Below are 113,541 nucleotides of genomic sequence, written 5' to 3' on the forward strand. Positions count from 1 at the left end.
TCCTGGCAGCACGGACAGATCCTGCTGGCGGCGTACGACGGCCGCCTGACGCTGCTGGTGCCGGGCACCGGCTTCGACGCCGACCGCGTCCTCGTCGCGCTCGAGCGGCTCGCCAGGGCCGTGGGCGCGGCGCCCGCCAGCTACGCCGCGCACCTGCGCCTCGGCCGTTAGCCCGATGCGTCGGCACGATCCGCTGGGGTCCGTGCCCTAGGGTCGAGCACGTGCCCGGCACTACCCGCGAGATCGCGCTCCTTACGAACCCGACGTCCGGCAAGGGCAAGGGCGCCCGCGTGAGCGCCGCCGCGCTGGCCCACCTGCGGGCCGCGGGGCTCACGGTGCGCGCACTCCAGGGACGGGACGCCGACGAGGCGCTCGACCTGGCCCGGCAGTCCGTCAGTGACGGGGTCGACGCGCTCGTGGTGTGCGGGGGCGACGGGATGGTCAACCTCGGTATCCAGGCGGTCGCGACCACCAGTACCCCGTTGGGGATCATCCCGGCCGGCTCCGGCGACGACGTCGCCCGCTACTTCGACATCCCGCGCCACCATCCTCTCGTCGCCGCCGACCGTGTCGTGGCCGGCGCCACCCGCACCATCGACCTGGCCCGGTGCCACGGCCGCTACTTCGCCACCGTGATGGCGGCCGGCTTCGACGCGATCGTCAACGAGCGCGCCAACCGGATGCGCTGGCCCAAGGGGCAGATGCGCTACAACATCGCGACCCTGCTCGAGCTGCGTACCTTCGAGCCCCTGCCCTACACCCTCGACCTCGACGGGACCACGCTGCAGCTGCCCGCGATGCTGGTCGCCATCGGCAACGGGCACTCGTTCGGCGGGGGCCTGCGGATCACCGAGGGCGCCAAGCTGGACGACGACCTGCTCGACATCGTGATCATCAAGCCGATGAGCAAGCTCGACCTGGTGCGCACGTATCCCAAGCTGTTCAAGGGCACCCACACGACACATCCGCAGTACGAGCACCACCTGGCCCGCAAGGTCACCGTCGCCGCCCCCGGGATCGTGGCGTACGCCGACGGGGAGCGGTTCGGACCGCTGCCGCTCACCATCGAGAGCGTCCCCGGCGCGCTGAGGGTGCTGTCATGACCTCGGCAGCAGAGCGGTACGCCGACTACCGCAAGGACCGCGGCCACCCGGTCCTGCGCGACTTCGCCGCCCACTACGACTTCCCGCTCGACGACTTCCAGGTGCGGGCCTGCCGCGAGATCGAGGACGGGCGCGGCGTCCTCGTCGCCGCTCCCACCGGGTCGGGCAAGACGATCGTCGGGGAGTTCGCCGTACACCTGGCCCTCCAGACCGGCCGCAAGGCGTTCTACACGACCCCGATCAAGGCCCTGTCCAACCAGAAGTACCACGACCTCGTCACCCGCTACGGCGCCGACCAGGTGGGCCTGCTGACCGGTGACAACTCGGTCAACGGCGAGGCGCCGATCGTCGTGATGACGACCGAGGTGCTGCGCAACATGCTGTACGCCGGGTCGCGCACGTTGCTGGGCCTCGGCTTCGTGGTGATGGACGAGGTGCACTACCTCGCCGACCGCTCGCGTGGCGCCGTGTGGGAGGAGGTGATCATCCACCTGCCGGAGTCGGTGGCGCTGGTCTCCCTCTCGGCCACGGTGTCCAACGCCGAGGAGTTCGGCGACTGGCTGGCCACCGTGCGCGGCGAGACCGCCACGATCGTCGAGGAGCGGCGCCCGGTGCCGCTCTACCAGCACGTCATGGTCGGCCGGCGGCTGCTCGACCTGTTCGCGTCCTCCGACGTCGACGCGGCCGCGGGCTTCGTCAAGGAGGGTGCGCCCGTCAACGACGAGCTCACCCGGATCGCCCGCGACGACTGGGCGTCGTCTCGGATGAAGGACCGGCGTAACCCGAAGGGCCGCGGCAAGACCCCCCGCAGCAGCGGCGCCCGCGACGTCGGCAACGGCCGCCGGGTGTGGATCCCGAGCCGCTCCGACGTGATCGACCGGCTGGACCGCGAGGGGCTGCTGCCGGCGATCGTGTTCATCTTCAGTCGGGTCGGCTGCGACGCGGCGGTGACGCAGTGCCTCAACGCCGGCGTGCGGCTCACCTCCGCCCAGGAGCGCGACGAGATCTTCGCGTTCGTCGAGGCCAGCTGCCGCGACCTGCCCGAGGACGACCTGCATGTCCTGGGCTACCACGACTTCCTCGACGGCCTCACCCGTGGCATCGCCGCGCACCACGCCGGGATGCTGCCCGCGTTCAAGCAGTGCGTGGAGGAGCTCTACGTGCGCGGCCTGTGCAAGGTCGTGTTCGCCACCGAGACGCTGGCCCTGGGCATCAACATGCCCGCGCGGACCGTCGTGATCGAGAAGCTCTCCAAGTGGAACGGCGAGACCCACGCCGACATCACGCCGGGGGAGTACACCCAGCTCACCGGCCGCGCCGGCCGCCGCGGGCTCGACGTCGAGGGGCACGGTGTCGTGCTGTGGCAGCCAGGCATGAACCCCCGCGAGGTGGCCGGCCTCGCCTCCACGCGCACCTACCCGCTGCGTTCGTCGTTCCGACCGTCGTACAACATGGCGGTCAACCTCGTGCACCAGTTCGGCCGCGAGCGGTCGCGCAAGCTGCTCGAGCAGTCGTTCGCGCAGTTCCAGGCCGACAAGGCCGTCGTGGGGCTGGCGCGGCAGCTGCGCAAGAGCGAGGACGCGCTCGACGGATACGTCGAGGCGGCGACGTGTCACCTCGGCGACTTCATGGAGTACGCCGGGCTGCGGCGCGCGATCAGCGACGCCGAGAAGGGCGCCAGCAAGGCCCGCCGGGCCGACCGGCGCGACGAGGCGCTCGCCTCGCTCGCCGAGCTCAAGGTGGGCGACGTGATCCAGGTGCCGGCCGGCAAGTTCGCCGGTTTCGCCGTCGTGGTCGACCCGGGCTACTCGCCGGAGGGGCCCCGGCCGTACGTCGTGACCGCCGACCGGCAGGCGCGGCGGCTCGCGATGCTCGACTTCCCGTCGCCGGTGGTGTCGCTCGCGCGGCTGAAGGTGCCCAAGTCGTTCAACGCCCGCAACCCCCAGATGCGGCGCGACCTGGCCCAGGCGCTGCGCTCGCGCACCCACGACCTCACCCCGCCGCCACCGTCCGCGACCGGACGGCGGTCCGGGGCCGGGCTGCCGCCCGCGCTGGAGGAGGAGATCGGGGTGCTGCGCGCCGAGCTCAAGGCGCACCCCTGCCACGGCTGCCCCGACCGCGAGGAGCACGCGCGGTGGGCCGACCGGTGGTTCAAGCTGCACCGTGACGCCGCCACGCTCAAGCGCCGCGTCGAGCAGCGCACCAACACGGTGGCCCGGCAGTTCGACCGCGTGTGCGACGTACTGACCGCCCTGGACTACCTCGAGGGCGACGACATCACGCCGCGCGGGCGGCACCTGATGCGGATCTACTCCGACATGGACCTCGTCGCGGCCGAGTGCCTGCGCCGCGGGCTCTGGGACGACCTGTCGCCGTCTGCGCTGGCCGCCGTGCTCTCGACCCTCGTCTTCGAGGCGCGCCGCCCCGACGACGCCAGCGCCCCCCGGCTCCCGGGCGGACCGGTCAAGCCCGTCGTCGCGGAGATGGTGCGCCTCTGGGCCGAGCTCGACGGCCTCGAGCGCGCCCACCACCTCGACTTCCTGCGCCAGCCCGACCTCGGGTTCGCGTGGATCGCCTACCGCTGGGCCGAGGGCGACGACCTCGACGAGGTGCTCGGCGGCCCCGACAGCATGGGCCTGGCCGCCGGCGACTTCGTACGCTGGATGAAGCAGCTGCTCGACCTCGCCGGCCAGGTAGCTGACGCCGCCGGCGACTCGCCCCTGCGCGCCACCGCCCGTGACGTCGTACAGCGTCTGCGCCGTGGCGTCGTCGCCTACTCCGCGCTGGGGGAGTGAGGCTGGCGGCTCCTGGGAGCCGCGGTTTGGTCACAAACCGCAGCCCGGGAGGCCGAAAACGTGCGGTCTGTGACCAAACGGCGACTCTGGTGAGCTGCCGCTCCGCGCGGGACTCGCATCCGGGGGCATGCGGTTTGGTCACAAACCGCATGAAATCGGGCCGCAGACATGTTGTCTGTGACCAAACGACGGGTCGACGACCCGCCCAGGGGAGCCGGGTCAGTCCGTGAGGGCGGCGAGTGCCTCGTGGACGGGGGTGGTGCCGTTGACGAGGTTCCACTGGTGCCCCACGGAGGCGTCGTGGTCGAGTACGGCGGCAACTACGGCGGCGACATCCGCGCGGGTGACGTCGCCGCGGGGCACGCCGTCGCCGAGGGAGACCAGGCCGGTGGCGGGCTCGTCGGTGAGGCGACCGGGGCGCAGGATGGTCCAGGCCAGGCCGCTGTCCCGCAGCGCGCGGTCGGCGTCGCGTTTCGCCGCGACGTACGCCGCCCACACCTCGCTCGTACCGTCGGGGACCGCGTTGTCGACGTCGATCGCGGAGATCTGGACGAAGCGGTCGATGCCCGCCAGCCGGGCGCCCTCGATGGACTTCAGTGAGCCCTCGAGATCGACCGTTCGCTTGCGCGTGATGTTGCCGTCCGGTCCGCCGCCGGCGGCGAAGACGACCGCCGTACAGCCTTCGAACGCCGCGGCGAAGGCGTCGGGGCCCTCCCGCTCGATGTCGAGGAGCCGCACCTCGGCGCCCCGGCCCTCCAAGTCGGCCCGGTAGGCCGCGTTGCGCACGAGCGCGACCGGGTTGTGCTCGGAGCGGCGCAGGTCGTGCAGCAGGTGGCGGGCCACGGCTCCGTGGCCCCCGACGATGGCGATGTGGGACATGCCGTCCACCGTACGGCGCCTCGCTAGCCGGCCAGGACGGCCCGCAGCCGCTGTGCCGGGCTCTCGAGCCCGAAGCGCTCGGCCAGCGCCGCGACCCGGGCGGGGTCGGCAGGCGAGGAGGGGAGCGCCAGGTCGTTGCGGTCCAGGTCGATGTCGCGGGCCACCGCGACCACCATCGGGGCAACCTCGAGGTAGTCGGCGGCGGCCTTGATCTTGCCGCGCGGGCCCGGCCCGAGCTCGGCCTCCGGGTCGTGCGCGGCGGCGATGATGCCGTCCATGTCGCCGAACCGGCCCAGCAAGGTGGCGGCGGTCTTCTCGCCCACCCCCGGTACGCCGGGGAGCCCGTCGGAGGCGTCCCCACGCAGCGTGGCGAAGTCGGCGTACTGCCGGGCGTCGATGCCGTACTTCGCCCGCACCCAGTCATTGGTCACGCGCTCGTGGTTGCCGACGCCGCGGGCGATGTAGAGCACGCGCACGTCCGTCGCGTCGTCGACGAGCTGGAAGAGGTCGCGGTCGCCGGTGACGATGTCGACCGGCTGGCCGGCGCCGGTGGCCAGCGTCCCGATGACGTCGTCGGCCTCGTACCCATCAGCGCCGATGACACGGATCCCGAAGGCCTCGAGCACCTCGAGGATGATCGGGACCTGGACCTGCAGCGGGTCGGGCACCTCCTCCACGTCGGGTGCGACCTCCACCTCGGCGACCACCCGGTGCGCCTTGTACGTCGGCAGCAGGTCGACGCGCCACTGCGGGCGCCAGTCGTTGTCCCAGCAGCAGACGAGGTCGGTGGGGCGGTACTGCTCCACGAGGCGGGAGATGAAGTCGAGCAGCCCGCGCACGGCGTTGACCGGCGTACCGTCCGGAGCGAGGATCTCGGGCACCCCGAAGAACGCCCGGAAGTACATGGACGCGGTGTCGAGCAGCATCAGGCGGCCGGGGGAGCTGTCGGTCTGCGGGCTGGTCACGCTCGGCATCCTGCCACGCGTCTGGGTCTAGTCTGTGCGCGTGGCGACGTCAGATCTCGAGGCAACCGACCGCAAGATCCTCGAGCTGCTGGCCCGGGACGGGCGGATGTCCTTCACCGACCTGGGCAAGGCGACCGGCCTGTCGACCTCGGCGGTGCACCAGCGGGTCAAGCGGCTGGAGCAACGTTCGCTGATCCTGGGCTACGGCGCCACGATCAACCACGACGAGATCGGGCTGCCGCTCACGGCGTTCATCTCGATCCGTCCGATCGACCCGTCACAGCCTGACGACTCACCTGAGCGGCTGCGGCACATCCCCGAGATCGAGTCGTGCTGGTCCGTGGCCGGCGAGGAGTCCTACATCCTCAAGATCCGGGTGCCCACGCCGACCAGCCTCGAAGACCTGCTCGCGCGCATCCGCGCCGCCGCCAACGTCTCCACGCGCACCACGATCGTGCTGTCCACGCCGTACGAAGGTCGCCCGGTCACCTGACCGCGGCCGCCGGCGGCTGCGGTTTGGTCACAAACCGCAGGTCCAGGGGCCTGCGGTGCGTTGTTTGGTCACAAACCGCAGGTCCGAGGGCCTGCGACGTGCTGGGTCAGTAGGCCTGGAGCGCGGCCATCCGGCGGGAGGCCTCGGCGACCTCGGCCGCCTTGAGGGCGGAGGAGTCGAGGTCGGCGTGCTCGGCCCACCAGGCCTGGCCCTCGGCGGGGAGGGTGTGGATGGGGTCGTAGTACTCGTAGGTCCGGGACAGGGCGTCCTCCGAGGTCGCCTCGATCGAGGTCCGGTAGTTCTTGGTCCAGTGCGAGATGCCGCGCACCTCGTCGTACGACGCCAGCTGGTGCACCCAGCGCTTGCCGACGAACGGGACGTCGCACACGATCCGCGGGGTCGCGAAGCCCGGCAAGTAGCCCATGATGTGGTGCTGCAGCCGCTGGGCGTCAGCGACCGAGACCCGCCAGTGCTCCGAGTACGGGATCATGTCGCACATGTAGAAGTAGTAGGGCATGATCTGCGCGCCGTCGAGCAGGCGGAAGCACAGGTCGAGCAGGACGTGCGGGTCGGCGTTGACGCCGTTGAGCAGGACGCCCTGGTTGCGTACGTCGCGCACGCCGGCCTCGAGCATCGCCCGCGACGCCTCGGCCACCAGCGGGGTGATCGAGTTGGCGTGGTTGGCGTGCGTGTGGATCGCGATCGACACACCGCGAGCGCGCGCCACCGAGGCCACCCGGGTCATGCCCTCGCGGACGTCGGGCTGGAGCCAGTGCTGGGGGAGACCCACCAGCGCCTTGGTGGCGAGCCGGATGTCGCGGATGTTGTCGATCTCGAGCAGGCGCGTGAGGAAGTCCTCGAGGCGGGGCCACGGCATGTTGGCGACGTCGCCGCCGGAGACCACGACGTCGCGCACGGACGGCGTACGGCGCAGGTAGTCCATCATCGAGTCGAGCCGGTCGGCCGGCTTGGCGGTGAACTTGAGCTTGTCGATGACGGCCGTCGAGTTGCCGACGAGGTCCATCCGGGTGCAGTGGCCGCAGTACTGCGGGCAGGTCGGCAGCAGCTCGGCCAGCACCTTGGTGGGGTAGCGGTGGGTGAGACCCTCGGCGACCCACATGTCGTGCTCGTGGAGCGAGTCGCGGGTGGCGTGCGGGTGCGAGGACCAGTCGGTACGACGGTCCGAGAACACCGGGATCATGTAGTGGCGCACCGGGTCGGCGTAGAGCGCCTCGGTCAGCGAGCCGGGACCGCCGGGCACGACGCCCGGGAGCATGGTGTTCATCATCTGCGGCGGCACGAGCATCGACATGGTGGCCCGCTCGGCCTGGTCGCGCTCGAGGTCGGCGTAGAACCGCTCGTCGACGAGGTCGCCCATCAGCTCGCGCAGCTGGCGGACGTTCTTGACGCAGTGAGCGCGCTGCCACTGCACCGAGGCCCACTCCATCGGCGTCACCTCACGCCAGCCCGGGAACCGGGTCCAGTCGGGCTCGACGAGCTCCACCCGCCGGTACGGGTAGGGCTGACCGGTCACCAGGTCGATGGACGTCTCGATGCTCATGGTCGCTCCTGCGGGCGGAAGTAGGAGTGGCGGTAGGGCCGTGGGTGTCAGAGAGGCGGCGCGTCGGTTGTACGGCGACGAACCGCTCTGCCAGACTAGGCGGAGATCGTCCGGTGTGCACATCAACGCGCCGGATGATCTCCTGTTAGAAGTATGTGCCAACCGGAGGACTCTCTGCAATGACTCGTCGCAACGGCGATCCGACCGGTCTACACCGCGTCCTCGACGACGCCGTCGTGCTGCCGCAGGCGGCCGAGCGTCTCGACACCCGCCGCGAGCTGTGGCCCGACGAGGTGCGCATCCGCGTGGAGCGCCTCAACCTCGATGCCGCCTCCTTCCGCCAGCTCGAGCGCAAGCACGGGGGAGACCGCGACGCGATCAGGGCCGAGGTGGTCGCCATCGTCGCGGCGCGCGGCAAGATGCAAAACCCCGAGACCGGCTCCGGCGGCATGCTGGTCGGCGTGGTCGAGGAGGTCGGCCCCGACTCCCCGCTCGGCCTCACGGTGGGCGACCGGGTCACCACCCTGGTCTCGCTGACCCTGACCCCGCTGGTGATCGAGGACGGCCTCGACGACTGGGACGGTCGCGACGAGCAGGTCCCCTGCCGTGGGTACGCCGTCCTGTTCGGCCGCTCCATCGCGGCGGTCATCCCCGACGACCTGCCCGCCGAGGTGAGCCTGTCGGTGATGGACGTGTGTGGGGCGCCCGCGCTGACCCACCGCGTCGTGAGCGGCTACGACCGGCCGACGGTGGCCGTGATCGGTGGCGGCGGCAAGTCCGGCTCGCTCAGCCTCGCGGCTGCGCGCCGGGCCGGCGCCCGCCGCCTGATCGGGATCGTGCCCCACGAGGAGGAGGCAGCTCGGCTGCGAGCCGCCGGGCTGGCCGACGAGGTCGTGGTGGCCGACGCCCGCGACCCGATCGCGCTGCGCGACGCCGTCGAGAAGGCCGGTGGCCCCGCCGACGTCACCGTCGTCTGCGTCGACGTACCCGGCTGCGAGGGCGGCGCGATCCTGTCCACCGCCGACCGCGGCACGGTCGTCTTCTTCTCCATGGCCACGTCGTTCTCCGCGGCCGCGCTCGGCGCCGAGGGACTGGCGGCCGACGTCACCATGCTGGTCGGCAACGGCTACGTCCCCGGCCACGCCGACCTCGCGCTGCAGCTGCTGCGCGAGCACGACGGCGTACGCGCCCTGTTCGAGAGCAGGCTCGGATGAGCACCACCGGCCGCACCTCCAAGCGCCGCACCAAGCTCGACCTCGACCCGGCCACCGTCCGCAAGGCGCGCGCGCTGGCCAAGAAGGCCGGGCGCCCGATCGTCAAGCTCGCCGAGCAGCACACGACGGTGGCCGTCGAGCGCGCCACGCTGCGCCTGGCCGGCCTCGAGGGCGCCGACGCCGAGGGCACCCCCTGGGTCAACCGGCTGATGGACGTGGTCCGCGCCGACACCGGGCTCGAGCACGGCGTCGCCCTGCCGGTCTGGGACGCACTCGTGCGCGGCGAGGCCGAAGACCTGTCGTCCCTGGCCCAGAAGGCCTCGGCCGGCTCCGTGACGTTCCGCCTCCCCGAGGGCAAGGACGCCGTCCGCGCCCGCACCGCCTCCCGCAAGCAGGTCGCGCGCGGCATCAAGCGGATCGACCAGCGCCGGGTCGAGCGCGACCGCCTGATCAAGCGCCAGGGCGACGCGCCCCGCAAGCCCTGGATCTACCTGATCGTCGCCACCGGCGACATCTACGAGGACATCCCGCAGGCCCAGCAGGCCGCCCGCGAGGGCGCCGACGTGATCGCGGTGATCCGTTCCACCGGGCAGAGCCTGCTCGACTATGTGCCCGAGGGCGCCACCCGCGAGGGCTTCGCCGGCACCTACGCCACCCAGGAGAACTTCCGGCTGATGCGGGCCGCGCTCGACGAGTCGGGCAAGGAGCTGGGCCGCTACATCCGGCTCACCAACTACGCCTCCGGCCTCTGCATGCCCGAGATCGCGGCCCTCGCCGGGCTCGAGCGCCTCGACATGATGCTGAACGACTCGATGTACGGGATCCTCTTCCGCGACATCAACCCGGTGCGCACCTTCGTCGACCAGCGCTTCAGCCGCCAGGTCCACGCCCGGGCCGGGATCATCATCAACACCGGTGAGGACAACTACCTCACCACCGCCGACGCCATCGAGGCCGCCCACACGGTCACCACCAGCCAGCTCCTCAACGAGTACTTCGCCAAGGAGGCCGGCCTCGAGGACTGGCAGCTCGGCCTGGGCCACGCCTTCGAGATCGACCCCGAGGTGCCCGACTCGTTCCGGATGGAGCTGGCCCACGCGCTGCTCGCCCGCGAGCTGTTCCCCGACGCGCCCCTCAAGTGGATGCCCCCGACCCGGCACATGACCGGCGACGTCTTCCGCGGCTACCTCCTCGACGGCTTCTTCAACCTGGTCGGGGCGCTCACCGGCCAGGGCATCCTGCTGGTCGGGATGATGACAGAGGCGGTCGTGACGCCGTGGATCTCCGACCGCGACCTCGCGCTCCAGAACGTCCGCTACGTCATGAACGCCGCCGGCAACCTCCACGAGGACTTCCGCCCGGAGCCCGACGGCTTCATCGCCAACCGCGCCCGCCAGGTGCTGGGGGAGTCGATCGACCTGCTCGACCGGATCCTCGAGCATGACAACGGCCTCCTGGACGCGATCGCCGACGGCACCTTCGGCCTGATGAAGCGCCCCGCCGACCGGGGCCGAGGCCTCGACGGCGTGGCCAAGAAGTCCAGCGTCTACTACAACCCCGCGTCCGAGATCCTGGAGGAGCCCTTCGAGACGGTTGCTTCGCAACCTCCTCAGGAACCGAAGCGCGAAAAGAAGAGGAGAACGCTTTGACCACCGCTCCGGAGCCGCACATCGTCCGCCCCTACGGCGACACCACCGGCGACGGCATGGTGCAGATCAGCTTCACGCTGCCGATCTCGTCGCTGGGCGACCAGGCGAAGCTCGCCGAGGGCGCCGCCGCCCAGCTGGCCAACAAGATGGGCATGGACCCCGCGCTGGTCGTGCACGCCAAGCCGATGGGCCCCGACTTCACGTTCTTCGTGGTCTACGGCCGGGTCCACCACCTGGTCGACACCAGCAAGGTGGTGGTCGTGGAGCGCGACTACCCGCTGCTGACCCCCAAGGAGGCCAACGCCTCGATCAAGCGCGCGCTGCGCCGCCGCCTGACCGTGGTCGGCGCGTGCATCGGCACCGACGCCCACACGGTCGGCATCGACGCGATCCTCAACATCAAGGGGTTCGCGGGGGAGAAGGGGCTGGAGTACTACCGCGAGCTGAAGGTGGTCAACCTCGGCGCCCAGGTCTCCGTGCCGCAGCTCGTCGAGCGCGCCCGCGAGGAGAAGGCCGACGCCGTGCTCGTCTCCCAGGTCGTCACCCAGCGCGACGCCCACCTGCTCAACACCCGCGAGATGTCCGCGGCGTTCCGCGAGTCCTACCCCACCGACCGGCGCCCGCTGCTGATCGTCGGCGGCCCCCGCTTCGACGAGTCCATGGCCGAGGAGCTCGGCGTCGACCGCGTGTTCTCCCGGGGTACGACGCCGGGCGAGGTGGCGTCGTACCTTGTGCACCGCTTGACCACCCAACGGAAGGCGTCCTGATGGCAGCCGAGGTCGGGACCCGCGTGGTCCACCGCCGCTACGTCCCCTACTCCCACGCCCACTACGCCGGCAACCTCGTCGACGGGGCCTACAGCCTCGGGCTGTTCGGTGACGTCGCCACCGAGATGTGCATCCTCAGCGACGGCGACGAGGGGCTGTTCGCGTCCTACTCCGACGTCCAGTTCCTGGCCCCGGTGCGGGCCGGCGACGTCGTGGAGGTCACCTGCGAGCTGACCCGCGTCGGCACCAGGTCGCGGGTCCTGGAGCTCGCGGTGCTCGTCGTCGCGCGCGGTGCGGCCACTCCCCAGCAGCCCGGCGCGGCGACCTTCCTGGCGCAGCCGCTGGTCGCCACGACTGCCACCGGTACGGTCGTCGTCCCCTGATCCGGCGTGCCGCGACGCGACACGCCGTCGGGCCCGGAAATAGTGTGAACTTTTGCGGAACGCAGAGCATCGCGCTGACCTGCGCGTTCACGCATTTGCGCAGGTCAGTGGCCGGTTGACACCCGGCGCGAAGAGACGAAACTGTACGCCGTCCGCTCACGCAGATCGTGGCCGGCGAACCGACGTCCGAGTGACCGGGTCGGAGGGTGAAGGCGCCACTCACCTGTCCGACGTGGTTCGCGGAGGTCGGTCCGCTCCCGCGAGAGCGGACCCGGAAAGGCCCCCAGCCCCCTAGAGAACTTCCTGGCCTCGGCAGCCAGTCGTTTCCCGGGATGGCCGAAGGAGCCCGGGGCCTTTCCGGACCTGCCACCAGCGCCAGGGCAGTGACCTGCCCGCCGACCCGGTAGTTTTCACCGTGTGCTGCTGCGGACCTTCCTCGCGCTGGCCGCAGGCCTGACTCTGTCCCTCGCCTTCGAGCCGGTGGCTCTGCCATGGATCGTGCCGTTCGCCGTCGGCGCCCTGTTCCTCACGACCCGCGGACTGCGGGCCCGCTCCGGCTGGCTGCCCGGTCTCGCGTTCGGCGTCGGCTTCTACTTCACCCACATCTACTGGATGCGCGAGTCCATCGGCCTCGACGCCTGGCTGGCGCTGGCGGGGATCGAGGCGCTGTTCTACGGCGTGCTCGGCTCGGTGACCGCGGCCCTGCACCGGCGCCGCCTGTGGCCGGCCTGGCTCGCTGCCGCCTGGGTGGCCGTGGAGGTGCTCCGCAGCGGCTGGCCGTTCAGCGGGATGCCCTGGGGCCGGCTGTCGTTCGCGGTCGTCGACACCCCGCTCGCCCCCGCCCTGCCCTACGTCGGGTCGGTCGGCGTCAGCCTGCTGCTCGCCGCGATGGGGGCACTGCTCGCCTGGGTCGTGGTCGCCCGCGACCGCGAGCGCCTGGTGGCCGGTGCGGTGACCGTCGGGCTCGTGGCGCTGGCGCTGCTGCCGGCCCTGGCGCCGTACGAGCTCGAGCAGACGGGGACCGCCACGGTCGCTGTCGTGCAGGGCAACGTGCCCGGCCCGGGCAACGACATCCTCTACGACTTCCAGCAGGTCACCCAGAACCACGTCGACGCGACCGTCGACCTGGCCGCGGCCGTCGGCGCGGGCAGCCAGCCGCAACCCGACTTCGTGCTGTGGCCGGAGAACTCGACGGCCAGCGACCCGTTCCGCGACGAGACCGTCAACGCCGGGATCCGCGAGGCCTCGGCCGCGATCGGGGTCCCCATCCTGGTGGGAGCGATGGTCGACTCCGGGCCTGACCACGTGCTCAACCAGGGCATCGTCTGGGACCCCGTGACCGGCGCCGGTGACCGCTACACCAAGCGCCACCCCGTGCCCTACGGCGAGTACATCCCGCTGCGGCGCTACCTCACGGGCACCTTCGGCAAGCTCGCGCTGGTCCCGCGCGACATGCTGAGCGGCACCCGGAAGACGCCGTTGCAGGTGGCGGGGATCAGCGTCGCCGACTCGATCTGCTTCGACATCGCCTACGACGACGGCATCTTCGACCAGGTCACCCGGGGTGCCGAGCTGCTGACCGTGCAGACGAGCAACGCCAGCTTCATCTTCACCGACCAGATCGACCAGCAGTTCGCGATCACCCGGCTCCGGGCGATCGAGACCGGGCGCTGGCTGGCCGTCGCGTCGCCCAACGGCGTCTCGGGCGTGATCGCGCCCGACGGCGAGGTGGTGGCCGTCGCCGACCCGCGCACCACGACCGTGCTCGTGGAGGAGGTGGGCCTGGCCACCGCGGTGACCCCGGGGGTCCGCCTGGGCGCCTGGCCGGGGCGAGTGTGCACCGTCCTGACGCTTGTCGGACTGCTGCTGGGCGCGCTCCCGTATCGTCGGAGGAGCACCCTGCCGGAGCCCGAACCCGCCCCGACCGACACGACCCACGACAAGGTTCTCTCATGAGCATCGACGCGCTCGGACGCATTGTGGTCGTCGTGCCGACCTACAACGAGGCCGACAACCTCGCCTGGATCGTGGAGCGCCTGCGCGTCGCCGAGCCGCAGGTCGACGTGCTCGTGGTGGACGACGGCTCTCCCGACGGCACCGGGGAGATCGCCGACCGGATCGCCGCGGCGGACCCGCAGGTGCAGGTACTGCACCGCCGGGCCAAGGAGGGCCTGGGTGCGGCCTACATCGCAGGCTTCCGGTGGGCGCTCGCCGAGGGGTACGACGTGATCGGCGAGATGGACGCCGACGGGTCGCACCAGCCCGAAGAGCTGCACCGTCTCCTCGACGCGCTGGGCGAGGCCGACCTGGTGATCGGGTCGCGCTGGATCACCGGTGGGTCGGTGGTCAACTGGCCCAGGTCGCGTGAGCTGCTCTCCCGAGGAGGCAACCTCTACGTCCGCGTGCTGCTCGGCATCGGCGTCCGGGACGCCACCGCCGGCTACCGGCTCTTCCGGCGCAGCACCCTGGAGAAGATCGACCTCGACCAGGTGCGCTCCACCGGCTACGTCTTCCAGAGCGACCTCGCCTACCGCACCCTGTGCGCCGGGCTGACCGTGCGGGAGGTGCCGATCGAGTTCGTCGAGCGGGTGCGTGGCGCGTCCAAGATGACGCCCGACATCGCCACCGAGTCGCTCAAGCACATCACCTGGTGGGGCGTGAAGGAGCGCCGCGACCAGGTACGCCGTGCCTGGCGGCGCGGGCGGGGCGGCCCACGAGGGGTCCGGCGATGAGCCCCCGTCGGCGCGGACGCCTGGGCTGGCTGCTCGTCGTCGCGCTGATCGTCGTACCGCTGCTGGAGATCTACGTCCTGATCCAGGTCGGCCAGGTGATCGGCGCGTGGTGGACGATCCTGCTGCTCGTCGTCGACAGCATCATCGGCAGCTGGCTGATCAGGCGTGAGGGCGGCCGGGCGTGGCGCGCGCTGACCACCGCGATCAACAGCGGCCGGATGCCGGCGCGCGAGCTCGCCGACGGGGCGCTGATCCTGGTTGGCGGCACCCTGATGCTCAGCCCGGGCTTCGTCACCGACGCGTTCGGCATCCTGTTGATCCTGCCGGTCACCCGACCCGCCTTCCGGCGGTTGCTGACCGGCTTCGTCACCCGCCGCGTCGTCGTCGCCACCCTCGGCGAGACCGGGCGCGGCCCGGGTGCCGGCCCGCAAGGGCCCGTGGTCCGCGGCGACGTCGTGGAGGACCCGTCGGCCGGGTCGTGAAATGCGACTCGCCCCGACCCGGCGTACCGGATCGGGGCGAGCAAGCCTGACAGGCCTCAGGCAGTGGCCTTGCGCTTCTTGGTGGCCCGGTGCAGGTGCGCCGGACCGATCTCGCCGCCACGCAGCAGCTCGAGACGCTCCTTGAGGATGTCTTCGAGCTCCTTCTCGGAGCGGCGCTCCAGCAGCATGTCCCAGTGGGTGCGGGCCGGCTTCTCGGCCTTCACCACCTTCTCGATGCCGTCGGTGCTCAGGCCCTCCGCGCCACAGCGCGGGCACTCCCAGATCGCCGGTACGTCGGCCTCGACCGACATGGTGATCTCGAAGACGTGGCCCTGTGGACACCGGTATCCGACCTGCTGACGAGCCGCGAACTCGATCCCGCGCTCGTCCTCGAAGCTCTGGCCTCCGAGTCGTGCGCCGCGCAATGTGCGCTCAGCCATGAGGCACCTCCAAACGTCTTGTTGCCCCGTGAAAACCTTCTCCGAGGTCAAGTACCCATCTGGCGCCCCGGTGAAAACCCTCCGGCGCGCGACGGCACGTGACCTTCGCTTCTTTCAACGTTAGCGAGGCGGGCAAAGATTCCGGCAATTGCGGGACAAACCCCCGGTATGTCGCTAGTCGCGGGTGCGGCAGGTCACACCCGGGTCACACGACCTGGGGGACCTGGTTGCCGGCCTCGCGGATGCCGCGCTGCGGGTCGACCCTGTAGAGCAGGGCGCCACCGACGACGAAGAAGATGATCAGGGCGAAGATGGCCGGTCGGTAGGAGTCGGTGAGCTGGTGGACCACACCGAAGACCAGGGTGCCCAGCCAGCTCGTGCCGCGCTCGCAGGCCTGGTAGAGCGAGAAGTACTCCGCCTCGCGTCCCCGGGGGATGAGCTGGCTGAAGAACGAGCGCGACAGAGCCTGGGTGCCGCCGAGCACGAGACCGATGCCGACGGCCAGGCCGAGGAACATGCCGACGTTCTTCTCCGGGATGAAGTAGCCGACCGTGACGATGACCATCCACACGACCAGGCCACCGAGGATCACCTTGCGGCTGCCGCGCTTGGCGGCGAGCTTGCCGAACAGCAGGGCCCCGAAGAACGCGACGAACTGCACCAGCAGGATCGTGGCGATCAGCACCGAGGTGCTGAACCCGAGCTCCTTCTCGCCGTAGATCGACGCCGACGCGATGACCGTCTGGATGCCGTCGTTGTAGAAGAGGTAGCCGAGCAGGAAGGTCAGCGTCATCGGGTAGTTGCGCATGTCCTTGAGCGTCGCGCCGAGCTGGCCGAAGCTCTGGCGGACCAGCCCGCCGGGCTCGCGCTCGACCGCGACCGGCTCTCGGTTGCGGATGCCGCGGTAGGGGATGAACGTGAACGCCGCCCACCACACTGCCGCGGAGACCATGCTCACCCGCACCGCCATACCGGTGCTCATGCCCAGCTCCTCGTGGAAGGTGACCACGGCGAGGTTGACCGCCAGGAGCAGGCCGCCGCCGAGGTAGCCCATCGCCCAACCGCGCGAGGAGACCCGGTCGCGCTCGTCGGGCTCGGCGATCTCGCACAGGATCGCGTCGTAGACCACCAGCGACGAGCCGAGACAGATGTTGGCGATGAAGAGGAGCAGCACGCCGAGCTGCCAGTTGTCGCCGGTCACGAAGAACATGCAGGCCGCGGCCGCGCTGCCGACCCACGCGAAGCCGGCCATGATGTTCTTCTTCTTCGCCGAGCGGTCGGCCATCGCGCCGACGATCGGCAGCACGAGCGCGGAGAAGATGGTGGCGACGGTGACGACGTAGAACACCAGCGAGCCGGGGGAGATCCCGAGGCCGAGGACCTGGAGGTTCTCACTGCACTTGAGGCCCTTGTCCTCGTCGGTGACGAAGCCGCAGGCGGCCTTCTCGGCGATCGAGGTGAGGTACGGCGCGAACAGCACCGTCGCGATCGTGGTGACGTAGGCGCTGTTGGCCCAGTCGTACCAGTACCAGGCCTTCTGCTCCTTGGCCCGGTTGAGCGGTCCGAGATCGGCAACTGACTGCGTCGTCATGCGGTCTCCCTCCATTGGCCGCGCTCCTCGAGCACGGCCTTGAGCACATCGGTGCGGTCAGTGAACAGCCCGTCGACGCCACGGTCGAGGAGCTCCCTCATCTCGCTGGGGGTGTCGACTGTCCAGACATGGACGTGCCGGCCGACCGCGTGGGCACGGCGTACGAGCCCCCGTGTTGCGATGACCCACCGGCGGCGCCGGTGGGGGATCTGGAGGGCCGCGACCCGGCCCCGGGTGAGCCAGTTGGCCAGGTGGCCGCTCGGCAGGACACGGAAGGCGACCACCTCGACGGGGTGCGCCGAGGTCGGGACCCGCCCGTGCGTCAGCCGGCGGAACTCGGCGAGACGGCGGCGCGAGAAGGAGCCGACCAGGACGCGGTCGTGGGCGTCGCGAGCGGTGATGAAGTCGACGAGGGCCGGCACCGCGCCGTCGGACTTGAGGTCGATGTTGAACCGCGCGTCGGGGAACTCGTCGAAGAGCGTGGCCAGCGTGGGCACCTGCTCCCGGCCGCCGATCAGGGCGGTGCGCACGTCGGCGAACGTCGTCTCGGCGAGCGCGCCGACCTGGTCGGTGACCCGGTCGAGCACGTCGTCGTGGAACGCGAGCAGGACGCCGTCGCGGGTGACGTGGACGTCGGTCTCGAGGTAGTCGTAGCCGAGCGCCACCGCGTGCTTGAAGGCCGCCACGGTGTTCTCCAGGCCCTCGATCTCGGGGTGGTAGACCCCGCCGCGGTGGGCGAACGCGAGCACCGAACCGGGTTGCCGGAGCACCTCGTCGAGGTAGGCGAACCCGGTGGTCGGCGACGTCACGGATGCAGTATTCACCTACGCGGGGCCATTTCGGGGGGACTGGCGAGACTCAGAGCCAGGAGTCGGCGTCGGCCTCGCCGAGCAGCACGCCCAGGGCGGCGACCCAGCGGCGTACGAGCAGCTCGTGCGCGGCCCGGTCGTGGTGGAGCAGCCCGGTCATCGTGGCGCCGGTGAGCAGGTCGATCGTGAACTGCACCAGCGTCGGCACCCGGGGGTCGTCGGTGCCGACGACGTCGGTGACGGCGCGGTGCACCGACTCGAAGACGACCCGCTCCACGGGCACCAGTGCGTCGCGCAGGTCGGGGTCGGTGCGGGCGGCGACCCAGAGCTCGAGGACCACGAGGAACACGGGGCTCTCCAGGTCGCTGCGCACGATCGCGACGGCCTCTGGCCACCCTCCCGACGCCGGTTGCGCGAGCACGCCGAGGCGGCGCGCGGCGACGTCCTCGACGACGCCCAGCATCAGGGACGCCCGCGTCGGGAAGTGGTGCAACAGAGTGCCGCGGGCCAGGCCCGCGCGCTGCTGGACCTCCGCGATCGTGGTCGCGGCGCACCCGCGGTCCAGGACGGACTCGAAGGTGGCGTCGAGCAGTCGGGCCCGGGTCGCGGCGGTCCGCTCGCCCTGCGTCCGTCGGCCCTGCGTACGGCGGACGGGAGCGGTGGGCATGTGTCCACGGTAGGGGACGGGTAGGGCACAATGGAAGAAACAGTCCAAACGTACGGAAAGTGTGTCGATGACCCGGAGCACCCCTCTCAGCAACCTGCGTCGCGGCCTGCGCCAGGGCGCCGCCCTGGCGTCCGTGGCCGGCCGCGCCGCCCGCAGCCCCGAGCTCCGGCGCAGCCTGCTCGGCCAGGTCAGCGGCCGCGGGGGAGTGGGCGGCCAGGTCGTGGTGGGGGAGGAGCTGCCGGCTCCGGACGGGGTCACGGACTTCCCCCGGCACGTCCACGCCCAGCAGGACTGCACCGCGGCGCCCGACGAGGTGGTGGCGCGGCTGCACGACCTCGGCCAGGTCGCGGACTGGCTGACCATCCACTCGAGCTGGCGCGGTGAGGTCCCGGCGACCCTGTCGGTCGGCGACAGCTTCGCGCAGCAGATCCTGCTCATGGACATCCCGGCCGAGGCGCGCTGGACGGTCACCGCGGCCGGCGAGGCGGGCTTCGCCCTGCGGGGCACCGGGCCGATGGGGATCACCCTCGGCCTGTGGGCCACGGTGTCCGGCCACGGCACCGGGTCGACGGTCCGCCTGGACGCCGCGCTCGACGGGGCTCCCGTGCGCGGACCGATCGGGTCGACCGCCGTACGCAGCCTGGAGCGGGCGCTGCACGACTCGCTGACGGCCCTGACGTCGTCCCTCTCGGGCGCGACGTCGCCCCGGCTGCGACTGTCGGCGGCACGGGTGCTGCACGTCGCCACCGGGCGCGAGCTCGACCCGTCGACGCCGGTGGTGGTCGGGGTCGGACAGGTCGTGCAGCGCGAGCCCGACGCCGGCCGCGACCCCGTGGCCCTGTCGGCCGCGGCTCTGCGCGCGGCGCTGGCCGACAGCGGGGCCACGACAGACCTGCTGGCGGCCGCCGACCTGGTGTACGCCGTACCCAGCGCGTCCTGGACCTACGGCGACCAGGCCGCGCTCGTCGCCGACGAGGTCGGTGCGCGCCCGGAGGAGACCGTGCAGTCCAGCCCGTACGGCGGCGACGGCGGCCAGCTCGTCGTCAACGACGCCGCGCAGGAGGTCGTCGAGGGGCGCGCGCAGGTGGTGCTGCTCAGCGGCGCCGAGGCGGGCTCGACGCTCGCGTGGGCGCAGCGCACCGGCGTGACGCTCGACTGGCCGCGGCAGCCCGACGGCGACGCGCCTACTCGTCTGATCGGAGTGGATCGTCGGCCGAACAACGAGGCGGAGACCGGGGTCGGGCTGGGGGCTCCGATCTACACCTACGCGCTGATGGAGTCGGCAGTCCGCGGGCGTCTCGGCCGCGCACCCGCCGAGCACCGTACGGCGATCGCGCGGCTGTGGTCGCGCTTCTCCGAGGTGGCCGGCGGCAACCCCTTCGCGTGGTCGCCCTCGGCCGTCGACGCCGACGCCATCGCCACCGCGACCCCGGACAACCGCGCCGTGTCGGAGCCCTACACGAAGCTGATGTGCGCCAACCTCCAGGTCGACCTGGCCGCCGGCGTGATCGTCACCAGCGTCGCCGCGGCCGAGGCGGCCGGCGTGCCCCAGGACCGGTGGGTGTTCGTGCACGCCGGCGCGTCCGGGCACGACGAGTGGTTCGTCTCCGAGCGCGCCGACCTCTCCCGCTCGCCCGCCATCGCAGCGCTCGGTGAGGCCGCGCTGGAGCACGCCGGGGTCGGCATCGACGACGTCGCCCACGTCGACCTCTACGCCTGCTTCCCGTCCGCCGTCGAGATCGGCGCCGACGCGCTGGGCCTCCCGGTCGACGACGAGTCGCGGCCGCTGACCGTGACCGGCGGGCTCACCTTCGCCGGCGGCCCGGGCAACAACTACGGCACGCACGCGCTCGCGTCCTTGGTGCCGGTGCTGCGCGGCGACCCGAGCAGCCGTGGACTGTGCACGTCACTGGGCTGGTACGCGACCAAGCACGCGCTCGGCATCTACTCCGCCACCCCGCCGGCGCGCGCCTACGAGCACCTGCGGCCGGTTGTACCGCACCCGCCGCGGCGGCCGGTCGGCACGTCGTACGACGGGGTGGCGGTGGTCGAGGCCTACACGGTCCCCTACGACCGCGACGGCTCGCCCGAGGCGGGCGTGCTCAGCCTGCTGACGCCGTCGGGATCGCGGGTGCTCGTGAGGACGACGGACCCGGAGGTGGTCGCCGTGCTCGTGGACGGCGACGCGCTCGGCTGCGAGGTGCTGGTCGACGGCGAGGCGGTCTCGCTGACCGGCGTGCGCGGGTCGCACCTGCCGGCACCGCCGCGGCCACCGGTGCGCACCGAGCGGCACGACGCCGTACTGCTGATCACCCTCGACCGCCCGGAGGTGCGCAACGCGATCGACGCCCGCACGGCCGAGGAGCTCGAGCGGGCGGTGGACGCGGCGGAGGCGGACCCGCGGGTGCGGGCGATCGTGCTGACCGGCGCCGGCGACACGTTCTGTGCGGGCATGGACCTCAAGGCCGCCGCACGCGGGGAGCTGCCGCTGACTCCAGGCCGGGGCCCGCTGGGGCTGACCGGGCGGCCGCCGACGAAGCCGCTGGTCGTGGCGATCGAGGGCAGCGCCCTGGCCGGCGGCTGCGAGCTCGCGCTGGCGGCCGACCTGATCGTGGCGGCGGAGGACGCGGAGCTGGGGATCCCCGAGGTACGGCGTGGTCTCGCCGCCGCGGCCGGTGGCGTGCTGCGGCTGCGCGAACGGCTGCCCCGCAACATCGCCATGGAGCTGGCGCTGCTGGGTGCCCCGATGGGGGCGGCCCGACTGGCCGAGCTCGGTCTCGTGAACCGGGTCACGCCGCGCGGTCAGGCCCTGGCGGTGGCGCTGAGCCTGGCCGCGGAGATCGCTGCGAACGCACCGCTGAGCGTGGCCGTCGGCAAGCGGATCGTCGACGAGTCGCCGTCGTGGGACGCGGACGAGGCGTTCGACCGGCAGACCGAGCTCGCGTCGCCGGTGATCCTCTCCGACGACGCCCGCGAGGGGGTCGCGGCGTTCGCCGAGCGGCGTACCCCCGTCTGGACCGGTCGCTGACGTGACGAGCCGGTGAGGAGGGTCTCGGCGCGCGTGCCGACCGGGGCCGGGCGACGGGACTAACGTCGGGGGATGGAGACCTACAGCTGTCCTCGCTGCGGAGTGGCCATGGTGTCGCGCTCGCTCGGCGACGGGGAGGTGGCCCAGTGCCCCGACGGGCATGGCGTCTTCCTCTCCCGCGCCGACCTCGGGACGATGATCGAGTCCGAGCTCGACTGGCACCGCCACGCCGGCCAGCACACCGCCCCGCTGCCCCGCATCACCGCCGACATGGTCGAAGCACCCCCCTCCGCCAGGGCCCCCGCCCGCGCCTGGGTCGAGACGCTCTTCAGCTGAGTGCGCGGCCGTTCGGCACGCGGTTTGGTCACAAACCGCAGGTTCTGGGCGCCGAAACGTGCGGTTTGTGACCAAACCGCGCATCCGCTCCCGCGCGGGGCGAACGAACCAGCCAGGCCCGCGGGACCCGTTGTTTGGTCACAAACCTCACGTCGGGGGCGCGATTCTCTGCGGTTTGTGACCAAACCGCAGGTCCGCAGGACCTCCGGACCCCCCGGACGACTCAGATGTCGCGGAACGTCTCGATGGAGGCACCGAGCTCGTTGAGGCGTTCGGCGAGGTCTTCGTAGCCGCGGTGGATGACGTAGGTGCCCCGCAGGACGGACGTCCCGCGGCAGGCGAGCATCGCGAGCAGGATGACGACGGCGGGGCGCAGGGCCGGGGGACACATGAGCTCGGCGCCAGTCCAGTGGGTGGGTCCCTCGATCATCACGCGGTGCGGGTCGAGCAGCTTGACGTGACCGCCCAGCTTGTTGAGGTCGGTGAGGTAGATGGCGCGGTTGTCGTAGACCCAGTCGTGGAGGTACGTCTGGCCGTCGGCCACCGCGGCGATCACCGCGAAGAACGGCAGGTTGTCGATGTTGAGGCCGGGGAACGGCATCGGGTGGATCTTGTCGAGCGGCGCATGCAGGTCGGACGGCCGCGTGGTGAGGTCGACGAGACGGGTGTTGCCGTTGGCGGCGACGTACTCGTCGGTGCGGTCGTAGTTGAGGCCCATCTCCTCGAGCAGCGCGAGCTCGATCTCGAGGAACTCGATCGGCACCCGGCGGATCGTGATCGACGACTTCGTGACGATCGCGGCGGCGAGCAGCGACATCGCCTCGATCGGGTCCTCGCTGGGGGAGTAGTCGACGTCGACGTTGATCTCGGCCAGGCCGCTGACGGTCAGGGTGGTGGTGCCGATGCCCTGGACCTCGACACCGAGGCGCTGGAGGTAGAAGCAGAGGTCCTGGACCATGTAGTTGGACGACGCGTTGCGGATGATCGTCGTACCGGGGTGCAGGGCGGCCGCCATCAGGGCGTTCTCGGTGACGGTGTCGCCGCGCTCGGTGAGCACGATCGGCCGGACCGGCTCGATCGCCCGGTTGACCTGTGCGTGGTAGGACCCCTCGGTCGCCTTGACCTCGAGGCCGAACGGGCGCAGTGCGGACATGTGCGGCTCGACCGTGCGGGTGCCGAGGTTGCAGCCACCGGCGTAGGGCAGGTCGAAGGTGTCGAGGCGGTGCAGCAGCGGGCCGAGGAACATGATCACCGAGCGGGTACGGCGGGCGGCGTCCTCGTCCATGTGGGTGAGGTCGAGCTCCTTGGGCGGGATGATCTCGAGGTCGTTCTCGTCGTTGAGCCACTTGGTCTGCACACCGAGGCTGTTGAGCACCTCGAGCAGCCGGTTGACCTCTTCGATGCGGGCGACCTTGCGCAGCGTGGTGCGGCCGCGGTTGAGCAGGGAGGCGCAGAGCAGCGCGACGCCGGCGTTCTTGGAGGTCTTGACGTCGATGCTGCCCGACAGCGTCGTCGGGCCGGTGACCCGCAGGTGCGTGGGGCCGGCGCCGAGCGCCACGATCTCGGAGTCGAGGGCCTCGCCGATACGCGCCAGCATCTCGAGGGAGAGGTTCTGGTGCCCCTTCTCGATGCGGTTGATCGCGCTCTGACTGGTCCCGAGGAGGGTGGCGAGCTGGTGCTGGGTGAGTCCGCGGTGCTTGCGCGCGTCGCGGATCAGGTGCCCGATCCGACCTTTGAAGTCCGTAGCCATATCTTCACGGTAACTCACATATGAGATAGCGCAAACATGCGCGCCGCGGGGTCGGAACCAGGGGAGTGCAAGGATGCTGGTCATGCGTGCCACGACTCTCCATGCGCCCGGCGACATCCGCGTCACCGAGGTGCCGGACCCCACCCTCGGTGCCCCCACTGACGCGATCATCAAGGTGACGGCGGGCTGCATCTGCGGCTCCGACCTGTGGCCCTACCGCGGCGAGAACCCGATCACCGCCGGCAACACGATCGGCCACGAGTGCATCGGCATCGTCGAGGAGGTCGGCTCCGAGGTGACGTCCTTCGCGCCCGGCGACTTCGTGATCGTGCCGTTCTGCCACTGCGACAACACCTGCGCCCACTGCCGCGCCGGCGTGCAGTCGGCCTGCGTCAACCTGGGCATGACCCAGAGCGGCCAGGGCGAGTACGCCCTCGTGGGCCAGGCCGAGGGCAGCCTGGTCAAGCTCGACGGCCGGCCCGACGCGTCGCTGGTGCCGTCCCTGCTGGCCCTCTCCGACGTGATGCCCACCGGGTGGCACGCCGCGGTCGCTGCGGGAGTGCCCGAGGGCGGCACGGTCGTCGTCGTCGGGGATGGCGCGGTCGGCCTGTGCGGCGTACTCGCCGCCTCCGTCATGGGGGCCGAGAAGGTGATCGTGATGTCGCGCCACGAGTCGCGCCAGAAGATCGCCACCGAGTTCGGCGCCACCCACATCGTCGCTGCCCGCGGCAAGGAGGGCGCCGCCGAGGTCAAGGAGCTGACGGACGGCATCGGTGCCGACGCCGTGCTCGAGTGCGTCGGCACCGACCAGTCCATGGGTACGGCGTTCGCGGTCGCCCGCCCCGGTTCGACGGTGGGCTTCGTCGGCGTTCCGCACGGCGTCGAGCCGCCGCTGGGGCGGATGTTCCAGAAGAACGTCGGGCTGCGCGGCGGCATGGCTCCGGTCCGGCGCTACCTGCCCGAGCTGCTGGACCTCGTCGTCTCCGGCCGGATCAACCCCGGGCTGGTCTTCGACTCCACGCTGCCGCTGGACCAGGTCGCCGAGGGCTACCGCGCCATGGACGAGCGGCGCTCGATCAAGGTCATGCTCGACCTCGAGGCCTGAGCGCCGTCAGGCGGTCAGACCTGCGCAAGCGCCCGCACCGGCACGCCGGCGGGCGTGCAGTCGCAGGCGTCGGAGCAGGCCAGGAAGGTGTGCATCGCGTGGCCGCAGTGGCCGCACGGCATGTCGTGACTGAGCTGGTGACCGCTGGTCTGCGCGGTGTCCCACATTGGTTGCCCCCGAAGGTCGATTCATTCGAAGGTAAAGCGAAATGGCGGGCCCGGGGTGGCAACCACGCGCATCTAGTCCGAAAGGACTAGGCAAAATGGCCTACCGGGGGCCAGTTGCGGGCACGACCGACACGTTTCACGCTTCCGGATCGTCTACCCGCTAGGAACACCGACAGAGGGAGAGCAGATGAGCCACGCCGCCGACAGCCACGACCTGATCCGGGTGCAGGGCGCGCGCGTCAACAACCTGCGGGACATCAGCGTCGAGATCCCGAAACGACGGCTGACGGTATTCACGGGCGTCTCCGGCTCCGGCAAGAGCTCGCTGGTGTTCTCCACGATCGCCGCGGAGTCGCAGCGGATGATCAACGAGACCTACAGCGCCTTCGTGCAGGGCTTCATGCCGTCGCTGTCGCGCCCGGAGGTCGACCTGCTCGAGGGCCTGACGACGGCGATTATCGTCGACCAGGAGCGGATGGGCGCCAACCCCCGCTCGACGGTCGGCACCGTCACCGACGCCAACGCGATGCTGCGGATCCTCTTCAGCCGCCTCGGCACGCCGTACGTCGGTCCGCCGACGGCGTACTCCTTCAACGTCCCGACCCGCAGGGCCAGCGGCGTCATGACGACCGACAAGGGCAGCCACGTCGAGAAGAAGGCCGTCAAGGACGCCGTCTACCTCGGCGGCATGTGCCCGCGCTGCGAGGGCATGGGCAACGTCAACGACATCGACCTCACCGCGCTGTACGACGACACGAAGTCGCTCAGCGAGGGCGCGCTGACGATCCCCGGCTACTCGATGGACGGGTGGTACGGCCGGCTCTTCGAGGGCGTCGGCCTGCCGATGGACAAGCCGATCTCGAAGTTCAGCAAGTTGCAGCTCGACACGATGCTCTACGCCGAGCCGACCAAGATCAAGGTCGAGGGCATCAACCTCACCTTCGACGGGATCATCCCCAAGATCCAGAAGTCGATGCTGTCCAAGGACCCCGAGGCGATGCAGCCGCACGTACGCCGTTTCGTCGAGCGCGCCGTCACGTTCCAGACCTGCCCCGACTGTGACGGGACCCGGCTGACCAAGGAGGCGCTCTCGTCGAAGGTCAACGGCAGGAACATCGCCGAGCTGTGCCAGATGCAGATCAGCGACCTGGCCGGGTGGGTGCGGGGGCTCGAGGAGCCGTCGGTCGCGCCGCTGCTCAAGGGGCTGCGGCACCTGCTCGAATCGTTCGCCGAGATCGGGCTGGGCTACCTCTCGCTCGACCGGCCCGCCGGCACGCTGTCCGGGGGAGAGGCGCAGCGCACCAAGATGATTCGCCACCTCGGCTCGGCGCTCACGGACGTCACCTACGTCTTCGACGAGCCGACGATCGGCCTGCACCCGCACGACATCGAGCGGATGAACGGACTGCTGCTCCAGCTGCGCGACAAGGGCAACACCGTCCTCGTGGTCGAGCACAAGCCCGAGACCATCGCGATCGCCGACCACGTCGTTGACCTCGGTCCGGGCGCGGGCAGCGGCGGTGGCAGGGTCTGCTTCGAGGGGACCGTCAACGGGCTGCGGGGGAGTGGCACCGTCACCGGCAAGCACCTCGACGACCGGGCCACGCTCAAGGCGGCCGTGCGCGAGGCCACCACCACCATGGAGGTCCGCGGCGCGTCCACGCACAACCTGCGCGACGTCGACGTCGACATCCCGCTCGGGGTGCTGTGCGTGGTCACCGGCGTGGCCGGCTCCGGCAAGAGCTCGCTGATCCACGGCTCGGTCGCCGACCGCGACGGCGTGCTGGTCATCGACCAGGGCGCGATCAAGGGCTCGCGGCGGAGCAACCCGGCGACGTACACGGGTCTTCTCGAGCCGATCCGCAAGGCGTTCGCCAAGGCCAACGGCGTGAAGCCTGCCCTCTTCAGCTCCAACTCCGAGGGCGCCTGCCCGACCTGCAACGGCGCGGGGGTGATCTTCACCGAGCTGGGGGTCATGGCGACGGTCGAGTCACCGTGCGAGGAGTGCGAGGGGCGGCGGTTCCAGGCGGCCGTGCTGGCGTACACCCTGGGCGAGAAGAACATCGCCGAGGTGCTCGCGATGTCGGTCACCGAGGCCGAGGACTTCTTCGCCGAGGGCGAGGCCAAGACCCCGGCGGCGCACAAGGTGCTGGAGCGGCTCGAGGACGTCGGGCTCGGCTACCTCAGCCTGGGGCAGCCGCTGACCACGCTCTCCGGCGGCGAGCGGCAGCGGCTCAAGCTGGCGGCGCAGATGGCCGAGAAGGGCGACATCTACGTCCTCGACGAGCCGACCACGGGCCTTCACCTCGCCGACGTCGCCAACCTGCTCGGCCTGCTCGACCGGCTCGTCGACTCCGGCAAGTCCGTGATCGTCATCGAGCACCACCAGGCCGTGATGGCGCACGCCGACTGGCTGATCGACCTCGGCCCTGGCGCCGGGCACGACGGCGGCCTCGTGGTCTTCGAGGGCACGCCCGCAGCACTCGTCGCCGACCGCAAGACGCTCACCGGCGAGCACCTGGCGGCGTACGTCGGCGGCTAGGGACGGGTCCAGGCGAGAGCCGCCCGCGGCTAGGGTCCGGTCGTGCGTACTCACCCCCTGTGGAACCCCTACGACCCGCCGACCCAGGAGCAGATCGACGCGGCCCGGGCCGCGCTGGGCGTCTGGACGCCGTCCCCGGTGGAGGTCGTCGCTCCCGACCCGGGCTGGCCCACGGCGTACGACGCGGTGCGCGACCAGGTCGTCGCGGCACTGGGGGAGCGGGTGCTCTCGCTCGAGCACGTCGGCTCGACGTCCGTGCCCGGCCTGTGGGCCAAGCCGATGATCGACGTGGACCTCACGGTCGCCGACTCGGGCGACGAGGGCGCCTGGCTCCCCGACCTCGAGGCGGCGGGCTTCGAGCTGAGGGTGCGCGAGCCGGACTGGGAGCAGCACCGTTGCCTGCGGGGCAGAGGGCCGACCTGCAACCTGCACGTCTTCTCGCCGGGCGCGCGCGAGCCGCGGCGGCACCGGATGTTCCGCGACTGGCTGCGAACCCACCCCGAGGACCGCGAACTGTACGCCGAGGTGAAGCGCGCGGTCGCTGCCCTCGGGTTCACCGACCAGATGCTCTACAACAACGAGAAGGCCTGGGTCGTCTACGACCTGTACGAGAAGATCTTCGCCGCCGACCCCGAGCACGAGCACGACCCGCACCCTCGGCGTACGGGCTAGGTCGCTAGGGCCGACAGCCGACGCCCGACTGGGCCTGCGCCTGGGTCATCCGGAGCTCACGAGCCGGCAGGAGTACGTCGACCTCCGTCGCGCCCACGCCCTCGTACTCGACCTCCACGTCGTAGGACGCCACCGCCGCCAGCACGCTCTCGGTCGGGGTGGCCAGCGCCGACTCCAGCGCCGCGACCATGCTGTCGCCTTCGATGCGCCAGCCCACGACCTCGCCCGCGACCAGCCTGAACTCCGCGGCGACCAGAGCGTCGAGCGGGGTGTCGCGCAGCGCCCGGACGAGGCCGGAGCCGAACAGCGGAGCGGCGTCCGTCAACGGCACGGTGCCGACGACGACCTCGGGGTCGGTGGGGTCCACGCGGGTCGCTCGTGCGTGTGAGAGCGCGACGACGTTCGCAGGCAGGCTGGAGGCACCGTTGGCAAGCGCGACGCCCGACGCATTGGCCAGCGCCAGGGCGTCGAAGCGCATCCAGCAGGTCCGGAGCTCGGGCCCCCAGGCGGGGCTGTTCAGGTAGGTGGCGCCCTGGCTCCCCAGGAAGCGGACCTCGACGGGCTCCACATCGCCCTCGTCGGCAGCGAAGACCTGCGTGGCGTCGGACGAGCGGGTCGACAGCCGATAGACGCCGGTCAGCGTGAGCGTGCCGACGCCGGGGATCACCGACGTCTGCGTGAACGAGCCGGTGTCCGCGTCCTCCCAGCGCGCCAGCGCGTCGCGCAGCCGCGACCGCGCATCCACCGGCGGCTCGTCGGAAGGCCGGGGGGAGGGTTCTGGCGTCGCCGTCGTGGTCTCCTGAGGGGAGCCACCGGGCTCCTCGGACGAGGGTTGGTGCGTCGCGCCCCAGACGGCGACCCCGACCGCCAGCAGACCCGCCGCCACAGCCAGGACCACGGTCGCCGGGAGGCGCGGCTTGGAGCGCTCCGTGGGCATGCACCAGACGCTATCCCCTCGCGCACGCGGCGTCAGCGCGCGGCCAGCACGCAGAACTCGTTGCCGTCGGGATCGGCCATCACAACCCAGCTGACATCTCCCTGGCCGAGGTCGATGCGCGACGCCCCGAGGGTGACGAGTCGCTCGACCACCGCCTCCTGGTCGCCGCCGGCCGGGGGAGCAAGGTCGACGTGCAACCGGTTCTTGCCGGGCTTCGGATTCACCGGGGGGCCGCCCCACGTGATCTTCGGACCGCCGAGCGGTGACCGGATCGCGGTCTCCTGGTCCTGGTCCCAGACCAGCGGCCACTCGAGCGCCTCGCTCCAGAAGTACCCGACCTCCTGAGTGCCGTCACTGGAGAGCGCCCCGATGAACCCGCATTCAGCCAGGAAGCTGTTGCCCGGCTCGATCACGTCGAACTCGTTGCCCTCGGGGTCGGCGAGCACCACGTGCTCTGCGTCGGGGCCCTGCCCGATATCGAGGCGCCGGGCGCCCAGCCGCAGCGCCCTCTCCACCTTCTCCGCCTGGTCGTCCAAGGACGTGCTGGTCAGGTCGAAGTGCATCTGGTTCGGGACTACCTTCGGCTCCTGCGACGGCAGGAACCGGATCCGGAACCCGGTGTCGTCGTTCGGCAGCAGCGCGATGCCATCGGGGTCGTCTGCCGGCTCCCAGCCGAGCATCCCGGCCCAGAACCGTGCGAGAGCCCACGGGTCGTGCGCGTCGAAGCAGACGGCGTGCAGTTGAGGAGTCATCCCGTGCGACGCTAGGTCGGTCCCCCTGGGTCCGCAACGCGGTTTCCGTGGGCCGCTCGTAGAGGCGCGGGGAACCCACCCTTGAGCGAGAATGCCCAATATGCGAAGCCAGGCGCACCGCGACCTCCAGACCGTCACCATCGCGACAGCCCTGGCCATCTTCGGCGGGACCCTGGCCGTGGGCGCCCTCGTCGACGCGATCGCCGACCTGACGGGACTCGCGTCCACGGTGTTCGCTGTCGGGACGCTGGTGCTGGCAACCGTGCTTGGGCTGGTGTACCTCACCCGTCACCGCAGGTCCTAGGAGGAAGTCCCCAGACCCGGACATCCGAACCGGGTTCTAGATCGCCGATAACTGACATTATGTCAACTCTTGTAGATAGAGCCCTGGGGAGTACTTCTCTTCACTCTCGAGCCCCCTGCCCTTTCATGAGAAGAGATCGTCGGTCCGAAGCGCGAACGCGTTGACGATCGCGGCCGCGAGCTCGCGCTCCTGGCGCTCGAGGAGGAAGCCAACGTGACGGCCCAGTGACGCCTTGTCGATGGTGATGATGTGGTCGCAGCTGACCACGCTCGGGCCGTCCAGGCCGTTGTCGGCGCCCACCGGCACCTCCGTGCTCAGGCCTTTGACGGTCGAGGTGATCGGGGCCACGGTGACGCGGCGCATGGCGCCCCGCACCGGCTCGCGGGTCAGGACCACCACGGGACGAGCCTTGTCGAGATGAGCGATGTGGATGTCGCGCATCAGTCGTCGATCGACGCATGGGCCACGAGACCGTCAAGGTCGTCGTAGTCCCCCGACTCCTCCAGGATCCGCGCGTCCTGCTCACCCCGCAGCTGCTGCCGGTACAGCGTCAACGCGCGCGCTACGACGGCGGCGCGCGAGCCGGCACCCTCGGCGACGAGACCGTCGACGTACCCGACCAGCTCGTCGGGCAGGCGCACGGCGATCTGAAGTGTCATACCACAATGGTAGCACTTTGGGATTCAGGCAAGCAGTCCCCACGCGATGCCCGCCAGGGTGCAGACGCCGAGGGTGCGCAGGACGCCCCAGCGCAGCCGGAAGATCAGCAGGCAGCCGAGAGCGGTGATCGCGACCGCCGACCACTGCAGCGAGTCGAGGAGGGGGACGTCGAGGTCGAGCGGTCCTGCGGTGACCCGCTCGGTCTCGTCGAAGAGCGTGTGGACCGCGAAGTAGACCGCCAGGCTGGCGATCACGCCGACCACGCTGGCCGTGATCCCGGTGAGGGCGGCAGAGAGCGAGCGGTTGCCGCGGAGCCGCTCGACGTACGGCGCCCCCAGCAGGATGAACAGGAAGCACGGCACGAAGGTGACCCACGTCGTGAGCAGTGCGGCCAGGACCGCGGCGACCCAGGGGTCCAGGCCGCCCGGGTCACGGTAGGCGCCGACGAAGGCCACGAACTGCACGACCATGATCAGCGGCCCGGGCGTGGTTTCGGCCAGGGCGAGCCCGCGCACCATCTCCCCCGGGGCCAGCCACCCGTAGACGTCGACCGCCTGCTGGGCGACGTAGGCCAGGACGGCGTACGCACCGCCGAACGTCACCACGGCCGCGCCGGAGAAGAACAGACCCTGGTCGACGAACACGCTGTCGCGACCGGCCAGGACCGCGAAGGCCGCTACCGGCGCCAGCCACAGCGTCAGCCCGATCGCGAGGATCGTGGCCGACCGGCGCCCTGAGGGACGCTCGGTGTGGAGCGCGTCGTCGCTGATCAGCGGCGCCGGCCCCGCGTCGGCCGTCGGCGGCCGCGGCACCGTGAGGCCGGGTACGGCGCGTCCGAGCAGCCAGCCCGCCACCGCACCCGCCAGGACCACCAGCGGGAACGGCACCCCGAACAGCGTGAGCGCACAGAAGGCCACCACCGCGAAGACCACCAGCGCCGGGTGGGTGAGGCCCTTCGTGCCCAGCCGCACCACGGCCTGGAGCACGATCGCGATCACCGCCGGCGCGAGGCCCAGGAAGACCGCGTCGACGAACGACGTGTCCCCGTAGGCGACGTAGATCCCGGACAGGGCCAGCAGGGCCACGACTCCCGGGAGGACGAACAGGATCCCCGCGACCAGCGCTCCCCTGACCCCGTTGAGCAGCCACCCGACGTACGTCGCCAGCTGCTGCGCCTCGGGGCCGGGCAGCAACGTGCAGTAGGACAGCGCGAACAGGAAGCGTTGCTCCCCGATCCAGCGTCGCTCGTCCACCAGCGTCCGGTGCATGACGGCGATCTGGCCCGCCGGTCCCCCGAACGTCTGCAGCGAGATGGCGAACCAGGCCTTGGTGGCCTCGCGCAGCGGCACGACATCGCGGGGTCGCTCGGTGGGCCCACTGGCTGGCATGCCGAGAACGCTAGGGCCTCACAGCTCCTGCAGGCGCGGCAGGACCTGCTCGCAGACCTCGGTGGTCCAGGCGACCGGGTCGTCGGCCAGCGGCACCAGGGTGACCAGGGTGATCCCGAGCGCGGCGTACTCCGCCATGGACCGGAGGAACTCGTCGCGCTCCCCGATCGGGTCGGCCATCAGGATCATCGACTTCTCGATCGAGTCGTAGTCGCGACCGACGTCGTGGCAGTGGCCGCGCAGCACGTCCAGCTTGTGGCGCATCACGTCGGGGGCGACGCCGAAGATGTTGCACGCCGCGGCGTACTGGGCGACGAAGCGCAGGGTCTTCTTCTCCCCCGCTCCCCCGACCAGGATCGGGACCTGCGGCTGCTGGACGGGCGGGGGCACGCAGACCGTCTCGGCGAGCTGGAAGTGCTTGCCGTCGTAGGGCCCGTCGTTGTCGCTCCACATCTGCTGGCAGATCTGGAGCGTCTCCTCGAGGCGCTCGAAGCGCTCCTTCGTGGGAGGGAACGGTACGCCGAGCCCGGCGTGCTCGCGCTCGTACCAGGCCGCCCCGATGCCGAGCATCGCCCGGCCCTGCGACAGGCGGTCAAGGGTCGTGACGGTCTTGGCGAGGAGCCCCGGGTGGCGGTACGTCGCACCGGTCACGAGCAGGCTCAGCCGGATCCGGTCGGTCACGCCGGCCAGGTAGCCCAGCGTCGTGTAGCCCTCGAGCATCGGCTCGGCCGGTCCCCCCATCTCCTCCATCTGGAACCAGTGGTCCATGACGGTGAAGAGCGACGCGCCTCCCCCGTCGGCAGCCCGGGCGGTCTCGGTGAGGCGCTCCTCGAGGCGGTGCTGCCAGTCGGGGTGGGTGAAGTTCGCGTAGTGCACTCCCAGCTCCATGCCGCGAGCGTAGCCAGGAGAGCCAGACAGGCCAGCCGTTGCTGCCTGCCGGCACCACTCCCCTACGATCGACCGCATGTTGAAGCGACCCCTCGCCGCCGCCGCGGCACTCGTGCTCCTGGCCGGCCTCTCCGCGTGCAGCGACGACGACGAGCCCACCTCGGCCCGCGACACCTCGGACCAGAGCTCCGAGCAGCCCACCAACCCCGACGGCGCCGACTGCGTCTACGAGGAGGACGGCGCCCCCGCGGCCAAGGAGGTCGACCTCCCGGCCGACCAGGCGGCGTACGACGGAGAGGTCGCCATGACCATCTCCCTCTCCGCCGGTGACGTCGACGTCACCCTCGACGCGGGCGCGGCCCCGTGCACGGTCAACTCCTTCACGTCGCTCGCGGCGCAGGGCTACTTCGACGACACCGTGTGCCACCGGCTCACGACCGGTCCCTTCCTCCAGGTCCTGCAGTGCGGCGACCCGAGCGCCTCCGGCTCCGGTGGCCCCGGATACAGCTTCGCCGACGAGCTCACCGGTGACGAGACCTACGGCGCCGGCACGCTGGCCATGGCCAACGCCGGCCCCGACACCAACGGCTCGCAGTTCTTCATCGTCTACGGCGACTCGCAGCTCGACCCCGCCTACACCGTCTTCGGCTCCGTCGACCCCGCCACGCTCGGCGTGGTCCAGGACATCGCCGACGAGGGCGTCGAGGGTGGCTACGAGGACGGGCCTCCGGCCTCCCCCGTCACGATCGAGGGGATGACCGTCAACTAACGCGGCGCTGGGTGGCGTCAGGCCAGCGGGAACGAGACCCCGCTGAGCTTCTCGGACGCCACCCACAGCGCCTTGGCGAGCTCGGGATCGCTGGCGCTGCTGCTGCGGCCGACCGGGACCGGCCAGCCGCTCATCTCGCGCAGCCGGTGCGGGCCGACGTAGGTGTTGCCCGGGACGTCCATGGTCGCGGCGAACAGCGTCGGCAGGGCGCCCTTCCACGCCGGCATCCCCACCAGGCCGTGGCCCCACGAGCCGATCCACGTCTTGAGGGCGTTGCCGGTGTTGCCGGTGATCGCCGTGACGGTGGAGCCGGGGTGGCCGCCGGTGACCCGCAGGCTCGAGCCCACCGCAGTCAGGCGGCGCTGCAGCTCGGCCAGGAACAGCATGTTGGCCAGCTTGGACTGCGCGTAGGCGCCGTAGGGCGAGTAGCCGCGGCGCTTCCAGTCGAGGTCGTCGAGGTCGAGCACCCCGGAGCGGTGTGACTGCGAGCCCACCACCACGACCCGGTCGGTGAGGCGCGGCAGCAGCAGGTTGGTGAGCGCGTAGTGCCCGAGGTGGTTGGTCGCGAAGTGCAGCTCGATGCCGTCGGCGCTCTGTCCTTCGGGCACCCCGAGGATGCCGGCATTGTTGACGAGTACGTCGACGTCCCCGACGTCGGCGGCGAAGGCGCGCACCGACGACAGGTCGGACACGTCGAGGGTCCGGACCTCGACCGAGCCCGGCATCTGGGCGGCGGCCTCCTCACCCTTGGTGGCGTTGCGCACCGCCAGGACGACGTGGGCACCGCGGCCGGCGAGCGCCTTCGCGGTCTCGAACCCGATCCCGCTGTTGGCCCCGGTGACCACGAACCGGCGCCCGTCCTGGCGCGGGATCTCGGTCCACGGAGCGACCTTGGGGCCAGCCATCAGTCGTGGGCCTCGGCGACGGCGTACTCCACCGGCTCGCCGAGAGCCACGGTGCGCGACACCGTGCAGATCCGGTCGTGCGTCTGCTCGATGGCACGCGGCAGGAACTCGCGGGCGCGGTCGCCGTCGGCACCCTCGGGGAAGGTCACGTCGAAGGTGACCTTGAGACCCACCAGGTGGTTGCCGCCCTCGTCGTGGACCTTGTGGCCCTCGGCGGTGAGGTGGAACGACGTGGGCTCGGCGCGACGGCTGGTGAGCTCGTCGACGGTGACCCCGGCGCACCCGGCGAGGGCAGCCAGCAGCAGCTCGACGGGCGTGAAGTCGGGGTCGTCTCCCCCGCTGCCCATCGGCACCAGTCCCCCGCGCGCGTTGGTGGCCTTGTAGCGCCCCTCGCCGATGCGCACGAGGTCGATCCCGCGCCAGGTGTCGGGCTGGTGCTCCGAACTGGGCGCCGGGGTGCTGTCGGGACTGCCCAGGGCAGTGCTTTCGGGGGTACCAGCAGGGTGCTCGTGCGTCATGGCGCACAGCCTGCCAGACCCGCCCGGCGACGGCCCGGGAGCCTGAACCGGGTCAGCGGGTGCGGTGGCTCCGCACGGCGTTGCGCCGCTGCTTGCGAGCCTCGCGGAGAGCCAGCTCGACGTTACGGAGCAGCGCGTGTTCCTGGTCGGCGTGGACCCGTCCTTGGACGATTCCTCGGGCCAGGTGCAGCTCCGTCGTCATGGTGTCTCATCCTCTCGACCCGGTCTTCCGGGTCATGCTCGGTGTAATGCCTTCTGTCACCTTTGCGACTCTTACATCGTAGCCGCCCGCCCAGGCCGGATCCGCATCAGCGACGACGTGATGTCGCACACCCTCCGGGGGCCGTTTCGAGGCCCTGACAGGATCGTTCCCATGCCCTCGACAACCCGCCAGATCCACTTGTCCGCCCGTCCGTCCGGCCTGCCCGGACCCGAGCACTTCGTCACCCACGAGGTCGAGCTCGCGGACCCGGCGCCCGGCGAGGTGCTGGTCCGCAACACGGTGCTGTCGGTCGACCCCTACATGCGCGGCCGGATGAACGACGTGAAGTCCTACGTCCCCCCGTTCGAGCTGAACGCGCCCCTCGAGGGTGGGGCGGTGGGCGTCGTCGAACGCTCCGCCTCGGACGACCTCCAGCCCGGCGACACCGTGCTCCACATGGCGGGCTGGCGCGAGCACGCCGTACTCCCCGCCAAGCACGCGCGGAAGCTCGACGTGTCCCAGGTGCCGGCCAGCGCCTACCTCGGGGTCCTCGGCATGCCCGGCCTCACGGCGTACGTCGGGCTCACCCGGATCGCCGAGGTCCACGAGGGCGACACGGTCTTCGTCTCCGGCGCGGCCGGCGCCGTCGGGTCGCTCGCCGGGCAGATCGCGCGCAAGCTCGGCGCCGCGAAGGTCATCGGGTCGGCCGGGTCCCCGCAGAAGGTGGCGTGGCTCGTCGACGAGCTCGGGTACGACGCCGCGTTCGACTATCACGACGGGCCGGTCGCCAAGCAGCTCGCACCCCACGGCCCGGTCGACGTCTACTTCGACAACGTCGGCGGCGACCACCTCGAGGGGGCGCTGTTCCACATGGCCGACTTCGGCCGGATCGCCGCGTGCGGGGCGATCGCGGACTACAACGCCGAGGCGCCGGTGCCCGGCCCCCGCAACCTGATGATGCTGATCTCCAAGAAGCTGACGCTGCGCGGGTTCGTGGTCAGCGACCACGGCAAGGCCGCGCCCGACTTCTACCGCGACGCGGGTGCCTGGCTGGCCGCCGGCGAGCTGAAGTTCCGCGAGACGTACTTCGAGGGCCTCGACCAGATGGTCGACGCGTTCCGCGGGCTCTACTCCGGCGCCAACACCGGCAAGATGCTGGTGCGTCTCTGAGTCGCCGCGGCTCGTGGTGGATGCGGTTTGGTCACAAACCGCAGCTCCACGAGTCCCGGGACTGCGGTTTGTGACCAAACCGCGTTCATCTCGGGCGCGGACGTGCGGTTTGTGACCAGACCACACGTCCGCGGAGCGACAGGTCAGGTGGACAGGCAGGCGGCGGGGAGGTCGAACCACCGCAGGTGCTCGAAGTCGGCGCTGACGTTGCCGGGGTGGGCGGAGAGGTCGGGGCCGACGGCGGCGCTGAGGATCTCGGCGCCCTCGCGGAGGTGGTCGACGAGCAGCTCCACTCCCCCGGTGGCCGAGTTGGTCGGCATGGACGCCACACCACCGGCGTACGACACGTCGAACAGCGACAGCGGCGGGGTGACGACGCCGTCACGGTGGCGCCAGTGGCCGGTGACCGGGTCGAAGCGGTAGTCGCCCAGCAGCCGCCAGCCGTCGCGCGCCACCAGCTGCACCGCCGCCACGACGTAGTCGGCGACGGCGTCGGAGACGAAGTAGTTGAAGTTGACCCGCACCCAGCCGGGCTTGATGCCCTCGCACCCGCCCGCGATCTCGCGCTCGAACTCGTGGGAGCGCTCGAGGTCGATGCCGAGGAGACGGTGCCCGTAGGGCCCGGCGCAGGAGCAGCCACCGCGCGACTGGATCCCGAAGAGGTCGTTGAGCAGCGCCACCACGTAGTTGTGGTGCAGGTAGCGCCCCGACGGCGAGCGCAGGATGAACGAGACGATGGAGAGCCGGTGGGCGTCGAGGTTGCCGAGCAGCTCGATGGCCGGGTCGTCCTTCCAGGCGCCGATGGCGCGCTCGAGGTGGCGGTCCTCCTGGCACCGGATCGTCTCGGTGCCGACCGCCTCCTTGAGCTGGAAGACCAGTCCCGCACGCACGGACTCGATGATCGCCGGCGTGCCGCCCTCCTCGCGGTGGGCGGGGTCGGTGAAGTAGCGGTGGTCGTCGTCGTTGACGTAGAGCACGGTGCCGCCGCCGGGCACGTCCGGCACCCGGTTGCTGAACAGCTCGCGCCGCGCGACCAGCACCCCGGGCGTCGACGGGCCGCCGATGAACTTGTGCGGCGACAGGAAGATCGCGTCCTTGTAGGACAACGGCCGTGAGGCGTCGACCGGGCCCATCTCGATGTCGATGTACGGAGCCGCCGCGGCGAAGTCCCAGAAGCTCAGCGCCCCGTGCTCGTGGAGCAGGGTGGCGATGCCGGCGGTGTCGGAGAGGATCCCCGTGACGTTGGAGGCTGCGGAGAACGAGCCCACCTTGAGCGGCCGTTCGGCGTACTTCTCGAGCTGCGTGCGCAGGTCGTCCTGGTCCACTCCCCCGTCGGCGTCCTGGTGGATCACCACGACGTCGGCGATGGACTCGCGCCACGGGATCTCGTTGGAGTGGTGCTCGTAGGGCCCGAGGAAGACCACCGGCCGCTCGGACGGCGCGATGTGCTCGCTCAGGTGGTAGGTGTCCTCGAGGGCCGAGGGCAGCCGCAGCCCGAGGATCCCGATCAGCTTGGCGATCGCCCCGGTGCAGCCGGAGCCCGCGAAGACCACGACGGTGTCGTCGTCGCCGCCGACGGCGTCGTGGATGATCTTGCGCGCGTCCTCACGCAGCCGGGTGGTCTGAAGCCCCGTGCCGCTGGACTCGGTGTGGGTGTTGGCGTAGCCGGGCAGCACCTGCTCGCGGATGAAGTCCTCGATGAACGTCAGCGCCCGTCCGGACGCCGTGTAGTCGGCGTAGGTCACCCGCCGCAGGCCGTAGGGCGTCTGCATGAGGTGGTCCTCCCCGATGACCGACTCGCGGATCAGCCGCAGCAGCGACTGCTTCTCGACGTCGGGCACCGGGGAGGACATGCCCCCACGATAGGCCCCTGGGCGGTGCCGCTAGGAGACGATCACCCGCACCCGGCGGCCGCCGGTGACCACGAGGTCGAACGGTCCGAGCACCTGGCTCTTCGTGACCTCCGTGTTGCGACCGAAGAGGCCGAGGTCGACCTGGACCTGGTCGTTGCGGACCATCTTGTCGATGCCGGCCAGGATCTTGCTGAGGGAGTTCTGGTACGCCGCCTCGGAGTAGAGCTCGTTGCCTCCGATGAACGACAGCGAGCCCTTCGTGCCCTGCGCCCGCTTGGGCACGGTGAAGGACGTCGTGACCGTCTCGACTCCCGAGGGGCCACGGAGCAGCGAGCGCAGGATCAGCTTGCCGCCCGCCTTGACCAGCGCCGGGTCCTTCTTGCCGAGCGTGACCCACGCACCCTGGCGGTACTGCTGGACCGCCCCGACCGTGTACCGGTCGGTCGAGTCGGTCACCACGGCGTTCGAGGTGACCTCCTCGATGGTGACGCCGGGGATCTGGCTCATCCCGTAGACGAGGTCCGGCAGCTCGTAGCTGGCCTCGAAGGTGACGTCGTACAGCGACGTGTAGCGGTCACTGAACTCGGCTGTGAAGGGGACCCCACCGGCATCGGTGCCGCGGATGGTCCAGCTCTGCGTCTCGGTGCCCCGGATGATCCCGTCGATGACGCGGTCGTGGTTGCCGATCAGCTGGTAGAACGTGACCTCGGCGGCCGCCATCGGCACCGTCACGTGGGAGGTGCCCTCACGTGACCGGTCGCCGTGGGTGACGTCGGAGGTCACCGTCAAGGAGTCGGGAAGCGCGCCGTACGAACCGGTGATCCCGGTCAGGTGGTCGTCGGTGATGGTGCCGACCGGCGCACCCAGGTTGGCGACCTTGAACGGCGCGCCCAGCGAGTCCGCCTGGACGTAGATGGCGTCGGCGGGGTGCATGGACATGGTCGAGTCGCCGGAGAAGACCATCGGGTGACCGAAGCCCACGACCCGTCCGTCGCACACCTGCGTGGCCGTGCCGACGCCGGCGGAGGTGATGTCGCCGTAGGACTGCGAGGCGGCGATGTTGCCGCCCGCGACGATGTCTTCGGCGGTCGGTGCGCCGGCCACGCCCGCCTCGCCGACGACGTAGGTCTGCGGGGAGACGTAGGGGCGGCGGTCCTTGAGCGAGCTGAGCCGCTGGGCGCTGAGTCCCGAGACGCCGAGCGGCATCGGGAGCTGGCGCAGGCCCTGCGAGGCCTGGGCCGTCGTCGCGTCGGAGTGAGCGGCGATCCGCTGCGCCATCGTCTTGCCGACCTCGACCCGTCCGGGCCGGCCGGCCGCGGTGGCGAGGTAGTCGTCCATGTCCTCGAAGGGCGTGATGCCCGCGATCGGGGACGGCCCGTAGGCGAGGCCGTAGGCGACGGCGCCGATGAGCCGCCCGTCGGTGGCGTCGTATACGGGCGAGCCGGACATGCCCTGCCAGATGCCCTTGGCGTCCTGGATGGCGGGCGAGTCGAGCTCCATGATGATCATGTCGAGCCCGGGCGCGATCCCGCTCTCGAGCACGCCGAGCACCTCGCCGCTGAACGGCTCGGGGGTGACCCCCGAGTCGACGGTGAGCCCCTCGACGAGCTGGCCCTTCGTGACGCCGGCCAGCGGGAAGGTGTCGGTGCAGTCGCCCGCGGGCTCGGCCGAGCCGGCCGGGCCCGATGTGAGGGCGACCGCCCCGAGGAGCAGCCCCATCGCCGAGGTGAGAGTGGCCAGGGTCCTGCTCCTGCGACGGAGCCCCCGGCGGCGAAGCATGGTGTGTGTCATGTACGGACCTTCCTCCCGAGACCGAGCGTGCGGCGCGCGCTCCTGGTGGTACGACGTCGTGAGCACGCGTTTGGTTGCCCGCTGGTTGCCCGCTTGGTGTCCGGCTCGTTGACCGGGCGAGACATAGGGTGTGCTGATGACGAGTCCCACCCAGAGTCTGCAGCACACCGAGGCCCAGGACCGGTTCTTTCGGCTGCACGTCGACTCCTACGACGTACGCCTTGACCTGGCCTCCGACGAGGCGACGTTCGGGTCGGTCACGACGCTCCGGTTCACCAGCCAGGGCGGGCCGACCTTCGTCGACCTGAAGCCGCTCCGGGTCCACTCGATCACGCTGAACGGCCGGCCCGTCGACGCCGAGCTGCTCGACCGCGGCCGCCTGCCGCTCGAGACCGAGGCGGGTGCCAACGAGCTCGTCGTGGACGCCGTGATGCGCTTCCGCAACGACGGCGAGGGCCTGCACCGCAGCGTCGACCCCGCCGACGGGCGCCACTACGTCTACGGCATGAGCTTCATGGACGCCGCGCCCAGCATCTTCGCGTGCTTCGACCAGCCGGACCTCAAGGCGCCCTACACCTTCCACGTGCGCGCGCCCGAGGACTGGGTGGTGATCGGCAACAGCCCGGCTACCAACCCGGAGCCGGGGGTGTGGGAGCTGGCGACGACCCAGCCGCTGTCGACGTACTTCGTCACCCTGGTCGCCGGGCCCTACCACCTGGTCCGCGACGAGCACGACGGGATCCCGCTCGGCCTGAGCTCGCGGGCCAGCATCGCGCGCGACCTCGACAAGGACGCCGACGAGATCCTCACGATGACCCGGCAGTGCTTCGACGAGTTCCACCGGCTCTTTGGCATCCGCTACCCGTTCGGCGACTACCACCAGGCGTTCGTGCCCGAGTTCAACGCCGGCGCGATGGAGAACCCCGGCTGCGTGACGTTCCGCGACCCGCTGATCTTCAGCTCCCGGGTCACCCGGGGTGCCCGTGTCCTGCGCGCGACCACCATCGCCCACGAGATGGCGCACCAGTGGTTCGGCAACATCGTCACCCCGAAGTGGTGGGACGACCTGTGGCTCAACGAGTCCTTCGCGGAATACCTGGGCAACCGGGTCACCGCCGACGTCACGGAGTACGGCGACACGTGGACGCACCAGGCCTACGACCGGCGCCTGTGGGGCCTGACCGCCGACCAGCGCCCGACCACCCACCCGGTGGCGAGCAACGGCGCGTTCGACGCGGTCGCGGCGCTGCAGGACTTCGACGGCATCTCCTACGCCAAGGGCTCGACCATCCTCAAGCAGCTCAACGCGCGGCTCGGCGACGAGGTGTTCTTCGCAGGCGTGATCGACCACTTCACGGCCCACCGCTTCGGCAACGCCACGATGGCGGACCTGTTCGGCAGCTGGGAGAAGGCCGGCGCCCCCGACCTCTCCGACTTCACGTCCAGCTGGCTGCGCACCGCCGGCCCCGACACAGTGGTCCTCGACCGCGACGCCGGCCTGCTCCGCCGTACGCCGCCGGCCGAGCACCCGGCCGACCGCACGCACGTGCTCCGCGTCGCCACCGCGGTGGACGGCACGTGGCGCACCACCGCGGTGACCCTCGACGGCCCCGAGACGCCGTTCGACGCGGGCGGGTCGGCCGTCGTCGTCGACCCCTACGAGGACAGCTGGGGCATCTTCCCGCCCGACCAGGCCACCGTCGACGCGCTCAAGGAGCTGCTGCCGTCGGTCACCGACGACGCGCTGCTCGCCGCGATCTGGAACTCCGTGCGCAGCGGCTTCCACAACGCCCTGCTCTCACCCGTCGACGTGGTCGACCTGCTCGAGGTCCGGTTGCCGATCGAGGACACCGAGCTCACCAAGCGCCACACGCTGCCGTGGGTGCTGTCCGCGGTGCTCCCCATTGCACCCGAGGGGTCGCTCGAGCGGGTGCACCGCGCCGCCCTCACGCGGCTGGACTCCTCGCCCGAGGGGTCCGAGCTCCAGCTCGCCGCGTTCCGTACGGCGATCGGCACCAGCACCGACCCCGCCCGGCTGGAGAGCTGGCTCACGGGCGAGCTCCCGCTCGGCCTCGAGCGCGACCTCGAGCTGCGGTGGCGGGTGCTGGTCCGCCTGGCGACGCTGGGGGCGACCGACGCGTCAGCCCTCGACGCCGCGCTCGCCGAGGAGCCCACGGCGATCTCGCGGGTCGAGCACACCCGGGCCCGGGTGTCGCTGCCGACGGCCGAGGCCAAGGAGTTCGCGTGGGCCCGGTTCACCGGCGAGGTCGACGTACCCAACTACGAGCTCGTCGCGGCCGGTGAAGGCATGTGGCGGGGCGGGCAGGAGCACCTGACCGCGCCGTACGTCGCGCGCTACTTCGACGAGCTGCCCGCGACGGTGCGCGTGCGCAGCGGGTGGGTCCTGGCCGACGCGGCCGAGGCGTTCTTCCCGTTGCCCGCCCTCGACGACGACACGCTGGCCCGGGCGCGGGCGCTCACCGAGCTGCCCGGCCTCGACCTGTCGATGCGCCGCCGGGTGCTCGACCAGGCCGACGAGCTGGCCCGCCGGCTTGCCGTGCGCGCCGCCTATCCCGTGGCGTGAGCATGGAGTCGCGAGAGCGCCGGCCAGGCCCCTCGGTGCGGACCCGGATCGAGGAGGTCACCGGCGAGGGCGTCTCGGGCCGCGAGGACCGGCTCGCCACCGAGGAGCCGCTCGAGATCCGGCTCGCCTGGCCGGGCTCGGCCGCGCGCCGGGTGTGGGTCACGATGCGCACGCCCGGCCACGACTTCGAGCTGGCGGCGGGCTGGCTGCTGCACGAGGGCGTCGCCGGCGTGGGCCAGGTGGCGGGAGTCGCCTACTGCACCGACGAGGACCTCACGCCCGAGCAGGAGCTCAACGTCGTCACCGTCACCCTCGACGGCCCGCCGATGGGCGACCCCGGCCACCGCCACGTCGCCCAGTCGTCCGGCTCGTCGGCGTGCGGGGTCTGCGGCAAGGACAGCATCGCCGAGGCGCTCACCGTCCGGCACGGGCAGCGCTGGGCCGGCCCGGCGCCCGACCCCGGCGTCGTACGACGGCTGCCGGGGCTGCTGCGCGACCAGCAACCGCTCTTCGCGCGCACCGGCGGGGTCCACGCGGCCGGTCTCTTCACCGCCGACGGCGACGCCCTCGTCGTACGCGAGGACGTCGGGCGCCACAACGCCGTCGACAAGGTCACCGGCGCCCGGCTCCTGGCCGGCGCCTCACCCGCCGAGGCCTGCCTGGTGGTGAGCGGACGAGCCGGCTTCGAGCTCGTGCAGAAGGCGGTCGCGACCGGGGTCGGCACCCTGGTGGCCGTCGGCGCGCCGACCAGCCTCGCCGCGGGCCTCGCCTCGCGGGCCGGGCTGGGCCTCTACGGCTTCACCACCGAGGACCGGACGGTGCGCTACAGCGGGTGATCCCGGCCCCAGCCGGCCGGGCCCCGGCGTGGGTACGCCGACCTGTCGGCGCCGCCGCCTAGGTTCGGGACGTGCGCATCCTCCACACCTCCGACTGGCACCTGGGCCGGTCCTTCCACCGTGAGGGGATGCTCGCGCACCAAGCCGTCTACCTCGACCACCTGCTGGAGGTCGTGGAGTCCGAGCGGGTCGACCTGGTGGTGGTCGCCGGCGACATCTACGACCGGGCGCTCCCCCACGTCGACGCGGTGCTGCTCGCCGACGACGCGCTGGTGCGGCTCGCGGCGTCGCGTGCTGACGTCGTACTCACCAGCGGCAACCACGACTCCGCCCGGCGGCTCGGCTTCAGCTCCCGGCTGATCGACGCCGCCGGCGTCCACATCCGCACCGACTCCGCCACGTGCGGCGTGCCCGTGCTGGTCGGCGACGACGACGGCCCGGTCGCGGTCTACGGCCTGCCCTACCTCGACCCCACCGCGCTGGTCGAGCCGTGGGGGCTGTCCGCGCGCTCCCACGAGGCCGCGCTCACCCACGCGATGGGCCGGGTGCGCAGCGACCTGGCCCGACAGCCGGCGGGCACCCGGTCTGTGGTGCTGGCCCACGCGTTCGTGGCCGGCGCCGAGCCCAGCGACTCGGAGCGCGACATCTCCGTCGGCGGCGTCTCGCTGGTGCCGACCAGCGTGTTCGACGGCGTCGACTACACCGCGCTGGGTCACCTCCACGGCGCCCACGTGCTGCGCGAGCAGGTGCGCTACAGCGGCTCGCCGCTCGCCTACTCCTTCTCCGAGGCCGCCCACCGCAAGGGCTCGTGGCTGGTTGAGCTCGACGGGCGTGGCTTCGCGGGCGCCCACTTCCTCGAGGCGCCGGTGCCGCGGCGGGTCAGCCGGCTGCGCGGCACCCTCGAGTCGCTGCTGTCCGACCCCGCACTGGCCGCCCACGAGCAGTCGTGGGTGGAGGCGACCCTCACCGACCCGGCCCGGCCGAGCCGGGCGATGGAGCGGCTGCGGCGACGCTTCCCGCACACCCTGGTGCTGCACTTCGAGTCGACCGCTCCGCGGATCGGGGCGCTGCCAGCGCTGGCGACCCACGCCCGCACCGACCGCGACATCGCGCTGGAGTTCATGACCGACCTGCGGGGAGGCCCTCCCGACGACGCCGAGGCGGCGCTGCTGGTCCAGGCGGTCGACGAGTGCTGCGACGACACCGACGTCGAATCGTTGCTCTCGCACGAGCCCGACGACGGCGACCCGGAGGGGCTGTTCTGATGCGGCTCCATCACCTGCGCGCCACCGCGTTCGGCCCGTTCGCCGGCACCGTCGAGGTCGACTTCGACGAGCTCTCGGAGGCCGGGCTCTTCCTGCTGTCCGGAGCCACCGGAGCCGGCAAGACCAGCGTGCTCGACGCCGTCTGCTTCGCGCTCTACGGCGACGTGCCCGGCGACCGCAACGCCGCCCGGCGACTGCGCTGCGACCAGGCCGCGCCCGGCCTCGCCCCCGCGGTGACGCTGGAGGCGACCCTGGCTGGACGCCGCTGGCGCATCGAGCGTTCGCCCGCGTGGGAGCGGCCCAAGAAGCGCGGCACCGGCACCACCACCGAGCAGGCGCGGGTCGCCCTCTTCGAGCGCGTCGACGGCGAGTGGCGCCACCTGTCGAGCCGCCTCGACGAGACCGGACACCTCGTCAGCCACGTCGTCGGCATGAACGTCGCCCAGTTCACGCAGGTCGCGATGCTGCCGCAAGGGCGCTTCCAGGCGTTCCTGCGGGCCCGCTCCGAGGAGCGTCACGCGGTGCTCCAGCAGCTCTTCCGCACCGGACGCTTCGCCGACGTCGAGCGGTGGCTGCGCGAGCGGCGGGTCCGGCTCGGGCGCGACTGCGAGCTGGCCCACCAGGAGGTGGCCGACCTGGTCAGCCGGGTCAGCGAGGCGGCCGCCGAGCCGCTGCCCGCCGACTGGGACGTGCGCGACCTCACCGAGCCCGCCGACGACGGCGCCCTGGCCCAGTGGGCCGACGCCGTCCCAGACCGGGCGCAGGCCGAGCACCTGCTCGCGCTCACCGAGGCCGACGCGGCCCAGGCGGCCGAGGTCGCCGCCCGAGAGGCGGCCGATGCGGCCCGCGACATCCACCAGCGGCTCTCGCGCTACCGCGACGCAGTGGCCGAGCGGGAGCGGCTCACGGCTGCCGCCGCCCGGGTCGAGCGCGACCGGCGCCAGCTCGCGGCCGCCCGCAGCGCCGCTGCCGTCGTACCTCTCCTGCGGCTGACGCAGGAGGCCGCCGCCCAGCGCGACGAGCTCACCGCGACGGTCGCGACGCTCGACGCCACCGACCGCGACCAGCTCGCCGAGCAGGTGCAGCGCGCCGTGGAGGAGGCTGCGGCGGTCCGGGCCCTGCGGCCCGACGCCGCCCGCGTGACCGCCCTGTCCCGGGAGGTGGCCGGGCTCGAGACACGCGCGGTCGAGATCAGCCGCGCGAGCGCCGAGGTCGGCGTGCTCACGCGCCTGGCCGAGATCGAGGCCCGTCTCGCGCAGCACGACGAGCTGGCCACGGTCGCCGCCTCGCTGGTGGTCGCCCGCGAGGAGTGGCACGACGCCAAGGAGACGGCGCTCGCGCTGCAGGAGCAGCTGCTGTCCGTGCGCGAGGCCCGGCTGGACAGCATGGCCGGCGAGATCGCGTGCGCGCTGGCGGTGGGCGCCTGCTGCCCGGTCTGCGGGTCCGCCGACCACCCCCACAAGGCGGCTCCCCTGCCGGGCGCCCCCGACGCCGCGGTCGAGAAGGCTGCACTCCGGGCGGTCGACGACGCCAAGGCCACCGAGCACCTGCGTGACGTCGAGGTGCGCGACCTCGCGACCCGGCGCGACGCCCTTCGGGCGCTGGTCGGCGACGAGTCGGTGACCGAGCTGCACGGCCGGCGCGAGGCCGCCCGGGCCGAGCTCGCCACGCTGGGTGTCCGGGCGTCCCGCTCCGGTCCCGATCTGGAGGAGCGGCGGCGCCGCCTGGAGCGCGAGGCCGCCGAGACCACTGCCCGGCTCGACGCCCTCGAGGCCGAGTGCCAGCGGCTGCGGGCGACCGTCGACGCCGCGCTGAGCGACAGCGGGTTCGACGACCTCGAGAGCCTGCTGTCCGCACGGGTCGAGGCGGCCGAGACCGGACGTCTCGCCCTGGCCGCGCTCGACGCCCTGGTCAACGCCGAAGCGGCCTACGCCGACGCCGTCCGGGCCCTCACCACGTCGGCGCTCGAGGCCGGGTTCGCCTCGCCCGAGGCTGCTGCCGGAGCCGTCCTGGACCCGCAGGCACTGGGTCGGCTCGATGCCGCCGTCATCACCCACGACCAGCGCGTGGCAGCCGTCGACGAGGTGCTCCGCGCCCCCGGCGTCGACGAGCTCGCCGACGTCGACCTGCCCGACCTCGCACCGCTCGCCGCGGCCCACGCCGACTGCCTGTCCCGGCTCGCGCGCAGCCGCGGGCGCCTCGACCAGCTGTCGCGCCGGCTGACCCGGCTCGGCGGGCTGCGCACCGACCTCCATCGCTCCCTGGCGCAGTGGGAGCCGCTGCGCGCCGACCACGAGCTCACCTGTCGTCTGGCGTCGTTCGTGGAGGGCAAGGCGCCCGACAACCGGCTCCGGATGCGGCTCTCGGCCTACGTCCTCGCCTACCGGCTCGGGCAGGTGGTGGCCGCCGCCAACGAGCGGCTCGCGGGGATGAGCGACCAGCGCTACTCCCTGGTCCACACCGGCGACCGCGGTGCGGGCGAGACCCGCGGCGGCCTCAGCCTGCTTGTGCGCGACGACTGGTCCGGCGAGACCCGCGACCCCGCCACCCTCTCGGGCGGCGAGACCTTCGTCGTCTCGCTGGCGCTGGCCCTCGGGCTCGCCGACGTGATCACCCAGGAGGTGGGCGGCGCCGCGCTCGACACGCTGTTCGTCGACGAGGGGTTCGGCTCGCTCGACGCCGACACGCTCGACGACGTCATGGACACCCTCGACTCCCTGCGCGACGGCGGCCGCGTGGTCGGCGTGGTCAGCCACGTCGCCGAGCTGCGCGACCGGATCCCGACCCAGCTCGTGGTCGCCAAGTCGCGCCAGGGCTCGACCCTGTCCCTCCGCCGCTGAACACCCGCGCGGCTCCCCTCGGATAGGTTCGCTCCATGAGTGCGCAGCTCGACCAGACCTTCACCTCACTCCCCTACCGCAGCCTGGGCGGCGCCGCCCTGAGCCGGGCTCGCGAGCTGGGCGTGACCCATGCCGACTTCCGCTTCGAGCGGGTGCGCTACCAACGGCTGGGGGTGCGCGACGGGGTGCTGCAGGGTGCCAGCGACACCGAGGACCTCGGCTTCGCGGTGAGGGTGATCCACCACGGCGCCTGGGGCTTCGCCTCGGGGGTCGACCTCACGCCCGAGGAGGCCGCCCGAGTCGCCGAGACCGCCGTGGCGGTCGCCCTGGTCGCCGCCGAGATGACCAGTACGCCGGTCGAGGTCGCCGCCGAGCCGGTCTACGACGACGTCACCTGGGTCTCCTCCTACCTCGTCAACCCGCTCGACGTCCCCGTCGCCGAGAAGGCCGCCCTCCTCATCGACTGGACCGACCGGCTCCGCACCGGCGCGGCGGTCGACCACGCTTCGGCGTACCTCCTCCAGGTCCAGGAGAACAAGTACTACGCCGACCTCCTCGGCACCCGCACCACCCAGCAGCGGGTGCGGCTCCAGCCCGGCTTCGAGGCCATGGGCGCCGGCGCCGACACGTTCGACTCCATGTCGTCGATCGCGCCACCGGTCGGCCGCGGCTGGGAGTACCTCACCGACGGCAGCTACGACTGGGACGAGGAGATCGAGCAGGTCCCCGAGCTCCTCGCCCAGAAGCTGAAGGCCCCCAGCGTCGAGGCCGGCAGCTACGACCTCGTGATCCACCCCTCCAACCTGTGGCTGACCATCCACGAGTCGATCGGCCACGCCACCGAGCTCGACCGGGCCCTGGGCTACGAGGCCAACTACGCCGGGACGTCGTTCGCCACCATCGACCAGCTCAACCGGCTCCAGTACGGCTCGGCGATCATGAACGTCACCGGCGACCGCACCGTCGAGCACGGCCTCTCCACCATCGGGTACGACGACGAGGGCGTGCAGACCCAGACCTGGGACATCGTCAAGGACGGCGTGCTGGTCGGCTACCAGCTCGACCGGCAGATGGGCCGGATGCACCCGGAGCTCAACCCCACCGGCGACGGCACCGGACGCTCCAACGGGTGCGCCTACGCCGACTCGCCGGGCCACATCCCGATCCAGCGGATGGCCAACGTGTCCCTGCAGCCGGCACCCGACGGGCCGTCGACCGAGGAGCTGATCGGCCGCGTCGAACGCGGGCTCTACGTCGTCGGCGACAAGTCGTGGAGCATCGACATGCAGCGCTTCAACTTCCAGTTCACCGGCCAGCGGTTCTACACGATCACCGACGGGCAGCTCGTCGGCCAGGTCCGCGACATCGCCTACCAGGCCACGACCACCGACTTCTGGGGCTCGATGGAAGCCGTCGGCGGACCGCAGACCTGGGAGCTCGGCGGTGCCTTCAACTGCGGCAAGGCCCAGCCCGGGCAGGTGGCGGCGGTCAGCCATGGGTGCCCGACCTCGCTGTTCCGCGGCGTCCGGATCCTCAACACCAACGACGAGGCAGGCCACTGATGTCCACCACCACCCCGCAGTCGCTCGTCGACCAGGCGGTCGCGGTCTCGACGTCCGACGACTGCGTCGTGATCGTCCACGACACCACCAGCGCCAACCTGCGCTGGGCCAACAACACGCTGACCACCAACGGTGTCATGCACGGCATCTCGGTCACCGTGATCTCCTTCGTCCGCACGTCGGAGGGCGTGGCGACCGGCTCGGTCAGCGGGAGCGCCAGCACCCAGGCCCAGGTCACCGCCCTGGTCCAGGCTGCCGACGCCGCCGCCCGGCTGTCCTCCCCCGCCGAGGACGCCAACGAGCTCGTCCGCGACCGGGTCTCCCCCGACTGGGACGAGTCGGCGGTGCCGACCGACATCCATGTGTACGACGCCTTCGCCCCCGCGCTCGGTGAGGCCTTCGGACGCGCGTCGGCCGCCGACCGGGTCCTCTACGGCTTCGTCAACCACGAGGTCTCGACGACCTACCTCGGCTCGACGACCGGGCTCCGGCTGCGCCACGTCCAGCCCACCGGCCACTACGCCTGCACCGGCAAGACCGTCGACCTCCGCGAGAGCGCCTGGGTCGGCGGGGCCACCCGCGACTTCGCCGACGTCGACGCCCTGGCCCTCGACGCCGAGCTCGCCCAGCGTCTCGCCTGGGGCAGCCGCCGCGTCGACCTGCCGGCCGGCCGCTACGACACGATCCTGCCGCCCACTGCGGTGGCGGACCTGATGATCGACGCCTACTGGTACGCCGGCGCGCGGGTCGCCTGGGAGGGCCAGTCGGTCTACAGCCAGCGCGGTGTCGGCACCCGGATCGGCGAGACGATCACCGCCCCCGGCGTCCACCTCTTCTCCGACCCGGCGTACGACGGTCTGGAGTGCGCGCCCTTCGTGCTCGCCTCGTCCTCCGACAACGAGTCCTCGGTCTTCGACAATGGGCTGCCGCTCGCCCGTACCGACTGGATCCGCGACGGAGAGCTCACGTCGCTGCTCCAGACCCGCCACTCGGCGGCGATGACCAGCCAGCCGGTCACCCCCGCGGTCGACAACCTGGTGCTGGCCGTCGACTCGGGCACCGGGTCGATCGAGGACCTCGTCTCCGGGACCGAGCGCGGCCTGCTGCTGACCTGCCTCTGGTACATCCGCGAGGTCGACCCGCAGAGCCTGCTCCTGACCGGGCTGACCCGCGACGGCGTCTACCTCGTCGAGAACGGCGAGATCATCGGCTCGGTCAACAACTTCCGGTTCAACGAGAGCCCGGTCGACCTGCTGCGCCGCTTCTCGCACGCGTCCGCGACCGTCCCGAGCTTCAGCCGCGAGTGGGGCGACGACTACTTCTCCCGCACCGCCACCCCGGCCCTGCGGGTGCCCGACTTCAACATGTCGAGCGTGTCCCAGGCGATGTGACCCGGGCGTTGTGACCTGCCGGTATGGACAGGCCGACCCCGGCTGCAACCCTGCGCCGGCGAACGGCGTCTTTGGTTCTGACAACCCACGAGAACCAGGAGAGCACCACCATGCGCACCACCCCCGCGTTCGCCGCCCTCGCGGCAACCACGGCCCTGATCGGGCTCGGCACCACCACCGCCGAGGCCCGGGTCGACAACCCCCGCGCCGAGGTCGTCAAGGAGAAGGGCATCGTCCTCGAGTGCACCGGCAAGGCCGACGGCCTCGCGGCGTACGTCAACCTCTACGAGAACGACACCTACTCCAACTACGTCCAGGTCATCCTCGCCGACGACCCCGAGCTGGCGAACTCCCGTGAGCCGGCCGACATCCTCGACGCGGGCCAGGTCCGCACCGGGGTGCGCATCGCCGGCAAGCAGGCTCGGGTCCGCGGCACGGCCACCAGGGTCGGACCGAAGAAGCACGTGCACGAGGAGTACGACGACGCCGGCCAGCACATCGTGGCCGACGGCTTCCACCGCCGCCTCGCCTACGACCTGGTGCTGCGCTACGACGGCATCACCGTCCCGCTCGAGTGCGCCCCGGCGTTCTACTACAGCCTCAACGTCACCAAGACCGACACCACCGGCGAGTGAGCTGCAGCGGCTTCGCCTCTGCGGTTTGGTCACAAACCGCATGCCCACGGTCACCCCGGGATCGGCGCCTGGGGGTCGTACGGCGTGCGCGTGTAGACGAACGTCGCGCACTCGAGGTGTGAGACCGAGCCGTCGGCACGCCGTACGACGTCCAGGGACTCGCCGCGGTGGTAGCCCCACGTGCCGACGATGCGGTCGTCGACCAGCTCGAAGACGTCGGTGCGCTCGGCCAGCGCCAGGCTGCGCTGGTGCAGCGTCTCGTTGTGCCAGCGCAGCTCGAGTGCGCTGTTGCCCCAGAACCACAGGCCCAGCAGCGGAGCCACGGCCTGGGGCACGCGGTCGGTCGGCACCCACGGCTCGACCGCGGGCACGGGTACGTCACCCAGCAGCAGCCCGGGCACGGCATCGGTGTCGAGTCCGGTGGTCGAACTGGACAGCACAACCGTGCCGTCACCGGTCACCGGGTCGACGAAGAGGCCCGCCTGGAAGCCCGGCATGGAGCCGGGATGCCCCACCAGGCGACGACCGGAAAGGTCGAGGAGCCAGAGCCCGAGACCGTACGTCGCGCTGGTCGGTCGCTCCACCTCCCGGAGCGTCGCGTCGGCCAGCACGTCGGCGTGACCCTCGGTGAGGAACCGCGCGAACCGCGCGAGGTCGCCGACGGTGCTCCACAGCTGGCCGGCCGGAGCCATCGCCACGGTGTCCTGGTGCGGCTCCCGGGTCAGGGTGCCGGCGAAGTGGTCGACGCTCCAGCCCTGGGCGGCCGGCGCGTCGTCGCCGTACGCCGTGTCGTCCATGCCGAGCGGCGCGAGGACCCGGCCCGACACGACGTCCCACCAGGACTCGCCGCGCAGCCGGGCCACCGCCTCGCCCAGCAGCGCGAAGCCGAGGTTGCTGTAGTGGAACTCCCCGGGGCCCCCGACCGCGCGGGAGCCGTCGTTGGCCGCGACCAGGGTCGCGAAGTCGACGCCCGGCGACCGCTCCCACCACGACCCGACCGGCTCGCTCTGCATGCCCGCCGTGTGCGCCAGAAGCTGGCGCACCGTCGCCGCGGCGTACCCGGTCTCCGGCACGAACCGGCCGATCGGGTCGTCGAGCGAGAGCAGCCCCTCGTCACGCAGCTGCAGCACCGCGACGGCGGTGACCGTCTTGGTGATCGAGCCGATCCGGTAGCGGTCGTCGAGCGACCCGCCGACGGTTCCGGTCCAGACGAGCGAGCCACCGCGCAGCACCCCAGCGACGACCGACGGCAACCGGCCCTGCGCCTGGAGGGACGCCAGCACGGCGTCACAGCGAGCGGCGTCGACCCTCGGGTCGCTCACTCGGCGAAGGCCTCCGGCGGCGGGCAGGCGCAGACGAGGTGCCGGTCGCCGTACGCCTGGTCGATCCGGGCGACCGGCGGCCAGTACTTGTCGGGGTCGATCCCGGTCGGGAAGACGGCGAGCTCACGCGAGTAGGAACGGTCCCACTCACCCACGAGCGCGCGCGAGGTGTGCGGGGCGCCGCGCAGCGGCGAGTCCTCCGGGGTCCACTCCCCCGCGCCGACGCGGTCGATCTCGGCCTTGATCGCGATCATCGCGTCGCAGAACCGGTCGATCTCGGCCAGGTCCTCGGACTCGGTCGGCTCGACCATCAGCGTGCCCGCCACCGGGAACGACATCGTCGGCGCGTGGAAGCCGTAGTCGACCAGGCGCTTGGCCACGTCGTCGACGCTCACGCCGGTCTGCTTGGTGAGGCCCCGGACGTCGAGGATGCACTCGTGCGCCACCAGCCCGCTGTGGCCGCGGTAGAGCACCGGGTAGTGCTCCGCGAGCCGCGCCGCGACGTAGTTGGCCGACAGCACCGCGCTGGCGGTCGCGCGGGTCAGGCCCGCCGCCCCCATCAGCCGGATGTAGGCCCACGAGATCGGCAGGATGCCCGCCGAGCCGTACGGCGCCGCGCTGACCGGGCCGATGCCCTCACGCTTGGCCGGCTCGGGGTGCATCGGGTGCGACGGGAGGTACGGCGCCAGGTGGGCGCGCACCGCAACCGGGCCGACGCCCGGGCCGCCGCCACCGTGCGGGATGCAGAACGTCTTGTGCAGGTTGAGGTGCGACACGTCGCCACCGAACTCGCCGGGCTTGGCGTAGCCGAGCAGCGCGTTGAGGTTGGCGCCGTCGACGTAGACCTGGCCGCCGTGGGCATGCACGATCTCGCACAGCTCGGTGATCGTGTCCTCGTAGGCACCGTGCGTCGACGGGTAGGTCACCATGATCGCGGCGAGGTCGTCGGCGTGCTTCTCGCAGTGCGCGCGCAGGTCGTCGAGGTCGACGGTGCCGTCGTCGGCGGCCTTCACGACCACCACCCGCATCCCCGCCATCACCGCGGAGGCCGCGTTGGTGCCGTGAGCCGACGACGGGATCAGGCAGACGTCGCGGACCGGGGCCTCGGCGTCGGCGTCGCGGTTGGCTGCCCGGTTGGCAGCGTGGTAGCCGCGGATGGCGAGCAGCCCGGCCAGCTCACCCTGGGAGCCGGCGTTGGGCTGGATCGAGACCCGGTCGTAGCCGGTCACCTCGGCCAGCCAGCCCTCGAGCTCGTCGACCAGCGTGCGGTAGCCCTGCGCGTCCTCAGCCGGCACGAACGGGTGCAGGTCGGCGAAGCCGGGCAGCGAGATCGGCTCCATCTCCGCGGTCGCGTTGAGCTTCATGGTGCAGGAGCCGAGCGGGATCATGCCCCGGTCGAGCGCGTAGTCGCGTGCCGAGAGCCGACGCAGGTAGCGCAGCATCTGGGTCTCGCTGTGGTGGGCGGAGAAGACCTCGTGGGTGAGGTACGGCGTGGTGCGGCGTAGCGGCTCGGGCAGCGCGTCGCCGGCGGTCTGGTCGACGATGTCGAGGTCGGTGCTCACACCGAAGGCGCGGAGCAGCCCGGTCAGCGTCGAGCCGGTGGTGCACTCCGAGGTGGTGATCCCCAGGGTGTCGGCGTCGACGAGCCGGATCTGGATGCCCATCTGGTGGGCTGCCTGCTGGACGTCGGCGGCGCGCCCCGGCACGGAGACGCTGAGCGTGTCGAAGAACTCCGGATGGGCGATCTCGATCCCCGCGCCGCGCAGCGCCTGCGCCAGCACCGCGGCGTACCGGTGGGTGCGGGTCGCGATCGCCCGCAGGCCCTCGGGCCCGTGGTAGACGGCGTACATCGAGGCGACGACCGCCAGCAGCACCTGGGCGGTACAGATGTTGGAGGTCGCCTTGTCGCGACGGATGTGCTGCTCGCGGGTCTGCAGCGCGAGCCGGTAGGCCGGGCGCCCCTCCGAGTCGACGGAGACTCCGACCAGCCGACCCGGCAGGTGCCGCTCGAGCCCGACCGCGACCGCCATGTAGCCGGCGTGCGGGCCGCCGTAGAACAGGGGTACGCCGAAGCGCTGCGAGGACCCGACCACGACGTCGGCGCCCATCTCGCCCGGCGACTCGAGCAGGGTCAGCGCGAGGAGGTCGGCGGCGACCACGGCGAGGGCGTTGCGCTCGTGGGCGGCCTCGATCAGCGGCCGCGGGTCGAGGATCCGGCCGGAGGCGCCGGGGTACTGCACCAGCACCCCGCAGAGCTCGCCGTCGGGCAGCCCGGCCGTGAGGTCGGCCACGACGATGTCGATGCCCATCGCGTCGGCGCGGGTCCGGATGACGTCGATGGTCTGGGGCAAGGCGTCCGCGTCGACCACGAACGGCCCGCTCCCCTTGCGGTTGCCGCGGCGGACGAGCGTGATCGCCTCGGCGGCCGCCGTGCCTTCGTCGAGCAGGCTGGCGTTGGCGGTCGGGAGCCCGGTGAGGTCGCCGATGACGGTCTGGAAGTTGAGGAGCGCCTCGAGGCGGCCCTGGGAGATCTCGGGCTGGTACGGCGTGTAGGCGGTGTACCAGCTCGGGTCCTCGAGCACGTTGCGTCGTACGACGGGCGGGGTGATCGTGGCGTGGTAGCCCAGCCCGATCATCGCCTCACCGGGCCGGTTGGACGCCGCGATCGCGCGCAGTGCCTTCGCGGCCGCCTCCTCGGTCAGGGCGGTGGGCAGGTCGAGGTCAGCAGCCGAACGGATGCCACCGGGCACCGCGGCTTCCATCAGCTCCTCGAGCGAGCCGTAACCGAGACGCTCGAGCATCGCCCGCTCGTCGGCGGGCCGCAGCCCGATGTGGCGGTCGACGAACGGCAGCGCACCGTCCAGGTCGGTGAGACTCGGGTGATCTGACACGGAGGACTCCTGGGGACAGCGGGTCGAGGTCGATGAAACCCATCGCCCTCCCCCTCTGTCGGACCGACGTTGGCCCTTCAGAGTTGCCTGCTCCGCACGGTCCTGGCGCCTGAGAGGTTCCGGGGAGGAATTGCCCCTTCGGCGCTTCGTTCCCGACGGCCCGGGTGGTGCCTGTGTCGTGCTGGGCCGGCGAGCGAAGACTCTCCCGTGCGGGATCAGTCAGCATCGCCACCCTACCCCGCCACCGCCCCCTCGCCCACGTTGTCCGGGCGTGCTGCCGGCCCGCGGTTTGGTCACAAACCGCAGCTCCCGGCGGCTCAGGCATGCGGTTTGTGACCAAACAACAGGTCTCCGGGCAGCTCCTCTGCGGAATGTGACCACACAGCACACCCCGTCATTCGGTACGCCGTTTGGTCACAGACCGCAGGTCCCGGGCCCTCAGACCTGCGGTTTGTGACCAAACCGCACGTCCCCGGACGTGCGACAAGGCCGCAAATGACGACAGACCCGCCACCACGAGGGTGACGAGTCCGCCGGAGAACGTGCGTGACCGAGAGAGGTGGAGCGTCAGCCGGTCTGGCGGGCGGCGCGGCGAGCGGCGAGCTCGTCGCTGGCCGACGTGGCCGAGGTGGAGCTGTCGTCGGAGGCACGCTCGGAGGGCAGCGCGGCGAGCGTGCCCTCGATCTCGCGCCAGACGCCGCCGATGGCGATGCCGAAGACGCCCTGGCCGCCCTGGAGCAGGTCGATGACCTCGTCGTTGCTGGTGCACTCGTAGACCGAGGCGCCGTCGCTCATGAGGGTGACGCGGGTCAGGTCGTCGGTGCCGCGCTCGCGGAGGTGGGAGACGGCGGTGCGGATCTGCTGCAGCGAGATGCCGGCGTCCAGCAGTCGCTTGATGACCTTGAGGATCAGGATGTCGCGGAAGGAGTAGAGCCGCTGCGACCCGGAGCCGGTGGCACCGCGCACGGTGGGCTCGATCAGCCCGGTGCGGGCCCAGTAGTCCAGCTGGCGGTAGGTGATGCCGGCGGCGTTGCACGCCGTGGGACCGCGGTAACCGAGGTCGCTGGGCAGAGGCGAGACGTCGTCGGTGAAGAGGAGACCCTGTTCCTCCGCCGCCTCGACGGCTTCGACGGTCTCGGTGCTCGTGCCGGCTTCCGGCTTGTGCTCGTTCACACGGTCCTCCGTGGGTCTACTTCGTTGGATCCGTAGCTCCGGGGAAGGTGGGCCGGCGGCCGGGAGGCCGCAACCACAGTGGTGGAGTTACAACGAAGACACTTCAAGGTAGGCCCGATTGTGGGGACCGTCAAAGACGCCAGCGGCGTGTCGCAACCCTCAACTTCAACTTGAGGGTGAGGGTTTGCCCACCCGCACCTATGGGCTACAGCGACTCGAAGTCCTCGGGCGTGACCTGGTCGAGGAACTCGCGGAACTTCTCGACCTCGTCCTCCTGCTCCGCGGGTACGGCGAGACCGGCCTCGTCGAGCACCGCCTCGGCGCACAGGATCTTGGTGCCGGTGCGCAGGGCCAGGGCGATCGAGTCCGACGGTCGCGCGCTGACCTCGGCGCCGGAGTCGAAGACGAGCGTCGCGAAGAAGACACCGTCCTTGACGTCGGTGATGCGCACCTCGGTGAGCTCGTTGCCGGTCGCCTCGAGGACGTTCTTCATCAGGTCGTGCGTCAGCGGTCGCGGGGGTACGACGCCCTGCTGGGCGAAGGCGATCGCGGTGGCCTCGACGGCCCCGATCCAGATCGGGAGGTATCGCTCCCCCGAGATCTCGCGCAGCAGCACGATCGGCTGGTTCGAGGGCATCTCGACCCGGACTCCCATGACATCTACCTCGCGCACGACGCCACCCTACTCCGCACCCGAAGGGCTCAGCCGGACCGCAGACCGGCCTTGACCAGAGTCGCGTGGAGCCGCACGGAGAGGGCCGCGATCTCGGACACCGCGTCGTCGGCGCGGGCCCGCGCCGAGGCGTCGCGACCGCGCTTGAGGGGCGCGACGACCTGCTCGACCAGGCCGATCTCGCGGTCCGCGGAGGTCTTGAAGGCGCGCAGGTGGCGCGGCTCGAAGCCGAAGTCGGCCAGCTCCCGCGCGGTCTGCGCGATCACCAGGGCGTCGGTGTCGAAGTGGCCGGTGCCGGGCCGCGCGGTGACCAGGCCGTACTGCTCGAGCTGCTGGAGCAGCTCCTCGGAGATGCCGGCGATCTTGACCAGCTCGCGGCGCGACAGCCTGAGATTGTCGCGACGTGTGAAGGACTCGGCGCTGGGCAGGCCGTCGGCGGCGAGGGCCACCTGCGGCACGGTCGGTACGACGGCGTCAATCGGCGGCGGCTCCAGGCCACGGTCGATCGCGTCGAGGTGCTCGCCGATCACCTTGAGCGGGAGGTAGTGGTCGCGCTGCATCCGCAGCACGTAGCGCAGCCGCTCGACGTCGTCCTGGGAGAACTTCCGGTAGCCCGACGGGGTGCGCTCGGGCTTGATCAGCCCCTTGTCCTCGAGGAAGCGGATCTTGGGGATGGTGATCCCGGGGTAGTCGGCCCGCAGCTGGTCGAGGACCTGCCCGATGTTCATGCGCGCCCGGGAGCCACCGGCCGCGCTCCCCGGCATCGTCGAGCCGGCCACGCTCAGTGGCTCTCGTGTCCGGAGAAGAACACCAGGCGGTACTTGCCGATCTGGACCTCGTCGCTGTCCTGCAGCTGCACCTTCTCGATGCGGTCCCGGTTGACGTAGGTGCCGTTGAGGCTCCCGACGTCGCTGACGGTGAACGTGTCGCCGGTGCGGTTGAAGACCGCGTGCTGGCGCGAGACGGTCACGTCGTCGAGGAAGATCTCGCTGTCAGGGTGGCGCCCCGCGTGGGTCACGTCGGCGTCGAGCAGGAAGCGGCTGCCCGCACCCGGGCCCTTCTGTACGACGAGCAGCGCGTGGCCGCTGGGCAGGGCGTCGACCGCGGCGGCGTCGACCGGGTTGAGCTGGCGGTCGGAGGTCTCGACACGGTCGCCGACGCCGCCGGTCTGGCCGATCTGAATCGTCGCGGTCGCCTCACCGACGGACTCGAACGACCCCGTCGCGGGGTCGGACGCGGGCGCCTCGGCGCTCACGAGCCGGTTGCCGCACTGCGCGCAGAAGCGCGCGTCGTCCGGGTTCTGTCTGCCACACGAGGTGCAGAACGGCATCGAATCATCCTCCGGTCGGGTCGATCGCCGACCACAGAACCCTCAAGGCAGGGTTGAGGTTGACGGTTGCTCCGAACCTATCAGCCGCGCGTGCCTGATCAAGGGGCAACCGCGGGGAAGAGCGGAAGAACGGACGCGCTCAGCCCTCGAGGGTGGCGACGTAGGCGTCGGCCTCGAGCAGGTCGTCGAGCTGGGTGGGGTCCGAGGGGACGACCTCGAAGAGCCACCCGCCGCCGTAGGGGTCGTTGTTGACCAGCTCGGGGGTCGCGTCGAGGGTCTCGTTGCGGGCGACCACCTCACCGGAGACGGGGGCGTAGATGTCGCTGACCGACTTGGTCGACTCCAGCTCGCCGCAGGTGGCCGCTGCCTCGACCGTGTCGCCCACCTCGGGCAGCGACACGTAGACGATGTCACCGAGGGCGTCCTGGGCGTAGTCGGTGATGCCGACCCGGACCGAGCCCTCGTGCTCGCCGGGCAGGCGCAGCCACTCGTGCTCAACGGTGTACTTCAGGTCATCGGGGTACACAGCGGATCTCCTCCGGTCGTCCAAGCCTTGGCGTCGAGCAGGCTACTGCCCGGGGTCGGCCTCGGCGTACTCAGGTTGCACGGGATCGCGCACCGACTCGATGTCGAGGGAGCTGAGCTGCTGCACCTCGACCTCGGCGCCGTCGCGCTTGAGCTTGGCCCTCGGGCCCAGGGCGAACTCGAGCGCGCCCGCCAGCACCTCGGGGTCGCCGATCACGTCGATGACGTAGGGCGACTGGACCTCGACGCCGTCGATCTCCAGCCCGCCCACGATGTCGGTGAACGAGCTCTGCGCGATGATCCGCACCTCGCCGTTGAACTGGATGGCCTCGGCGCCGACGGTGCGCAGCTCCTGGATGGTGTCGATCATCGACCCCACCTCGACCTCGCCGGTCTCCTCGGTGATGGTGACCCGGATGCCCGGGCCGGTCACGGGGACCAGCCCGGCCAGGATGCTGAGGGTGTCGACCTCGCTCTGGGCCTGCTCGAGGGCGGCCTGGCGGCGGCTGGTGTCGGACTGCAGGTCGTCGCGGGTGTCCTGGAGCCGCGCGATCTCCGCCTCGGCCCGCTGGGTCGTTCCGGCGAGCCCGTTGAGGACGTCGATCAGGTCCTGCTGGCGCAGCGCGGCGTAGGTGTCGTCCACCTGGGTCGTACGCACCTGGGTCACCGCCGCGAACCCCACGATGGCGAGCAGCAGACCCACCACGACCTGGCGCCGGGTCGGCTGGAGCAGCGCGCGCCACAGTCGCTCCCGTCCGCTGGGCAGCTCCTGCGGACCGTCGGCCGGCTCACGCATGGAACAGGTGCCGGCGGATGGCGGCGACGTTGGAGAAGATCCGGATCCCGAGCACGACGATGACGCCGGTGGAGAGCTGGCCGCCGACGCCGAGCTTGTCGCCGACGTAGACGATGCCGGCCGCGATGACGACGTTGCTCACGAACGACACGACGAAGACCTTGTCGTCGAAGATGCCGTCGAGGTAGGCACGCATGCCGCCGAAGACGGCGTCGAGGGCGGCCACGACCGCGATCGGCAGATAGGGCTCCAGCCCGAGCGGTACGTCCGGCTTGAGGAACACACCGAGCAGCACGCCCAGGGCGAGGCCGAGTACGGCGATCACGGCTGCACCTCCTCGGACTGGCCCGGTTTCCCATCCTGCGAGCTGCCCTGGTCCGCCCAGCGCAGGACACGCATGGCGAGGGGAGCCTGTGGAAGGGAGAGCTCGTCCTCATTCTGCATGTCGAACTTGAAGCCGTAGCGCTGGGACAGGTCATTGAACGCCAGACCGCTGCTGGTGTCGAAGAAGTTGGCCTGCAGGCTGAGCGGGTCACCGATGACCAGGACGGTGTAGGGCGAGGCGATCCCGACGCCGTTGACCTCGATCGCCACCCCGGACACCCGGATCGCGCTCATCGCCGTGAGCCGGTGCCCGTTGACGGAGACCGCCTCCGCCCCGGCCGCCCACAGTCCGTCGACCAGCAGCGCGAGGTCCTCGTCCTTGACCGCGCCGTCGGGGGTGCCGGTCGCCTCGTCGGTCACCGTCACCCGGATGCCCTCGCCGCGCACGGCCACGAAGCCGGTCCTGACCTGGAGCCGACGCAGCCGCGCGGTCACCGCCTGCTGCTGCTCGCCGAGCTCGAGGGCCCGCTGCTCGCCGTCGGCGTTGACCTCGCGAAGGTCGGCGATCTGCTCCTGGAGCCGGCCCACCCGGTCGCTCTCGCCGTCGATGCGTGCCAGCAGGCTCGCCCGCCCCTCGTCGGCGACGGAAGCGTTCTGCTGGGTCTGCACCGCCGCGGTGGAGGCCATGATCCCGAACACCGCGACGGCGACCGCGGCGACGCGGCGCGGATGACCACCGCCACGCCGTACGTCGGCGTGCGTCCCGGTCGCTGCGGCTCGCTGCGCTCGGCGTTCTGCCGCGAAGAGGTAGTCCTCGTCGAGGGACTGCCGCTGGACCCGGTCCAGCAGCGGCAGGATGACCCGAGGCGGGAGGTCGTCGCGCTCAGGCATCGCGGACCGCCGGTCGGCGCTCGGTCGTCAGCAGCAGCTTGCGCACCTGCCAGGCGTAGAGGAGACCGGCCCACCAGTAGAGCCCGATGCCCCAGAACGCGAACGCCCACCCGAAGACCCGGGCCAGCAGCGCGACGGTGCCCTCGCCGTCGCCGAGCAGCAGGAGCGGGAACGCGTAGAGCAGGTTGAAGGTCGCGGCCTTGCCGAGGAAGTGCACCGGCAGCGCGCTGTAGCCGCGAGTGCGCAACAGCGGCACGAGGCCCCACATGAGCGCGTCGCGCAGCGGCAGCGAGATCGCCATCCACCACGGGATCACGTCGCGCAGCGCGAGGCCGACGACCACGGCGAGGATGTAGAGGCGGTCGGCGACCGGGTCGAGGATCTGGCCCACGACCGACTGCTGGTCGAGCTTGCGCGCCAGCCAGCCGTCGAGGAAGTCGGTGAAGCCCGAGATCATCAGCAGGGCCAGCGCCCAGCCGTCCTCCTCGGGGCCCAGCACCAGCCAGAGGAACACCGGCACGCCCGCCAGCCGCAGTGCGCTGAGCAGGTTGGGGATCGTCCAGACGCGGTCACTGCGCGTCGAGTCGTCCACCACTGATGCCTGCTTCTCGGGAGGGTTGCACTGCTGGCCTTGCCGGGGACACCTTAGCCGCCGATGTGGCCCGTTCCGGGGAGGGTCGCGGCCCCCGTCAGTCCGTCTGCGCGCCCGCCTCGCCGTGGTGGTTCTCGTGGTGGGCGGCGTCGCGGATCTCCCCCACCAGCTCCTCGATGACGTCCTCGAGCGTCGCCAGCCCCAGGGTCGTCCCCTCGGCGTCGACGACGCGGGCCATGTGGGCGCCGCGGCGCTGCAGGGTCTCCAGTGCGTCCTGGAGCTCGTCGTCGGCGGTCACCGGGGCGAACGGCCGGATCCACTTGTCCTCGATCGGCTCCTCGCGCCGGCTCTCGTCGGGCTCCAACACGTCCTTGATGTGGAGGTAGCCGATCAGCTCCCCGGTCTCGGTGGCCACCGGGAAGCGGCTGAAGCCGGTCGCCGCGCAGACGGCCTCGACCTCGGCCGGAGTGGACCCGCGGAGCACGGTAGCCAGGGTCCCGGGGCGCATGACCACGGAGGCCACCGTCTTCTCGGAGAACCCGAGCGCGCCCGACAGCCGGTCGTACTCGTCCTTGGCCAGCAGCCCTTCGCCGCGCGACTCCTCCACCAGGGCGGCGACCTCCTCACGCGTGAACGTCGAGGAGACCTCGTCCCGCCGCTCGACGTGGACCAGCTTCAGCGTGCCGTTGGCGATCGCGTTGAGGCCGACGATCACCGGGTGCAGGATCGTCACGATCCCGACGAGCGGCGGCCCCAGCACCAGCGCGGCGCGGTCGGGCCCGGCGAGGGCGATGTTCTTGGGGACCATCTCCCCCAGCACGACGTGCAGGAAGACGACGATGCCGAGCGCGACTACGAACGCGACGGGGTGGAGCGCCTGGTCGGGCACGCCGACGGCGTGGAAGAGCGGCTCGAGCAGGTGCGCGACGGCCGGCTCACCGATCGCGCCGAGACCCAGTGAGCAGATGGTGATGCCGAGCTGGGCGCCGGCCATCATCAAGGAGATGTCCTCCATGGCGCGCAGCGTGGTGCGCGCCATCCGCGAGCCCGCCTGGGCGCGCGGCTCGATCTGGGAGCGGCGCGCGGAGATGAGGGCGAACTCGGCACCGACGAAGAACGCGTTGGCGGCCAGCAGGAAGACGGCGAGCAGGATCGAAGCGGTGTCGCTCACGGCTGCTCCTCCCCGTCCAGGAGACGCAGGGCCAGGCGGTCGACGCGCAGGCCGTCCATGTGCTCGACGGTGAGTACCGCGAGCTGCTCGCGCGGCTCGTCGGAGTCGCGCGGGTCGGGCACGGGCACCTCGGCGATGTCACCGGTCTCCGGCACCCGCCCGATCACCTTGAGCACCAGCCCGGCGATGGTGTCGTAGTCCTCGTCCTCGGGCAGCTGGATGCCGGTGACGTCCTCGACCTCGTCGGGCCGCAGCAGCCCGGAGAGGGACCAGCTGCCGTCGCGGCGCTGGCGCGCCTGCGCTCCCAGCCGGTCGTGCTCGTCGGCGATGTCGCCCACGATCTCCTCGATGACGTCCTCGAGGGTGACGATGCCGGCGTGGCCGCCGTACTCGTCGAGCACGACCGCGAGCTGGAAGCCGTCCTTGCGCAGCAGCGCCATCAGGGGGTCGAGGCGCAGGGAGTCCGGTACGACGATCGGCCGGACCATGAGGTGCTTGACCTTGGTCGTGGCCCGCTCCTGCAGCGGCAGCGCCACGGCGTGCTTGACGTGGACGGTGCCGACGACGGTGTCGTTGCTGTCGAGCACAGGAAATCGTGAGTGCCCGGTCTGGCGCGCCAGGTCGATCACGGCGCTGGCGCGGTCGTTGACCTCGAGGCTGTGGGTGCGCACGCGCGGGGTCATGATCTCGCCGGCGGTGCGGGACCCGAACTCCACCGAGCGCTCCATCAGCTCGGCGGTGTCGGCATCGAGGGTGCCGATGTGGGCCGACCGCTGGATCAGTGACGCCAGCTCGGTCGAGCTGCGGGCAGATCGCAGCTCCTCCTGCGGCTCCATGCCCAGGCGCCGGACTATGGCGTTGGCCGAGCCGTTGAGGAACCGGATCGGGAAGTGGTTGACCGCGGTCCACCAGCGCATCGGCAGCTGGGTCGCCCGGGCGGTCGCCATGGGTCGCGCGATCGCGAGGTTCTTGGGGACCAGCTCGCCGAAGATCATCGTCAGCACGGTGCCGAAGGTGAGCCCGACCGCGATGGCCAGCGGCTTGACGGCCCCGTCGGGCACGCCCGCGGACGCCAGTGGTCCGTCGATCAGGTCGGCGATCGCCGGTTCGGCCAGGAAGCCGATGCCGAGGTTCGTGACCGTGATCCCGACCTGGGCGCCCGACAACTGGGTCGACAGCGACCGCAGGCCGGTCAACACCCCCTGGGCGGAGACATCGCCCTCGGCCGCGGCACGCTCGACCTGCAGCTTGTCGACGGTCACGAAGGCGAACTCAGCGGCCACGAAGATGCCGCACATCACGACCAGCAGCAACGCGATCGCGAGCAGGAGCCAGGGGGTCACGAGAGCTCTCCGCGATGGGAGAGCGGGCTACTTTGAGAGCCGTCCATGGGCGGAGCTCAGGGTCCTTGTCGTCGAGGGCCGGGAAGCGGCCCATGCTAGCGAACGGGGTGGCGGGGAGCCGCTTCCGCGTAGTCCGAACGGGCCATCTTCGCGGCCGATCCGACCACGCACACGTTTTCGCACGTAGCCTGCCCGGGTGCGCGTCTCGGTCGCGCCGTCCCCCAGGAGTCTCGATGTCTCGGTCACCCGCCGCCGCATCCCGCCGCGCGGTCCTCGGCAGCGGCGGCGCGCTCGGTGCTGCCGGTGCGCTCGGCGTCGTGAGCGCCGCCCCGGCGCACGCCGCGGCGTACCCTCCGGCGCACTACAAGGGCGGCGCGCTGCTCTCAGCTCCCAACCGGCACCTGGTCAGCCGCTTCTCCTACGGCATCACCCCCGCGCTGACCGCGACCGTCAAGCGACAGGGCGGCGCCCGCAAGTGGTTCGAGCGACAGCTGGCGCCCGCCGCGATCGCAGACACCGGCGCCGACGCGCTGCGGGCCTGGTGGTCCGGGCTCGACCGCACGGCGCAGGAGCTCTGGACCCGGCAGGTCGACGAGATCGAGGGCGGCTGGGAGGTGATGGCCGACTACCAGTGCTGGGCGCTGGCGCGGCGGATGACCAGCCAGCGCCAGGTGCTCGAACTGATGACCGACTTCTGGGAGAACCACCTCAACGTGCCGGTCAGCGGCGACGCGCAGTTCACCCACCGCGTCTCCTACGGCGACACGGTCCGCCGGCACGCGCTCGGCCGCTTCGAGGACCTCCTCCACGCCGCGATCACGCACCCGGCGATGCTGATCTACCTCAATCAGGCCGTCTCCACGAAGCGGCACCCCAACGAGAACCTCGGCCGGGAGCTCCTCGAGCTCCACACCGTCGGGCGTGGCAGCTACGGCGAGCCGGACGTCAAGGGCTCGGCGCGCATCCTCACCGGCTGGATGGTCGACCTGTGGGACACCTGGGAGCCGTCGTACGACGTCAGCTCGCACTGGACCGGCCCGGTCACGGTGATGGGCTTCAGCGACGCCAACGCCTCAGGTGACGGCCGCGCCCTGACCCGCCGCTACCTCACCTACCTCGCCCGGCACCCGGCCACCGCCCAGCGGATCGCGCGCAAGCTGGCGCGCAAGTTCGTGCGCGACGACCCGCCCCAGTCGCTGGTCGACCAGCTGGCCCGCGTCTACCTCGCCCATGACACCGCCATCACGCCGGTCCTGCGCGCGCTCGTCGCGTCGTCGGCGTTCGCCGGCGCGGCCAGCCTCAAGGTGAAGGACCCCGGTGAGGACGTCGTGGCCACCTACCGTGCGCTGCAGGCGCGTCTGCAACGCCCGCCCGAGAGCGAGACCGGCGACGAGTACGCCGCCAACGCGATGCTGTGGCAGACCTCCAACCTGGGGGCGCTCCCCCTCGCCTGGCCCCGGCCCGACGGTCAGCCTGTCGACAACGACTCGTGGTCGTCGCCCTCACGGATGATCGCGTCGATGGACCTGCACTACGTGATGGCCGGCGGCTGGTGGCCCGACGTCGGCATCACCTACCGCGCGCCCGCCAAGTGGCTGCCGCAGCCGTCGATCCGCTTCGACGTCCTCGTCGACCACCTGTCCCAGCAGCTCCTCGGGCGGCGCTCCACCTCGACCCTGCTCAAGGCCTGCTGCGAGGCCGTCGCCCTGACCCCGGGCTCGCGGATCACCGCCGACCACGGGCTCGTGAAGTGGGACTTCTCCCGGCTACTCACGACCTTCCTCGACTCCCCTGCCTTCCTGACGCGGTGACTGCGATGTCCTCCTCTCCCTCCACCCCTCGCCCGGACGCGGCCTGCTGCGACGAGTTCCGCGCCGTCTCCCGGCGCGGGCTGTTCACCGGAGCGATCGCCGTCGCCGGCGCCACCACGATCGTCGGCTCCGCCGTCGTCACCGCCGCCCCGGCCATGGCCGCGTCGGCGAGCTCGGTCCTGGTGGTGCTGTCGCTGCGCGGCGCCGCCGACGGTCTGTCGCTGGTGGTCCCGCACGGCGACCCGGTCTACTACCAGGCCCGGCCCCGGATCGCGATCGCCAAGGACCAGCTGCTGGCCGCCGACGCGATGTTCGGCCTGCACCCCAAGCTCGAGCCGCTGCTGCCGCTGTGGAACGCCGGCAAGCTGGCGGCGGTGCACGCGACCGGCCTGCCGGCGCCCAACCGCTCCCACTTCGCCGCCATGGAGGAGGTCGAGGACGCCAACCCCGGGTCGACCACCCGCCAGGGCTGGCTCAACCGCCTGATCGGCGCCGACACCCGCACCTCACCGTTGCAGGGCTTCAGCATCGGCGGCGGCGTCGTACCCGGCTCGCTGTTCGGTGACGAGCCGGTGATGTCAGCCGGCTCGGTCCAGGACGTGCGCATCTCCGGTGACGACAAGTGGGCCGTCAAGGACGGTCGCAAGCGCTCGCTGCACACCATGTGGGACGCCGTCCCCGGTCCGCTCGGCAAGGCGATGCGGTCGACGTTCGGCGCACTCAACGACTTCCAGCCGGTCAAGTCCGCGGCCGACAACAGCACCGCCTATCCCGACACCGACCTCGGCCATTCGCTCGCCACGGTCGCGCGGATCGTGCGCGGCGACGTCGGCGTCGAGGTGCTCACGGTCGACCAGGGCGACTGGGACATGCACAGCGACCTCGGCACCCTCGCCTGGGGCCAGATGCGCCAGAACGCCGACGACCTGGCGCGGTCGGTCGCGGCCTTCATGGCCGACCTCGGCACCCAGACGTCCAAGGTGACCCTGGTCGTGCTCAGCGAGTTCGGCCGGCGCACCGTGGAGAACGCCAACTACGGACTGGACCACGGTTTCGGCAACGCGATGCTCGTCGCGGGCGCCGGGGTCAAGGGCGGCAAGGTCTACGCCAACTGGCCCGGGCTCACCCTCGACGACGACGCCGACCTGCTCGTCACCACCGACTACCGCAGCGTCCTCGCCGAGATCGTCTCCTCCCGCTTCGGCGCCTCGACCGCTACGGTCTTCCCGGGCTTCACCCCGTCGCCCCTGGGATTCATGACGACGTGAACCGACTTCGTCGGTCCATTGGGAGTTGTGGAGTGACTTCGTCCCTCCATTGGGAGTACTCGCTTCGCTCGCACTCCCTTACGACTTAAGGAGATTCTTGTGGCCGTACGTGTCATCCAGTGGGCCACGGGAGGGGTGGGGCGGGCGGCGATCGAGGGCATCCTGCTGCACCCCGAGCTCGAGCTGGTGGGTTGCTACGTCCACTCGGAGGCCAAGCACGGCGTCGACGTCGGCGAGATCATCGGGACCGGACCGGTCGGGGTGCTGGCCACCACCGACGTCGAGGAGATCCTCGCGCTGGACGCCGACTGCGTCGTCTACACGCCGTTGGTCGGCGACGCCGGCGAGGTGACCGCCCTGCTGCGCTCGGGCAAGAACGTCGTCACGCCCGTGGGCTGGATCTACCCCGGCGAGCGGCAGCGCGCCCTGCTGGAGGAGGCCTGCCAGGCCGGGGGCGTCAGCATGCACGGCACCGGCGTCAACCCCGGCGGCGTACCCGACCTGCATCCGCTGATGTTCTCCTCGCTGACGTCGGGGGTCACCTACGTCCGCGGTGAGGAGTTCTCCGACATCCGGACCTACAACGCGCCCGACGTCGTGCGCCACGTCATGTGCTTCGGCGGCACCCCCGACGAGGCGCGGTCGGGGCCGATGCTGGAGCTGCTCTCGGCCGGCTTCGTGCGCTCGGTGCGGATGTGCCTCGACGTGCTCGGCTTCTCCCCCGACGCAGAGATCCGCTCCACCCTCGACCTCGCGGTCGCCACCCAGCCGATCGACTCCCCCATCGGCGTGATCGAGGAGGGCCGCGTCGCCGGGCAGCGCTTCGCGTGGGAGGCCGTGGTGCGCGACCAGGTCGTCGTACGCGCCGCCGTCACCTGGCTCATGGGCGAGGAGCACCTCGAGCCCGCCTGGGACTTCGGCCCCGAGGGCGAGCGCTTCGAGGTCGAGGTGCGCGGCGACCCGGACACCTTCGTCACCATCAAGGGCTGGCAGCCCGACACCGTCGCCGAGGGCCTCGTCCGCAACCCCGGGATCGTGGTCACGGCCATGCACTGCGTCAACTCGGTCCCCTACGTCGTCGCCGCTCCCCCGGGCGTCCGCACCTACGTCGACCTGCCGCTCGTCGCCGGCCGCGCGCACCCCGACCTCGCCTAGCTGTGGACAGCTCCGGGAAAGTACGGAACGCAATCGACCTGTTCCGGCCCGATCCGGGTCGATAACGTTCCGTACTTTCCGGGCGGTGGGTGGTAGGTCGCCGCGCGGATCTGCTGGAAGTTGCGTCCGCCGCGGCGGAACGCGTGGGCGACGGCAGCGGGCAGGAGGTGCTCGTCCCAGGGTTCGGGGTCCCAGGCGCACGGCCTCACGTTGACCAGGTCGAGGGATGCCGCCTCGCTGCTGCCGTCGTACGACCAGGGGCCGGTGAGCCAGCCCCGGTGGAACGGACCGGCCGGGACGCGGGTCCAGACCTGGGCCCCGTCGGGTACCGCGGCGAACCGCTGCAGACGGCGCGCAACGCGCTCGCCGTACGCCACCTCGGTTTCGGCGAGTGCCTCCTCGAGGCTGCGTGGTGCGCGGCCGAGTCGGCCCCCGACGCCACAGACACCAAGACTCAGCGCGCGGTCGACTCCGCGGTCATGGTCGACGTCGCCGCGTCGGGATCGGAGAGGGCGCGGTAGACGCCTAGGTCGTCCATGACTCGACCTTACGAGCCTGTGGATGCGGCGCCGCGTGACAGAAACTAGAACCTGTTATAGACATGCCCTGTGGTCGCCTCCAACGAAGACATCCGTACGACGGTCCAGCGCTACCTCGACCTCGTGGCAGGGGGGACGGCCGCGGAGATCGTGGCCCTCTACGCGCCCGACGCGAAGCTCGAGGACCCGGTCGGCAGTGACGTCCTGGTGGGTCACGACGCGATCCGCGCCTTCTACGAGAGCTTCGAGGCGCTGAAGAAGAAGACCAACCTGGTCACCCTGCGCACGTGCGCCGGCCACGCGGCCTTCCACTTCGAGATCGTCACCGAGGCCGGTGACATGAAGTACCGGATGGCGCCGCTCGAGGTGATGACCTTCGGAGACGACGGCCTGATCACGAGCATGCGTGCGTTCTGGTCCGACCAGGACCTCGTCGTCGAGGCGTGAGCGCCGCCGACGTCCGGCCCCTCACCGCCGACGACCTCGATTGGGTCGTCGAGGTCACCCGCCAGCGTCGTGAGCGGCTGGTCACGCACGCACCGCGCTTCTGGCGTCCGGCGGCCGACGCCACCGAGCGGCACCGGGCGTTCCTGGCGCACATGGTCGCCGACGAGGACACTCTGACGCTGCGGACCGAGCACGGCTACCTGATCGCGGTCGAGCGGGCCGGGCGGCTCGTGGTCGACGACATGGTGGTCGACCCGCCGGAGCACTGGGCGACCGAGGGGCTCCGCCTGCTGGAGCGGGCCGGCTCCACGGGGCGGCTCCGGTTCGTCGTACCGGCTGCCGAGCGTGAGCGGATGGACGCCGCCCTCGACCTCGGGCTCGAGCCGGCCGAGGTGTGGTGGCACCGCGACCTCGAGCCGCCGACCGGTCTCAACGTCGTGTCCGAGGACCCCTCGATGTCGGTCGACGGAGCCGCCGGACAGCTGGTGCCGGCGCCACCCGTCTACGACCCCGGCGGGCCGGTCCTGCTCGTCACCTCGGTCGAGTCGGCCGACGCCCTCACCCGCATCCAGCAGTCCGCCGCCCGGCGGGGCGCGACCGTGGCGGTGGTGACCCAGGACCCCGCCGACACCGCGACCGCGGCACTGCTCGCGGACTCCGGGTTCGTCGTGACGACGTACTTCTTCGCCGCGCCCGCCTGAGCGAGAACCCGGTCAGTCGGGCGTCTGCGTCGAGTCGTGCCGGGTCTCCTCGGGGGCGTTGGTGCGCTCGTCGGACTCCGCGAGGATCGCCTCGGCCTGCGCGTGCGGGTCGTCGCTGCCCGCCTCCAGCTCCTCGGGGAGCAGCTCGGCGCGGGTGTCGATGCGGGACTCTTCTGCGGACGGCTCACTCATGGGGCGAAACCTACTCGGCCCCACCAGGACCCGGCCCGTCGAGCCGCCGCAGCAGCTCGCCGATCTCCGCCGAGGTCACCCCGCCGTCGAGCGCCTCGCGCAGGTGGGTCTCGAGGGCGCCCAGCGCACGGCTGTGCCCGTCCCGGGTGGGGACGTCTTCCTCCCCGAGCACGTGACCGCGCACCAGGCGGGCCACGTCCTGCGCCCCGCTCGCGGTGAGCACCGGCACGGCGACCTCGGCGAGCCGGTCACGTACGTCGTACGCGGCCGGGCCTCCTTCCGGCGCCGCATCCGGCGCACACGCGTCGGTGTCGACCAGGACGGCGTCACGCACGCGGCCCGGCGCGTCGAGCATGAGCTGGAGGCCGACCGCACCGCCCACACCGATCCCCGCGTAGGAGAACGAGCCACCCACCTCGTCGCGGTGCAGGAGGATCTCGTCGACCACCTCCAGCACGGCGGCAGCGAGCTCGGCGAGGGTGTACGGCCCCTCCGGAAGCGACCGGTTGTGCCCGTGCCCCGGCAGGTCCCATGCGACCACGTCGAACGCGTCGGTCAGTCCCCCGGCGGTCGCCGCCCACGCGGCCGTGCCCGCCGAGCCCAGCGGCGGGCCCAGCACCAGCAGCGGCAGCTCGGCGCGGCGCTGCGCACCGGTCAGCCGGACGGCGGTGACAGCAAAGTTCTGGGACACGCGGTGACCGTACGACGGGACGTGTCCGGTCCTACCCCGGAGGGGTGATTTCGCCGGTCAATCGCCTCCGCTGCGGCGTCCCTCTGACAGGATGGGAGGCCAAGCGGTATCCAGAGCCGCGCTCGCCGTACCCCTGGTAACGCCCAGGACCCCGAGAGGTGCAGCATGCAAGGCCCGTCGACCCCGGCCACTGGATGGCCGCGTGCCGCTCTCGCTGCGGTCGTCGTGGTGACCGCGGCGCTGCTGGTCGTCCACGCGTGGCACCCGGGCGGCGCGTTCGGAGACGGCACCTACCTGGTCGGGGTCTGGTTCGGCGTCCTCGTCGCCGGCCTGGGCACCTGGCGGGCGGCGCCGGGCCACCGGCTGGTTCCGGGGCTGATCACGGCCGGCCTTGCCTCCTCGGCGGTCGGCGACCTCACCTGGCAGGGCTACGTCTGGAGTGGGGCGGACGCCAACGTGTCCGCCGCGGACCTCGCCTACTTCGCCAGCTACCTCGGCCTGGGTGCGGCGATCGTGGTGATCACCTTCGGCCGCAACGGCGCGGCCGACCGGCGCCTCGACACCGACGCGATCCTCGACGGTCTCACCATCATCACCGTCAGCGTGCTGCTCTTCTGGAGCGTCTCGATCAGTGCCATCGTCGCCGACGAAAGTGTGTCCGGGTTCACGCGTGCGGTCTGGGCGTCCTACCCGGTCGCCGACGCGGTGCTCCTGGCCCTTGTCGTCCGAGCACTGGCGACCCGGTGGGCACTTGAGGCCATCGGCATCCCCTTCGTGCTGGGGGTCGGCTGCTGGCTGGCGTCCGACGTCGGCTACCTCATCTACACCGAGGAGGACACGCTGTACGCCGTCCTGGACCTCGGATGGATGCTCGGCGGGACCCTGATGGGCCTCTCCGCCTGGCGCCGACCGCCACGCGCGAAGATCGAGGTCAAGGACGCCGCGGAGACCGAGCACGAGCTGTGGAAGCTCGGGATCGCGATCGTGCCGCTGATGGTGCCGCCGCTGCTCGAGCTCTACAGCGACCTCCGCGGCAACGACATCAGCCCCTACATGTCGGTCATTGGCATGGCGATCCTGCTGCTCCTCGCGTTCGCGCGCACGTCCCGTCTGCTCGGCTCAGAGCGCCGGGCGCGAGCCCTGGCCCGCAAGAGCCGGCGGCACTACGCCCGGCTTGCCGACAACAGCTCCGACGCGGTCATCGTCGTCGACGCCGAGGGCAGGATGCTGCGCTCGTCGCCGCACCTGGCGCCGCTGCTGGGCGTCACCCACGTCAACAACACCGTCGACTGGACCAGGCACCTCTCGACGGAGCAGACCGAGACCCTCGCCACCATGTTCGGCCAGGCCATGGCGGCGCCAGGCGAGGCCTTCACCACCGAGGCCATGATCGACCCCGGCGACGGCGACCAGCGCTGGGTGAGCGTGCGCATGGTCAACCTGCTCCACGACCCCGACGTCGAGGGCATCATCGTGTCGCTGGCCGACATCACTCCGCGCAAGGAGGTCGAGCTGGAGCTCGCCGGGGCCCGCGACGCCGCGCTCGACGGCTCGCGCGCCAAGTCGGCGTTCCTCGCGACGATGAGCCACGAGATCCGCACGCCGATGAACGGCGTCATCGGCCTGACCGGCCTGCTCCTGACCACCGAGCTCGACGACCGGCAGCGCCAGTACGCCGAGGGCGTGCGCGGCGCGGGCGAGTCCCTGCTGTCGCTGATCAACGACATCCTCGACTTCTCCAAGGTCGAGGCCGGCAAGCTCCAGCTCGAGTCCCTCGACTTCAACCTCGTCCAGGTCGTGGAGGAGGCCGCGGAGCTGGTCGCCGAGTCCGCGCGCACCAAGGACCTCGAGCTGCTCGCCTACTGCTCCCCCGAGCTGCCCACCAACCTGCGCGGCGACCCGTCCCGGATCCGCCAGGTGCTGCTCAACCTGGCCGCCAACGCGGTCAAGTTCACCGCCGAGGGCGAGGTGGTCGTCCGAGCCCAGCTCGAGGACGCCTCCAGCGGCTCGGTCGTGGTCAGGTTCGAGGTCACCGACACCGGAGTCGGCATTCCCGTCGAGGACCAGGAGCGGCTCTTCGAGCCGTTCTCGCAGGCCGACTCCACCACCACCCGCAAGTACGGCGGCACGGGCCTCGGCCTGGCGATCTGTCGCCAGCTCGTCGACGCCATGAGCGGCACGCTCGGTGTCCGCAGCGAACCCAGGGGCGGCAGCACGTTCTGGTTCACCCTGCCCCTCGAGCTCGCCCACGACCCCAGCGCCCTGCCCGCGCCGCAGTCCGGCGACCTCGCCGGCCTCCGGGTCCTCGTGGTCGACGACAACCAGACCAACCGGCTCATCCTCACCGACCAGCTCGGCGCCTGGGGCATGCTTCCCGACGCCGTCGAGGACGGGGCGACCGCGCTGCGCCGGCTCACCGAGGCACGCGACGACGAGGCGGCGTACGACCTCGTGGTGCTGGACCTGTGCATGCCCGGCATGGACGGGCTCGAGCTCGCGCGCCGGATCTCCGGGTCCCCCGGCCCCCACCCCGGCATGGTGGTCCTGACCTCCGGGGCCGACGTCACGGCGGACGACGCGGCCCGGGTCGGGATCCGCGGCCGGCTCACCAAACCGGTGCACCTCTCGCGGCTCGCCTCGGCCCTCGAGCATGCCGTGAGCGCGAGCCGGCACCCGGACCCCGTGCCGGCCCCCGCGGCGGCACCGCTCGGTGGTCGCGGGCACATCCTGGTCGTCGAGGACAGCTTCACCAACCAGCTGGTCGCGGTGGGCATCCTCGAGCACCTCGGCTACAGCACCGAGGTCGCCGCCAACGGCATCGAGGCCCTGGCCGCGATGGCGCGCACCGACTTCGGCGCCGTGCTGATGGACTGCCAGATGCCCGAGATGGACGGCTACGAAGCCACCGCGGAGATCCGCCGACGCGAGGGCGCCGACCGGCACACTCCGGTGATCGCGATGACGGCCAGCGTCACGGCCGGTGACCGCGAGCGCTGCCTGGCCGCCGGCATGGACGACTACGTACCGAAGCCGGTGCACCCCGACGACCTCGTCATCGCGCTCAACCGCTGGCTCCCCGCCCGCCTCAACTGAGAGCCTGGCCCGACACGCCACACTGGGCGTGTGGCCCGCGACTACGGCGGGTACCGCACCAGGGATCGCACAGCCACACCTACACAGGAGGACCAATGACGACCACCCCTGAAGAGCCTCTCGGCGACGACGACATGACCACCGCCCCCGCCGGCGACCCGACTCCGCCGGGAGATGCCGACGGCACCGACTCCGACGGCACCGACGGCGACGCGACCGACACCACCGACGGCGACGCCAGCGACGCCACGGACACCACGGACGGCGACGCGTCCTGACCGTGCCCGGCTCCGCGCTCGACCTGCTCACCGGTGACGCCCAGACCTTCGTCTCGAAGGTCTGGGCGTCCCGGGTGCACCTGCACCGCACCGATCCCGAGCGGTTGGTCGACCTGCTCTCGCTCGACGACGCCGACGCGCTGCTGACCTCGTCGGCGATCCGTACGCCGTCGGTCCGCGTCGCCCGTGACGGCGCCGTGCTGCCGGAGTCGGCCTACACCCGCGGCGCCACCCTGGCGGGCAAGCCGCTGACCGGGCTGGTCGACGCCCGCAAGGCGCTCGCGCTGTTCGACGAGGGCGCCACGATCGTCTTCCAGGGTCTCCACCGCTACTGGCCGCCCCTGACCCGCCTGGTCGCCGAGCTCGAGCTGGAGCTGGGCCATCCGTGCCAGGCCAACGCCTACCTCACCCCGCGGGGGGCCCAGGGCTTCGCCGTGCACTCCGACTCCCACGACGTCTTCGTCTTCCAGACCGCCGGCTCCAAGCTCTGGGAGGTGCATGGCGCCGACGGTGCCGAGGACGTGCTGCTCGAGCCCGGCCTCTCCATGTACCTGCCGACCGGCACTCCTCATGCCGCGCGGGCGCAGGAGACCGTGTCGCTCCACGTGACCATCGGGATCAACCAGCTCACCTGGCGCGGACTGGTCGAGCGCACCGTGGCCGACGTGCTCGCCGGGGTCCCCGACGAGCACCTCCCGGCCGGCTACCTCGACGACCCCGCGGCTCTGGCCGAGCAGCTGGAGCGCCGCGTCGGACTCCTGGCCGACCAGCTCCGCGACCTCGACGCCACCGCCGCGGTCACCACGGAGGTACGCCGCTTCCTCACGACCCGCCCGCCGCGACTCGCCGGCGGGCTACGCGACGTGCTCGCCGCCGGCGACCTCGACGACACCACCCGCCTGCGCCGCCGCGCCGGCCACCCGTGCGTGTTGGTCGCCCGCGGCGACCGGATCGACGTACTGCTGGGCGACCGGACGCTCGACGTCCCCGGCTGGCTGGCCCCCGCCCTCGAGGAGCTGCGGTCGCGCCGCGTGCTGTGCCCGGCCGCCCTCGCGGACCACCTCGACCCGCTGAGCCGGCTGGTGCTCTGCCGCCGGCTGGTGCGTGAGGGCCTCCTCGAGATCGTGTCGTGACCTCCCGCGACCCGGCCTTCCGGTGCGCGGGCGCCAGTGCGCTGCGCGACGACCCGCTGGCCGGCACCGCCTCCACGGTGCGCGCGTTCCTGCTGGTCGAGCACACCGGCTCCTGGGGGTCCTCCGCGCTGCGCGACGCGCGGCTCCCCGACGGGCTGGGGCCGGCGCTGGTCCGCCTCGCCGCCGCTGCGAAGGTCCGTCCTCTGCTCGTACGACGGCCCGACCGGCGCCGGCACCAGGACGGCCTGCGGGTCTTCGCGGCCTGGGCCCACCCGGCGCGGCCCTGGCTCGAGAGCACCGTGCTCGCCGACCCCCACACATTGCTCGACCTCGACCTCGCGGCGTTGGGAGCCGGGCGCTCCCCCGGCCTCACGCCGTACGACGGCACCCTGCTGTGCGTGTGCACCCACGGCCGCCACGACGCCTGCTGCGCCGAGCGCGGCCGTCCGGTCGCGGCGGCCCTGGCCCGGGCCTACCCCGAGGAGACCTGGGAGGTCTCCCACATCGGCGGCGACCGGTTCGCGGGCAACGCGCTCGTCCTGCCTGACGGCCTCTACTACGGGCGGCTGGACGCCGTGTCGGCGCTCGGCGTCGCTCGCGGCCACGCCGCCGGCGAGCTCGACCTCGACCACCTGCGCGGCCGCTCGGGCTTCGCGATGCCGGTGCAGGCCGCCGAGCTGGCACTGCGCCGGCAGCTGGCCGAGACCCGCAACGACGCGGTGCGCCTGGTGTCGCGGGCCGTCGACGGCGACGTGACGGTGGTGGTCTTCGCCGTGGCCGCCGCCGAGTGGGAGGTCACCGTGCACACCACCCTCGGCGACGACCTGGTGCAGCTGACCTGCCAGGCGATCCGCGACAACCCGGTCCCCCACCACGAGGTGACCGGCATCCGGCGCCGGTGAGTCAGATCGTCTGACTCAGAACCGGTCGGCGCGGCGCAGGGAGCGCGGGCGGCCGTCGGGGTCGTGCATGAGCAGGTAGGGCACGAGCGCCAGGCCCCGGGCGATCCGGCCCATCTCGGGTGCCTCGAGCCGGCGCAGGCGCCCCTGGGGCTTGGGCCCGACCTGCCCGCCGTCGTACCAGCCGTCGAGGGTGGCCGCGCTCCGCTCGAACGCGGCGTACATGTCGACCGGGTCGACGCAGTCGTCCATCGCGGCGTCGTCGGCGCGGTCGAGGTGCTCGCGGGCGAGGCGGAGCCGCAGGTTGCGGGCGTAGGCGTGCGGGTCGTCGGGGTCGGTGTCGACGACAACCGCGGACAGCTCCGAGTCATGGGTCCAGGACCGGCGGTTGAAGTTGTCGGAGCCGACCGTGGCCCAGGTGTCGTCGATGAGGCAGCACTTGGCGTGCACGTAGATCGGGGTGCCCGCCCGGTTCTCGATGCCGTACGCCGCAACGCGGTCCGGCGCCACCTCCATCATCTCCAGCATCGCGCGGCGGCGCCCGAGCAGCTCGGGCACCCGGGAGGCGCCGTCGAGGTCCGGGTGGAGCGGGAGGACCGCCAGCACGTGGAGGTCCTGGTGCTCCTTGAGCGCCTGGACGAACGCGTTGCCGATGTGGTGGCCCCAGAGGTACTGGTCCTCGATGTAGACCAGCCGCCGCGCCTGCTTCAGCGCCTTGGTGTAGCCACGCGCGACGCTGCGCTCGCCTCCCTGGGCGAACGGGTAGTCGCGGTTGAGCCGGAGGTCGGGGTAGGTGCGCAGCAGCTGGACGATGTGGGTGCCGTTTTCGACCGGCGGCGGAGGCGGTGCCTGCTCGGGCAGCGGGTCGGGACTGAGGTCCAGGCCGAGGATGCGGTCGCGGACCCAGAAGAACGGGCTGCGGCTCAGCGGGGTGGGGTCCTCCCACCGCTCGCGGAAGACGGTCTCCACGTCGTGCACCGCGGGCCCGCTGATCGCGGCCTGGATGTCGTGCCAGGGCGGGGTCTCGCCGTACTCGTCGGCCATGGTGTCGAGCGCCTGCGGGTCGCCGTGGTGGTCGGCGTCGTCGCGGCGGGAGTGGCACAGGTCGATCCCACCGACGTACGCCACGTCTCGGGTGGGGTCGTCGCGGTGGCGGATGACCAGCAGCTTCTGGTGGTGCGAGCCGCCATGGCGCACCCGCATGTCGAGCAGCGCCTCGGCGCCGCGCTTCTGTAGGTGCTCGCCGAGGCGGAGGTTCTCGCCGGCGGTGAAGCCGAACAGGTTGCTGTGCGAGCGCCACACCAGGCCGCGGACGTCGACGCCGCGCTCGTCGGCGCGGCCGAGCACCTCCGCGACCTCGCTGCCGGGCTCGCCGGTCAGGCGCTCGTCGGCGTCGCCCTGCCAGTCGGTGAAGAACACCAGGTCGCCCTCGACCGTGGCCTCGAGGCGCTCGAAGAGCTCGGCGAAGTACGTCGCTCCGTGCACGAGCGGGCGGACCAGGTTGCCCTGCGACCACGCCTGCTCACCGGGGTGCTGGGCGTCGAGCCGGGTACTGGCGTTTCCGCGCTCGGACTTGCTGAGCAACCAGTCCGGCGGCCGGGGGATCCTCGAGCTCGCCACCGGGACACCATGCCACGCCCGATGGGTACCGGCACGCATGACACCACGCACCGTCGGCGTCGAGGAGGAGCTGCTCCTCGTCGACCCGGCCACCCGCGCCGCCTCCCCGCGCTCCCAGCAGGTCCTCAAGCAGCTGCGCGAGCACGGCTCCGCACCCCGGGTCTCCAGTGACGAGCTCGACCAGGAGCTGTTCCGGCACCAGCTCGAGACGCGGACCGACCCCGCCACGGACCTCACCGACACCCTCGCGCAGCTGCGAGCCGCCCGTCGTACGGCCGGCGAGGCAGCCGCCGAGGTGGGCCTTGCCGTCGTCGCCACCGGGGTCTCGCCGACCCGCCTGGCCGAGCCCGAGGTGACCCGCAACGACCGCTACCAGGACATGGTGCAGACGTTCGGGGAGATCGCGCGGTCCGGCGGCACCTGCGGCATGCACGTGCACGTCGCCATCGGCTCCGACGAGGAGGGTGTCGCCGTGCTCGACCGGATCGCGCCCTGGCTGCCGCTCCTGCTCGCCATCAGCGCCAACTCCCCCATCGCCAACGGCCGCGACACGACGTACGCGTCGTGGCGCGCCCGGCTCTGGGCCACCTGGCCGAGCGCCGGACCGACCGAGGCGTTCGGCTCGGTGGAGGGCTACCGCGAGGTGTGCGAGTCCCTGATCGCCTCCGGCGCCGCCCGGGACCCCGGGATGCTCTACTTCGACGCCCGCCTGGCCGTCGAGCACCCGACCGTGGAGGTGCGCGTCTCCGACGTGTGCACCGACCCCGAGGACGGCGTGCTGATCGCGGCGCTCGCGCGGGCGCTGGTCGAGCACTCCGCGCGCCGCTGGGCCGACGGCGCGGCGCTCGACCCCTGGCGCTCGGAGCTGCTGCGCGCCGCCCACTGGCGGGCCGCCCGCTACGGCCTGGCCGGCACCCTCATGCACCCCCTCGATCGCCACCTCGTCAAGGCCGCCGACGTCCTGCGGGACACCGTCGCGCTCCTCGCCGACGTACTGGTCGACCACGGCGACGCCGACCTCGTGGCCGACGGCATCGAGCGGGTCCTCCAGGGCCAGGGCTCGTCGCGCCAACGCACCGCCTTCGAACGCACCGGCACCGTCGACGGTGTCGTCGACGACCTCGTCCGCCGCACCCAGCTCACCTGGCAGTAACGCGGCCAGTTGCGACCACGGAAAGCCGGTGACGGGCGGGCGGACTGGCAGTAGCGTCACGCCATGTCCTACCCACCACCGGTCTACCTCGGCGAGGGCGGCGAGGTCACCGCCCGGTTCCGGGCCGTCGACACTCCCCCGGACCTGCCCCGCCCGGGCGGCGCTGCCCACTACCTCGCGACCGGGGCCACCACGGCCGGCCGGTTCGGGCTCTACCGGTGGGACATGGGCGCCGAGCCCGGCGGCGCGCAGCCGCACTTCCACCGCACCATCAGCGAGTCGTTCTTCGTCCTGTCCGGCGCCATCCAGCTGTACGACGGCAGCGCGTGGCGCGAGTCCGGGCCGGGTGACTTCGCCTACGTGCCCGAGGGCGGGGTGCACGGGTTCCGCAACGAGTCCGGCGCGCCGGCCTCGCTGCTGATCCTGTTCGCGCCCGGCGCCCCTCGTGAGGCGTACTTCGAGGGGCTCGTGGAGATGGCCGAGGGCCGGGGGGCGCCGAGCCACGAGGAGCTGGTGGCGTTCCTCGAGGAGCACGACAACATCTACATCTAGCCCCACAGACGCCACGAGGGCCGGTCCACCCCCCTCACGTGGACCGACCCTTCGTGCCTCGCGGGCCCTCACCGCCGGTGGGGGCCCGCGAGTATCAGCGGACGCGCACCGAGAACGCGCGGGTGATGTCGCCGGTGACCGACTCGGAGCCGGGCAGCACCAGGCGGTAGCTGAAGGTGCCCTTGCGGGTCTCCTTCGGGAACGTGACCCGCGTGGTGCCGGCGGTGACGGCCTGCGAGGCGACGTTGGTCCAGGTGCCGCCGCGCAGCTTCTGCAGGGTCAGCGTCTCCAGGCCGGGCTGCGAGACCGCGACCACGTCGGCGGCGACGGCGCGGCCCCGGGTGACGGTGGCGGCGGCGGTGCGGAAGCCGTCGATGTCGGTGACGGCGAGCGGCACGTCGTAGGTCTCCGGGTCGCCGTCGGCGTTGATCCGGCACTCGATCGGCGACTCGATCGGCGCGTTGTGGAAGCTCTCACCGAAGTGGTAGTTGCTGCCGCCGACCTGCACCCAGACCACGGAGTAGTCCGTGACCCCGGCCGGCCACTGGGCGTGCTGGCTGTAGGTGAAGCCACGCGTGCCGGACCAGGTGCCGTCGTTGTTGTGGTAGTTCAGGGTCACGTCGCCGCCCGCGGTGCGGACCCGGATGTTGACGTCGTTGGACTGGCCGTCGGGGATGTTGGACGGGTAGGCGACCGTGAGCGCGTCGCAGGACGGGGCGGCGTACTTCCAGTTCCAGTCGAAGCCGCCGTTGCCGTCGGTGGCCGGCGGGTTCTCCGTGCCCTCAGGGTCCTCAGTGGGGTCCTCGGTGGGGTCCTCGGTCGGGTCCTCGGTCGGGTCCTCGGTCGGGTCCTCGGTCGGGTCCTCGGTCGGGTCCTCGGTCGGGTCCTCGGTCGGGTCCTCAGTCGGGTCCTCGGTGGGGTCCTCGTCGCCCGGCGTGGTCGCCTTGGCGTAGCTGAGCGAGTAGTGCGAGACAGCCTTGCCGGACGGGTGCCGGATCACCAGGACGGTGGCGCTCTCCTCGAGCTTCACGTCCACAGGTCCGTCGCCGTGCTTCGCGCTGCCGGCCTTGACGCAGTAGCCGGTGATCACGAGGCCCTCAGGAGCCTGGACGGTGACCGTCTGCGGGTCGCCCTTCGTGTCGATCTTGCCGGAGTCCAGGCCCAGGCAGACCTGGCCGTCGTTGCCGTCGTTGCCGGCGTTCGCCGCGTTGGTCGACAGCACGAGCACGGGCAGCGCCAGCAGGGCGGCCGTGGCGGCGAGGGTGGTGATGCGGCGCATGAGGTTCTCGTCTCAGGAGGGCTGATCGGGCTGTTGACCTGACCCTGACAGCCGAAACGCACCTCAAGTAGCGATCAGGCCCAACCTTGCAGACCCCCACGCCCAACCTTGAGGTTTCCTTGAGACAAGGGCCCGAAGCGGCCCTCAGCAGGACGAGAGGAGCGCGCTGGCATCGCGCCGGTTGCCCGGCGAGCTCGCCTCGCGCATCAGCGCCTGGGCGGTGGCCTGGTTGGTGCTCGCGTCGATCACCAGGAGCCGCAGCCGGGTGCCGCCGCCGAGGCTGAGGACGACGACGTGGACGTCGTCCCCGGGGAACCGGCCGATGTTGACCTGGCCGCGCTTGGCGACCACGTGCGCGCCGGTGCGGTCCCAGTCGGGAGGCGAGACCAGGAGCCGGGAGATCCGGCCCCGGTCGGCGGGGAACCCGTCGACGAGGATGGGAGCCTCGCGCTGGAGGTCACGCGAGCGTGGCCACCAGGCCCCGTCCAGCGGACCGGAGTAGAACGCCTCGGCGAGGGCCAGGCGGGGCGGCTCGGGCTCGTCGGTGGCGGTGGGCGCAACTGCGGGTGACGCCGTCATGCGGACCGCCTTCCTGATGCCGGGGCCGGCCCGTGATGGGCCCGTCCACCGGCGAGGTCACCGTCAGCCTAAGCCCTCGAAGCCAGTGCCTCGTCCGGTTCGCCGTACGATTCGCCGGTGACCAGCGGCATCGACCCCGAGGACCTCGAGACCACGGTCCGGGTGCTGAACCGCCTGCACGAGCTGCCCGACGACCATCCGGACCTCCGCACGGTCAAGCACGCCGCCTCCCACATGTACAAGGCGCTGAAGCACGAGCGCCGCGCGCGCAAGCGGGCCGCCGAGCTCGCCGCCGACCGGGCGGTCACCGAGCTGACGGCCACGGGCTCGCCGATGCGGATCGACGACGAGACCGAGGGCATCCCGCTCGTCTCGAGCGCCGCGGGCGCCTTCGCGGGCGAGCTGATCAACCCGCGCGGCTGCTACATCTGCAAGAACGACTACACCCTGGTCGACGCGTTCTACCACTGGCTGTGCCCCGAGTGCGCCGCCCTGTCCCACGCCAAGCGCGACCAGCGCACCGACCTCACCGGCCGGCGCGCGCTGCTCACCGGCGGTCGGGCCAAGATCGGCATGTACATCGCCCTGAGGCTGCTGCGCGACGGCGCCACCACCACGATCACGACCCGCTTCCCCAAGGACGCCGTACGCCGGTTCGCGGCGATGCCCGACGCCGCCGACTGGATCGACCGGCTCACCGTGGTCGGCATCGACCTGCGCGACCCCACCCAGGTCATCTCGCTCACCGAGGAGGTCGCCGCGGCGGGTCCGCTCGACATCCTCATCAACAACGCCTGCCAGACCGTGCGCCGCTCCCCCGGCTCCTACGGGCCCCTCGTCGACGGCGAGTTGGCGCCGCTGCCCACCGACCTCGCGCTGCCCGAGATGGTCACGTTCGACCGGATCTCCGAGCTGCACCCCGCCTCCATCGCCGGCACCCTGCGCGAGCATCCGGTGGCCCACCACCTCGGCGAGTCGCCGGCGTCGATGACCGCCCTCGCGCTGAGCGCCGGCAACGCCTCCCTGGAGGCCCACCTGGCCGGAACGGCGGTCGACGCCGGCGGCCTCCTGCCGGACCTCCAGCGGGTCAACTCGTGGACCCAGAAGGTCGAGGACGTCGACCCCCTCGAGCTCCTCGAGGTGCAGCTGTGCAACTCGATCGCGCCGTTCCTGCTGATCTCCCGCCTGCGGCCCGCGATGCGGGCCTCGGCCGCCCGCCGCCGCTACGTCGTCAACGTCTCGGCCATGGAGGGGCAGTTCTCCCGCCGCTACAAGGGCGCCGGGCACCCGCACACCAACATGGCCAAGGCCGCGCTGAACATGCTCACCCGCACGAGCGCGGAGGAGATGTTCGAGACCGACCGGATCCTGATGACCGCGGTCGACACCGGGTGGATCACCGACGAGCGACCCCACCAGGACAAGCTCCGGATCGCCGCCGAGGGATGGCACGCGCCGCTCGACCTGGTGGACGGCGCGGCCCGGGTCTACGACCCGATCGTCCTCGGCGAACACGGCGAGGACCTGTACGGATGCTTCGTCAAGGACTACCGTCCCAGTCCCTGGTGAGGGAGTTCGGGGCACCCGGGCCTAGAGTGGGAGGTGTGCCCGACTTCCATGCTGTGACCCGTGACCACGTCCTGAGTGCCATCGCCGAGTGCGACGAGCGAGGGGCTGACAGCTTCCAGCGGGCCTACGGCTTCGGAAAGACCCACGACTACCTCCTGTGGCACGACGGCAAGAGCTACGACTCGAAGGCGATCCTGGGCGTGGCCTACAAGTACGCCACCGGCACCGCCGCCTCCCGGGCCCGCTTCGCCGCGGAGAAGGAGGGCGTCGCCAACCTGCTGCGCCACCTCGAGTTCGACGTCACGTTCGTCGACGCGACCGGCCTGGCCGACCAGCCCGCCACCGGTGAGTGGCGCGAGGCCGCCGACCTGCCGCTCGACGAGTCGCGCGACGCCTGGGCCGAGGCCGCCCGCGGCGGGCTGATCGAGACCGCCGGCCAGTACCACGCCGTGGTGACGACCAAGGAGCTCGCGACCCTGGCCCAGAACCGCACCGGCATCCGCACCAAGCAGCTCACGCACTACTGGATCGGCGACGTGCTGACCCGCGTCGCCGCCGAGTGCGCGCGCCGTGACGAACCTCTGCTCTCCTCGCTGTGCGTCACCACCGACGGCAGCGTCGGTGCGTCGTACGCCCCGGCCGTCCTCGCCGCGACCGGCGAGGTCCCCGCCGACGCCGACGACCACGCCGCCCAGGAGCGCCTGCGCTGCTACCGCCACTTCGGTGCCGACCTGCCTGAGGGTGGTGGCGTCGCCGCCCTGACCCCCAAGCTGGCCGCGACCCGGGGCCGCGAGCGCAAGATCCGCGCGCAGGAGAAGGTCCACGCGCACTGCCCGATCTGCAACCTGCAGCTGCCGGCCACCGGCATCTGCGACGACTGCAACTGACGCTCCGCAGTTCGCACGCGTGACCGATCCGGCCCGGGTAAGTTGAGCAGTCATGCCCCCTCTCGGTGACCGATCCGCAGCCGCGCGCCCTCGTCAGGCCGTGCGGCTGCTGCTGCTCGCCCTGGCCCTGGCCGTGCTCGCGACCCTCACCGCACCCGCGTCGCTGGCCCAGGCCCGGGTCGACCCGTCGACCGACTATCCCCGGCTGCCACCGCGCTGCGAGGGTGACCTCCACAAGATCCCGACCAAGCCGGGAGTCTGCTTCGTCACCGAGTTCCGCAAGGCCCGGCCGACGGTCGTGATCTGGGGCGACTCCCACGCCTGGCAGTACGTCCCGGCGCTCCAGGCGGCCGCCAAGGCCCGCCGCGCCAACCTGGTCGGCTTCTTCATGGGCGGCTGCCCGCCGGTGAAGGTGCCGCTGCAGGCGCCCCCGGGCGGCTACGCGTCGATCTGCGAGAAGCACAACGCGATGGCGATGAAGTTCGTCAAGAAGCTGGAGGCGGGTCCGCAGGACGTCCGGGTCGTGCTCGGATCCAGCTGGGCCGGCTACCGCCGGGCCGACCGTGAGATCAAGGCCGGGGCGGGCGAGGCCTACTACGGCTACAACGACTGGGTGAAGCAGATGGTCGCGCTCTTCATGCGCAGCGCCGGACCGCTCTTCCCCGCGCTGGGGAAGGTCGGGGTCGACGTCGACGTGATCGGGCAGACGGCCACCGTGCCGCGCAGCCTCGCCCCGTGCGCGACCGGTGAGGACCCCTACACCTGCGACCTGCGCCGCAACAGCGCGATCTACGACGAGTACAAGACCCGCAAGTGGCTGCGCGGGCTGATGAAGGAGCTGGCCGGCAAGCCCCGGCTGATCGAGGTCAACGACGCCTTCTGCGACGACTACGTCTGCCACGGCATGGTCGACGACGTCTACACGTTCTACGACGACCTGCACCTCAGCGCCACCAAGGTGCGCCAGCTCCGGCCCTACTTCCGCGACACCTTCCGCGCGCTGCGCTGAGCTGAGCCTGGAACCACCGATGGGCGGCGGCGCGTAGCAGCCGGAGATCGGTGGATCCAGGCCGAGCCCGGATCCGGGCTCAGCCGGCCGGGACGGACCACTCGACGGTGGTCCCCAGGCCCGGTGCCGACTCGACCAGGCACTGACCGCCAAGGCGGTCGGCGCGCTGACGCATGTTCGACATGCCGCTCTCGAGGGCGCCCTCGGGCACGCCGCGCCCGTTGTCGCGCACCAGCAGCCGGATGTCGTCGGAGACGCTGAGCACCACCTCGACGGCGGTCGACTCGGCGTGCCGTGCCGCGTTGGAGAGGGCCTCCCCCAGGACGGCGAGGACGTCCGGCACCACCTCCGGCCGGATCCGTGTGCGCACCGGCCCGACGAAGCGCAGCGTGGGCCGGAACTTCAGGGTCGTCGCGGCCCGCTCCACGATCCGGGTCACCTCGGCCTGGACGTCGGCGGCGTCGTCCATGGAGCCCAGGGCGAAGATCGAGCGACGGATGTCGCGGATCGTGGCGTCGATGTCGTCGACGGCGGTGCTCAGCCGCTGGGCCACCTCGGGACGGTCGATCTGGCGCGACACGCTCTCGAGGCCCAGCCCGATGGCGAACAGCCGTTGGATCACGAGGTCATGGAGGTCGCGCCCGATCCGGTCGCGGTCCTCGAACAGCAGCAGCCGCTGCGCGTCCTCGCGGCCGGCCGCGACCTGGAGGGCGAGCGCGGCCTGCTCGGCGAAGCTCGACGGCAGGGCCAGGTCGAGGGCGTGGACGGCAGACACCCGCTCGGGGGCCCAGGCGAACACGAGGGCGCCCTCGACACCCTCGGCGCTCTTCAGGGGTACGGCGATCGCGGGGCCCACCCGCGGCCAGCCCAGCGCCGAGGCCACGTCGGCGGCCCGCGGGTCGGTCGTGATGTCGTCGACCATGACGGGGAAGCCGGTCTGGACGACCTCGCTGGCGAGCGAGCGCTCCATCGGCTGAGCGGCCATGGCCGCGAGGTGGGTCGTCGTCCCGGCCACGGCCTGCAAGGTAAGGCTGTCGGCGTCGATCCCCGAGGCGACCCAGACGAGGTCGGCACCGGAGACCTTGCGGGCCCGGTCAGCGATGACGTGCAGGGCCTCGACGCCCGGGGCCGACGCGAACACCAGGCCGGCGATGTCGGCGGTGGCGCTGAGCCACCGCTGACGCTCGGTGGCCTCCTCGTGCAGCCGGGCATTCTCGATGGCGACACCGGCGGCCGCGGCCAGGGCGACGACGATCTTCTCGTCCTGCTCGGTGAAGTCACCGCCACCGAGCTTCTCGGTCAGGTAGAGGTTGCCGAAGACGTTGTTGCGGATGCGCACCGGCACCCCGAGGAACGAGCTCATCGGCGGGTGGTGCGCCGGGAAGCCGTAGGACTCGGGGTGCTCGGCGATGTCGTGCAGCCGCAGCGGCTCCGGCCGGTCGATGATCAGGCCGAGCAGACCGTGCCCGGTGGGCAGCTCACCGATCTCCTCGATCACCTCCTGCGCGATCCCGTGGGTGACGAACAGGCGCAGCCGCTTGTCGGGGCCCTCGCCCAGCACGCCGAGAGCGGCGTAGGAGGCGCCGGCCAGGTCGGCGGCGATGGTCACGATCCGGGCCAGCAGCGCGTCCAGCGTCAGGCCGGCGGCCATGGTGACGACGGCGTCGAGGAGCAGCTGCCAGCGAGCCTGCTCGTCCAGCACCCCGTGGACCCGGTTCAGGACCTCGCGCAGCAGGTCGTCGAAACCGGTGTCACCGAGCGCCGATCTGGTCTCGGGTCCCTCGTCGGGGTCCAGGCTGGAGGCGGCGCCACTGCCCTCGGTCATGCCATGACCGTAGCGCCTGCAGGGTGCCGGGGCCCGCTCAGGGCTGCTGGTGCTTGGTCGCGAAGATCGCGGCCTGCGTGCGGCTGCTGAGACCGAGCTTGGCCAGCATCGAGGAGACGTAGTTCTTCACCGTCTTCTCCGCCAGGAACAGGGTGGTGCCGATCTGACGGTTGGTCATGCCCTCGCCGATGAGCTCGAGGATCCGCTGCTCCTGCGGGGTCAGCTGCTCGAGCGACGGGTCGACCTTGGGCCCGGAGCGCACCCGCTCGAGGACCTGGGCCGTGACCGCGGGGTCGAGCATCGACTGCCCCGCCGCGACCCGGCGTACAGTGTCGATCAGGTCGTTGCCGCGGACCTGCTTGAGTACGTAGCCGGACGCGCCGGCCATGATCGCGGCGAACAGCGCCTCGTCGTCGTCGTACGACGTGAGGATCAGCGCGTTGATCGACGGGTCGATCGAGCGCACCTCGCGACACACGTCGATGCCCGTGCCGTCGGGGAGACGGCCGTCGAGGATGGCGACGTCGGGACGCAGCGCCGGGATCCGGCGGATGGCTTCCTCGGCCGACCCGGACTCCCCCACGACCTCGATGTCGCCCTCGTTCTCGAGGAGCTCCCTGATCCCACGCCGCACGATCTCGTGGTCGTCAAGGAGGAAGACCTTGATGGTCTGCGGCTCGGGTGCGTCATCCGTCATGGCACCACTCTAGTTCTTACCGGTGCGCGGGCCGTGCCACCCGTTGGGTCAACTCGGTCCCGAGGACCCCCCGCCGGCGGGACCTTCGTCCCTGTGCGGTGCCGGTGTGACCACCGACTCTTGAGCGAGACGCTGACGGGCCGGCACTGGTCGCCGGGCGAACCGCGCAGACGAGGATCGATGATGAACACCAGCTCGACGGCCCACGAGCAGCCCGGCGACGTGCCGGGGCTGCGGATCGTCGAGCTCGCCTGCGGCGCCCCGAGCGTTCACAACACCCAGCCCTGGCTGTGGCGCATCGACGGGATGCGGATCGAGCTGTACGCCGACTTCTCGCGCCAGCTTGAGGTGGCCGACCCCTCGGGGCGCAACCTGGTCATGAGCTGCGGTGCCGCGCTCCACCACGCCCGCGTGGCCGCGGCCGCCCTCGGCTACCCCGCCGAGGTGGAGTACCCGACCGATCCGGCCGATCCCAGCCACCTGGCCACCCTCCGCCTGACCCAGCGGCCGCGGACCCCGCGCGCGGTCGAGGACCTCGCGGCCCTCGGGCAGCGCAGCACCGACCGGCGGCGCTTCACGTCGTGGCCGGTCCCCGAGCAGCGGCTGGCCCAGCTAGCGGCGTCCGTGGACGTCCCCGGGGTCCAGGTGGTGCCCCTGGTCGACGTGACCTCACGCTTCCGGGTCGAGCTGCTGGTCAACCGCGCGCTGGACCAGCAGGCCGCCGACGAGCGCTACGCCGAGGAGCACCAGCGGTGGATCGACCGCAGCCAGGTCGACGGGGTCCCCTCGGCGGCGGTCCCGGACCTGTCCGGACATCCGCACAGCCAGCCCTCGCGCTTCGGCCCCGGCGAGACGTCGTACGAGGCGCGCGAACTCGTGGAGAACACCGACGGGCTGCTGGTCATCTGCACCGACACCGACGACCAACGCTCGTGGCTGCTGGCGGGCGAGGCGCTGAGCCAGATGTGGCTGGCCGCCACCGTCGACGGGCTGAGCGTCGTCCCCTTGAGCCAGGTCATCGAGCTGCCGTCCACGCGTGAGTCGCTGCGGCTCGAGGTCCTCGGCGGCCTGACCCGGCCCCAGATCATCACCCGGATCGGCTGGCAGGAGATCGGCCGCAGCGAGCTGCCCCGCACTCCCCGACGACCGGTCGAGGAGGTCCTGCTCCCGTGATCACCGCCTGGCCGTCCGAGCCCCTTCCTCTCCTGGAAGGGCGACGACCGCCCCATGCCGACGCGCCCCTGGTGGAGGTGGACCTCAGAACCGTCAGCCACCTGTGACTCTCACCACCTGGAGTCCCGGCCCGTCGGGACCTTGGTCCCGACCCGAGGGGACTCCTGGCGGTGACCGCTACCCCCCGACCGTTCCTAGCCTTGACCCGCCCGCTCCCCAGCCCAGCAGGAGAATCCCGTGGACCTGGACACCCTGGACATCGCCCGGTGGCAGTTCGCCATCACGACCGTCTACCACTTCCTCTTCGTTCCCATCACCATCGGGCTCTCGGCGATCATCGCGGGCTACGAGACGGCTTGGGTACGCACCCGCAACCCACGCTGGCTGCGGCTCACGAAGTTCTTCGGCAAGCTGTTCCTGATCAACTTCGCGATCGGGGTCGTGACCGGCATCGTGCAGGAGTTCCAGTTCGGCATGAACTGGAGCGACTACTCGCGCTTCGTGGGAGACGTCTTCGGCGCCCCGCTGGCGATCGAGGGGCTGCTGGCGTTCTTCTTGGAGTCGACGTTCCTGGGGCTGTGGATCTTCGGCTGGGACCGGCTGCCGGCCAAGCTGCACGCCGCCTGCATCTGGCTGGTGCACATCGGCACCCTCTTCTCGGCCTACTTCATCCTGGCCGCCAACTCGTTCATGCAGAACCCGGTCGGCTTCATCTACAACCCCGACACCGGCCGTGCCGAGATGAACGACTTCGCCGCGGTGATGTTCAACAAGGTCCAGCTGGTGACGTTCCCGCACACGGTCTTCGCCGCCTACATGACCGGCGCGGCCTTCGTGGTGGGTGTGGCGTTCTGGCAGCTGCGTAGGGCCCGCGATGACGAGGACCGCGGGATGTACCGCTCCGCCGTCCGCTCCTCCGCGTGGATCGTGCTCGTCGCCGGTCTGGCCGTGACTGTCTCCGGCGACTTCCAGGGCAAGGTGATGACCGAGGTCCAGCCGATGAAGATGGCGGCCGCCGAGGCGCTCTACGACACCGAGCAACCGGCGCCCTTCTCGCTGTTCGAGGTGGGCTCGCTGGACGGCAAGACCGAGAAGTTCTCGATCGAGGTCCCCAAGCTGCTGTCCTTCCTGGCGACCGGCACGTTCGACGGCGAGGTCGTCGGCATCAACGACCTGCGCGAGCAGTACCTGGAGGAGTACGGCTCCGACCCGGGCGCCGAGTACTACTCGGAGGGTGACTACACGCCGTACATCCCACTCACCTACTGGAGCTTCCGGCTGATGATGGGCCTCGGCCTCCTGGGCGCCGCGGTCGCCGGCTGGATCCTGTGGGCCACGAGGGCCGGCCGCACGCCCGGCGGGAAGTGGCTGCTGCGTGCGGCGGTCGCGCTCCCACTGATGCCGCTGTTCGCCAACTCGTTCGGCTGGATCTTCACCGAGATGGGCCGCCAACCCTGGGCCGTCTTCGGGCTCATGACGACCGCGCGCTCCGTCTCACCGAGCGTCTCGCCCGGCGAGGCCCTCACTTCGTTGGTCGTCCTGACGCTGCTGTACGGCGTCCTGGCGGTGGTCGAGATCAAGCTCCTGCTGGCCTACGCCGCCCGCGGCGCGGAGAAGATCGACGACGACGACCTGCCCCCGGAGCGCCCCGACAGCGACTCCGACCGCCCCCTCGCCTTCGCCTACTGAGACCCGGAGACAGTCATGGAGCTCACCACCGTCTGGTTCATCCTGATCGCCGTCCTGTGGGTCGGGTACTTCGTCCTCGAAGGCTTCGACTTCGGCGTCGGCATGCTGCTGCCCGTGATCGGCCGCGAGGAGAACGAGCGTCGCGTCCTGATCAACACCATCGGTCCCGTGTGGGACGGCAACGAGGTGTGGGTCCTCGTCGCCGGCGGTGCGACGTTCGCGGCGTTCCCCGAGTGGTACGCCACGTTGTTCAGCGGGTTCTACCTCCCGCTGCTGCTGATCCTGGTCGCCCTGATCGTGCGCGGGCTCGCCTTCGAGTACCGCGCCAAGCGCGACGAGGCCCAGTGGCGTGCCCGCTGGGACCTGGCGATCGTGATCGGCTCCGCGGTGCCGGCACTGCTGTGGGGCGTGGCGTTCGCCAACATCCTGCGCGGGGTGCCGATCGACGCCGACATGGAGTACGCCGGCGGCTTCTTCAACCTGCTCAACCCCTACGCCCTGCTCGGCGGGCTGACCACGCTGCTGCTGTTCCTGACCCACGGCGCCGTGTTCATCTCGCTGAAGACCGACGGCCGGGTCCGCGAGCACGCCCGGGAGCTGGCCCTCAAGATCGGTGTCGCCGCAGCGGCAGTCACCGTGGTCTTCCTCGGGTGGACGCAGATCGACACGGGCACGGTGGGCTCCGCGGTGGCGTTCGCCGTGGCCGCCGTCGCCCTGGTCGGCGGGCTGCTCGCCGTGCTCGCCGGCCGGGAGGGCTGGGCCTTCATCGGCACGTTCGTGGCGATCGGGCTGGGGGTGGCCGGCCTGTTCCTCGCGCTGTTCCCCGACGTGATGCCCACGACCCTGGCCGACGGCACCGGCCTCACCACGGCCAACGCAGCCGCGACCGACTACACGCTCAAGATCATGACCGTCGTCGCGGTCATCTTCACGCCGGTCGTGCTGGCCTACCAGGCCTGGACCTACTGGGTCTTCCGGCGCCGGATCTCCGTCGACCACATCCCGGCACCGCTGCCCACGCCCACGCGTCGGTGAGCCGCGGATGAGACCGACGGACCCACGACTCCGACCCCACCTGGCCCCGGCGCGCCTCCCGCTCGCCGGGGTCATGGTGGCCGGGGTCGCCGGTGCCGTCCTGGTCGTCGCACAAGCGTGGTTCGTCACGGGCCTGGTCGTCGCCACGGTCCGTGACGAGCCGCTCGGTCGCTGGGCGGTGGGCGTGGTGCTCGTCTTCGCCGCCCGCGCCGGGATCTCCTGGGTCACCGACGTGCTGGCGGCCCGGGCCGCCGCCCTGGTCGGCAACCACCTGCGCCGCACCGTGGTCGGGGCGGTCCTGCGCCGCCCCCTCGCCGGCCCGGCCGTCTCCAGCGGAGAGCTGTCGGTGCTGGCCACGCGCGGCGTGGCCGCCGCCGAGCCCTACCTCACCCGCTACCTGCCGGCGGCCGTGCTCGCGGGGATCCTGCCGCTCCTCACGCTCGCCGTGATCGCCACCCAGGACCTGTGGAGCGCCGTGATCGTCGCGTGCACGCTCCCCCTGATCCCCGTCTTCGGTGCCCTGGTCGGCCTCGCCACCCGCGACCGCGCCCAGGAGCAGTGGGCGGCGATGGCCGCCCTGTCCGGGCACTTCCTCGACGTGGTCAGGGGCCTGCCCACCCTGGTCGCCCACCGGCGCGCCCGCGCCCAGTCGCGCCGGATCGCCGAGGTCACCGACCGCTACCGACGCGCCTCCCAGGCCACGCTGCGCCTGGCGTTCGCCTCCTCGGCCGTGCTCGAGCTCGTCGCCACGCTCAGCGTGGCCCTGGTCGCGGTGGTGATCGGCGTCCGGCTCGCCGAGGGCCACGTCGGCCTCACGACCGCCCTGTTCGTGCTGCTCCTCGCGCCCGAGGCCTACTGGCCGCTGCGCCGGGTGGGGGCCGAGTTCCACGCCGCCGCCGAGGGGGTCGCGACCTTCGAGGCGGTGCAGGAGCTCCTCGATGCCGCGCCGTACGACGACCAGGCCGCGCCACCGTTCGGGGCCGGCGACCTCGTGGTCGCCGACCTGACCGTGACCTACCCGGGGCGCCTCGCCCCGGCGGTGGAGCACCTCACCGCCGTCGTTCCGGCGCGCGGCGTCACGGTCGTCACCGGACCGTCCGGCTGCGGGAAGTCCACGCTGCTCTCGGCCGTCGCCGGCCTGCTCCCGGCCACCGACGGCTCGGTCACCGTCGACGGGCGCCCGTGCTCGGGGGCCGCGTGGCAGTCGCAGGTGGCCTGGCTCCCCCAGCGGCCCGTCTTCCTCGCCGCGAGCGTCGCGGACAACCTGCGGCTGGCGCGCCCCGACGCCACCGACGACGAGCTGTGGGCGGCCCTCGACCAGGTGGCCCTGGCCGAGCGGGTCCGCCACCTGCCCGGCGGGCTCCTCGCCGGCGTCACCGAGGACGGCACCGCGCTGTCCGCCGGCGAGCGGGCCCGCCTGGCCCTGGCCCGCGTGGTGCTGTCCCGCCGCCCGTGGACCCTGCTCGACGAGCCGACCGCCCACCTCGACGAGCTCACCGAACGGATCATCGCCGACACCATCGTCGAGCTCGGGCGCACCGGCGCCGTCGTGGTCGTCGCCCACCGGCCCGCTCTCGTCGCGCTCGCCGACCACGTGCTCGCGCTCACCGCCGCCGCGCGGCCCGTCGTACCTCTGGCCGTCGGTGCGGGTGTGGCCGCGCCGGCGCCGGGACGTCTCGAGCTGCCGTCGGAGGCCGAGCCCGGCGACCCTCCTCCGTCCCTGTGGTCGAGCATCGTGCTCGGCTCGCTGGCCTCGAGCTCCGGCGTCGCCCTCACCGCCACCGCGGGTTGGCTGATCGTCCAGGCCTCCACCCGGCCGCCGGTGCTGACCCTGATGGTGGCCATCGTGGGCGTCCGGCTCTTCGGCCTGGCCCGGCCGGTGCTGCGCTACGCCGAGCGGCTGCGATCACACGACATGGCCCTGCGGATGCTCGCCGAGCGGCGGGTGCAGGTCTACGACGCCGTCGTCCCGCTCACTCCGGGCCGGCTCGGTCGACGCCGCGGCGACGTGCTCGCCTCGATCGTCGACGACGTCGACAGCGTGGTCGACCGCGAGCTGCGGGTGCGGCTCCCCGTGCTCGGCTACCTCGGGGTGGTCGCGGTCTCGACCGCCGTCGCGACGCTGCTGCTGCCCTGGGCCGGCCTGGTCGTCGCCGGCATCGCCCTGGTCGGCACCGGCACCGGCTTCCTGCTCGCGCGCCTCGGGGCGGGACGGCGCGAGCGGGTCGGGGTGTCCCTGCGGGCGGAGCTCTCCGCCGCGGTCGTCGAGGTCACGCAGGTGGCTCCCGAGCTCGTGATGTGGCAGGCCGAGGAGGCCGCCGGCCGCCGGGTCGCCGCCGTCGGCAGGCGGCTCACCGGTGCCGGGGTGCGCGCCAGCCGCTGGCTGGGTGCCGCGCGCGGCGTCGTACTCCTGTCCTCGGGGGTCGGAGTGGCGACCATGGCGTGGCTGGTCTCGCCCGGGGTCAGCGACGGCCGTCTCTCGGCCCCCATGGCCGCGCTCCTGGTGCTGGTCCCGCTCGCGCTGGCCGAGGCCGCCACGGTCGTGGTCGACGGTGGCGCCCTGTCCGCGCGCACCGACGCGGCCGCCGCCCGGCTGCACCGTCTCGAGCGCCAGTCCCCCGCTGTGCGCGACATCGTCGGCCGCCCGCTGCCCGCGTCGTCGGCCATGGGCCTGGACGAGGTGTCCGCGGGGTGGGAGCGCGACCGTCCCTGCCTCGACGGGCTCTCCTTCGAGCTCGGGCTCGGCGCGCGGGTCGCGGTCGTCGGCCGGTCCGGCTCCGGCAAGAGCACCCTCGCCGCGCTGATGCTGCGGTTCCTCGACCCCCTCACCGGAACAGTCACCATGGGCGGCACCCGGCTCGACAACCTCGCGCTGGACGACGTACGGCGTCGGGTCGGCCTGGTCGACGACGACCCCCATGTCTTCGCATCGACGCTGGTCGAGAACGTCCGGCTGGCGCGGCCGTCCGCCACCGACGACGACGTCGAGGTCGCGCTCCGACGGGCGCGGCTCGGCCCCTGGCTCGACTCGCTGCCCGAGGGGCTGCACACGTGGCTCGGTGACGGTCACGCGCAGGTCTCGGGCGGCGAGCGCGCGCGGCTGGCGATCGCGCGGTCGGTCCTGGCCGACCAGCCGGTGCTGGTGCTTGACGAGCCGACGGCCCACCTCGACCACGCCACCGCCGTCGAGCTCGCCCACGAGATCCTCGACGCGCCCGGCGGCCGCAGCGTCCTGTGGATCACCCACGAGCCGGTCGGGCTCGACCTCGTCGACCGCACGATCGACCTCGACGGGACGTCCCCCGCCTCCTCGCGGGTCCGCCGCTAGACCGCGGCGCCCTGGGCCGAAGGGGTCCTAGGTCCCTCGGGGCCGGGTCCTCGGCCCGTTCTGTGGACGGGCCCGACGAGACAGGCTCGATGCATGGACACCACCAACGCGCACCCCGCGGGCGCCGTCGTCGTCGGCATCGACGGTTCCGACCACTCCGAACGCGCCGTCGACTGGGCAGCCGTGCAGGCCCACCAGGAGGGACGGCCGCTGGTGCTGGCACACGGAACCGGAACCCTCGGCCGCGGTCCCACGGCCGGGACCGCCTACCTCCTCGAGGCCGACCCGCACGCCGGTCGGGTGCTCCACGAGCTCAGCGTCGCCGGCCACGAGCTGGTCGAGCAGGCCGCCGCCCGGGTCACCGAACGGTTCCCCGAGCTGAGCGTCCACAGCGTCGTCCGTACCGCGCACCCCCGCCAGGTCCTCCTCGAGCTGTCGCGCGACGCGGCACTGCTGGTCGTGGGCTCGCGCGGTCACGGGCCCCTGCGCAGCGTCCTGCTGGGCTCGGTGAGTGTCGGGCTGGCGCGTGAGGCGTCCTGTCCCGTCGTGGTGATCCGGCCCCACAACCAGGGCCTGGTCCGCCAGGGCGTCCTCGTCGGCGTCGACGGCACTGCCGACTCGACCCCGGTCCTGGAGTTCGCCTACCGGTACGCCTCCACGCACGACCTGCCCCTGACCGTGCTCTACAGCGTCTGGGACCTGATCGCGACCACGGGCGACAGCCTGGGCGACGAGGGCACCGACCCCGGCGTCGACGACGCACGGATCCGGCTGGCCGAGTCTGTCAGCGGGTTCGGCGAGCGCTACCCCGATGTCCACGTCCGCCAGACCGTCACCCGGGGCCTGCCCACCGCGGCCCTGACCACGGCCGCCGAGCGGATGGACCTCGTCGTCGTCGGCCGGCACCACCGCAGCGGGCTCGGCAACGTGCTCCTCGGCTCGGTCGCGGCCAACGTGGTCGAGCACGCGAGCTGTGTCGTCGCCGTCGTCCCCGTCGAGACCGTTTTCGCTCGCACCAACGGGTCAGCCGTCGGCTGACTCCTCGTGTTCTTGGTGCGCCGACTGCACCGACACCACCGACCCGCCTCCCTCGTCCCCCGGGAGTGGCGGGTCGGTGGCGTTCCGGGGGACCGCCGTTTGGTCACAAACAACAGCTTTTCGGCCCCGGGGCCTGCGGTTTGTGACCAAACCGCAGGTGCGCTGCGCCTCCGGCGTCGCGGGTTCAGCGCGATCCGGCCGGGTCAGCGGGAGGCAAGCACCTGCTCGCGCAGGATGTCGGCGTGCCCGCAGTGCTGGGCGATCTCGCGCAGCATGTGCAGGTAGACCCACCGCAGGGGCAGCCGGCCACGACGGTTGCCGGTGACGACGCCGTCGATGTCCAGCGTCGCCGCGGCCGCGCGGGACGCGTCGCACGCCTCGGCGTACGACGCCCGGATCGACTCGATGGTGTCGTCCGGCGCCAGGGTGAAGGACTCGTCCACGGTCGTGGGGATGCCGATCTCCGCGCGGGAGCGACCGGTGACGGCCTCGTCGAACCACACGCGCTCCACGAACGTCACGTGCTTGACCAGGCCCAGCAGGGTGGTCAGCGACGGCACCAGTTGGCGGCGGGACTCCTCCTCGGTCAGCCCCTCGAGGCTGTCGTACATCGCCTTGCGGTGCTGGTCCAGGAACTCCTCGAGCTGGTCGTGCAGCGCCCTGGCGGAGGTGGCGTCGTGGTCGTGGGTCACACGTTCAACCTACCGAGGGCGCGGCCGGCCGGGCCGGGAGGTTCCGGTCCTTTCGCTGTCGTTCTGGGGAGTTGCAACGGCCCGGAACGACACGGATCTCAGCATCTGCTGAGATCCGTGGGACTACCGAGGCGACTGGAGCAGCGCGCCACCATGCCCGGGCAGCGACAGCCGCCCACCGGAGAGAGCGGCGCCGGACTCGGTCATGAACAGCAGCTCACCGGGGCGTACGTCGAGCTCCACCGGGGAGTCGCCGAGGTTGACCGCGACGGTGACCGAGCCCCGCTCCATCACGAAGGTCCGGGCGGACTCGTCGACGCGGCACGACGTACGCAGGAACGACGGGTCCGTCAGCTCGGGCAGGGACCGGCGGAGCTCGGCGAGACGGCGGTAGACCGCGAGGATCCGGGCGTGCCGGCCCGAACCCAGCTCGGACCAGTCGAGCTTGGAGCGGCGGAACGTCTCGGGGTCCTGGGGGTCGGGGACGACCGCGGGGTCCCAGCCCATCCTCTCGAACTCCGCGATCCGGCCCTCGGCCGTCGCCCTGCCGAGCTCGGGCTCGGGGTGCGAGGTGAAGAACTGGAACGGCTCCGAGGCCGCCCACTCCTCGCCCTGGAAGAGCATCGGGGTGAAGGGCGAGGCCAGGGTCAGCAGCGCGGCGCAGGCGAGCTGGTCGTCGTCGAGGTGCTCGGTGATCCGGTCACCGGTCGCGCGGTTGCCGATCTGGTCGTGGTTCTGGCTACAGACGACCAGGCGCCAGGTGGGCATGGCGGCGGTGTCGATCGGTACGCCGTGGTCGCGCTCGCGGAAGGACGAGAACGTGCCGTCGTGGAAGAAGCCGCGCTCCATCACCTTGGCCAGCGCCGTGATCGGCTCGAAGTCGGCGTAGTAGCCCTCGGTCTCCCGGGTCAGCGCGACGTGCACGGCGTGGTGGAAGTCGTCGCTCCACTGGGCGTCGAGGCCGTAGCCGCCGGCCTCACGCGGGGTGACCAGCCGCGGGTCGTTGAGGTCGGACTCCGCGATCAGGGTGAGCGGGCGCCGCTGGTGGGCGGAGTACGCCGCCACCTCGATCGCCATCTCCTCCAGCAGGTGCACCGGGGAGCCGTCCGACAGGGCGTGCACGGCGTCGAGCCGGAGCCCGTCGACGTGGTAGTCGTTCAGCCACAGCCGCACGTTGTCGAGGATGTAGCGGCGTACCTCCGCCGAGCCCTCCTCGTCGAGGTTGATGAGGTCGCCCCACGTGTTGGCGCCCGACTTGAGGTACGGCCCGAACAGCGGCAGGTAGTTGCCCGACGGCCCGAGGTGGTTGTGGACGACGTCCTGGATCACGCCGAGCCCGGCCGCGTGGCAGCCGTCGACGAAGCGCTGGTAACCCTCCGGACCGCCGTACTCCTCGGTGACCGCGGACCACAACACCCCGTCGTAGCCCCAGTTGTGGGTGCCGTTGACGGCGTTGACCGGCATCACCTCGACGAAGTCGACGCCGATCGAGCGCAGGTGGTCGAGCCGCCCCAGCGCCGCGTCGAAGGTGCCCTCGGGCGTGAACGTCCCGACGTGGAGCTCGTAGATCACCGAGCCGGCGAGCTGCCGCCCGGTCCACCCCTCATCGGTCCAGGAGAACGACGCCGGGTCGTAGGTCCGCGAGCGTTCGTGCACCCCGTGGGGCTGGCGCAGCGAGCGCGGGTCGGGCCGCGGGGTCTCATCGTCGTCGAGCAGGAAGCCGTAGTCGACCTCGCCGTCCGGCACCGGGCCGGCGGGCGTCCACCAGCCATCCGCACCCCGGCTCATCGAGACCACCTGGTCGGCGACCGAGAGCCGCACCCGCGCCGGGCGCGGCGCCCACACGTCGAAGCGTCCCCCAGTCAGTCGCGGGGTCCTGGGCCGCGTCATGAGTCCTCCTTCACCAGCAGCGCGACCGGCAGGTCGCGCAGCACGTCGGCCACCTCGGCCGAGACGGACCGCCCGGTCAGCGAGTCGCGCCACCGGCCGTCGGGGAGCGCCAGCGTGGTGTCGCCCCAGCCGCCGCGCGCGGCGAGACCGACCGGCAGCCGGGTGACGACGGTGACCGCTCCCCCACGGTCGAAGGCCAGCACGTGGTCGGCCGCCTCGCCCGACGCCGTCACGGGTGAGTACGACGTGAACAGCTCGGGCCGGTCGCGGCGCAGGGTCAGCGCGCGGGTCGTGACGAGCAGCTTGTCGACGCCCAGGTCGTCGAGCGCGACCGAGGCCGCGGGCGCGCTCTCGTCGAGCCCGGCGAGCAGCGAGGCGCGGGCGTCGAGATCCACCGCGCGCCGGTTGTCGGGGTCGACCAGGCTCTGCTCCCACAGCTCGCTGCCCTGGTAGACGTCGGGCACGCCCGGCATCGTGATCGCCAGGAGCTTGGCTGCCAGCGAGTTGACCCAGCCCGGTGCGACGACGCGGTCGAGCAGCCCGTCGAGGACCTTGCCGACTTGGGCGTTGTCGAACGCCGCGTCGACCATCGCGTGCACGGCGGCCTCGTAGTCGGCGTTGGGCTCGGTCCACAGCGTGCGGTCACCGGCCTCGCGCATGGCCTTCTCGGCATAGGCGTGCAGCCGCTCGCGCGACGCGGGCCACGAGCCCAGCACGGCCTGCCAGAGCAGGGAGGCGAAGCCGGGGTCGGGCGCGGGCACCAGCTCGAGCAGCTGGGACAGCGACTCCTCCCAGACCTCGGGCAGCTCCGAGAGCACCGTGATCCTGGCCCGCACGTCCTCGCCGCGCTTGGTGTCGTGGGTCGAGAGCGTGGTCATCGCGTCGGGCCAGGTGCCCTGTCGCGTGGCCATCCGGTCGTGCCACACGTCGACGCCGACGCAGAACACGCCCGGGTCGCCACCGACCTCGTTGAGCGAGGTGAGACGAGAGTAGCGGTAGAACGCGGTGTCCTCGACGCCCTTGGCCATGACCATCCCGCTGGTCTGCTGGAAGCGCAGCGCGGCCTCGGCCGTCGGGTCGCCCAGCACCGGCTCCAGCGCATCGAGTACGACGGTCAGGTCCGGCCGGGAGCGGCGCGCGGCGGCGAACGCCGCGTCCAGGTGCTCCCGCTCGTCGGGCAGGTAGGAGCGGTAGACCGGGAAGCAGGCGAGCAGCTCGGCCACGGCGTCCTCGAGCGCGGCGACGCCGACGCCCTCCACCGAGGCCGGCAGCTCCCGCACGATCCGGCGTACCTCGGAGTTCAGGATGCCGTCGGCGATCATCCGCTTGGTGCCGCGGATGAGCGCGTGCCAGTCGACCTCGCTCCCCCGGAGCCGGGCCTCGAGATCGTCGAGCGGACCGCGCGCGGCGGGGTCGGTCAGGACCCGGTCGACGAGCGCGAGCGCGTCGTAGCCCGTGGTGCCGGCGGTGGCCCACGACGTCGGCAGGTCCTCGCCCTCCTCGAGGATCTTCTCGACGAGGACGTAGGCGCCACCGGTGATCCCGGCGAGGTCGTCGAGATAGCCGCGTGGGTCGCGCAGGCCGTCGGGGTGGTCGACACGCAGCCCGTCGACCAGGCCCTCGTCGAACCAGCGCCGGATCTCGACGTGGCTGGCGTCGAAGACCTCGCGGTCCTCGACCCGGATCGCGGCCAGGGTATTGACGGCGAAGAAGCGCCGGTAGTTGAGCTCGGAGTCCGCAGCCCGCCACGACACCAGCTCGTAGTGCTGCTCGTCGTGGCTGCTCGTCCCGGGCGCCAGCGGGAAGCGGTGGTCGTGGTAGCGCACCTCGCCCTCAGCCACCTGGATCGACCCCTCGTCACCGTCGCCGATGACCGGGATCCGCAGCCGCGCGTTGCCGAAGTCCCAGTCGACGTCGAAGTATGACGCGTAGGCCGACTCGCGGCCGTGGGTCAGCAGGTCCCACCACCAGGCGTTGATCTTCGGGCTCGCGACCCCGACGTGGTTGGGGACGATGTCGACCAGCACCCCCAGCCCGAGCCGGCGCGCCTCGGCCGAGAGCGCCGCGAGCCCCTCGGGGCCGCCTCGCTCCGGGTCGATGGTGTCGTGCGCGACGACGTCGTAGCCGTGCGTGCTGCCGGGCTCCGCCACCAGGATCGGTGACAGGTAGACCCAGTCGACGCCCAGGTCGTGCAGGTAGGGCAGGCGCCGCGCGGCCTCGAACAGGTCGAAGTCGGCGGTGATCTGCAGACGGTAGGTGTTGTGGGGGGCCCGAGCCGGCATGCCCTCAGCCCCGGTCGGACTGCGCGGCCAAGGAGGCGGCCACGGAGTGGTCGGGCTCGGCCTCGGGCTCGGCGTACTCCCGGAGCACGACGAGGCTGCGGTGCTCGAGCTGGAGCGTGGCACCCGCGGCGTACGGCGTCTTCTCGTCGACGTGGCCGGCGGTGTCGATCACGACGTCCCATGCCGCGGCGTACTCCTCGGGCGGCAAGGTCACCTGCACCTGGCCGTCGGCGTTGAAGTAGAGCAGGAAGTGGTCGTCGATGATCTCGCCGCCACGGGAGTCCTTGCCCGCGATGCCGTGCCCGTTGAGGTACATGCCGATCGCCTCGGAGCCGTCGTTCCAGTCGTGCTCCTCCATCGGACGCCCGTCGAGGTGCAGCCAGACGATGTCGTTGAGCCGGTCTCCCTCGCCGCCGGGGACCTCGGTGCGCACGGTGCTGCCGGTGAAGAACCGCTTGCGGCGGAACGTCGGGTGGTCCATGCGCAGCTTGATCAGGGTCGCGGTGAACTCGACCAGCGGCTTGTCCGCGTCGTCCCAGTGCATCCAGGCGATCTCGGAGTCCTGGGCGTAGGTGTTGTTGTTGCCGTTCTGGGTGCGACCCATCTCGTCACCGTGCAGCAGCATCGGCACGCCCTGGCTCAGCAGCAGCGTGGCCAGCAGGTTGCGCTGCTCCCGGGCGCGGAACGCCCGGATCTCGGGGTCGTCGGTAGGACCCTCGACGCCGTGGTTCCACGAGCGGTTGTGGTTCTCGCCGTCGTTGTTGTCCTCGCCGTTGGCCTCGTTGTGCTTCTCGTTGTAGGAGACGAGGTCGGCCAGGGTGAAGCCGTCGTGGGCGGTGACGAAGTTGATGCTCGCCACCGGCCGCCGGCCGGAGTGCTCGTAGAGGTCGGCCGAGCCGGCCAGGCGCGACGCGAACTCGCCGAGCGAGGGCTCGCCGCGCCAGAAGTCGCGGACGACGTCACGGTAGGCGCCGTTCCACTCGGTCCACTGCGGCGGGAAGCCACCCACCTGGTAGCCGCCGGGGCCGACGTCCCACGGCTCGGCGATCAGCTTGACCTGGCTGACGACGGGGTCCTGCTGCACGAGCTCGAAGAACGTCGCGAGCCGGTCGACGTCGTAGAACTCCCGCGCCAGCGCGGAGGCCAGGTCGAAGCGGAAGCCGTCGACGTGCATCTCGGTGACCCAGTAGCGCAGCGAGTCCATGATCAGCTGGAGCGAGTGCGGGTGCCGGACGTTGAGGCTGTTGCCGGTGCCGGTGTAGTCCATGTAGTACTTCTCGTCGTCCTCGACGAGGCGGTAGTACGCCGGGTTGTCGATGCCCTTGAAGCTCAGCGTCGGGCCCAGGTGGTTGCCCTCGGCGGTGTGGTTGTAGACCACGTCGAGGATGACCTCGATGCCGGCGGCGTGCATCGCCTTGACCATCGACTTGAACTCCTGCACCTGCTGGCCGACCTGGCCGGTGCTGGCGTACTCGGAGTGCGGCGCGAAGAACCCGATCGTGTTGTAGCCCCAGTAGTTGCGCAGTCCCTTGTCGAGCAGGGTGCTGTCCTGGATGAACTGGTGGACCGGCATCAGCTCGAGCGTGGTGATGCCCAGCTTCTTGAGGTGCTCGGTGATCGCCGGGTGCGCGAGCCCCGCGTAGGTGCCTCGGATGTCCTCGGGCAGGTCCGGGTGGAGCTGGGTCATGCCCTTGACGTGCGCCTCGTAGATCACGCTCTCGTCGTAGGGGTAGTTGAGGCGACGGTCGCCCTCCCAGTCGAAGAACGGGTTGATCACCACGCCGAAGGTCATGTGCGGGGCGGAGTCGTCGTCGTTGCGCGAGTCGGGGTCGCCGAAGTTGTAGCCGAACAGGCTCTGGTCCCAGTCGATCTCGCGGGTGGTCGCCTTGGCGTAGGGGTCCAGCAGCAGCTTGTTGGGGTTGCAGCGCATGCCGTTCTCGGGGTCCCACGGGCCGTGCACGCGGTAGCCGTAGCGCTGTCCGGGCTGCACCTGCGGCAGGTAGCAGTGCCAGACGTAGGCGTCGACCTCGCTGACCTCCACCCGGGTCTCGGCGCCGTCCTCCTCGAAGAGGCAGAGCTCCACCCGCTCGGCGACCTCGCTGAACAGCGCGAAGTTGGTGCCGCTGCCGTCGTACGTCGCCCCCAGCGGGTAGGCGTGGCCAGGCCAGGACTCGTGCACGGTTCCTCCGGGTGATGGGTGTTGCTGAATTGGTTCGTGGCGCGCTTCGCCGAATTGGATCGCTCCAATCATGCCCGGTACCCGGGCATCACGAACCTATCCGCACCGACGGGGTGATCCCGTTCACGGGTCAGCCGGGGGGGCGCAACCGGCGCGGGACGCCTGCGTCGGTGCGCTCGGAGCCGGCCAGGCGCACCTTCACGTCGACCAGGACCGCGCCGGCCGGCCCGACCACCACGGGGTTGAGGTCGAGCTCGGCGACCTCAGGAACGTCGAGCGCCAGCTGTCCCAGCGAGACGACCAGCGCCTCGAGGGCCGCCACGTCACCGGGCTCGGTGTCGCGGTAGCCCTCGAGGAGCGGCCAGATCCGCAGCGAGCGGATCACCCGGGCCGCGTCTCGGGGGCTCACGGGTGGCAGCAGGAACGTGCGGTCGTCCCACACGTCGGTGGCGACCCCGCCGGCGGCCACCATCACCAGCGGCCCGAAGCCTGGGTCGCGCACGATGCCCAGCGCCAGCTCCACCCCGGCGGCCATCGGCTGCACCAGCACCGGCACCGGTGACCGGTGCAGCTCGTCCTGGAAGCCACGCACCGCTCGCTTCACCTCGGCGGCCGTCCGCAGCCCGATGCGGACCAGTCCGCGGTCGCTCTTGTGCACGATCTCGGGGTCGGCGACCTTCACCGCGACCGGGAACCCGATCCGGGTCGCCAACCGACCGGCGGCGGTCGCGTCGGCGGCGATGTCGCCGTCCGGCGCCAGCCCGTACGGCGTCAGCAGTGCGGCGGCGTCGGGGGCGGGGAGCCAGCCGCCGGTGTCCGACGACTCCGCCAGCGCCCGCGCGGCGCGGCTGGTGACCTCGGCCCGGTCCTCGTCGGTCGGCGGCACCTCGTCGCGCGGCTCGGCCAGCCAGGCGGCGTACTTGACCACATTGCCGATGGCGCTGGCGGCGAACTCGAGCGAGGCAAGCACGGTGATCCCCGGGTGGGTGCCCGGGTCGGCGGCCATGCCGCCCATGGGCACGAGCACCACCGGCGGCTCGGGCCGTCGCGCCCGTGCGGCCACGAGTGCCTCGAGCATCAGTTCGGGGTCGGAGACGCTGGTCGCGACCAGGGGCACCAACAGCATGTCGACCTCGCCGGAGGTGAGCACCAGGTCGACGGTCGCGGCCAGGTCGTTGGCGGTCGAGCCCGCTCCGAGGTCCACGGGGTTGCTGGTGCCGAGCGTGGCGGACACGTGCGCGCCCAGCTGGGCCCGCAGCTCCGGTGAGAACTCCGGCACCAGCAGTCCGCTGGCGTCGAGGGCGTCGGCGGCGAGCACTCCCACGCCGCCGGCGTTGCTGATGATGCCGACGCGGGCGCCCACGGGCAGCGGCTGCTCGGCGAGGAGCAGCGCGGTCTGCGCGAGGTCCTCGGCGCTGCGGCAGGCGATCACGCCGGACTGGGCGAACAGCGCGTCGACCCCGGCCTTGGGCGTCGCGGCGGCCGCGGTGTGCGAGCTGCCCGCGCGCACGCCCCCGGCGGACCTGCCGCCCACGACGCCGAGCAGCGGCTTGCGCTCGGAGAAGGTGCGGGCCATCCGCGCGAACTTGGGGGCGTTGCCGAAGGACTCGAGGTAGAGCGCCGCCGCGGTCACGCGATCGTCGTCCACCCACGCGGCCAGCAGGTCATTGCCCGAGACGTCGGTCTTGTTGCCCAGCGAGATGAACGAGCCGATCCCCAGCCCCCACTTGGTGGCGACGTCGAGCAGCGCGATGCCGACTCCCCCGGACTGCGACGCCACGGCCAGCCCGCCGGTCGGCGGCGACGCCCGGGTGAACGTCGCGTTGAGCCGGATCTCGGGGTCGTTGACCATCACGCCGAGACAGTTGGGCCCGATCACCCGGATGCTGTGGGCGCGGGCCAGGCGCGCGATGCTGCGCTGGATCCGGGCGCCCTCCTCCCCCATCTCGCCGAGGCCGGAGGTGACGACCACCAGGCTGGAGACCCCGGCCACGACGGCGTCCTCCGCGACCGACAGCACCTGCTCGGGCGGCACCGCCACGACGGCGATGTCCACGTGCTCGGGCACGTCGGCCAGGCTCGGATAGGCCGGCACGCCCTCGATGTCGCCGGCCTGCGGGTGGACGGCGTACACCGTGCCGGTGAAGCCGCCCGCGCGGATCGAGCCGAGCACGGCGTGGCCGACACCGGTGGCGTCGCGGCGCGCGCCCACCACGGCAACGCAGCGGGGGGTGAGCAGCGGGTGGAGCGAGCGGGCCTCGGCCTTGCGCTCGCGCTGGTCGGCGGCCGCGACCGCCGCGGACGACGCGCTCGTCGACATCACGAGGTCGGTGATGCCCTCGCTCGACGAGCGGGTGAGCGTGAAGCCGGCGTCGACGAACACGCCGAGCATGGCCCGGTTGCCCGAGAGCACCTCCGCGGTGAACCTCCGGATCCCGTGGTCGCGCGCACGCGCCGCCAGGTGCTCAAGCAGCAGGCTGCCCAAGCCGAGCCCGTGCAGGTCGTCGGCCACCAGGAACGCCACCTCGGCGCTCGTCGGGTCGCCCTCGGGGGTCGCCTCCGCGGTGGCGACAGCGACCAGCCGACCGCCCAGGGTGGCCACCAGGCACTCGACCGGGGCGCGGTCGTCGGTGAACATCCGGGCGACGTAGTCGTGGCCCGCGGTCCGGCTGGGCGCGAAGAAGCGGAAGCGGATGCTGTCGTCGGAGGCGTGCTCGTGCAGCTCGTCGAGGCCCGCACGGTCCTCGGGCAGCAGGCCGCGGATCACCGCGATCGAGCCGTCGGCCAGCAGCACGTCGGCTGCGGGACGGCTGGGGTGGTAGCGCTCGGGCTTCTGGTCGGGCGTCGGGGCACGCGTGTGGGCAGCGCTCACGTGTCGAGCCGGCGCTGGTAGGGCATCTCGGCCTTCGGGTCCCAGCCCCGGCCGAGCTTGCGGCCGGTCACCTCGGTCCAGGCGATCCGCAGGAACAGCGGGCGGTTGCCGCTGGCCCACGGCTGCGGCGGGCAGGAGGACTCGATCCGCTCCAGCTCCTCGGGGTCGGTCACGGCCTCGGCGCGGCCTCGCGCCAGGACGCTCCAGCCGTGGTGCTGGTCCTGGTCGAGCTGGTCGACCTCGAACGCGACCACGGCGTCGCGCCCGTGCCGGCCCAGCACGCTGTACGGCGTCGTGCGCAGCACCACCGCGTCGTCGACGACCGAGTAGTTGACGGGCACGATGTAGGGGCCGTCGGGCGTCGTCACGGCGACCCGGCCGACCACGCCGAGACGGAGCAGCGACTCCGACTCCTCACGGGACAGTTCGATGGGCTCCAGCACGGGACTCTCCTCTGGTGTGACCTACAGAGTCGGTCGAGGCGCTCCGGCTCAGTAGGGCCGTTGGTCCCTGGTCGTCAGGAGCCTTCATCCCGCCTGTGACCGGGCCGACGACCACCCGAGACCGCGCGTCGCACCGTCTGCGCCGCCACCGAGAGTGTGCCACCGAGGTAGGTGCCGGGGACACCCGTGCGGGCGTCGGGGAACCAGAACGCGTTGCCCGCGTAGAAGACGGGGCAGCCGGCCCCGGCCACCCCCTGGAGGCTGCCGACTGCGGCCCGACGATGGGTCGGGAGGTGGGACACGACGACGACCGCAGCCGCGTCCGTGGCGGCCAGCGCGGTCGCGAGCGTGCGCTCGGGCGTGCGGGCACCGAGCATCCGGCAGCCGATGCCGTCGTACGCCAGGAGCGCCGCGATCGCCTCCAGCCCTAGGGTGTGGTGGTCGCGCGGGCCGCACGCGAGCAGGACCGTGCCCGGGACCGTCGGTGCCGGGGCGAGCGTGGTGATGCGCGCCAGCCAGCCGCGGACGGCCTCGGAGGTGAGGTGCTCCTGGCCGACGTCGCAGCGGCCCTCCTGCCAGAGGTCGCCGATCCGGCGCAGCGCCGGCATCAGCACGTCGTCCACCGTCGCGGCCAGGCCGAGCCGCTCGAACGCGTCGTCGAGGACCGCGCGTACGCCGGGCGGGTCCAGCAGCTCCGACGCCTCCAGGAAGCGGACGACCCAGTCGTGAGCGGGCCGGTCGGTGTCGAGCAGCGCCCGCACGGCGCGGGCCGCGGCGGAGGCCTTGGAGCCCCGGGCCACCTCGTCCCGCATCAGCCGGAGCTGCTCGAGCGCCTCGGGCGAGTAGCGGCGGTGGCCGCCGGTACTACGGGGCGTGGTGGGCATACCGTAGCGGCGCTCCCAGGAGCGCAGGGTCGGCGAGGGCACGCCGAGAAGCTGGCTGGCCTCCTGGATCGCCATCCCCGCGTCGCGGCCCTCGTCGGTCATCTGCCGATTCTCCCTGCCACAGGGCCGTTGTGCACGCTCGCCATAGAACTGCATAAGTTTGCCGCTGTCGGCGGGCGGTCGCAGCCCGCACTCTGGTCCTGTGCCCCACTGCCCCGGCTTCGTCTCCGCCCTCGTCCTGCGCTGCGCTCGCGACGACCGGGCCGCGCTCGGCACGCTCTTCGACCTGCTCCACGCACCCGTTGCCGCGATGGTGGGCGGGTCCGGCATAGAGCGCGACGACCTGGTGGCCGAGGTGTTCCAAGAGGTGTGGGCCAACGCCAACCACTTCCGCCGTGGCGACGACCCGGTCGCCTGGGTGCTCGGCCTGGCTCGGCAGACGGGCGCTCGTGCGCCGGCCGCGATAGCGGTCTGACGGCGGTCCGCACGTAGGCACCGCCTCCGCCCGGCTAGGGACGGAGACGGCGGTACGACCCGCGGTGCGGAGTGATGCTTCACCCGACCTGGTGCTGAGTCGAGTTCGTTCGGTACCCCGGTGCCGCACGTCCATGCGGGTTCAGTCGGGCGTCTCGGTGGGTGGCGCGCCCCGGTGCTCGTCGGGCTCGTCGAGGAGCGTCCCCAGGTCGCCCATCACCCGGCGATGGAGAGCCTCGACCGTCGCGGCAATCGACTCGCCAGGGGGCTCGGGGGGCTCGGTGCCGACCGGCTCCGGGGCATAACTCATGGGGCGTCCTCTCTCGCGGCCGGCGCCCCATGCGTCCTGTGTGGCCGTGGTCTTCGGTGACCCGTGGCCGGTGCCCAGGGCGGCCTCGACCCAAACCCCTCAGTCGGCGAACGCGACCCCTCCGCCGAAGGAGTCGGAGACCAGCGCGGCGTCGAGCACGCGGTACGGCGCCGCCGAGGCCTGGGCGCGCAGGCGGAGCGCGGCCAGGGGCAGTGGCCCGGTCGACGCCAGCACCATCAGGTTGCCGTCACGGCGGCCGCGCAGCGTGGCCGGCTCCGCGCCCATGGCGAGCTGGGCGAACGACTCCCGCAGGCCCGCCAGCACCCGGCGGGTGTGCGCGAACGGCGCCCGGTCGGAGAGGTTGAGCAGGAACGTCCCGGCACCGAGCACCCGGGCCACGTCCTGGAAGTGCTCGCGGGTGAGGAGGTCGGCCGGCACCAGCCCGTCGTCGTACGCGTCGAGGACGAGGAGGTCGGCCTGCCCGTCGCGCAGCGCCGCGACCCCGGAGCGGCCGTCGACCGGCCGCACCTTGATCCCGCTGCGGCGCGGCAGCGGCAGCTCGGCGCGCACCAGCTCGGTGACCTCGGCGTCCGGCTCGAGCACGATCTGTGGCGACGACGGGCGGGTGGCCGCGACGTAGCGCGCCAGGGTCATGCCCGCTCCCCCGACATGGACGACCCGCAGCGGAGCCCCCGGCTCCCCCACCGCGTCGACGACGTCGCCCATCCGGCGTACGTAGTCGAAGGCGAGGTACGTCGGGTCGTCGAGGTCGACGTGCGACTGGTCGCGCCCGTCGTGGCGCAGCACGAACCCCCCGGCCCGCTCCGTCGCCACGATCTCCCACATGCGGCGACCCTCGCACACTCAGTCGTGGCGGGCCTTCCGGCGCTCCTCGGCCTCGCGCCAGCGTCGGCGCTGGTCGTCGTCCTGCAGCACCAGGGGCGGCACCGGGATCGGTCGGCGGTCCTCGTCGAGGGCGACCATCGTGAAGTAGCAGGTGTTGCAGTGCCGGATCCGTTGCTGGCGGATGTCCTCCGCGGACACCCGGATGCCGACCTCCAAGGAGGTACGGCCGGTGTAGTTGACCGAGGCCTCGAAGGTCACCAGCTCCCCGATGTGGATCGGCTCGCGGAACATCACCTGGTCGACCGAGAGGGTGACGACGTACTGCGAGGTGTACCTGCTGGCGCAGGTGAAGGCGACGTGGTCGAGCAGCTTGAGGATGCTGCCGCCGTGGACGTCGCCCGAGAAGTTGGCCATGTCCGGCGTCATCAGGACGGTCATCGACAGGCTGTGCCGGTCACCGGGGGCGGGTGCTGCTTCCTCTGCCATGGCGGGAAGCTACTCCACGACCGCCATGCTGACCCCGAGCCCGACCATCATCGTGCCGCCGGCCGCACCCAGCGCGTCGAGCCGCTCCGGCCGCCCGCCGAACCAGTCGCGCGCCTTGCCCGCCGCCAGTGCCCACAGGCTGTCGGAGGTCACGCACATCGCACCGAACACGGCGCCGAGCATCATGATCTGGGCGCTGGCGTGGCCGTCGGCGTCGTTGACGAAGTGCGGCAGGAACGCCAGGAAGAACACGATGGTCTTCGGGTTTGTCAGCCCCACGAAGAACCCCACGCGCAGGCTCTTGCGGGCCGACGCCGCTCGCATGGTGATCGCCCCGGGCTCGTCCATCGCGCCGAGCACCGCGCGGGCGTCGGCGCGGTGACGGATCGCCTGCACCCCCAGCCACACGACGTAGGCCGCCCCCACCAGCTTGATCGCCGTGTACGCCGTGGCGCTCGCCGCCACCACCGCCCCCAGCCCCAGCGCGATCGCCACGATCTGCGCCACGATGCCGAGCGCGTTGCCGACCACCGACAGCAGGGCGTCGCGTCGGCCGACGGTCAGCGCCCGCCCGATCGTGAACAGCAGGCTCGGCCCGGGCACCTGGATGAACAGCGCGCTCGCCACGACGAACGCGAGCCACTGGCTGGCGGTCGGCGACGGCAGGTCCATGTCAGGAGTATGGCCGAGCTCAGCCGTCCCCCGCGACGAGGATGTACCGCGCGGGCCACAGTCCCGAACGATCAGCCCCGGAGCCACTTCCGAAGCCCACCGTCGGGCAGGCCGGCGAGGACGGCCGGGTACGCCGCCACGATGGCGTCGGCGCGTGCCTCCTCGAGCGCGTGGAGTCGACCGAACGTGAACGTGTCCTCCCCCGCCTCCTGGGCGTGGGCCGCGATGTCGAGCAGCACCGAGCGTGTGACGACCGTGTCCTGGTGCTCCCCCAGCAGCTCCTGGAGCGCCTCGGCGAGACCGGCGAGGCGCGCGGCCGGCTCCCCGAGCACGGGCGCGGCCGACTCGGCGGCGTACCGCAGCCGCTTGGCAGCCTTCCGCACCTGGTGCAGGTGGTGCTCCTTGAGGGCCGGATCGTCGGTGCGCTCCCAGACCCGGTGCCGCCGGTGGACCCGCGCCAGGTCGGAGCGGAGCAGCTTCGGCAGCAGCGTGCGCGCTGGCCGGGCGGCCGACTCGTCGAACGGCGGAGAGTCCACGAGCACTCCCAGGTCCGACAACAGCCGGGCGTAGCGCTCGCCTCCGAGGGCCACCTGCGCCGCCGCCCGCCCGTCCCGGGCCCACGCACCCAGCTCGGTGTCGATCCGCTGGGACACGGGTCCACGCACCAGCGCGGCGGGCTCCTGGCGGAGGATCCCGTCCAGCCTCGCCTGCAGCACCTGGGCGTCGCGCGCCGGCGCCAGGACGCCTCCGAGCCAGCGCAGCTCGTCGGTCAGCGCCGCCGGGGTGTCACCGGCCAGCACGGGCCGGTACGCCGCCAGCGCGGAACGCATCCGACGGGCGGCGACCCGCATCTGGTGGACGCTCTCCTGCTCGCCGGACCTCAGCAGCGCGTCCTGCTCGAGGAGCCGGTTGCGGTGCTGGCCGAGGTAGTCGACGAACACCGATCCGGTCGGCTGCTCCAGGGTCACAGCGACCATCGTGACACGTGGCTATGCTCCCGAACGTGTTCACCCGACGCAGCGACGGGATCTACCTGGGCAAGGTCCAGGCCATGCGCCGCATCGTCCCCTACCTGATGCCCACCCGCACCGAGGCGACGGTCTACTACGAGCAGCACCTCCAGGTCGGGGACCTGCTGGCGTGGCTCGAGGACACCAACGCGGGGCGCCCGCCGGCCGAGCACGTCACGCTGTTCCACGTCTTCCTGACCGCGCTGGCGCGCACGCTCAAGCTCCGGCCGGAGGTCAACCGGTTCATCGCGGGCCGGCGGACCTACCAGCACACCGAGATCAGCATCTCCTTCATCGTGAAGACCGCGATGCGCGACGACGCGCCGGAGACCCAGGCGCGGCTGGTCTTCACCGGCGACGAGACGGTCGCGCAGGTCCGCGACGTCGTCACCGCCGCCGTGTCGCACGGGCGCGGGTCCGAGCAGGGCGACGACGACAGGCTCGTCGACTTCTTCGCCTCGTGGCCGCGCCCGGTCCTGGGACTGATCAGCCGAGCGATCACCTCGCTCGACTACCACAACGCCCTGCCCGGCCCCCTGCGCGACGCGATCCCCCTCTACACCAGCGTCTACCTGGTCAACACCGGCTCGATCGGCATCGACGCGCCCTTCCACCACCTCTTCGAGTACGGCTCGGCCAGCGTGTTCGTGGCCATCGGCCGGGTCGCCAAGGAGCCCGTGATCGACGAGCACGACCAGGTGGTCGCGAAGGACCGGGTCACCACCCGCTTCACGTTGGACGAGCGCGCGTCCGACGGCTTCTACTTCGCGCGTACGGCGGAGGTGTTCCGCCGCCTGGTCGAGGAGCCGGAGCTGCTGGCGACCGCCGACGTCACCGCCGAGCAGATCCTGGGCGGCTGGCCGCACCGGAGCTGACGCACACCGGCCAACTCAGAGGTGATCGGGCACGAACAGTGCGTCCGGGTCCCGGCGGACCGGCATCGCACCGACGCCCACGCGCGTCAGCTGGGCCGCGGCGGTCACGATCCGCCGGCGCCGGCGCGTGGACATCGCCTCCCATGCACCCGGCCGGCGGTGGTCGAGGAGCTGCCGGCTGCCCGCCTCGGCGGCCTCGTCGTACTCCGCCTGGGTGAACTCCGGACGCGCATCCACCGTCGGCCGCTCCGGCAGCGCGGTCAGCACCGGGAGCACGATCTCGCCCGCGGCGACCTTGCGCGGGTAGCGCTCCGCCATGGTCAGGGCGTCGTACGCCGCGTCGACGTCGCCGCGCCGCCAGGGCGGGCGGGTCACGGCGAACAGCCGGCGAGCCACGGCGTCGACCGCCACCGTCATCTCGTGCTCGGTGAACCTCATGGGCACCCATGATGGCGCACCCCGGGTCCTAGTGCCCCTGCCGCAGCGGGTCCTAGTGCCCTTCCGGCGGAGTTGCCCAGGCGTGAGGATCGGAGGGAGGGCACGGCCGGATCCGACGGTCAGCGCCGGTTCGGGGACCGTGCCGAGAAGGCGATTCACATGACGGTCCTGATGACAGGGTTCCCGGGGTTCCTCGGGTCCGCACTCCTCCCGCGCCTCCTGGCCCGGCGTGAGCACGTCCGGGCGGTCTGCCTGGTCCAGCCGGAGCACCGCGCACTGGCAGAGACCCGCGTCCTCGAGCTGGAGAACGACCATCCCCACCTGCGCGGGCGCATCGACCTGGTCGACGGCGACATCACCGCCCCCGACCTGGGCATCGACCCCGCGGAGCTCGCGGGCCTCGACGGCGTCACCGAGGTGTGGCACCTGGCGGCCGTCTACGACCTCGCGGTCGACCCCGAGCTGGCTCGCCGGGTCAACGTCGACGGGACCCAGCAGGTACTGGACTTCTGCCGCTCCCGGGCCCACCTGGGCCGGCTGCACTACGTCAGCACCTGCTACGTCAGCGGCCGCTACGAGGGCACCTTCACCGAGGACGGCCTCGACGAGGACCAGGAGTTCCGCAACCACTACGAGTCGACGAAGTACGACGCCGAGGTACTGGTCCGCGCGGCGATGGCCGAGGGCCTGCCGGCGACGATCTATCGCCCCGGGATCGTGGTCGGCGACTCCGAGACCGGTGAGACCCAGAAGTACGACGGCCCCTACTTCCTCGCGGAGTTCCTGCGCCGGCAACTGTCCGTCGCCGTGGTGCCGGCGGTCGGTGCCGCCGACGAGGTCAAGGTGTGCCTGGTCCCCCGCGACTTCGTCGTGGACGCCATGGACCAGCTCTCCGTCCTCCCCGCGTCGCTCGGCAAGACCTACGCCCTCACCGACCCCAACCCGCCGACCGTGCGCAGGCTGGTCGAGACGTTCGCCCACCACCTGGGCAAGCGGGTCCTGTGGGTCCGGCTGCCACTGGGCCTGACCCGGGCCGCCGTGGGCTCCGTGCCGGGCATGGAGCGACTGCTCGGGCTGCCGGCCGAGGCCCTCGACTACTTCGCCTCGCCGACGACGTACTCCACGACCAACACGACG

At 71.8% G+C, this 113,541-nt stretch carries 102 protein-coding genes and 1 riboswitch (2 of these 103 only partly in view); of the genes, 48 read left to right on the forward strand and 54 right to left on the reverse strand.

Annotation, left to right across the window (positions count from 1 at the left end; translation table 11 throughout):
* The 3 genes in view from BLR90_RS04400 to BLR90_RS04410 are tightly spaced (at most 50 nt apart) and all read left to right on the forward strand, a layout consistent with a single transcriptional unit that may run on beyond the window.
* Positions 1-171 carry the final stretch of a hypothetical protein gene (locus tag BLR90_RS04400; protein WP_091022821.1) on the forward strand. The gene continues 231 nt to the left of window position 1, outside the view, so the window shows 171 of its 402 coding nt (coding positions 232-402); the start codon falls outside the window, past its left edge; its stop codon occupies positions 169-171.
* A gap of 50 nt (positions 172-221) precedes the next feature.
* Positions 222-1,103, forward strand: a complete 882-nt coding sequence (locus BLR90_RS04405) for a diacylglycerol kinase (RefSeq protein WP_091022823.1) — start codon at positions 222-224, stop codon at positions 1,101-1,103.
* Positions 1,100-3,898: a DEAD/DEAH box helicase gene (locus BLR90_RS04410; RefSeq protein WP_091022825.1), complete on the forward strand. Its 2,799-nt coding sequence runs from the start codon at positions 1,100-1,102 to the stop codon at positions 3,896-3,898. Before BLR90_RS04405 ends, BLR90_RS04410 begins: the two co-directional genes overlap by 4 nt.
* A 219-nt stretch (positions 3,899-4,117) precedes the next feature.
* Here BLR90_RS04410 and BLR90_RS04415 read toward each other — a convergent pair whose 3' ends face one another.
* Complete coding sequence (locus BLR90_RS04415) at positions 4,118-4,777, reverse strand: SDR family oxidoreductase (protein WP_091023269.1); 660 nt, start codon at positions 4,775-4,777, stop codon at positions 4,118-4,120.
* 23 nt (positions 4,778-4,800) lie between these two features.
* Positions 4,801-5,703 (reverse strand): 5'-3' exonuclease, encoded by a 903-nt coding sequence (locus tag BLR90_RS04420; protein WP_091023271.1) that lies wholly within the window; start codon positions 5,701-5,703, stop codon positions 4,801-4,803.
* A 79-nt stretch (positions 5,704-5,782) separates the two neighbouring features.
* Here BLR90_RS04420 and BLR90_RS04425 point away from each other — a divergent pair, with 79 nt between their 5' ends.
* Positions 5,783-6,235, forward strand: a complete 453-nt coding sequence (locus BLR90_RS04425) for an Lrp/AsnC family transcriptional regulator (RefSeq protein ID WP_091022827.1) — start codon at positions 5,783-5,785, stop codon at positions 6,233-6,235.
* Positions 6,236-6,341: 106 nt separating this feature from the next.
* Here the strand turns inward: BLR90_RS04425 and BLR90_RS04430 are convergent, their stop codons facing one another.
* Positions 6,342-7,796: a KamA family radical SAM protein gene (locus BLR90_RS04430; protein WP_091022829.1), complete on the reverse strand. Its 1,455-nt coding sequence runs from the start codon at positions 7,794-7,796 to the stop codon at positions 6,342-6,344.
* A gap of 179 nt (positions 7,797-7,975) precedes the next feature.
* On the opposite strand from BLR90_RS04430, the gene kdd reads away from it, so the two are divergent.
* The 7 genes from kdd (at position 7,976) to BLR90_RS04465 (ending at position 15,023) form a co-directional block, all read left to right on the forward strand.
* On the forward strand, positions 7,976-9,010 hold the full coding sequence (gene kdd, locus BLR90_RS04435; RefSeq protein ID WP_091022831.1) for an L-erythro-3,5-diaminohexanoate dehydrogenase: 1,035 nt from the start codon (positions 7,976-7,978) through the stop codon (positions 9,008-9,010).
* Positions 9,007-10,659, forward strand: coding sequence for a lysine 5,6-aminomutase subunit alpha (gene kamD / locus BLR90_RS04440; RefSeq protein WP_091022833.1), 1,653 nt, complete (start codon positions 9,007-9,009; stop codon positions 10,657-10,659). The genes kdd and kamD overlap by 4 nt, the downstream gene beginning before the upstream one ends.
* Positions 10,656-11,426 carry a lysine 5,6-aminomutase subunit beta gene (kamE, locus tag BLR90_RS04445; protein ID WP_091022835.1) on the forward strand — a complete coding sequence of 257 codons (771 nt, stop codon included), beginning with the start codon at positions 10,656-10,658 and terminating at the stop codon, positions 11,424-11,426. Before kamD ends, kamE begins: the two co-directional genes overlap by 4 nt.
* Entirely contained in the window at positions 11,426-11,809 is a 384-nt protein-coding gene (gene kal, locus BLR90_RS04450) for a 3-aminobutyryl-CoA ammonia lyase (protein ID WP_091022837.1), read from the forward strand. The genes kamE and kal overlap by 1 nt, the downstream gene beginning before the upstream one ends.
* 417 nt (positions 11,810-12,226) lie before the next feature.
* Positions 12,227-13,765, forward strand: coding sequence for an apolipoprotein N-acyltransferase (gene lnt, locus BLR90_RS04455; protein WP_091022839.1), 1,539 nt, complete (start codon positions 12,227-12,229; stop codon positions 13,763-13,765).
* Entirely contained in the window at positions 13,762-14,541 is a 780-nt protein-coding gene (locus BLR90_RS04460; RefSeq protein WP_091022840.1) for a polyprenol monophosphomannose synthase, read from the forward strand. The genes lnt and BLR90_RS04460 overlap by 4 nt, the downstream gene beginning before the upstream one ends.
* A complete protein-coding gene (locus BLR90_RS04465) occupies positions 14,538-15,023 on the forward strand; it encodes an FxsA family protein (RefSeq protein WP_091022843.1) in 486 nt (161 codons plus the stop codon). The genes BLR90_RS04460 and BLR90_RS04465 overlap by 4 nt, the downstream gene beginning before the upstream one ends.
* A 56-nt stretch (positions 15,024-15,079) precedes the next feature.
* On the opposite strand, the gene BLR90_RS04470 is transcribed toward BLR90_RS04465, so the two are convergent.
* The 4 genes from BLR90_RS04470 to BLR90_RS04485 all read right to left on the reverse strand — a co-directional run bounded on the left by BLR90_RS04470 (position 15,080) and on the right by BLR90_RS04485 (position 18,530).
* Positions 15,080-15,463: an RNA polymerase-binding protein RbpA gene (locus BLR90_RS04470; RefSeq protein WP_091022845.1), complete on the reverse strand. Its 384-nt coding sequence runs from the start codon at positions 15,461-15,463 to the stop codon at positions 15,080-15,082.
* A gap of 205 nt (positions 15,464-15,668) precedes the next feature.
* Positions 15,669-17,054, reverse strand: coding sequence for an MFS transporter (locus BLR90_RS04475; RefSeq protein WP_091023272.1), 1,386 nt, complete (start codon positions 17,052-17,054; stop codon positions 15,669-15,671).
* Entirely contained in the window at positions 17,051-17,863 is an 813-nt protein-coding gene (locus BLR90_RS04480; protein WP_091022847.1) for a glycerophosphodiester phosphodiesterase family protein, read from the reverse strand. The genes BLR90_RS04475 and BLR90_RS04480 overlap by 4 nt, the downstream gene beginning before the upstream one ends.
* A gap of 49 nt (positions 17,864-17,912) precedes the next feature.
* Positions 17,913-18,530, reverse strand: coding sequence for a TetR/AcrR family transcriptional regulator (locus tag BLR90_RS04485; RefSeq protein WP_091022850.1), 618 nt, complete (start codon positions 18,528-18,530; stop codon positions 17,913-17,915).
* Between the two features lie 67 nt (positions 18,531-18,597).
* Here BLR90_RS04485 and BLR90_RS04490 point away from each other — a divergent pair, with 67 nt between their 5' ends.
* Positions 18,598-21,558 (forward strand): type II toxin-antitoxin system Rv0910 family toxin, encoded by a 2,961-nt coding sequence (locus BLR90_RS04490; protein WP_091022852.1) that lies wholly within the window; start codon positions 18,598-18,600, stop codon positions 21,556-21,558.
* Positions 21,559-21,630: 72 nt separating this feature from the next.
* Positions 21,631-21,894, forward strand: coding sequence for a zf-TFIIB domain-containing protein (locus BLR90_RS04495; protein ID WP_091022854.1), 264 nt, complete (start codon positions 21,631-21,633; stop codon positions 21,892-21,894).
* A gap of 223 nt (positions 21,895-22,117) precedes the next feature.
* Here the strand turns inward: BLR90_RS04495 and BLR90_RS04500 are convergent, their stop codons facing one another.
* On the reverse strand, positions 22,118-23,644 hold the full coding sequence (locus BLR90_RS04500; RefSeq protein WP_091022856.1) for a helix-turn-helix domain-containing protein: 1,527 nt from the start codon (positions 23,642-23,644) through the stop codon (positions 22,118-22,120).
* Positions 23,645-23,726: 82 nt separating this feature from the next.
* Between BLR90_RS04500 and BLR90_RS04505 the strand changes: the two genes are divergently transcribed.
* Positions 23,727-24,749: a zinc-dependent alcohol dehydrogenase family protein gene (locus BLR90_RS04505; protein WP_091022858.1), complete on the forward strand. Its 1,023-nt coding sequence runs from the start codon at positions 23,727-23,729 to the stop codon at positions 24,747-24,749.
* Positions 24,750-24,763: 14 nt separating this feature from the next.
* On the opposite strand, the gene BLR90_RS20885 is transcribed toward BLR90_RS04505, so the two are convergent.
* A complete protein-coding gene (locus BLR90_RS20885) occupies positions 24,764-24,916 on the reverse strand; it encodes a hypothetical protein (protein WP_170254182.1) in 153 nt (50 codons plus the stop codon).
* Positions 24,917-25,103: 187 nt separating this feature from the next.
* Between BLR90_RS20885 and BLR90_RS04510 the strand changes: the two genes are divergently transcribed.
* Together BLR90_RS04510 and BLR90_RS04515 are read left to right on the forward strand one after the other, a co-directional pair.
* A complete protein-coding gene (locus BLR90_RS04510; protein WP_091022860.1) occupies positions 25,104-27,458 on the forward strand; it encodes an ATP-binding cassette domain-containing protein in 2,355 nt (784 codons plus the stop codon).
* Between the two features lie 42 nt (positions 27,459-27,500).
* Positions 27,501-28,130 (forward strand): GrpB family protein, encoded by a 630-nt coding sequence (locus tag BLR90_RS04515; protein ID WP_218029277.1) that lies wholly within the window; start codon positions 27,501-27,503, stop codon positions 28,128-28,130.
* A gap of 4 nt (positions 28,131-28,134) precedes the next feature.
* Here BLR90_RS04515 and BLR90_RS04520 read toward each other — a convergent pair whose 3' ends face one another.
* Positions 28,135-29,067 carry a hypothetical protein gene (locus tag BLR90_RS04520; protein ID WP_091022861.1) on the reverse strand — a complete coding sequence of 311 codons (933 nt, stop codon included), beginning with the start codon at positions 29,065-29,067 and terminating at the stop codon, positions 28,135-28,137.
* A gap of 32 nt (positions 29,068-29,099) precedes the next feature.
* Positions 29,100-29,819, reverse strand: a complete 720-nt coding sequence (locus BLR90_RS04525; RefSeq protein ID WP_091022862.1) for a VOC family protein — start codon at positions 29,817-29,819, stop codon at positions 29,100-29,102.
* A 100-nt stretch (positions 29,820-29,919) separates the two neighbouring features.
* Here BLR90_RS04525 and BLR90_RS04530 point away from each other — a divergent pair, with 100 nt between their 5' ends.
* Positions 29,920-30,123, forward strand: a complete 204-nt coding sequence (locus BLR90_RS04530; protein WP_143016105.1) for a hypothetical protein — start codon at positions 29,920-29,922, stop codon at positions 30,121-30,123.
* A 123-nt stretch (positions 30,124-30,246) separates the two neighbouring features.
* Here the strand turns inward: BLR90_RS04530 and BLR90_RS04535 are convergent, their stop codons facing one another.
* Genes BLR90_RS04535 through BLR90_RS04550 form a run of 4 tightly spaced genes read right to left on the reverse strand, consistent with a single transcriptional unit; the run spans position 30,247 to position 33,059 of the window.
* Positions 30,247-30,564, reverse strand: coding sequence for a type II toxin-antitoxin system PemK/MazF family toxin (locus tag BLR90_RS04535; protein ID WP_091022864.1), 318 nt, complete (start codon positions 30,562-30,564; stop codon positions 30,247-30,249).
* Positions 30,564-30,782: a ribbon-helix-helix domain-containing protein gene (locus BLR90_RS04540; RefSeq protein WP_091022865.1), complete on the reverse strand. Its 219-nt coding sequence runs from the start codon at positions 30,780-30,782 to the stop codon at positions 30,564-30,566. The genes BLR90_RS04535 and BLR90_RS04540 overlap by 1 nt, the downstream gene beginning before the upstream one ends.
* A 24-nt stretch (positions 30,783-30,806) precedes the next feature.
* Complete coding sequence (gene chrA / locus BLR90_RS04545) at positions 30,807-32,171, reverse strand: chromate efflux transporter (RefSeq protein WP_091022867.1); 1,365 nt, start codon at positions 32,169-32,171, stop codon at positions 30,807-30,809.
* An 18-nt stretch (positions 32,172-32,189) separates the two neighbouring features.
* Entirely contained in the window at positions 32,190-33,059 is an 870-nt protein-coding gene (locus tag BLR90_RS04550) for an LLM class F420-dependent oxidoreductase (RefSeq protein WP_091022869.1), read from the reverse strand.
* 76 nt (positions 33,060-33,135) lie between these two features.
* On the opposite strand from BLR90_RS04550, the gene BLR90_RS04555 reads away from it, so the two are divergent.
* Positions 33,136-33,828: a peptidylprolyl isomerase gene (locus tag BLR90_RS04555; protein ID WP_091022871.1), complete on the forward strand. Its 693-nt coding sequence runs from the start codon at positions 33,136-33,138 to the stop codon at positions 33,826-33,828.
* A 17-nt stretch (positions 33,829-33,845) separates the two neighbouring features.
* On the opposite strand, the gene BLR90_RS04560 is transcribed toward BLR90_RS04555, so the two are convergent.
* The 3 genes from BLR90_RS04560 to BLR90_RS20890 are packed head-to-tail and all read right to left on the reverse strand — an operon-like array spanning position 33,846 to position 35,453.
* Positions 33,846-34,733: an oxidoreductase gene (locus tag BLR90_RS04560; protein ID WP_091022873.1), complete on the reverse strand. Its 888-nt coding sequence runs from the start codon at positions 34,731-34,733 to the stop codon at positions 33,846-33,848.
* Complete coding sequence (locus tag BLR90_RS04565) at positions 34,733-35,251, reverse strand: OsmC family protein (RefSeq protein WP_091022875.1); 519 nt, start codon at positions 35,249-35,251, stop codon at positions 34,733-34,735. Before BLR90_RS04565 ends, BLR90_RS04560 begins: the two co-directional genes overlap by 1 nt.
* Before the next feature lie 52 nt (positions 35,252-35,303).
* Complete coding sequence (locus tag BLR90_RS20890; protein ID WP_170254181.1) at positions 35,304-35,453, reverse strand: hypothetical protein; 150 nt, start codon at positions 35,451-35,453, stop codon at positions 35,304-35,306.
* 171 nt (positions 35,454-35,624) lie between these two features.
* Here BLR90_RS20890 and BLR90_RS04570 point away from each other — a divergent pair, with 171 nt between their 5' ends.
* Positions 35,625-36,623, forward strand: coding sequence for an NADP-dependent oxidoreductase (locus BLR90_RS04570; RefSeq protein WP_091022877.1), 999 nt, complete (start codon positions 35,625-35,627; stop codon positions 36,621-36,623).
* Positions 36,624-36,766: 143 nt separating this feature from the next.
* Here the strand turns inward: BLR90_RS04570 and BLR90_RS04575 are convergent, their stop codons facing one another.
* Together BLR90_RS04575 and BLR90_RS04580 are read right to left on the reverse strand one after the other, a co-directional pair.
* On the reverse strand, positions 36,767-38,476 hold the full coding sequence (locus tag BLR90_RS04575; RefSeq protein ID WP_091022879.1) for an aminotransferase class V-fold PLP-dependent enzyme: 1,710 nt from the start codon (positions 38,474-38,476) through the stop codon (positions 36,767-36,769).
* Between the two features lie 30 nt (positions 38,477-38,506).
* Positions 38,507-40,267 (reverse strand): SpoIVB peptidase S55 domain-containing protein, encoded by a 1,761-nt coding sequence (locus tag BLR90_RS04580; protein WP_143016106.1) that lies wholly within the window; start codon positions 40,265-40,267, stop codon positions 38,507-38,509.
* 136 nt (positions 40,268-40,403) lie between these two features.
* On the opposite strand from BLR90_RS04580, the gene pepN reads away from it, so the two are divergent.
* The 7 genes from pepN (at position 40,404) to BLR90_RS04615 (ending at position 51,380) form a co-directional block, all read left to right on the forward strand.
* Positions 40,404-42,851: an aminopeptidase N gene (gene pepN / locus BLR90_RS04585; protein WP_091023276.1), complete on the forward strand. Its 2,448-nt coding sequence runs from the start codon at positions 40,404-40,406 to the stop codon at positions 42,849-42,851.
* Between the two features lie 2 nt (positions 42,852-42,853).
* Positions 42,854-43,687: a formate dehydrogenase accessory sulfurtransferase FdhD gene (locus tag BLR90_RS04590; RefSeq protein ID WP_091022883.1), complete on the forward strand. Its 834-nt coding sequence runs from the start codon at positions 42,854-42,856 to the stop codon at positions 43,685-43,687.
* 71 nt (positions 43,688-43,758) lie between these two features.
* Positions 43,759-44,952: an exonuclease SbcCD subunit D gene (locus BLR90_RS04595; protein WP_091022886.1), complete on the forward strand. Its 1,194-nt coding sequence runs from the start codon at positions 43,759-43,761 to the stop codon at positions 44,950-44,952.
* Entirely contained in the window at positions 44,952-47,792 is a 2,841-nt protein-coding gene (locus BLR90_RS04600) for an AAA family ATPase (RefSeq protein WP_091022888.1), read from the forward strand. Before BLR90_RS04595 ends, BLR90_RS04600 begins: the two co-directional genes overlap by 1 nt.
* Positions 47,793-47,827: 35 nt before the next feature.
* Entirely contained in the window at positions 47,828-49,354 is a 1,527-nt protein-coding gene (locus BLR90_RS04605; protein ID WP_091022890.1) for a TldD/PmbA family protein, read from the forward strand.
* A complete protein-coding gene (locus BLR90_RS04610; protein ID WP_091022891.1) occupies positions 49,354-50,745 on the forward strand; it encodes a TldD/PmbA family protein in 1,392 nt (463 codons plus the stop codon). Before BLR90_RS04605 ends, BLR90_RS04610 begins: the two co-directional genes overlap by 1 nt.
* A 110-nt stretch (positions 50,746-50,855) precedes the next feature.
* Positions 50,856-51,380 (forward strand): hypothetical protein, encoded by a 525-nt coding sequence (locus BLR90_RS04615; RefSeq protein WP_091022893.1) that lies wholly within the window; start codon positions 50,856-50,858, stop codon positions 51,378-51,380.
* Positions 51,381-51,430: 50 nt separating this feature from the next.
* On the opposite strand, the gene BLR90_RS04620 is transcribed toward BLR90_RS04615, so the two are convergent.
* From BLR90_RS04620 to BLR90_RS04680, 13 genes are all read right to left on the reverse strand, one after another.
* Positions 51,431-52,702, reverse strand: coding sequence for a serine hydrolase domain-containing protein (locus BLR90_RS04620; RefSeq protein ID WP_091022895.1), 1,272 nt, complete (start codon positions 52,700-52,702; stop codon positions 51,431-51,433).
* Positions 52,699-55,593 carry an aminomethyl-transferring glycine dehydrogenase gene (gene gcvP / locus BLR90_RS04625; RefSeq protein ID WP_091022897.1) on the reverse strand — a complete coding sequence of 965 codons (2,895 nt, stop codon included), beginning with the start codon at positions 55,591-55,593 and terminating at the stop codon, positions 52,699-52,701. Before gcvP ends, BLR90_RS04620 begins: the two co-directional genes overlap by 4 nt.
* 87 nt (positions 55,594-55,680) lie before the next feature.
* Positions 55,681-55,811: riboswitch (glycine riboswitch) on the reverse strand.
* A gap of 349 nt (positions 55,812-56,160) precedes the next feature.
* Positions 56,161-56,766: a MerR family transcriptional regulator gene (locus BLR90_RS04630; RefSeq protein WP_091022899.1), complete on the reverse strand. Its 606-nt coding sequence runs from the start codon at positions 56,764-56,766 to the stop codon at positions 56,161-56,163.
* Between the two features lie 205 nt (positions 56,767-56,971).
* Positions 56,972-57,439, reverse strand: a complete 468-nt coding sequence (locus BLR90_RS04635; protein WP_091022901.1) for a bifunctional nuclease family protein — start codon at positions 57,437-57,439, stop codon at positions 56,972-56,974.
* Between the two features lie 29 nt (positions 57,440-57,468).
* The gene (ftsR, locus tag BLR90_RS04640; RefSeq protein ID WP_425433643.1) at positions 57,469-58,218 is read right to left on the reverse strand and encodes a transcriptional regulator FtsR; all 750 of its coding nucleotides are present in this window, start codon (positions 58,216-58,218) and stop codon (positions 57,469-57,471) included.
* Positions 58,219-58,220: 2 nt separating this feature from the next.
* Complete coding sequence (locus tag BLR90_RS04645) at positions 58,221-58,769, reverse strand: zinc-ribbon and FHA domain-containing protein (RefSeq protein ID WP_091022903.1); 549 nt, start codon at positions 58,767-58,769, stop codon at positions 58,221-58,223.
* A 139-nt stretch (positions 58,770-58,908) separates the two neighbouring features.
* Positions 58,909-59,295 carry a glycine cleavage system protein GcvH gene (gcvH, locus tag BLR90_RS04650; RefSeq protein ID WP_091022905.1) on the reverse strand — a complete coding sequence of 129 codons (387 nt, stop codon included), beginning with the start codon at positions 59,293-59,295 and terminating at the stop codon, positions 58,909-58,911.
* A gap of 42 nt (positions 59,296-59,337) precedes the next feature.
* Complete coding sequence (locus BLR90_RS04655) at positions 59,338-60,090, reverse strand: DUF881 domain-containing protein (RefSeq protein ID WP_091022906.1); 753 nt, start codon at positions 60,088-60,090, stop codon at positions 59,338-59,340.
* Complete coding sequence (locus tag BLR90_RS04660) at positions 60,083-60,415, reverse strand: small basic family protein (RefSeq protein WP_091022909.1); 333 nt, start codon at positions 60,413-60,415, stop codon at positions 60,083-60,085. Before BLR90_RS04660 ends, BLR90_RS04655 begins: the two co-directional genes overlap by 8 nt.
* On the reverse strand, positions 60,412-61,305 hold the full coding sequence (locus tag BLR90_RS04665; RefSeq protein ID WP_091022911.1) for a DUF881 domain-containing protein: 894 nt from the start codon (positions 61,303-61,305) through the stop codon (positions 60,412-60,414). Before BLR90_RS04665 ends, BLR90_RS04660 begins: the two co-directional genes overlap by 4 nt.
* The gene (gene clsA / locus BLR90_RS04670) at positions 61,298-61,897 is read right to left on the reverse strand and encodes a cardiolipin synthase ClsA (protein WP_371863137.1); all 600 of its coding nucleotides are present in this window, start codon (positions 61,895-61,897) and stop codon (positions 61,298-61,300) included. The genes BLR90_RS04665 and clsA overlap by 8 nt, the downstream gene beginning before the upstream one ends.
* Before the next feature lie 97 nt (positions 61,898-61,994).
* Positions 61,995-63,068, reverse strand: a complete 1,074-nt coding sequence (locus BLR90_RS04675; RefSeq protein ID WP_091022915.1) for a hemolysin family protein — start codon at positions 63,066-63,068, stop codon at positions 61,995-61,997.
* Complete coding sequence (locus tag BLR90_RS04680; RefSeq protein ID WP_091022917.1) at positions 63,065-64,411, reverse strand: hemolysin family protein; 1,347 nt, start codon at positions 64,409-64,411, stop codon at positions 63,065-63,067. The genes BLR90_RS04675 and BLR90_RS04680 overlap by 4 nt, the downstream gene beginning before the upstream one ends.
* Positions 64,412-64,644: 233 nt before the next feature.
* On the opposite strand from BLR90_RS04680, the gene BLR90_RS04685 reads away from it, so the two are divergent.
* The 3 genes from BLR90_RS04685 (at position 64,645) to BLR90_RS04695 (ending at position 68,645) form a co-directional block, all read left to right on the forward strand.
* On the forward strand, positions 64,645-66,222 hold the full coding sequence (locus tag BLR90_RS04685) for a DUF1800 domain-containing protein (protein ID WP_170254180.1): 1,578 nt from the start codon (positions 64,645-64,647) through the stop codon (positions 66,220-66,222).
* 5 nt (positions 66,223-66,227) lie between these two features.
* Positions 66,228-67,490, forward strand: a complete 1,263-nt coding sequence (locus BLR90_RS04690) for a DUF1501 domain-containing protein (protein WP_091022921.1) — start codon at positions 66,228-66,230, stop codon at positions 67,488-67,490.
* Positions 67,491-67,589: 99 nt separating this feature from the next.
* Entirely contained in the window at positions 67,590-68,645 is a 1,056-nt protein-coding gene (locus tag BLR90_RS04695; RefSeq protein WP_091022922.1) for an NAD(P)H-dependent amine dehydrogenase family protein, read from the forward strand.
* Here BLR90_RS04695 and BLR90_RS21220 read toward each other — a convergent pair.
* Complete coding sequence (locus BLR90_RS21220) at positions 68,642-69,022, reverse strand: hypothetical protein (RefSeq protein WP_218029276.1); 381 nt, start codon at positions 69,020-69,022, stop codon at positions 68,642-68,644. The genes BLR90_RS04695 and BLR90_RS21220 overlap by 4 nt on opposite strands.
* Before the next feature lie 231 nt (positions 69,023-69,253).
* Between BLR90_RS21220 and BLR90_RS04705 the strand changes: the two genes are divergently transcribed.
* Both BLR90_RS04705 and BLR90_RS04710 read left to right on the forward strand, forming a co-directional pair.
* Positions 69,254-69,631 (forward strand): nuclear transport factor 2 family protein, encoded by a 378-nt coding sequence (locus BLR90_RS04705; RefSeq protein WP_091022924.1) that lies wholly within the window; start codon positions 69,254-69,256, stop codon positions 69,629-69,631.
* Complete coding sequence (locus tag BLR90_RS04710; protein WP_091022926.1) at positions 69,628-70,332, forward strand: hypothetical protein; 705 nt, start codon at positions 69,628-69,630, stop codon at positions 70,330-70,332. The genes BLR90_RS04705 and BLR90_RS04710 overlap by 4 nt, the downstream gene beginning before the upstream one ends.
* A 12-nt stretch (positions 70,333-70,344) precedes the next feature.
* Here BLR90_RS04710 and BLR90_RS04715 read toward each other — a convergent pair whose 3' ends face one another.
* Both BLR90_RS04715 and BLR90_RS04720 read right to left on the reverse strand, forming a co-directional pair.
* Positions 70,345-70,524: a hypothetical protein gene (locus BLR90_RS04715; RefSeq protein ID WP_091022927.1), complete on the reverse strand. Its 180-nt coding sequence runs from the start codon at positions 70,522-70,524 to the stop codon at positions 70,345-70,347.
* Between the two features lie 10 nt (positions 70,525-70,534).
* Entirely contained in the window at positions 70,535-71,215 is a 681-nt protein-coding gene (locus BLR90_RS04720; protein ID WP_091022928.1) for an alpha/beta fold hydrolase, read from the reverse strand.
* 165 nt (positions 71,216-71,380) lie between these two features.
* Here BLR90_RS04720 and BLR90_RS04725 point away from each other — a divergent pair, with 165 nt between their 5' ends.
* The 4 genes from BLR90_RS04725 (at position 71,381) to BLR90_RS04740 (ending at position 76,621) form a co-directional block, all read left to right on the forward strand.
* Complete coding sequence (locus BLR90_RS04725) at positions 71,381-74,308, forward strand: PAS domain-containing hybrid sensor histidine kinase/response regulator (protein WP_091022930.1); 2,928 nt, start codon at positions 71,381-71,383, stop codon at positions 74,306-74,308.
* A gap of 95 nt (positions 74,309-74,403) precedes the next feature.
* A complete protein-coding gene (locus BLR90_RS04730) occupies positions 74,404-74,586 on the forward strand; it encodes a hypothetical protein (protein ID WP_091022932.1) in 183 nt (60 codons plus the stop codon).
* A 2-nt stretch (positions 74,587-74,588) separates the two neighbouring features.
* Positions 74,589-75,719, forward strand: a complete 1,131-nt coding sequence (locus tag BLR90_RS04735; protein ID WP_245715150.1) for a cupin domain-containing protein — start codon at positions 74,589-74,591, stop codon at positions 75,717-75,719.
* Positions 75,716-76,621: a ferredoxin family protein gene (locus BLR90_RS04740; RefSeq protein WP_091022936.1), complete on the forward strand. Its 906-nt coding sequence runs from the start codon at positions 75,716-75,718 to the stop codon at positions 76,619-76,621. Before BLR90_RS04735 ends, BLR90_RS04740 begins: the two co-directional genes overlap by 4 nt.
* Before the next feature lie 15 nt (positions 76,622-76,636).
* Here the strand turns inward: BLR90_RS04740 and BLR90_RS21620 are convergent, their stop codons facing one another.
* Positions 76,637-78,238, reverse strand: coding sequence for a phospholipase D family protein (locus BLR90_RS21620; RefSeq protein ID WP_281245369.1), 1,602 nt, complete (start codon positions 78,236-78,238; stop codon positions 76,637-76,639).
* A gap of 37 nt (positions 78,239-78,275) precedes the next feature.
* Between BLR90_RS21620 and BLR90_RS04750 the strand changes: the two genes are divergently transcribed.
* Positions 78,276-79,391 (forward strand): carboxylate-amine ligase, encoded by a 1,116-nt coding sequence (locus tag BLR90_RS04750; protein ID WP_091022941.1) that lies wholly within the window; start codon positions 78,276-78,278, stop codon positions 79,389-79,391.
* A 63-nt stretch (positions 79,392-79,454) separates the two neighbouring features.
* Positions 79,455-79,943 (forward strand): cupin domain-containing protein, encoded by a 489-nt coding sequence (locus BLR90_RS04755; RefSeq protein ID WP_091022943.1) that lies wholly within the window; start codon positions 79,455-79,457, stop codon positions 79,941-79,943.
* Between the two features lie 94 nt (positions 79,944-80,037).
* Here the strand turns inward: BLR90_RS04755 and BLR90_RS04760 are convergent, their stop codons facing one another.
* Together BLR90_RS04760 and BLR90_RS04765 are read right to left on the reverse strand one after the other, a co-directional pair.
* Positions 80,038-81,222, reverse strand: coding sequence for a hypothetical protein (locus tag BLR90_RS04760; protein WP_091022945.1), 1,185 nt, complete (start codon positions 81,220-81,222; stop codon positions 80,038-80,040).
* Between the two features lie 144 nt (positions 81,223-81,366).
* The gene (locus BLR90_RS04765; protein WP_091022947.1) at positions 81,367-81,801 is read right to left on the reverse strand and encodes a DUF5994 family protein; all 435 of its coding nucleotides are present in this window, start codon (positions 81,799-81,801) and stop codon (positions 81,367-81,369) included.
* 117 nt (positions 81,802-81,918) lie between these two features.
* Here BLR90_RS04765 and BLR90_RS04770 point away from each other — a divergent pair, with 117 nt between their 5' ends.
* From BLR90_RS04770 to BLR90_RS04780, 3 genes are read left to right on the forward strand one after another with little or no spacing between them, the layout of a single operon-like run.
* Positions 81,919-83,370 carry an SDR family NAD(P)-dependent oxidoreductase gene (locus BLR90_RS04770; RefSeq protein WP_091022949.1) on the forward strand — a complete coding sequence of 484 codons (1,452 nt, stop codon included), beginning with the start codon at positions 81,919-81,921 and terminating at the stop codon, positions 83,368-83,370.
* A 35-nt stretch (positions 83,371-83,405) separates the two neighbouring features.
* Positions 83,406-84,257, forward strand: a complete 852-nt coding sequence (locus BLR90_RS21225) for a ScoMcrA-related endonuclease (RefSeq protein ID WP_218029275.1) — start codon at positions 83,406-83,408, stop codon at positions 84,255-84,257.
* Between the two features lie 52 nt (positions 84,258-84,309).
* The gene (locus BLR90_RS04780) at positions 84,310-85,266 is read left to right on the forward strand and encodes an SGNH hydrolase domain-containing protein (protein WP_143016107.1); all 957 of its coding nucleotides are present in this window, start codon (positions 84,310-84,312) and stop codon (positions 85,264-85,266) included.
* Between the two features lie 79 nt (positions 85,267-85,345).
* Here the strand turns inward: BLR90_RS04780 and BLR90_RS04785 are convergent, their stop codons facing one another.
* Positions 85,346-87,091, reverse strand: a complete 1,746-nt coding sequence (locus tag BLR90_RS04785) for a sensor histidine kinase (RefSeq protein ID WP_091022953.1) — start codon at positions 87,089-87,091, stop codon at positions 85,346-85,348.
* 37 nt (positions 87,092-87,128) lie between these two features.
* A complete protein-coding gene (locus BLR90_RS04790; protein ID WP_091022955.1) occupies positions 87,129-87,788 on the reverse strand; it encodes a response regulator in 660 nt (219 codons plus the stop codon).
* Positions 87,789-87,971: 183 nt separating this feature from the next.
* Between BLR90_RS04790 and BLR90_RS04795 the strand changes: the two genes are divergently transcribed.
* From BLR90_RS04795 to BLR90_RS04815, 5 genes are all read left to right on the forward strand, one after another.
* A complete protein-coding gene (locus BLR90_RS04795; protein ID WP_091022957.1) occupies positions 87,972-88,961 on the forward strand; it encodes an Acg family FMN-binding oxidoreductase in 990 nt (329 codons plus the stop codon).
* Positions 88,962-89,204: 243 nt separating this feature from the next.
* Positions 89,205-90,650 (forward strand): cytochrome ubiquinol oxidase subunit I, encoded by a 1,446-nt coding sequence (locus BLR90_RS04800; protein WP_091023281.1) that lies wholly within the window; start codon positions 89,205-89,207, stop codon positions 90,648-90,650.
* Positions 90,651-90,665: 15 nt separating this feature from the next.
* Complete coding sequence (cydB, locus tag BLR90_RS04805) at positions 90,666-91,685, forward strand: cytochrome d ubiquinol oxidase subunit II (RefSeq protein WP_091022959.1); 1,020 nt, start codon at positions 90,666-90,668, stop codon at positions 91,683-91,685.
* Between the two features lie 7 nt (positions 91,686-91,692).
* Positions 91,693-95,013, forward strand: coding sequence for a thiol reductant ABC exporter subunit CydD (cydD, locus tag BLR90_RS04810; RefSeq protein ID WP_091022961.1), 3,321 nt, complete (start codon positions 91,693-91,695; stop codon positions 95,011-95,013).
* Positions 95,014-95,106: 93 nt separating this feature from the next.
* Positions 95,107-96,051 carry a universal stress protein gene (locus BLR90_RS04815; RefSeq protein ID WP_091022963.1) on the forward strand — a complete coding sequence of 315 codons (945 nt, stop codon included), beginning with the start codon at positions 95,107-95,109 and terminating at the stop codon, positions 96,049-96,051.
* A 203-nt stretch (positions 96,052-96,254) separates the two neighbouring features.
* Here BLR90_RS04815 and BLR90_RS04820 read toward each other — a convergent pair whose 3' ends face one another.
* From BLR90_RS04820 to BLR90_RS04850, 7 genes are all read right to left on the reverse strand, one after another.
* A complete protein-coding gene (locus BLR90_RS04820) occupies positions 96,255-96,743 on the reverse strand; it encodes a DinB family protein (protein ID WP_245715151.1) in 489 nt (162 codons plus the stop codon).
* 123 nt (positions 96,744-96,866) lie between these two features.
* Complete coding sequence (gene treZ, locus BLR90_RS04825; protein ID WP_174812343.1) at positions 96,867-98,633, reverse strand: malto-oligosyltrehalose trehalohydrolase; 1,767 nt, start codon at positions 98,631-98,633, stop codon at positions 96,867-96,869.
* Positions 98,630-100,915 (reverse strand): malto-oligosyltrehalose synthase, encoded by a 2,286-nt coding sequence (treY, locus tag BLR90_RS04830; RefSeq protein WP_091022965.1) that lies wholly within the window; start codon positions 100,913-100,915, stop codon positions 98,630-98,632. Before treY ends, treZ begins: the two co-directional genes overlap by 4 nt.
* Positions 100,916-100,919: 4 nt before the next feature.
* On the reverse strand, positions 100,920-103,094 hold the full coding sequence (glgX, locus tag BLR90_RS04835; RefSeq protein ID WP_245715152.1) for a glycogen debranching protein GlgX: 2,175 nt from the start codon (positions 103,092-103,094) through the stop codon (positions 100,920-100,922).
* 130 nt (positions 103,095-103,224) lie between these two features.
* Positions 103,225-105,966 (reverse strand): bifunctional acetate--CoA ligase family protein/GNAT family N-acetyltransferase, encoded by a 2,742-nt coding sequence (locus BLR90_RS04840; protein WP_091022969.1) that lies wholly within the window; start codon positions 105,964-105,966, stop codon positions 103,225-103,227.
* Positions 105,963-106,409 (reverse strand): pyridoxamine 5'-phosphate oxidase family protein, encoded by a 447-nt coding sequence (locus BLR90_RS04845; protein ID WP_091022971.1) that lies wholly within the window; start codon positions 106,407-106,409, stop codon positions 105,963-105,965. The genes BLR90_RS04840 and BLR90_RS04845 overlap by 4 nt, the downstream gene beginning before the upstream one ends.
* A gap of 74 nt (positions 106,410-106,483) precedes the next feature.
* On the reverse strand, positions 106,484-107,395 hold the full coding sequence (locus tag BLR90_RS04850) for a MerR family transcriptional regulator (RefSeq protein ID WP_170254179.1): 912 nt from the start codon (positions 107,393-107,395) through the stop codon (positions 106,484-106,486).
* 100 nt (positions 107,396-107,495) lie between these two features.
* On the opposite strand from BLR90_RS04850, the gene BLR90_RS20895 reads away from it, so the two are divergent.
* Complete coding sequence (locus BLR90_RS20895) at positions 107,496-107,768, forward strand: RNA polymerase sigma factor (RefSeq protein ID WP_170254178.1); 273 nt, start codon at positions 107,496-107,498, stop codon at positions 107,766-107,768.
* A 141-nt stretch (positions 107,769-107,909) separates the two neighbouring features.
* Here the strand turns inward: BLR90_RS20895 and BLR90_RS20900 are convergent, their stop codons facing one another.
* The 5 genes from BLR90_RS20900 to BLR90_RS04875 all read right to left on the reverse strand — a co-directional run bounded on the left by BLR90_RS20900 (position 107,910) and on the right by BLR90_RS04875 (position 111,049).
* Positions 107,910-108,077 carry a hypothetical protein gene (locus tag BLR90_RS20900; RefSeq protein WP_170254177.1) on the reverse strand — a complete coding sequence of 56 codons (168 nt, stop codon included), beginning with the start codon at positions 108,075-108,077 and terminating at the stop codon, positions 107,910-107,912.
* 99 nt (positions 108,078-108,176) lie between these two features.
* Positions 108,177-108,923 carry a spermidine synthase gene (locus BLR90_RS04860; protein ID WP_091022976.1) on the reverse strand — a complete coding sequence of 249 codons (747 nt, stop codon included), beginning with the start codon at positions 108,921-108,923 and terminating at the stop codon, positions 108,177-108,179.
* Positions 108,924-108,941: 18 nt separating this feature from the next.
* On the reverse strand, positions 108,942-109,409 hold the full coding sequence (locus BLR90_RS04865) for an acyl-CoA thioesterase (RefSeq protein WP_091022978.1): 468 nt from the start codon (positions 109,407-109,409) through the stop codon (positions 108,942-108,944).
* 9 nt (positions 109,410-109,418) lie between these two features.
* On the reverse strand, positions 109,419-110,081 hold the full coding sequence (locus BLR90_RS04870) for a LysE family translocator (protein WP_091022980.1): 663 nt from the start codon (positions 110,079-110,081) through the stop codon (positions 109,419-109,421).
* A gap of 71 nt (positions 110,082-110,152) precedes the next feature.
* Positions 110,153-111,049 carry a CHAD domain-containing protein gene (locus BLR90_RS04875; RefSeq protein ID WP_170254176.1) on the reverse strand — a complete coding sequence of 299 codons (897 nt, stop codon included), beginning with the start codon at positions 111,047-111,049 and terminating at the stop codon, positions 110,153-110,155.
* A 35-nt stretch (positions 111,050-111,084) separates the two neighbouring features.
* On the opposite strand from BLR90_RS04875, the gene BLR90_RS04880 reads away from it, so the two are divergent.
* A complete protein-coding gene (locus BLR90_RS04880; RefSeq protein WP_143016108.1) occupies positions 111,085-111,966 on the forward strand; it encodes a 2-oxo acid dehydrogenase subunit E2 in 882 nt (293 codons plus the stop codon).
* A 15-nt stretch (positions 111,967-111,981) separates the two neighbouring features.
* Here BLR90_RS04880 and BLR90_RS04885 read toward each other — a convergent pair whose 3' ends face one another.
* Positions 111,982-112,404: a hypothetical protein gene (locus BLR90_RS04885; RefSeq protein ID WP_091022985.1), complete on the reverse strand. Its 423-nt coding sequence runs from the start codon at positions 112,402-112,404 to the stop codon at positions 111,982-111,984.
* Positions 112,405-112,563: 159 nt separating this feature from the next.
* On the opposite strand from BLR90_RS04885, the gene BLR90_RS04890 reads away from it, so the two are divergent.
* A protein-coding gene (locus BLR90_RS04890) for an SDR family oxidoreductase (protein ID WP_091022987.1) crosses the window boundary here: on the forward strand, positions 112,564-113,541 show its 5' portion. Its footprint extends 111 nt past the window's final position; the window shows 978 of its 1,089 coding nt (coding positions 1-978); it begins with the start codon at positions 112,564-112,566; the stop codon falls past the right edge of the window.

Source organism: Nocardioides szechwanensis, assembly GCF_900103935.1.
Taxonomy (GTDB): domain Bacteria; phylum Actinomycetota; class Actinomycetes; order Propionibacteriales; family Nocardioidaceae; genus Nocardioides; species Nocardioides szechwanensis.

Excerpts from the sequence above, each read along its gene's own strand:
- BLR90_RS04610 (WP_091022891.1), top strand. The coding sequence starts at position 49,354 with ATGTCCACCACCACCCCGCAGTCGCTCGTCGACCAGGCGGTCGCGGTC.
- BLR90_RS04475 (WP_091023272.1), bottom strand. The coding sequence starts at position 17,054 with ATGACGACGCAGTCAGTTGCCGATCTCGGACCGCTCAACCGGGCCAAG.
- BLR90_RS04495 (WP_091022854.1), top strand. The coding sequence starts at position 21,631 with ATGGAGACCTACAGCTGTCCTCGCTGCGGAGTGGCCATGGTGTCGCGC.
- BLR90_RS04535 (WP_091022864.1), bottom strand. The coding sequence starts at position 30,564 with ATGCGCGACATCCACATCGCTCATCTCGACAAGGCTCGTCCCGTGGTG.
- BLR90_RS04860 (WP_091022976.1), bottom strand. The coding sequence starts at position 108,923 with ATGTGGGAGATCGTGGCGACGGAGCGGGCCGGGGGGTTCGTGCTGCGC.
- BLR90_RS04465 (WP_091022843.1), top strand. The coding sequence starts at position 14,538 with ATGAGCCCCCGTCGGCGCGGACGCCTGGGCTGGCTGCTCGTCGTCGCG.
- BLR90_RS04555 (WP_091022871.1), top strand. The coding sequence starts at position 33,136 with ATGTTGAAGCGACCCCTCGCCGCCGCCGCGGCACTCGTGCTCCTGGCC.
- BLR90_RS04420 (WP_091023271.1), bottom strand. The coding sequence starts at position 5,703 with ATGCTGCTCGACACCGCGTCCATGTACTTCCGGGCGTTCTTCGGGGTG.
- BLR90_RS04780 (WP_143016107.1), top strand. The coding sequence starts at position 84,310 with ATGCCCCCTCTCGGTGACCGATCCGCAGCCGCGCGCCCTCGTCAGGCC.
- BLR90_RS04730 (WP_091022932.1), top strand. The coding sequence starts at position 74,404 with ATGACGACCACCCCTGAAGAGCCTCTCGGCGACGACGACATGACCACC.
- BLR90_RS04530 (WP_143016105.1), top strand. The coding sequence starts at position 29,920 with ATGCGAAGCCAGGCGCACCGCGACCTCCAGACCGTCACCATCGCGACA.
- BLR90_RS04430 (WP_091022829.1), bottom strand. The coding sequence starts at position 7,796 with ATGAGCATCGAGACGTCCATCGACCTGGTGACCGGTCAGCCCTACCCG.
- treZ (WP_174812343.1), bottom strand. The coding sequence starts at position 98,633 with ATGACGCGGCCCAGGACCCCGCGACTGACTGGGGGACGCTTCGACGTG.
- BLR90_RS20900 (WP_170254177.1), bottom strand. The coding sequence starts at position 108,077 with ATGAGTTATGCCCCGGAGCCGGTCGGCACCGAGCCCCCCGAGCCCCCT.
- BLR90_RS04410 (WP_091022825.1), top strand. The coding sequence starts at position 1,100 with ATGACCTCGGCAGCAGAGCGGTACGCCGACTACCGCAAGGACCGCGGC.
- BLR90_RS04600 (WP_091022888.1), top strand. The coding sequence starts at position 44,952 with ATGCGGCTCCATCACCTGCGCGCCACCGCGTTCGGCCCGTTCGCCGGC.
- BLR90_RS04550 (WP_091022869.1), bottom strand. The coding sequence starts at position 33,059 with ATGGAGCTGGGAGTGCACTACGCGAACTTCACCCACCCCGACTGGCAG.
- BLR90_RS04505 (WP_091022858.1), top strand. The coding sequence starts at position 23,727 with ATGCGTGCCACGACTCTCCATGCGCCCGGCGACATCCGCGTCACCGAG.
- BLR90_RS04575 (WP_091022879.1), bottom strand. The coding sequence starts at position 38,476 with ATGTCCTCCCCGGTGCCCGACGTCGAGAAGCAGTCGCTGCTGCGGCTG.
- BLR90_RS04785 (WP_091022953.1), bottom strand. The coding sequence starts at position 87,091 with ATGACCGAGGGCAGTGGCGCCGCCTCCAGCCTGGACCCCGACGAGGGA.
- BLR90_RS04570 (WP_091022877.1), top strand. The coding sequence starts at position 35,625 with ATGCCCTCGACAACCCGCCAGATCCACTTGTCCGCCCGTCCGTCCGGC.
- BLR90_RS04755 (WP_091022943.1), top strand. The coding sequence starts at position 79,455 with ATGTCCTACCCACCACCGGTCTACCTCGGCGAGGGCGGCGAGGTCACC.
- BLR90_RS04470 (WP_091022845.1), bottom strand. The coding sequence starts at position 15,463 with ATGGCTGAGCGCACATTGCGCGGCGCACGACTCGGAGGCCAGAGCTTC.
- BLR90_RS04865 (WP_091022978.1), bottom strand. The coding sequence starts at position 109,409 with ATGGCAGAGGAAGCAGCACCCGCCCCCGGTGACCGGCACAGCCTGTCG.
- BLR90_RS04615 (WP_091022893.1), top strand. The coding sequence starts at position 50,856 with ATGCGCACCACCCCCGCGTTCGCCGCCCTCGCGGCAACCACGGCCCTG.
- BLR90_RS04815 (WP_091022963.1), top strand. The coding sequence starts at position 95,107 with ATGGACACCACCAACGCGCACCCCGCGGGCGCCGTCGTCGTCGGCATC.
- BLR90_RS04715 (WP_091022927.1), bottom strand. The coding sequence starts at position 70,524 with ATGAGTGAGCCGTCCGCAGAAGAGTCCCGCATCGACACCCGCGCCGAG.
- BLR90_RS04760 (WP_091022945.1), bottom strand. The coding sequence starts at position 81,222 with ATGCGCCGCATCACCACCCTCGCCGCCACGGCCGCCCTGCTGGCGCTG.
- BLR90_RS04540 (WP_091022865.1), bottom strand. The coding sequence starts at position 30,782 with ATGACACTTCAGATCGCCGTGCGCCTGCCCGACGAGCTGGTCGGGTAC.
- BLR90_RS04850 (WP_170254179.1), bottom strand. The coding sequence starts at position 107,395 with ATGACCGACGAGGGCCGCGACGCGGGGATGGCGATCCAGGAGGCCAGC.
- treY (WP_091022965.1), bottom strand. The coding sequence starts at position 100,915 with ATGCCGGCTCGGGCCCCCCACAACACCTACCGTCTGCAGATCACCGCC.
- BLR90_RS04525 (WP_091022862.1), bottom strand. The coding sequence starts at position 29,819 with ATGACTCCTCAACTGCACGCCGTCTGCTTCGACGCGCACGACCCGTGG.
- BLR90_RS04665 (WP_091022911.1), bottom strand. The coding sequence starts at position 61,305 with ATGCCTGAGCGCGACGACCTCCCGCCTCGGGTCATCCTGCCGCTGCTG.
- BLR90_RS04645 (WP_091022903.1), bottom strand. The coding sequence starts at position 58,769 with ATGCCGTTCTGCACCTCGTGTGGCAGACAGAACCCGGACGACGCGCGC.
- BLR90_RS04790 (WP_091022955.1), bottom strand. The coding sequence starts at position 87,788 with ATGACGGATGACGCACCCGAGCCGCAGACCATCAAGGTCTTCCTCCTT.
- cydD (WP_091022961.1), top strand. The coding sequence starts at position 91,693 with ATGAGACCGACGGACCCACGACTCCGACCCCACCTGGCCCCGGCGCGC.
- chrA (WP_091022867.1), bottom strand. The coding sequence starts at position 32,171 with ATGCCAGCCAGTGGGCCCACCGAGCGACCCCGCGATGTCGTGCCGCTG.
- BLR90_RS04885 (WP_091022985.1), bottom strand. The coding sequence starts at position 112,404 with ATGAGGTTCACCGAGCACGAGATGACGGTGGCGGTCGACGCCGTGGCT.
- BLR90_RS04520 (WP_091022861.1), bottom strand. The coding sequence starts at position 29,067 with ATGCCCACGGAGCGCTCCAAGCCGCGCCTCCCGGCGACCGTGGTCCTG.
- BLR90_RS20885 (WP_170254182.1), bottom strand. The coding sequence starts at position 24,916 with ATGTGGGACACCGCGCAGACCAGCGGTCACCAGCTCAGTCACGACATG.
- BLR90_RS20890 (WP_170254181.1), bottom strand. The coding sequence starts at position 35,453 with ATGACGACGGAGCTGCACCTGGCCCGAGGAATCGTCCAAGGACGGGTC.
- BLR90_RS04580 (WP_143016106.1), bottom strand. The coding sequence starts at position 40,267 with ATGACACACACCATGCTTCGCCGCCGGGGGCTCCGTCGCAGGAGCAGG.
- pepN (WP_091023276.1), top strand. The coding sequence starts at position 40,404 with ATGACGAGTCCCACCCAGAGTCTGCAGCACACCGAGGCCCAGGACCGG.
- kamD (WP_091022833.1), top strand. The coding sequence starts at position 9,007 with ATGAGCACCACCGGCCGCACCTCCAAGCGCCGCACCAAGCTCGACCTC.
- BLR90_RS04690 (WP_091022921.1), top strand. The coding sequence starts at position 66,228 with ATGTCCTCCTCTCCCTCCACCCCTCGCCCGGACGCGGCCTGCTGCGAC.
- BLR90_RS04605 (WP_091022890.1), top strand. The coding sequence starts at position 47,828 with ATGAGTGCGCAGCTCGACCAGACCTTCACCTCACTCCCCTACCGCAGC.
- BLR90_RS04500 (WP_091022856.1), bottom strand. The coding sequence starts at position 23,644 with ATGGCTACGGACTTCAAAGGTCGGATCGGGCACCTGATCCGCGACGCG.
- BLR90_RS04415 (WP_091023269.1), bottom strand. The coding sequence starts at position 4,777 with ATGTCCCACATCGCCATCGTCGGGGGCCACGGAGCCGTGGCCCGCCAC.
- BLR90_RS04485 (WP_091022850.1), bottom strand. The coding sequence starts at position 18,530 with ATGCCCACCGCTCCCGTCCGCCGTACGCAGGGCCGACGGACGCAGGGC.
- BLR90_RS04685 (WP_170254180.1), top strand. The coding sequence starts at position 64,645 with ATGTCTCGGTCACCCGCCGCCGCATCCCGCCGCGCGGTCCTCGGCAGC.
- BLR90_RS04655 (WP_091022906.1), bottom strand. The coding sequence starts at position 60,090 with ATGCGTGAGCCGGCCGACGGTCCGCAGGAGCTGCCCAGCGGACGGGAG.
- BLR90_RS04490 (WP_091022852.1), top strand. The coding sequence starts at position 18,598 with ATGACCCGGAGCACCCCTCTCAGCAACCTGCGTCGCGGCCTGCGCCAG.
- BLR90_RS04725 (WP_091022930.1), top strand. The coding sequence starts at position 71,381 with ATGCAAGGCCCGTCGACCCCGGCCACTGGATGGCCGCGTGCCGCTCTC.
- BLR90_RS04460 (WP_091022840.1), top strand. The coding sequence starts at position 13,762 with ATGAGCATCGACGCGCTCGGACGCATTGTGGTCGTCGTGCCGACCTAC.
- BLR90_RS04560 (WP_091022873.1), bottom strand. The coding sequence starts at position 34,733 with ATGGCTGGCCCCAAGGTCGCTCCGTGGACCGAGATCCCGCGCCAGGAC.
- BLR90_RS04750 (WP_091022941.1), top strand. The coding sequence starts at position 78,276 with ATGACACCACGCACCGTCGGCGTCGAGGAGGAGCTGCTCCTCGTCGAC.
- BLR90_RS04590 (WP_091022883.1), top strand. The coding sequence starts at position 42,854 with ATGGAGTCGCGAGAGCGCCGGCCAGGCCCCTCGGTGCGGACCCGGATC.
- BLR90_RS04870 (WP_091022980.1), bottom strand. The coding sequence starts at position 110,081 with ATGGACCTGCCGTCGCCGACCGCCAGCCAGTGGCTCGCGTTCGTCGTG.
- kal (WP_091022837.1), top strand. The coding sequence starts at position 11,426 with ATGGCAGCCGAGGTCGGGACCCGCGTGGTCCACCGCCGCTACGTCCCC.
- BLR90_RS04765 (WP_091022947.1), bottom strand. The coding sequence starts at position 81,801 with ATGACGGCGTCACCCGCAGTTGCGCCCACCGCCACCGACGAGCCCGAG.
- BLR90_RS04795 (WP_091022957.1), top strand. The coding sequence starts at position 87,972 with ATGAACACCAGCTCGACGGCCCACGAGCAGCCCGGCGACGTGCCGGGG.
- cydB (WP_091022959.1), top strand. The coding sequence starts at position 90,666 with ATGGAGCTCACCACCGTCTGGTTCATCCTGATCGCCGTCCTGTGGGTC.
- BLR90_RS04565 (WP_091022875.1), bottom strand. The coding sequence starts at position 35,251 with ATGACGCACGAGCACCCTGCTGGTACCCCCGAAAGCACTGCCCTGGGC.
- BLR90_RS04510 (WP_091022860.1), top strand. The coding sequence starts at position 25,104 with ATGAGCCACGCCGCCGACAGCCACGACCTGATCCGGGTGCAGGGCGCG.
- kdd (WP_091022831.1), top strand. The coding sequence starts at position 7,976 with ATGACTCGTCGCAACGGCGATCCGACCGGTCTACACCGCGTCCTCGAC.